Source organism: Herbidospora sakaeratensis, from assembly GCF_001570525.1.
Lineage (GTDB): Bacteria > Actinomycetota > Actinomycetes > Streptosporangiales > Streptosporangiaceae > Herbidospora > Herbidospora sakaeratensis.
In genome coordinates, this window is record NZ_BBXC01000015.1 from 115,344 (window position 1) to 227,138 (window position 111,795).

Annotated in this window: 109 protein-coding genes, 2 tRNA genes, 1 pseudogene and 1 riboswitch (2 of these 113 running past the window's edge); of the genes and pseudogenes, 49 read left to right on the forward strand and 63 right to left on the reverse strand. The window is 70.0% G+C overall.

The features are described from left to right. Window positions 1-189 carry the 5' portion of a response regulator gene (locus AW271_RS24725; protein WP_083977170.1) on the reverse strand. 477 nt of this gene lie to the left of the window's left edge, so only the first 189 of its 666 coding nucleotides appear in the window; it begins with the start codon at window positions 187-189; its stop codon lies off the left edge, out of view. Then, complete coding sequence (locus tag AW271_RS24730; RefSeq protein WP_062339982.1) at window positions 186-1,334, reverse strand: sensor histidine kinase; 1,149 nt, start codon at window positions 1,332-1,334, stop codon at window positions 186-188. Before AW271_RS24730 ends, AW271_RS24725 begins: the two co-directional genes overlap by 4 nt. Window positions 1,335-1,528: 194 nt before the next feature. On the opposite strand from AW271_RS24730, the gene AW271_RS24735 reads away from it, so the two are divergent. After that, window positions 1,529-2,992, forward strand: a complete 1,464-nt coding sequence (locus AW271_RS24735) for a S1C family serine protease (protein WP_062339983.1) — start codon at window positions 1,529-1,531, stop codon at window positions 2,990-2,992. Next, a complete protein-coding gene (locus tag AW271_RS38030; RefSeq protein WP_063818105.1) occupies window positions 2,989-4,647 on the forward strand; it encodes a serine/threonine-protein kinase in 1,659 nt (552 codons plus the stop codon). Before AW271_RS24735 ends, AW271_RS38030 begins: the two co-directional genes overlap by 4 nt. Here AW271_RS38030 and AW271_RS24745 read toward each other — a convergent pair. From AW271_RS24745 to AW271_RS24755, 3 genes are read right to left on the reverse strand one after another with little or no spacing between them, the layout of a single operon-like run. Continuing rightward, entirely contained in the window at window positions 4,637-5,413 is a 777-nt protein-coding gene (locus AW271_RS24745) for an ABC transporter ATP-binding protein (RefSeq protein WP_062339984.1), read from the reverse strand. The two genes, AW271_RS38030 and AW271_RS24745, sit on opposite strands and share 11 nt — an antisense overlap. Then, window positions 5,410-6,417 (reverse strand): FecCD family ABC transporter permease, encoded by a 1,008-nt coding sequence (locus tag AW271_RS24750; RefSeq protein WP_062339985.1) that lies wholly within the window; start codon window positions 6,415-6,417, stop codon window positions 5,410-5,412. The genes AW271_RS24745 and AW271_RS24750 overlap by 4 nt, the downstream gene beginning before the upstream one ends. Then, window positions 6,417-7,358 (reverse strand): helical backbone metal receptor, encoded by a 942-nt coding sequence (locus tag AW271_RS24755; RefSeq protein WP_062339986.1) that lies wholly within the window; start codon window positions 7,356-7,358, stop codon window positions 6,417-6,419. Before AW271_RS24755 ends, AW271_RS24750 begins: the two co-directional genes overlap by 1 nt. 68 nt (window positions 7,359-7,426) lie before the next feature. Further along, a riboswitch (cobalamin riboswitch) is annotated at window positions 7,427-7,559 on the reverse strand. A gap of 27 nt (window positions 7,560-7,586) precedes the next feature. On the opposite strand from AW271_RS24755, the gene AW271_RS24760 reads away from it, so the two are divergent. From AW271_RS24760 to AW271_RS24770, 3 genes are all read left to right on the forward strand, one after another. Continuing rightward, on the forward strand, window positions 7,587-8,786 hold the full coding sequence (locus tag AW271_RS24760) for a sensor histidine kinase (protein ID WP_062339987.1): 1,200 nt from the start codon (window positions 7,587-7,589) through the stop codon (window positions 8,784-8,786). After that, window positions 8,777-9,421, forward strand: coding sequence for a response regulator transcription factor (locus tag AW271_RS24765; RefSeq protein ID WP_062339988.1), 645 nt, complete (start codon window positions 8,777-8,779; stop codon window positions 9,419-9,421). Before AW271_RS24760 ends, AW271_RS24765 begins: the two co-directional genes overlap by 10 nt. Window positions 9,422-9,580: 159 nt before the next feature. After that, window positions 9,581-10,828 carry an acyltransferase family protein gene (locus AW271_RS24770; RefSeq protein ID WP_218008172.1) on the forward strand — a complete coding sequence of 416 codons (1,248 nt, stop codon included), beginning with the start codon at window positions 9,581-9,583 and terminating at the stop codon, window positions 10,826-10,828. Here the strand turns inward: AW271_RS24770 and AW271_RS24775 are convergent. After that, on the reverse strand, window positions 10,794-11,651 hold the full coding sequence (locus AW271_RS24775) for a Gfo/Idh/MocA family protein (protein WP_245653182.1): 858 nt from the start codon (window positions 11,649-11,651) through the stop codon (window positions 10,794-10,796). The two genes, AW271_RS24770 and AW271_RS24775, sit on opposite strands and share 35 nt — an antisense overlap. Before the next feature lie 88 nt (window positions 11,652-11,739). On the opposite strand from AW271_RS24775, the gene AW271_RS24780 reads away from it, so the two are divergent. Then, window positions 11,740-12,342, forward strand: a complete 603-nt coding sequence (locus AW271_RS24780; protein WP_439649001.1) for a histidine phosphatase family protein — start codon at window positions 11,740-11,742, stop codon at window positions 12,340-12,342. On the opposite strand, the gene AW271_RS24785 is transcribed toward AW271_RS24780, so the two are convergent. From AW271_RS24785 to AW271_RS24795, 3 genes are all read right to left on the reverse strand, one after another. Continuing rightward, on the reverse strand, window positions 12,339-12,599 hold the full coding sequence (locus AW271_RS24785; protein ID WP_231515285.1) for a hypothetical protein: 261 nt from the start codon (window positions 12,597-12,599) through the stop codon (window positions 12,339-12,341). The genes AW271_RS24780 and AW271_RS24785 overlap by 4 nt on opposite strands. A 101-nt stretch (window positions 12,600-12,700) precedes the next feature. Next, on the reverse strand, window positions 12,701-12,934 hold the full coding sequence (locus tag AW271_RS24790; protein ID WP_061294725.1) for a DUF397 domain-containing protein: 234 nt from the start codon (window positions 12,932-12,934) through the stop codon (window positions 12,701-12,703). Beyond that, window positions 12,921-13,757 carry a Sco1979 family transcriptional regulator gene (locus AW271_RS24795; RefSeq protein WP_218008179.1) on the reverse strand — a complete coding sequence of 279 codons (837 nt, stop codon included), beginning with the start codon at window positions 13,755-13,757 and terminating at the stop codon, window positions 12,921-12,923. The genes AW271_RS24790 and AW271_RS24795 overlap by 14 nt, the downstream gene beginning before the upstream one ends. Window positions 13,758-13,908: 151 nt before the next feature. On the opposite strand from AW271_RS24795, the gene AW271_RS24800 reads away from it, so the two are divergent. Both AW271_RS24800 and AW271_RS24805 read left to right on the forward strand, forming a co-directional pair. Continuing rightward, window positions 13,909-14,445 (forward strand): ATP-binding protein, encoded by a 537-nt coding sequence (locus AW271_RS24800; RefSeq protein WP_245653183.1) that lies wholly within the window; start codon window positions 13,909-13,911, stop codon window positions 14,443-14,445. A 305-nt stretch (window positions 14,446-14,750) separates the two neighbouring features. Next, the gene (locus tag AW271_RS24805; RefSeq protein ID WP_062339993.1) at window positions 14,751-17,126 is read left to right on the forward strand and encodes a helicase-associated domain-containing protein; all 2,376 of its coding nucleotides are present in this window, start codon (window positions 14,751-14,753) and stop codon (window positions 17,124-17,126) included. Between the two features lie 87 nt (window positions 17,127-17,213). Here the strand turns inward: AW271_RS24805 and AW271_RS24810 are convergent, their stop codons facing one another. Next, window positions 17,214-18,104 (reverse strand): AraC family transcriptional regulator, encoded by an 891-nt coding sequence (locus AW271_RS24810; protein WP_062339994.1) that lies wholly within the window; start codon window positions 18,102-18,104, stop codon window positions 17,214-17,216. A gap of 108 nt (window positions 18,105-18,212) precedes the next feature. Between AW271_RS24810 and AW271_RS24815 the strand changes: the two genes are divergently transcribed. Further along, window positions 18,213-18,530 (forward strand): putative quinol monooxygenase, encoded by a 318-nt coding sequence (locus AW271_RS24815; RefSeq protein ID WP_062339995.1) that lies wholly within the window; start codon window positions 18,213-18,215, stop codon window positions 18,528-18,530. Between the two features lie 42 nt (window positions 18,531-18,572). Then, the gene (locus AW271_RS24820; protein WP_062339996.1) at window positions 18,573-19,511 is read left to right on the forward strand and encodes an alpha/beta hydrolase; all 939 of its coding nucleotides are present in this window, start codon (window positions 18,573-18,575) and stop codon (window positions 19,509-19,511) included. Between the two features lie 23 nt (window positions 19,512-19,534). On the opposite strand, the gene AW271_RS24825 is transcribed toward AW271_RS24820, so the two are convergent. From AW271_RS24825 to AW271_RS24835, 3 genes are all read right to left on the reverse strand, one after another. After that, window positions 19,535-22,030, reverse strand: a complete 2,496-nt coding sequence (locus tag AW271_RS24825) for a penicillin acylase family protein (RefSeq protein ID WP_062339997.1) — start codon at window positions 22,028-22,030, stop codon at window positions 19,535-19,537. 62 nt (window positions 22,031-22,092) lie between these two features. Continuing rightward, window positions 22,093-22,629, reverse strand: a complete 537-nt coding sequence (locus tag AW271_RS24830) for a DUF1349 domain-containing protein (RefSeq protein WP_062339998.1) — start codon at window positions 22,627-22,629, stop codon at window positions 22,093-22,095. Window positions 22,630-22,634: 5 nt separating this feature from the next. Continuing rightward, window positions 22,635-23,567, reverse strand: coding sequence for an acyl-ACP desaturase (locus AW271_RS24835; RefSeq protein ID WP_062339999.1), 933 nt, complete (start codon window positions 23,565-23,567; stop codon window positions 22,635-22,637). Between the two features lie 132 nt (window positions 23,568-23,699). On the opposite strand from AW271_RS24835, the gene AW271_RS24840 reads away from it, so the two are divergent. After that, window positions 23,700-24,305: an SHOCT domain-containing protein gene (locus tag AW271_RS24840; protein ID WP_062340000.1), complete on the forward strand. Its 606-nt coding sequence runs from the start codon at window positions 23,700-23,702 to the stop codon at window positions 24,303-24,305. Here AW271_RS24840 and AW271_RS24845 read toward each other — a convergent pair. The 10 genes from AW271_RS24845 to kdd form a co-directional block, all read right to left on the reverse strand. Then, window positions 24,289-25,212, reverse strand: coding sequence for a hypothetical protein (locus tag AW271_RS24845; protein WP_062340001.1), 924 nt, complete (start codon window positions 25,210-25,212; stop codon window positions 24,289-24,291). The genes AW271_RS24840 and AW271_RS24845 overlap by 17 nt on opposite strands. Beyond that, entirely contained in the window at window positions 25,209-25,700 is a 492-nt protein-coding gene (locus tag AW271_RS24850; RefSeq protein WP_062340002.1) for a hypothetical protein, read from the reverse strand. Before AW271_RS24850 ends, AW271_RS24845 begins: the two co-directional genes overlap by 4 nt. Next, window positions 25,679-26,869 carry a macrolide family glycosyltransferase gene (locus tag AW271_RS24855; RefSeq protein WP_062340003.1) on the reverse strand — a complete coding sequence of 397 codons (1,191 nt, stop codon included), beginning with the start codon at window positions 26,867-26,869 and terminating at the stop codon, window positions 25,679-25,681. Before AW271_RS24855 ends, AW271_RS24850 begins: the two co-directional genes overlap by 22 nt. Next, on the reverse strand, window positions 26,866-27,747 hold the full coding sequence (locus AW271_RS24860; RefSeq protein WP_063818107.1) for a patatin-like phospholipase family protein: 882 nt from the start codon (window positions 27,745-27,747) through the stop codon (window positions 26,866-26,868). The genes AW271_RS24855 and AW271_RS24860 overlap by 4 nt, the downstream gene beginning before the upstream one ends. An 11-nt stretch (window positions 27,748-27,758) precedes the next feature. Then, complete coding sequence (locus AW271_RS24865; protein WP_062340167.1) at window positions 27,759-28,448, reverse strand: nitroreductase; 690 nt, start codon at window positions 28,446-28,448, stop codon at window positions 27,759-27,761. Window positions 28,449-28,512: 64 nt separating this feature from the next. Then, window positions 28,513-28,950: a MarR family winged helix-turn-helix transcriptional regulator gene (locus AW271_RS24870; RefSeq protein WP_062340004.1), complete on the reverse strand. Its 438-nt coding sequence runs from the start codon at window positions 28,948-28,950 to the stop codon at window positions 28,513-28,515. Window positions 28,951-28,984: 34 nt separating this feature from the next. Next, the gene (gene kal, locus AW271_RS24875) at window positions 28,985-29,353 is read right to left on the reverse strand and encodes a 3-aminobutyryl-CoA ammonia lyase (protein ID WP_062340005.1); all 369 of its coding nucleotides are present in this window, start codon (window positions 29,351-29,353) and stop codon (window positions 28,985-28,987) included. After that, window positions 29,350-30,099, reverse strand: a complete 750-nt coding sequence (kamE, locus tag AW271_RS24880; RefSeq protein ID WP_218008174.1) for a lysine 5,6-aminomutase subunit beta — start codon at window positions 30,097-30,099, stop codon at window positions 29,350-29,352. The genes kal and kamE overlap by 4 nt, the downstream gene beginning before the upstream one ends. Window positions 30,100-30,110: 11 nt before the next feature. Beyond that, complete coding sequence (gene kamD / locus AW271_RS24885) at window positions 30,111-31,610, reverse strand: lysine 5,6-aminomutase subunit alpha (protein ID WP_062340007.1); 1,500 nt, start codon at window positions 31,608-31,610, stop codon at window positions 30,111-30,113. Further along, complete coding sequence (gene kdd, locus AW271_RS24890) at window positions 31,607-32,587, reverse strand: L-erythro-3,5-diaminohexanoate dehydrogenase (protein WP_062340008.1); 981 nt, start codon at window positions 32,585-32,587, stop codon at window positions 31,607-31,609. Before kdd ends, kamD begins: the two co-directional genes overlap by 4 nt. Window positions 32,588-32,666: 79 nt before the next feature. On the opposite strand from kdd, the gene AW271_RS24895 reads away from it, so the two are divergent. Then, entirely contained in the window at window positions 32,667-33,521 is an 855-nt protein-coding gene (locus AW271_RS24895; protein ID WP_062340009.1) for a beta-keto acid cleavage family enzyme, read from the forward strand. Here the strand turns inward: AW271_RS24895 and AW271_RS24900 are convergent. After that, the gene (locus AW271_RS24900; RefSeq protein ID WP_062340010.1) at window positions 33,475-33,993 is read right to left on the reverse strand and encodes a hypothetical protein; all 519 of its coding nucleotides are present in this window, start codon (window positions 33,991-33,993) and stop codon (window positions 33,475-33,477) included. The two genes, AW271_RS24895 and AW271_RS24900, sit on opposite strands and share 47 nt — an antisense overlap. Window positions 33,994-34,106: 113 nt before the next feature. Between AW271_RS24900 and AW271_RS24905 the strand changes: the two genes are divergently transcribed. Next, window positions 34,107-35,282 carry a M20 metallopeptidase family protein gene (locus AW271_RS24905; RefSeq protein ID WP_062340011.1) on the forward strand — a complete coding sequence of 392 codons (1,176 nt, stop codon included), beginning with the start codon at window positions 34,107-34,109 and terminating at the stop codon, window positions 35,280-35,282. Here the strand turns inward: AW271_RS24905 and AW271_RS24910 are convergent. Next, entirely contained in the window at window positions 35,268-35,714 is a 447-nt protein-coding gene (locus tag AW271_RS24910) for a TIGR02611 family protein (protein WP_157554605.1), read from the reverse strand. The genes AW271_RS24905 and AW271_RS24910 overlap by 15 nt on opposite strands. Before the next feature lie 201 nt (window positions 35,715-35,915). On the opposite strand from AW271_RS24910, the gene AW271_RS24915 reads away from it, so the two are divergent. Further along, window positions 35,916-36,488, forward strand: coding sequence for an RNA polymerase sigma factor (locus tag AW271_RS24915; RefSeq protein ID WP_062340013.1), 573 nt, complete (start codon window positions 35,916-35,918; stop codon window positions 36,486-36,488). Then, a complete protein-coding gene (locus AW271_RS24920) occupies window positions 36,481-37,380 on the forward strand; it encodes a CU044_5270 family protein (RefSeq protein WP_062340014.1) in 900 nt (299 codons plus the stop codon). Before AW271_RS24915 ends, AW271_RS24920 begins: the two co-directional genes overlap by 8 nt. 70 nt (window positions 37,381-37,450) lie before the next feature. On the opposite strand, the gene AW271_RS24925 is transcribed toward AW271_RS24920, so the two are convergent. After that, window positions 37,451-40,156 carry a cellulose binding domain-containing protein gene (locus tag AW271_RS24925; RefSeq protein WP_062340015.1) on the reverse strand — a complete coding sequence of 902 codons (2,706 nt, stop codon included), beginning with the start codon at window positions 40,154-40,156 and terminating at the stop codon, window positions 37,451-37,453. 142 nt (window positions 40,157-40,298) lie between these two features. Here AW271_RS24925 and def point away from each other — a divergent pair, with 142 nt between their 5' ends. The 7 genes from def to AW271_RS24960 all read left to right on the forward strand — a co-directional run bounded on the left by def (window position 40,299) and on the right by AW271_RS24960 (window position 45,216). Beyond that, window positions 40,299-40,829 (forward strand): peptide deformylase, encoded by a 531-nt coding sequence (gene def / locus AW271_RS24930; protein ID WP_439649002.1) that lies wholly within the window; start codon window positions 40,299-40,301, stop codon window positions 40,827-40,829. 8 nt (window positions 40,830-40,837) lie between these two features. Further along, window positions 40,838-41,662 carry a patatin-like phospholipase family protein gene (locus tag AW271_RS24935; RefSeq protein ID WP_062340017.1) on the forward strand — a complete coding sequence of 275 codons (825 nt, stop codon included), beginning with the start codon at window positions 40,838-40,840 and terminating at the stop codon, window positions 41,660-41,662. Between the two features lie 29 nt (window positions 41,663-41,691). Beyond that, window positions 41,692-42,114: a nitroreductase/quinone reductase family protein gene (locus AW271_RS24940; protein ID WP_062340018.1), complete on the forward strand. Its 423-nt coding sequence runs from the start codon at window positions 41,692-41,694 to the stop codon at window positions 42,112-42,114. A gap of 113 nt (window positions 42,115-42,227) precedes the next feature. Then, window positions 42,228-42,878, forward strand: coding sequence for a type II toxin-antitoxin system antitoxin SocA domain-containing protein (locus AW271_RS24945; RefSeq protein WP_169806402.1), 651 nt, complete (start codon window positions 42,228-42,230; stop codon window positions 42,876-42,878). Continuing rightward, window positions 42,879-43,253 carry a type II toxin-antitoxin system PemK/MazF family toxin gene (locus AW271_RS24950; RefSeq protein WP_062340020.1) on the forward strand — a complete coding sequence of 125 codons (375 nt, stop codon included), beginning with the start codon at window positions 42,879-42,881 and terminating at the stop codon, window positions 43,251-43,253. Window positions 43,254-43,307: 54 nt separating this feature from the next. Further along, entirely contained in the window at window positions 43,308-44,972 is a 1,665-nt protein-coding gene (locus tag AW271_RS24955; RefSeq protein WP_062340021.1) for a sodium:solute symporter family protein, read from the forward strand. Between the two features lie 10 nt (window positions 44,973-44,982). Continuing rightward, window positions 44,983-45,216, forward strand: a complete 234-nt coding sequence (locus AW271_RS24960; RefSeq protein WP_062340022.1) for a hypothetical protein — start codon at window positions 44,983-44,985, stop codon at window positions 45,214-45,216. Here the strand turns inward: AW271_RS24960 and AW271_RS24965 are convergent. Further along, window positions 45,202-46,275, reverse strand: coding sequence for a sugar ABC transporter substrate-binding protein (locus tag AW271_RS24965; protein ID WP_062340023.1), 1,074 nt, complete (start codon window positions 46,273-46,275; stop codon window positions 45,202-45,204). The two genes, AW271_RS24960 and AW271_RS24965, sit on opposite strands and share 15 nt — an antisense overlap. A gap of 154 nt (window positions 46,276-46,429) precedes the next feature. Here AW271_RS24965 and AW271_RS24970 point away from each other — a divergent pair, with 154 nt between their 5' ends. The 3 genes from AW271_RS24970 to AW271_RS24980 all read left to right on the forward strand — a co-directional run bounded on the left by AW271_RS24970 (window position 46,430) and on the right by AW271_RS24980 (window position 50,019). Next, complete coding sequence (locus AW271_RS24970) at window positions 46,430-47,389, forward strand: LysR family transcriptional regulator (RefSeq protein WP_062340024.1); 960 nt, start codon at window positions 46,430-46,432, stop codon at window positions 47,387-47,389. 109 nt (window positions 47,390-47,498) lie between these two features. Beyond that, entirely contained in the window at window positions 47,499-48,932 is a 1,434-nt protein-coding gene (locus AW271_RS42930; RefSeq protein WP_062340025.1) for a S1 family peptidase, read from the forward strand. A 103-nt stretch (window positions 48,933-49,035) separates the two neighbouring features. Beyond that, window positions 49,036-50,019, forward strand: a complete 984-nt coding sequence (locus AW271_RS24980; protein WP_062340026.1) for an ABC transporter permease — start codon at window positions 49,036-49,038, stop codon at window positions 50,017-50,019. Between the two features lie 5 nt (window positions 50,020-50,024). On the opposite strand, the gene AW271_RS24985 is transcribed toward AW271_RS24980, so the two are convergent. Then, window positions 50,025-50,393, reverse strand: a complete 369-nt coding sequence (locus tag AW271_RS24985; RefSeq protein ID WP_062340027.1) for a MerR family transcriptional regulator — start codon at window positions 50,391-50,393, stop codon at window positions 50,025-50,027. Between the two features lie 49 nt (window positions 50,394-50,442). On the opposite strand from AW271_RS24985, the gene AW271_RS24990 reads away from it, so the two are divergent. Next, on the forward strand, window positions 50,443-51,270 hold the full coding sequence (locus AW271_RS24990; protein ID WP_083977174.1) for an NAD(P)-dependent oxidoreductase: 828 nt from the start codon (window positions 50,443-50,445) through the stop codon (window positions 51,268-51,270). A gap of 130 nt (window positions 51,271-51,400) precedes the next feature. Here AW271_RS24990 and AW271_RS24995 read toward each other — a convergent pair. Then, a tRNA-Ile gene (locus AW271_RS24995) sits at window positions 51,401-51,474 on the reverse strand. Window positions 51,475-51,644: 170 nt separating this feature from the next. Between AW271_RS24995 and AW271_RS25000 the strand changes: the two genes are divergently transcribed. Next, window positions 51,645-52,568, forward strand: coding sequence for an alpha/beta hydrolase (locus AW271_RS25000; RefSeq protein WP_062340168.1), 924 nt, complete (start codon window positions 51,645-51,647; stop codon window positions 52,566-52,568). On the opposite strand, the gene AW271_RS25005 is transcribed toward AW271_RS25000, so the two are convergent. From AW271_RS25005 to AW271_RS25020, 4 genes and pseudogenes are all read right to left on the reverse strand, one after another. Continuing rightward, on the reverse strand, window positions 52,555-53,388 hold the full coding sequence (locus AW271_RS25005) for a hypothetical protein (RefSeq protein WP_157554609.1): 834 nt from the start codon (window positions 53,386-53,388) through the stop codon (window positions 52,555-52,557). The genes AW271_RS25000 and AW271_RS25005 overlap by 14 nt on opposite strands. A 4-nt stretch (window positions 53,389-53,392) precedes the next feature. Further along, window positions 53,393-53,749: pseudogene (locus AW271_RS25010) on the reverse strand (TIGR03668 family PPOX class F420-dependent oxidoreductase); the annotation flags it as partial. A 10-nt stretch (window positions 53,750-53,759) separates the two neighbouring features. After that, window positions 53,760-54,674 (reverse strand): NADP-dependent oxidoreductase, encoded by a 915-nt coding sequence (locus AW271_RS25015; RefSeq protein WP_062340031.1) that lies wholly within the window; start codon window positions 54,672-54,674, stop codon window positions 53,760-53,762. Between the two features lie 30 nt (window positions 54,675-54,704). Beyond that, window positions 54,705-55,463, reverse strand: coding sequence for an SDR family NAD(P)-dependent oxidoreductase (locus AW271_RS25020; protein WP_062340032.1), 759 nt, complete (start codon window positions 55,461-55,463; stop codon window positions 54,705-54,707). Window positions 55,464-55,539: 76 nt separating this feature from the next. Here AW271_RS25020 and AW271_RS25025 point away from each other — a divergent pair, with 76 nt between their 5' ends. After that, window positions 55,540-55,746, forward strand: coding sequence for a TOBE domain-containing protein (locus AW271_RS25025; RefSeq protein ID WP_062340033.1), 207 nt, complete (start codon window positions 55,540-55,542; stop codon window positions 55,744-55,746). Window positions 55,747-55,759: 13 nt separating this feature from the next. Here AW271_RS25025 and AW271_RS25030 read toward each other — a convergent pair whose 3' ends face one another. From AW271_RS25030 to AW271_RS25040, 3 genes are read right to left on the reverse strand one after another with little or no spacing between them, the layout of a single operon-like run. Continuing rightward, window positions 55,760-56,167, reverse strand: coding sequence for a VOC family protein (locus AW271_RS25030; protein ID WP_062340034.1), 408 nt, complete (start codon window positions 56,165-56,167; stop codon window positions 55,760-55,762). Beyond that, window positions 56,164-56,673: an SRPBCC domain-containing protein gene (locus AW271_RS25035; RefSeq protein ID WP_083977176.1), complete on the reverse strand. Its 510-nt coding sequence runs from the start codon at window positions 56,671-56,673 to the stop codon at window positions 56,164-56,166. The genes AW271_RS25030 and AW271_RS25035 overlap by 4 nt, the downstream gene beginning before the upstream one ends. Then, window positions 56,670-56,978: an ArsR/SmtB family transcription factor gene (locus AW271_RS25040; protein ID WP_062340035.1), complete on the reverse strand. Its 309-nt coding sequence runs from the start codon at window positions 56,976-56,978 to the stop codon at window positions 56,670-56,672. The genes AW271_RS25035 and AW271_RS25040 overlap by 4 nt, the downstream gene beginning before the upstream one ends. Before the next feature lie 77 nt (window positions 56,979-57,055). Between AW271_RS25040 and AW271_RS25045 the strand changes: the two genes are divergently transcribed. Then, window positions 57,056-58,429, forward strand: coding sequence for a hypothetical protein (locus AW271_RS25045; protein ID WP_157554613.1), 1,374 nt, complete (start codon window positions 57,056-57,058; stop codon window positions 58,427-58,429). A 36-nt stretch (window positions 58,430-58,465) separates the two neighbouring features. Then, on the forward strand, window positions 58,466-59,785 hold the full coding sequence (locus AW271_RS25050; protein ID WP_062340037.1) for a hypothetical protein: 1,320 nt from the start codon (window positions 58,466-58,468) through the stop codon (window positions 59,783-59,785). A 21-nt stretch (window positions 59,786-59,806) separates the two neighbouring features. On the opposite strand, the gene AW271_RS25055 is transcribed toward AW271_RS25050, so the two are convergent. Continuing rightward, entirely contained in the window at window positions 59,807-60,997 is a 1,191-nt protein-coding gene (locus AW271_RS25055; protein WP_062340038.1) for an ROK family protein, read from the reverse strand. Between the two features lie 180 nt (window positions 60,998-61,177). On the opposite strand from AW271_RS25055, the gene AW271_RS25060 reads away from it, so the two are divergent. From AW271_RS25060 to AW271_RS25070, 3 genes are read left to right on the forward strand one after another with little or no spacing between them, the layout of a single operon-like run. Next, window positions 61,178-62,404: an ABC transporter substrate-binding protein gene (locus tag AW271_RS25060; RefSeq protein ID WP_169806403.1), complete on the forward strand. Its 1,227-nt coding sequence runs from the start codon at window positions 61,178-61,180 to the stop codon at window positions 62,402-62,404. A 27-nt stretch (window positions 62,405-62,431) separates the two neighbouring features. Further along, on the forward strand, window positions 62,432-63,400 hold the full coding sequence (locus tag AW271_RS25065) for a carbohydrate ABC transporter permease (protein ID WP_063818108.1): 969 nt from the start codon (window positions 62,432-62,434) through the stop codon (window positions 63,398-63,400). Further along, the gene (locus AW271_RS25070) at window positions 63,397-64,242 is read left to right on the forward strand and encodes a carbohydrate ABC transporter permease (RefSeq protein ID WP_062340041.1); all 846 of its coding nucleotides are present in this window, start codon (window positions 63,397-63,399) and stop codon (window positions 64,240-64,242) included. Before AW271_RS25065 ends, AW271_RS25070 begins: the two co-directional genes overlap by 4 nt. On the opposite strand, the gene AW271_RS25075 is transcribed toward AW271_RS25070, so the two are convergent. Beyond that, window positions 64,239-65,177 carry a hydroxyacid dehydrogenase gene (locus tag AW271_RS25075; protein WP_245653184.1) on the reverse strand — a complete coding sequence of 313 codons (939 nt, stop codon included), beginning with the start codon at window positions 65,175-65,177 and terminating at the stop codon, window positions 64,239-64,241. The two genes, AW271_RS25070 and AW271_RS25075, sit on opposite strands and share 4 nt — an antisense overlap. Continuing rightward, a complete protein-coding gene (locus AW271_RS25080; protein WP_062340043.1) occupies window positions 65,174-66,559 on the reverse strand; it encodes an aldehyde dehydrogenase family protein in 1,386 nt (461 codons plus the stop codon). Before AW271_RS25080 ends, AW271_RS25075 begins: the two co-directional genes overlap by 4 nt. Window positions 66,560-66,614: 55 nt before the next feature. On the opposite strand from AW271_RS25080, the gene AW271_RS25085 reads away from it, so the two are divergent. Beyond that, entirely contained in the window at window positions 66,615-68,294 is a 1,680-nt protein-coding gene (locus AW271_RS25085; RefSeq protein WP_245653185.1) for a DUF2264 domain-containing protein, read from the forward strand. Here AW271_RS25085 and AW271_RS25090 read toward each other — a convergent pair. From AW271_RS25090 to AW271_RS25100, 3 genes are read right to left on the reverse strand one after another with little or no spacing between them, the layout of a single operon-like run. Next, window positions 68,272-71,481, reverse strand: coding sequence for an ATP-binding protein (locus AW271_RS25090; RefSeq protein ID WP_062340045.1), 3,210 nt, complete (start codon window positions 71,479-71,481; stop codon window positions 68,272-68,274). The genes AW271_RS25085 and AW271_RS25090 overlap by 23 nt on opposite strands. Continuing rightward, complete coding sequence (locus tag AW271_RS25095) at window positions 71,481-72,116, reverse strand: hypothetical protein (RefSeq protein ID WP_062340046.1); 636 nt, start codon at window positions 72,114-72,116, stop codon at window positions 71,481-71,483. The genes AW271_RS25090 and AW271_RS25095 overlap by 1 nt, the downstream gene beginning before the upstream one ends. After that, on the reverse strand, window positions 72,116-73,186 hold the full coding sequence (locus AW271_RS25100; protein WP_063818109.1) for a DUF559 domain-containing protein: 1,071 nt from the start codon (window positions 73,184-73,186) through the stop codon (window positions 72,116-72,118). The genes AW271_RS25095 and AW271_RS25100 overlap by 1 nt, the downstream gene beginning before the upstream one ends. Before the next feature lie 351 nt (window positions 73,187-73,537). Here AW271_RS25100 and AW271_RS25105 point away from each other — a divergent pair, with 351 nt between their 5' ends. Both AW271_RS25105 and AW271_RS25110 read left to right on the forward strand, forming a co-directional pair. Next, window positions 73,538-75,100 (forward strand): GDSL-type esterase/lipase family protein, encoded by a 1,563-nt coding sequence (locus tag AW271_RS25105; RefSeq protein WP_063818110.1) that lies wholly within the window; start codon window positions 73,538-73,540, stop codon window positions 75,098-75,100. A 22-nt stretch (window positions 75,101-75,122) separates the two neighbouring features. Then, the gene (locus tag AW271_RS25110) at window positions 75,123-75,626 is read left to right on the forward strand and encodes an O-acetyl-ADP-ribose deacetylase (protein WP_062340048.1); all 504 of its coding nucleotides are present in this window, start codon (window positions 75,123-75,125) and stop codon (window positions 75,624-75,626) included. Here AW271_RS25110 and trxA read toward each other — a convergent pair. The 6 genes from trxA to AW271_RS25135 all read right to left on the reverse strand — a co-directional run bounded on the left by trxA (window position 75,617) and on the right by AW271_RS25135 (window position 78,916). After that, window positions 75,617-75,931 carry a thioredoxin gene (gene trxA / locus AW271_RS25115; protein ID WP_062340049.1) on the reverse strand — a complete coding sequence of 105 codons (315 nt, stop codon included), beginning with the start codon at window positions 75,929-75,931 and terminating at the stop codon, window positions 75,617-75,619. The genes AW271_RS25110 and trxA overlap by 10 nt on opposite strands. Next, window positions 75,928-76,266, reverse strand: coding sequence for a MerR family transcriptional regulator (locus AW271_RS25120; protein ID WP_062340050.1), 339 nt, complete (start codon window positions 76,264-76,266; stop codon window positions 75,928-75,930). Before AW271_RS25120 ends, trxA begins: the two co-directional genes overlap by 4 nt. A 34-nt stretch (window positions 76,267-76,300) precedes the next feature. Continuing rightward, window positions 76,301-77,080, reverse strand: coding sequence for a methyltransferase domain-containing protein (locus AW271_RS25125; RefSeq protein WP_062340051.1), 780 nt, complete (start codon window positions 77,078-77,080; stop codon window positions 76,301-76,303). A 117-nt stretch (window positions 77,081-77,197) separates the two neighbouring features. Further along, the gene (locus tag AW271_RS38925; RefSeq protein ID WP_081898213.1) at window positions 77,198-77,374 is read right to left on the reverse strand and encodes a DUF4236 domain-containing protein; all 177 of its coding nucleotides are present in this window, start codon (window positions 77,372-77,374) and stop codon (window positions 77,198-77,200) included. Between the two features lie 34 nt (window positions 77,375-77,408). Then, entirely contained in the window at window positions 77,409-78,122 is a 714-nt protein-coding gene (gene pgeF, locus AW271_RS25130; protein WP_062340052.1) for a peptidoglycan editing factor PgeF, read from the reverse strand. Between the two features lie 2 nt (window positions 78,123-78,124). Beyond that, window positions 78,125-78,916 (reverse strand): 1-aminocyclopropane-1-carboxylate deaminase/D-cysteine desulfhydrase, encoded by a 792-nt coding sequence (locus tag AW271_RS25135; protein ID WP_245653186.1) that lies wholly within the window; start codon window positions 78,914-78,916, stop codon window positions 78,125-78,127. Window positions 78,917-78,934: 18 nt separating this feature from the next. Between AW271_RS25135 and galK the strand changes: the two genes are divergently transcribed. Next, window positions 78,935-80,041 carry a galactokinase gene (gene galK, locus AW271_RS25140; RefSeq protein ID WP_062340054.1) on the forward strand — a complete coding sequence of 369 codons (1,107 nt, stop codon included), beginning with the start codon at window positions 78,935-78,937 and terminating at the stop codon, window positions 80,039-80,041. On the opposite strand, the gene AW271_RS25145 is transcribed toward galK, so the two are convergent. Continuing rightward, window positions 79,966-81,006 carry a helix-turn-helix transcriptional regulator gene (locus AW271_RS25145; protein WP_063818111.1) on the reverse strand — a complete coding sequence of 347 codons (1,041 nt, stop codon included), beginning with the start codon at window positions 81,004-81,006 and terminating at the stop codon, window positions 79,966-79,968. The two genes, galK and AW271_RS25145, sit on opposite strands and share 76 nt — an antisense overlap. Before the next feature lie 62 nt (window positions 81,007-81,068). On the opposite strand from AW271_RS25145, the gene AW271_RS25150 reads away from it, so the two are divergent. Then, window positions 81,069-82,253, forward strand: coding sequence for an epoxide hydrolase family protein (locus AW271_RS25150; protein ID WP_062340055.1), 1,185 nt, complete (start codon window positions 81,069-81,071; stop codon window positions 82,251-82,253). Then, entirely contained in the window at window positions 82,250-82,978 is a 729-nt protein-coding gene (locus tag AW271_RS25155) for an aminoglycoside 3'-phosphotransferase (RefSeq protein ID WP_062340056.1), read from the forward strand. The genes AW271_RS25150 and AW271_RS25155 overlap by 4 nt, the downstream gene beginning before the upstream one ends. On the opposite strand, the gene AW271_RS25160 is transcribed toward AW271_RS25155, so the two are convergent. The 4 genes from AW271_RS25160 to AW271_RS25175 all read right to left on the reverse strand — a co-directional run bounded on the left by AW271_RS25160 (window position 82,965) and on the right by AW271_RS25175 (window position 86,096). Continuing rightward, the gene (locus AW271_RS25160; RefSeq protein WP_062340057.1) at window positions 82,965-83,849 is read right to left on the reverse strand and encodes an alpha/beta fold hydrolase; all 885 of its coding nucleotides are present in this window, start codon (window positions 83,847-83,849) and stop codon (window positions 82,965-82,967) included. The genes AW271_RS25155 and AW271_RS25160 overlap by 14 nt on opposite strands. A 23-nt stretch (window positions 83,850-83,872) precedes the next feature. Then, window positions 83,873-84,652 (reverse strand): enoyl-CoA hydratase-related protein, encoded by a 780-nt coding sequence (locus AW271_RS25165; RefSeq protein WP_062340058.1) that lies wholly within the window; start codon window positions 84,650-84,652, stop codon window positions 83,873-83,875. 13 nt (window positions 84,653-84,665) lie between these two features. After that, a complete protein-coding gene (locus AW271_RS25170) occupies window positions 84,666-85,778 on the reverse strand; it encodes a nitric oxide synthase oxygenase (protein ID WP_062340059.1) in 1,113 nt (370 codons plus the stop codon). A 245-nt stretch (window positions 85,779-86,023) separates the two neighbouring features. Beyond that, window positions 86,024-86,096 (reverse strand) — tRNA-Asn (locus AW271_RS25175). A gap of 168 nt (window positions 86,097-86,264) precedes the next feature. On the opposite strand from AW271_RS25175, the gene AW271_RS40120 reads away from it, so the two are divergent. Next, complete coding sequence (locus AW271_RS40120) at window positions 86,265-86,546, forward strand: hypothetical protein (protein ID WP_061294580.1); 282 nt, start codon at window positions 86,265-86,267, stop codon at window positions 86,544-86,546. A 54-nt stretch (window positions 86,547-86,600) separates the two neighbouring features. On the opposite strand, the gene AW271_RS25185 is transcribed toward AW271_RS40120, so the two are convergent. The 7 genes from AW271_RS25185 to ppdK all read right to left on the reverse strand — a co-directional run bounded on the left by AW271_RS25185 (window position 86,601) and on the right by ppdK (window position 96,351). After that, entirely contained in the window at window positions 86,601-87,071 is a 471-nt protein-coding gene (locus tag AW271_RS25185) for a hypothetical protein (protein WP_062340060.1), read from the reverse strand. Between the two features lie 58 nt (window positions 87,072-87,129). After that, the gene (rpoD, locus tag AW271_RS25190) at window positions 87,130-88,236 is read right to left on the reverse strand and encodes an RNA polymerase sigma factor RpoD (protein ID WP_231515294.1); all 1,107 of its coding nucleotides are present in this window, start codon (window positions 88,234-88,236) and stop codon (window positions 87,130-87,132) included. Between the two features lie 178 nt (window positions 88,237-88,414). Further along, window positions 88,415-90,268, reverse strand: a complete 1,854-nt coding sequence (dnaG, locus tag AW271_RS25195; protein WP_062340062.1) for a DNA primase — start codon at window positions 90,266-90,268, stop codon at window positions 88,415-88,417. Between the two features lie 9 nt (window positions 90,269-90,277). After that, window positions 90,278-91,144, reverse strand: coding sequence for a M23 family metallopeptidase (locus AW271_RS25200; RefSeq protein ID WP_062340170.1), 867 nt, complete (start codon window positions 91,142-91,144; stop codon window positions 90,278-90,280). 67 nt (window positions 91,145-91,211) lie between these two features. Beyond that, complete coding sequence (locus AW271_RS25205; RefSeq protein ID WP_062340063.1) at window positions 91,212-92,405, reverse strand: NAD(P)/FAD-dependent oxidoreductase; 1,194 nt, start codon at window positions 92,403-92,405, stop codon at window positions 91,212-91,214. 10 nt (window positions 92,406-92,415) lie between these two features. Next, entirely contained in the window at window positions 92,416-93,648 is a 1,233-nt protein-coding gene (locus AW271_RS25210) for a deoxyguanosinetriphosphate triphosphohydrolase (RefSeq protein WP_062340064.1), read from the reverse strand. A 105-nt stretch (window positions 93,649-93,753) separates the two neighbouring features. Beyond that, on the reverse strand, window positions 93,754-96,351 hold the full coding sequence (ppdK, locus tag AW271_RS25215; RefSeq protein ID WP_062340065.1) for a pyruvate, phosphate dikinase: 2,598 nt from the start codon (window positions 96,349-96,351) through the stop codon (window positions 93,754-93,756). Between the two features lie 301 nt (window positions 96,352-96,652). Here ppdK and AW271_RS25220 point away from each other — a divergent pair, with 301 nt between their 5' ends. Then, the gene (locus AW271_RS25220; protein ID WP_062340066.1) at window positions 96,653-98,080 is read left to right on the forward strand and encodes an alpha/beta hydrolase; all 1,428 of its coding nucleotides are present in this window, start codon (window positions 96,653-96,655) and stop codon (window positions 98,078-98,080) included. Here AW271_RS25220 and AW271_RS25225 read toward each other — a convergent pair. Together AW271_RS25225 and AW271_RS25230 are read right to left on the reverse strand one after the other, a co-directional pair. After that, window positions 98,077-99,459: a glycine--tRNA ligase gene (locus AW271_RS25225; protein ID WP_174553117.1), complete on the reverse strand. Its 1,383-nt coding sequence runs from the start codon at window positions 99,457-99,459 to the stop codon at window positions 98,077-98,079. The two genes, AW271_RS25220 and AW271_RS25225, sit on opposite strands and share 4 nt — an antisense overlap. 65 nt (window positions 99,460-99,524) lie before the next feature. Next, on the reverse strand, window positions 99,525-99,806 hold the full coding sequence (locus tag AW271_RS25230; RefSeq protein ID WP_062340068.1) for an antibiotic biosynthesis monooxygenase family protein: 282 nt from the start codon (window positions 99,804-99,806) through the stop codon (window positions 99,525-99,527). A 1,114-nt stretch (window positions 99,807-100,920) separates the two neighbouring features. Here AW271_RS25230 and AW271_RS25240 point away from each other — a divergent pair. Genes AW271_RS25240 through AW271_RS38930 form a run of 4 tightly spaced genes read left to right on the forward strand, consistent with a single transcriptional unit; the run spans window position 100,921 to window position 104,357 of the window. Continuing rightward, on the forward strand, window positions 100,921-101,931 hold the full coding sequence (locus tag AW271_RS25240) for a thymidylate synthase (RefSeq protein WP_062340070.1): 1,011 nt from the start codon (window positions 100,921-100,923) through the stop codon (window positions 101,929-101,931). Next, on the forward strand, window positions 101,928-102,440 hold the full coding sequence (locus AW271_RS25245; RefSeq protein ID WP_062340071.1) for a nucleoside-diphosphate kinase: 513 nt from the start codon (window positions 101,928-101,930) through the stop codon (window positions 102,438-102,440). The genes AW271_RS25240 and AW271_RS25245 overlap by 4 nt, the downstream gene beginning before the upstream one ends. Next, complete coding sequence (locus AW271_RS25250; protein ID WP_062340072.1) at window positions 102,437-103,699, forward strand: hypothetical protein; 1,263 nt, start codon at window positions 102,437-102,439, stop codon at window positions 103,697-103,699. Before AW271_RS25245 ends, AW271_RS25250 begins: the two co-directional genes overlap by 4 nt. 19 nt (window positions 103,700-103,718) lie before the next feature. Continuing rightward, a complete protein-coding gene (locus AW271_RS38930) occupies window positions 103,719-104,357 on the forward strand; it encodes a 3'-5' exonuclease (protein WP_083977182.1) in 639 nt (212 codons plus the stop codon). Window positions 104,358-105,638: 1,281 nt separating this feature from the next. On the opposite strand, the gene AW271_RS40125 is transcribed toward AW271_RS38930, so the two are convergent. Beyond that, window positions 105,639-106,241, reverse strand: a complete 603-nt coding sequence (locus tag AW271_RS40125; protein WP_157554617.1) for a hypothetical protein — start codon at window positions 106,239-106,241, stop codon at window positions 105,639-105,641. A gap of 768 nt (window positions 106,242-107,009) precedes the next feature. On the opposite strand from AW271_RS40125, the gene AW271_RS25255 reads away from it, so the two are divergent. The 4 genes from AW271_RS25255 to AW271_RS25270 all read left to right on the forward strand — a co-directional run. Then, window positions 107,010-107,801 (forward strand): HNH endonuclease, encoded by a 792-nt coding sequence (locus AW271_RS25255; RefSeq protein ID WP_062340073.1) that lies wholly within the window; start codon window positions 107,010-107,012, stop codon window positions 107,799-107,801. Further along, complete coding sequence (locus tag AW271_RS25260) at window positions 107,782-109,032, forward strand: DUF4238 domain-containing protein (RefSeq protein WP_157554619.1); 1,251 nt, start codon at window positions 107,782-107,784, stop codon at window positions 109,030-109,032. Before AW271_RS25255 ends, AW271_RS25260 begins: the two co-directional genes overlap by 20 nt. A gap of 902 nt (window positions 109,033-109,934) precedes the next feature. Continuing rightward, window positions 109,935-110,276: a plasmid replication, integration and excision activator gene (locus tag AW271_RS25265; RefSeq protein WP_245653187.1), complete on the forward strand. Its 342-nt coding sequence runs from the start codon at window positions 109,935-109,937 to the stop codon at window positions 110,274-110,276. 359 nt (window positions 110,277-110,635) lie between these two features. Then, window positions 110,636-111,795, forward strand: the 5' portion of a protein-coding gene (locus tag AW271_RS25270) for an FtsK/SpoIIIE domain-containing protein (protein WP_245653188.1). It continues 271 nt past the right edge of the window; the window shows 1,160 of its 1,431 coding nt (coding positions 1-1,160); it begins with the start codon at window positions 110,636-110,638; the stop codon falls past the right edge of the window.

The following is a 111,795-nucleotide window of genomic DNA, read 5'->3' on the forward strand; positions in this document are numbered from 1 at the left end:
CATGCGGGGCATCGAGATGTCCATCAGGACCACGTCCGGCCGCACCCGGCGGGCCACCGCGACGGCCTCCACGCCGTCGGCGGCCTCGCCCACGACCTCCATGCCCGGCTCGCTCTCCACCACCATGCGGAGACCGGCCCGGATCATGGCCTGGTCGTCGGCCAGCACGATCCTGATGTTCTCGCTCATACCAGGACGACTCCCGGGGACGTGGGCAGCACCGCGCAGACGCGGAACCCGCCCTCTTCACGCGGCCCCGCGTCGAGGGTGCCGCCGAACAGCTCGGCCCGCTCGCGCATGCCGATGAGGCCGTTGCCGGTCGACAACCCGTCGGTCCCGGTGGCCCTGCCGTTGTCGGTCACCTCGAGGGTGACCGAGAGCGGGTGATAGGTGATCTTGATCTGGACGTCGGCCTCGCCGGCGTACTTGACGGCGTTGGTGAGCGCCTCCTGCACGATCCGGTAGGCCGACAGGTCGAGACCCGGCGCCAGCCGGACCGGCTCGCCGCTGACCGTCAGGGTGACCGTCAGGGCGGTGTTGCTGACCGTGGAGATCAGGTTCTGCACCATGTCGAGGCCGGGCTGAGGCAGCGCCTCGTCCTGCGGCATGCGCAACGCGCCCAGCATCACCCGCAGCTCGTTGACGGCGTCGCGGCCGGCCTGCTCGATCCCGGTCAGCACGGGGTTCTCGCCGCCCTGGGAGCGGCGCAGCGTGGCGGCCTGCATGACCATCATGCTGACGCTGTGGGCGACCACGTCGTGCAGTTCGCGGGCGATCCGGCTGCGCTCGGCGGCGACCGCCTCGGCGGCCCGGCGCTCCCGCTCGACCTCGGCCAGCGCGGCCTGCCTGGCGGCCTTCTCGGCCCGGACGAGCCAGGCGCGCAGGCCCACACCGGTCAGGTAGGCGAAGCCGAACAGGACCGTGAGGAAGATGACCTCGTCGACGGGCAGCGGCCGCATGTCGACCGCGCCGATGTCGAAGACGAAGATCCCGCCCAGGCCCCAGACGGCCCCCCGCTTCCACGACAGGTGGGCGCCCAGCGAGTGGAACGCGATCAGCAGCGCGGCCTGCTGGTGGACCTGGCACATCTCGTATCCCTGGCGGTGCCAGAGGAACTGGATCACCACGGTCGCCACGAAGACGATCACCGGCGACGTGCGGCGGAAGCAGAGCACGGCCCCCGCGATCAGGGCCTGCGGGATCCACCAGAGTTCGGGATTCTGGGCCGCGCCGTAGCTGGTCGCGGAGGTGAAGGCCTCAAGGATGCCGACGGCCGCGACGGCGGCGCCGATGAGGAGGTCGCTCCGTGAGGGCGCGGGGATGCGGAGGGCCATGGTGGCAGATTAGTGTGTCCTGGTCGCCCCGCGAAGCGGCAGGTCGCCACCTTCGATCCGATTGCAAGTGAAATGCAAGCCTTGGCGTGATCCTTGGCCGGTATCAGATGAGTTTCGGTGACCGTGTGAACCCTTGCCGGGGTTTCCGGCCACTGAGACGCTGGAATTCGTCGTCATTCGGTAAGGAGGCGGACATGCCCCGCCTGGCCGTCATCGCGGGGCTCGGTGCCCTCGGTGTCCTGGGCATGCCCTTGTTGCATCCCCACCCCAGCGGATCGACCGACCGGGTCACCCCGGGGGCCGTCCGGGTGGAGTCCGAGTCCACGGTCTCCGTCACCCTCATCGACGACCGCGCCCGTCTTCAGCGCTTCGAACGCGAATACGAGGTCGAACTGGCGACCGGCAGCGGATTCACCGTCACGCCCGACGGCGTGATCGTGACCGCGACCCAGGTCGTCCGTCCCGACAAAGATCTGCAGGTGTACGCCGCCAACCGGGTCTTCGCCGAATACTTCAAGGTCGACATCCCGGCCGACTTCGACCGTCACACGGTCGACGACCCCGACCTGAACATCCGCCTGCAGGCGTGTTATCCGCCGCGCACCCAGAACTCGACGTGCAACGCCACCGTCGAGACGAAGGTGACCGCCTTCCCGTTCCTCGACCCGCCGCTGCCCGACGGCCTCGCGGCCGAGGTGCTGTCGGCGGGCGACGCGCCCTCGGCCCCGGCCGTGCTGAAGGTCAACGCGGGCCCGAAGAACAACCTGCCGACCGTGCCGATGGGCACCACGATCAGCGCCAAGGTCGAGTCGGTCGACGTCATGACGATGGCCGCCCGCCCGTCGGCGAAGGCGCCGCCGAAGATGGACACGGCCCACTTCGACCCGCCGGGCAGCCGCAACTTCAAGGCGGCGGAACGTGACAAAATCGACAAACTCATCGAAGCGGGCGCCGTCGGCGCCGCGGTGATCGACGACGGCAAGAGCGAGGTGGTTGGGGTGTTGTCGGGGGGCGGCAGCCTGCCCGCGACCGTGACGCCCGTCGACGAGATCCGCACCGCCCTGGTGGCGGCCGGGGTGACGCCCCGCCGGGGCCCCGTCGACGTCGTCTACGAGCAGGCGCTCGCCGCCTACCACAACAAGCTCTACGGCAACGCGGCCCCGGTGCTGCAGCAGGTGCTGACCCTGCGGCAGGACCACGCCGTGGCGCTCGAATACCTCCGCGTCTCGAAGGCCAAGGCCGGCACGGCCGAGGACGCGGCGACGAAGAAGTCCACGCCCGTCCCCGTCCCGGCGCCCGCGTCGGGGGTGGCGTCGTGGATCTGGATCACCGGGGGTGTCGTGCTCGTGGGGGCCGTCGTGGCCGGGTCGGTGCCGTTCCTGCTGCGGCGCCGGCGCAACGGGGAGGATCAGCAGGACACATCGGGGGAGAACCACGCGTTGGTCACGTCCTGGCCCGCCCAGACGGAGGTCTACCGCACCCCCAACCCGGGGCAGCCGGTGGTGGACGTCTCGCCGCCCGGGGGGCGGCAGCACGTCTCGAACCCCGGCTCGAACCCGGGCGGGGCGTCGAAGAAGTTCTGCACCCAGTGCGGCATGCGGCTGGGCCACGCCCACCGGTTCTGCGGGTTCTGCGGTCATCCGTCGGACGCGCCATGAGCGCCGAACTGCCGGCGCTGGTGGGGCAGCGGATCGGCGACTACACGATCGAGGCGGTGGTCGGCCGGGGCGGCATGGCCACCGTCTACCGCGCGCGCGACCAGCGGCTCGGCCGCGCGGTCGCGCTCAAGGTGCTGGCCCCGCAGCTGGCCGAGGACAGCCGGTTCCGCGACCGGTTCGTACGCGAGTCGCGCCTGGTCGCCTCGATCGACCACCCGCACATCATCCCGATCTACGAGGCCGGCGAGCACGACGGGATGTTGTTCATCGCGATGCGCTACGTCGACGGCGGCAGCGACCTGCGCAAGCTGGTGCAGTCGAACGGCCCGCTGCCGGTGGCGCGGGCCAACCACCTGTTCTCGCAGATCGCCTCGGCCCTCGACGAGGCCCACGCCAACGGGCTGGTGCACCGCGACGTGAAGCCGGCCAACATCCTGGTCACCGGCAACGACCACGTCTACCTGACCGACTTCGGCCTGACCAAGAGCTCCTCGGCCGACACCGGCCTGACCAGCCACGGCCACTTCATGGGCACCCCGCGCTACGTCGCGCCCGAGCAGATCCGGGGCCTGCCGGTCGACGGCCGCGCCGACGGCTACGCCTTCGCGTGCGTCGTCTACGAGGCCCTGGCCGGGCTGCCGCCGTTCCAGCGCGACACCGAGCTGGCGCTGCTCTACGCGCACGTCTCCCACGACCCGCCGCCGCTGACGCCCTACCGGCCCGACCTGCCCCACACGGTGAACCAGGTGCTGTCGCGGGCGTTGTCGAAGTCGCCGCTCGACCGCTACCCGACCTGCACGGCGTTCGTGTCGGCGCTGCGCGACGCGATCAGCGGCACCGAGGGCGACCTGCCCAGCCCGATCTCGGGCCCCCGGCAGTCGTGGCCGTCGCAGCCTCCGGGCACCGTCCACCAGAACCCCGTCTACCAGAACCCGATCTCCAACCCGCCCTACACGCATCCCTCGCACCCGTCGTCGTATCCCTCGCGGGTGTCGCAGGTGTCGACGTCCCCGTCCGGGCGGCCGCAGAACAAGAAGTTCCCGCTGGTCCCGGTGATCGGCGGGGTGCTGGCGCTGGGGCTGATCGCGGCGGGCGCGGTCTACGTCGTCAGCCAGAGCGGCGGCGACGGGCAGGCGTCGTGGGAGAGCTTCCCCGGCAACGTCGCGGCCCCCTACAGCTTCAGCTATCCGTCGACCTGGACCCGCAAGGACTACTCCGACCAGCACGTCACGATCGCGGCCTCGGCCGACGCGTTCGACGCGCTGTTCAGCGTGCCCGGCAACCCCGACTGGTCGGCGGTCAACCCGATCATCACCGGCTCCCCCGACAAGTCGAGCGGCGTCATCGCCCAGACCACCGACACGATCTCGGCCGGCGACGCGCTGGAGTCGGTCCAGGCCGGGCTCCAGGCGACGCTGCCCGGCGTGGTGTCCATCCCGGGCGCGCCCGAGCCGACCTCGGTGGGCGGGCAGCCCGGCTTCAAGGTCAGCGGATTCCTCAGCGACGCGACCGGCGCCGGACGGCTCGACTTCCGCAGTTACCTGGTGACCCGGGCCGGCCAGCCGTCGGCGCTGATGACGTTCTTCTGCCCGACGGCCAAGTGCGACGACACGATGATCACCACGATGATCTCGAGTGTGAAGTTCACCCAGTAGGGCGGCGCAGGTGCACGACCGGCCGTCCGGCCGGTCCGGCGCCGATGGTCACGCGGGCGCCGAAGTGGCGGGTGACGAGCTCCTCGGTGAGCACCTCGCCGGGGCCGCCGGCCGCCACGGCCGTGCCGCCGCTCATCAGGAGCAGGTCGTCGGCGTACTGGGCGGCCACCGTGAGGTCGTGCAGGGTGCTGACGACGGTGAGGCCGTCGTCGCGGCGCAGCCGGTCGACCAGTTCCAGCACCTGCTGCTGGTGGCCGAGGTCGAGGGCCGTGGTCGGCTCGTCGAGGAGCAGCACGGGCGCCTGCTGCGTCAGCGCGCGGGCCAGCACCACCCGCTGGCGTTCACCGCCGCTGAGCCGTTCCAGGGGGCGCGCGGCCAGGGCCGTGAGGTCGAGACGGTCGAGCACCGCACGGGCGGTCTCGGTGTCGCGGGCGCTCTCGCGCCCCCAGTAGGGGATGTACGGCGTCCGCCCCAGCAGGGCGTACTCGTGAACGGTCATGTCGGGCGGCAGCAGCGGGCTCTGCGGCGCGTAGGCCAGCACCCGGGCCCGGTCGCGGGGCGCGAGGTCGCGTACCGGACGGCCGCCGACGGTGATCAGCCCGGTGCAGGGCAGCAGCCCCATGACGGCCTTGAGCAGGGTCGACTTCCCGGCCCCGTTGGGGCCGATGACGGCCAGCCAGCGGCCCTCGCGGGCGGTGGCGGTCACGCCGCGCAGGACCGGCCGCCCGCCGAGGTCCACGCCCACGTCGGTGATCTCGACGGTCACGTCTCCACCTTCCGGGTGGCGCGCAGGATGGTCACGAAGAACGGCGCGCCGACGAACGCGGTGACCACCCCGATGGGCAGTTCGGCCGGGGCCAGCACGGTCCGCGCGATCAGGTCGGCCGTCACCAGGAACGCGCCGCCCGCCAGCAGCGACAGTGGCAGCACCACGCGGTAGGAGCCCCCGGCCAGCCGCCTGACGGCGTGCGGCACCACGACGCCGACGAACCCGATCAGCCCGCCCGCCGACACGGCGGCGGCCGTGGCCAGCGAGGCCGCGACCAGCACGACCAGCCGCACCCGGCCGGCCCGCACGCCCAGCGCGCTCGCCTCGTCGTCGCCGACCGACAACACGTCGAGCAGCCGCCCGTGCAGCAGCAGGATCGCGGCGGCCACCGCGGCGTAGGGGGCGCACATCGCGACCTGCTCCCAGCCGCCGCCGACGTCGCCGAGGATCCACGCGTAGACGCGCTGCAGCTCCTCGACCTTGAGCTGCTGGAGGAACGTCTGGATGGCGGTCAGGAACGACGTCACCGCCACCCCCGCGAGCACCAGCGTGGCGGTGCCGCCGCCCCGGGTGGCGGTGTGCCCCAGCCCGTAGGCGAGCAGCACCCCGCCGGCCGCCCCGCAGAACGCCGCGAGCGGCACCGCCGCCCCGTCCCCCACGGCCACGATGACCAGCGTGACCGTGAGCCCGGCCCCGGCGGCGGCCCCCAGCAGGTAGGGGTCGGCGAGCGGATTGCGGAACACGCCCTGGTACCCGGCCCCCGCGACGGCGAGCAGCCCGCCGACCATCGCGCCGAGCAGCACCCGGGGCAGCCGCAGCTCGAACAGCACCCCGGTCTCCAGCGGCGTCAGCCCGGAGTGCGCCTCGACGAACGGCAGCCGGTCGGCCAGCGCGAGCACCACCCCCTTGAGGGGCAACCCGGCCGCGCCGACCATCAGCCCGGCGGTCATGCACGCCGCCAGCACCACGGCGGCCCCCGCGAACGCCACCCCCTTGCGCATCAGCCCGCGGCCTTGGCCACCCCGGCGCCGATGGCCTCGGCCAGGTCGACCACCCGGGGGCCCCAGCGGGAGGCGACGTCGTCGTCGAGTTCGACCACGTCGCCGTCGGCGACGGCCTTGAGGCCGCCCCAGCCCGGGCGCTCCGCGAGGGCCTCGGCGTTCTGGCCGCAACACTTCACGTCGGCCAGGAAGATCAGGTCGGGGTCGGCCTTCGCCACGAACTCGGCCGAGAGCTTCGGGTAGCCGCCCGCCGCGTCGGGGGCCGCGTCGGCGATGTTCTTCAGGCCGAACAGGGCGTAGATCTGGCCGATGAAGGTGGTGGAGGTGGCGGCGTAGGGGGTGACGTCGAGCTCGTGGTAGTAGGTCAGCTCGGCCTTGGGGGCGGCGGCGGCCAGGTCGGCGAGCTTCCGCTTCATGCCGGCCACGACCTCGTCGGCCCTGGCGCGGTTGCCGGTGGCGGTGCCCAGCTTCTCGATCTCGGCGTACGCGTCGTCGATCTTGGTGGCGGCGGTCAGCACCAGCACCGGCACGCCGACCTTGCCGAGCCCGGCGACGACGCCTTCGAGGTCGTTGGAGACGACGACCAGGTCGGGGTTGCGCCCGGTGATGGCCTCGACGTTGGGCTTGAAGCCCGACAGGTCGGTCTTGGGGGCCTCGGCGGGGAAGTTCGACTGGTCGTCGACGGCGGTGACCTGCGGCCCGGCGCCGATCGCGAACAGCGACTCGGTGGCGGTGGGCGACAACGACACGATCCGCTGCGGCTTGGCGGCGATCGTCACGGGACCGTTGGCGGCCTGGACCGTCACCGGGAAGGGGCCGCCGGGAGCGGCCGAGGCGGGGGCAGAAGTGGGGGCGGGGGTGGCGGTGTCACTGCTGCCGCAGCCGGACAGCAGGGTGACACCCAGCAACACGCCCGCGAGGGCCGTGCGAAGGGGCCTCACGAGTTTCCTCCGGAGGAGTTGCCGGGAAACGAGAGACCCGGGGACGGATCACCCTTTCCACGAGGGCGGACGACGTCGGCGACGACGCAGGCGACCTGGCTGACCCTCGGAGGAGGGATCACAGTTGCGGGAACAGCGCCGGGTTCGCACCGGACTTCGCTGCGGCGTCACGCGCCCCATACGTTACCAACAGCCTTTTTGCCGGGAACGTGAGGCTATGCTGACCGCATGGTGCGGCGGACCGTCACGGCGACCGGGCGGCTTCTGCTGGGGCTCCTGCTCGTCCCCCTGTGTCTGCTGGCCATCGCCGTCACCTTCGTGACCCTGGTCGTCTCCGCGACCTACCTCGGGCTGATCCTGCTCCCCTACGCGATCCGGCTGAACCGGGGCGTCGCGTCACTGGCCCGGCGGAACGCGGGGGCGTGGCTCGGCCGGCCGGTGACGGCGTCGTACCACCCGATCAGGGGCGGCATCCTCACGCGGGTGCGGGTGGTCATGGGCGACCCGCAGACCTGGCGCGACCTCGCCTTCCTGGCCCAGCACGTGTTCACCGGCCCGTTCGGCGCGATCCCGGCCATCGCCCTGTGGGGCGCGCTCGGCTGGGCGCTGTCGCTGCCGCTGTGGTGGGACGCGTTCGGGCCCGGCCGACACATCTACCTGCCGTGGGCGCTCGACTCGTGGTGGACGGTGGCGCTCACCGTGCCGCTGTTCATGGCGGTGGTCGCGGCCGTGGGGTTCCGGATCGTGCCGCTGGTCGCCGAGGGGCTGGCCCAGCTCGCCCGCTCGCTGCTGGCGACGCCGCAGCACGTGCGGCTGGCCGAGCGGGTGGCCGAGGCGCTCGACGCGCACGGCTACGAGCTGCGCCGCATCGAACGCGACCTGCACGACGGCGCACAGGCCCGGCTGGTCTCCATCGCGATGCGGCTCGGCATCGCCGAACGCGTGCTGGCCACCGACCCCGGCAAGGCCGCCGCGCTGATCACCGAGGCCCGGCTGAGCACCGAGGAGACGATGACCGAGCTGCGCGGCATCATCCGGGGCATGTACCCGCCGATCCTGGCCGACCGGGGCCTGCCGGGTGCGGTCGCGGCGCTGGCGGCCCGCTCGCCGGTGCCGGTCGAGACCGAGACCGACGACGTCGGACGGCTCCCGGCGGCGGTCGAGGCGGCGGCCTACTTCGTGATCGCCGAGGCGCTGACGAACGTCGCCCGGCACAGCTCCGCCACGAAGGCGACGATCGTCGTCCGGCGTACGGAGAACCGGCTCACGGCCGAGGTCACCGACGACGGCCGGGGCGGCGCCGACGAGGACGGCGGGTCCGGCCTGGCCGGCATCCGCCGCCGGGTCAGCGCCTTCGACGGGGAGACCACACTGACCAGCCCGCGCGGCGGGCCGACGACACTGCGGGTGGAGCTGCCGTGCGAGTGATCATCGTTGAGGACAGCGTGCTGCTGGCCGAGGGCCTCACGCTGCTGCTCACCACCGAGGGCCACGAGGTGGTCGCCACCGTGGGCACGGCCGAGGAGTTCCACGAGGCCGTCGACGAGCACCGCCCCGACATCGCCGTGGTCGACATCCGGCTGCCGCCGACCTTCCGCGACGAGGGCGTGCGCGCCGCCGTGGAGGTCCGCCGCGTGCACCCCGGCCAGCCGATCCTGGTGCTCTCCCAGTACGTCGAGCAGACCTACGCGACCGAGCTGCTGGCCGGAGGCGGCGGCGGCATCGGCTACCTGCTGAAGGACCGGGTGGCCCGGGTGTCGGAGTTCGTCGACGCGCTGGAGCGGGTGGCCAAGGGCGGCACCGCCATGGACCCGGAGGTCATCGCCCAGCTGCTGGTGCGCCGGCACGCCCACCCGATCGACTCGCTCACCCCGCGCGAGCGCGAGGTCCTGTCGCTGATGGCCGAGGGCCACTCCAACACCGACATCGCGGCCTCGCTCGTGGTCACCGAACGGGCCGTGCACAAGCACGTCGGCAACATCTTCGCCAAGCTCGGCCTGCCGCCGAGCGACAGCGGCCACCGCCGCGTGCTGGCGGTGCTCGCCTACCTGAGCGGGGTCTAGCCGGCGGGCGGCGAAGGGCGCCGATCCCGGGGGTGTAGCCAGCACCACCACCCGGGGTAGCGGAAACCCGTCGATCAAGCCGGGTGCCCGCGGGACCGACTTTCGCGGCCGTTCTCGGGAGGCTCAAGGGGACCCGATTCCCCCCGAAGGCGGCCCCCCATGTCGATGACCCACCCCCACCCCGTCCATCCCGTGGCCTCGCCGCGCGACCCGTTCGTCGACGTCCTGCGGGTGCTGGGCATGGTGCTCGTCGTGGTGCAGCACTGGACGATGCCGGTGCTGCTCGACCGCGGGGGCGACCTGGTCACTGGCAACGCGCTGGCGTCGGTGCCGCTGGTGACGTGGGTCAGCCAGGTCATGCCGCTGGTGTTCTTCGCCGGGGGCGCGGCCAACTACCTCAGCTGGACCGGCAAGGCGCAGAGCGCGGAGAAGTGGATCGGCCAGCGGGTGGTGCGGCTCGGCTGGCCGGTGCTGCCGCTGATCGCGGTGTGGTTGCCGCTGCCCTACCTGCTCGGCGCGCTGGGCGTGCCGGCGCAGCCGCTGGAGGTGGCCTCGCGGCTGGTCGGCCAGCTGCTCTGGTTCCTCGCCGTCTACCTGCTCGCGGTCGTGACCACGCCGCTGCTGTCGCGGGCGCCCGCCGGGGTGCTGCTGCCGCTGTGCGCCGCCGGGGCGCTCGCCGTCGACGTCGTGCGCTTCTCCGGGTTCGAGGCCGCCGGTTACCTGAACGTCGTGTTCGTCTGGCTCGCCGTCCACCAGATCGGGTTCCTGTACGCCCAGGGCAGGCTCGCCCGCCTGACCGGCCGCAAGGCCCTGTGGCTGGCCGTCGCCGGGTTCGGCATGACGGCGGCCATGGTGCTCGCCGGCCCCTACCCGGCCAGCATGATCGGCATGCCCGGCCTGCCGTCGAACATGGCCCCGCCCAGCGCCGTCATGCTCGTGGTCTTCGCCGGTCAGCTCGGCCTGGCGTTGTGGGCGCGCGAGCGGCTGAACCGGGCGCTGCCCGCGCCGGTGCTGGCCTGGCTGGCGCCCCGCATGATGACCTTCTACCTCTGGCACATGACGGCGCTCATCACCGTGGGCGGCGTCGCGTTCGTCGGCTTCGGCGCGCAGACCCCCGAGCCGTGGTCGGTGACCTGGTGGCTGCTGCTGCCCGTCTGGCTCGGCTGGTTGTCGCTGGTGCTGGCGGTGCTGACGGCGCTGCTGGCCCGGTTCGAGGCGGCGCCCCCGGCGAGCCCGACCCGCGCCCGGACGGTCGCGGCGGTCGTGTTGTCGGCGGCCGGGCTGCTCACCCTGACCGTCACCGGGTTCACGCCGGGCACGTTCGGGCCGGCCGCCGGCAGCGCCGCGCTCGCCCTGGGGCTGGCCCTGCTGCTCAGGCGGCGAGCTGCCGCTCCGCTTCCGCGATGACGCGCTGGAGGCGCAGCCCGTGGGCCGCGTCGAGCGGGTGGCCGCCGCCGTTCCTGACCGTCTGGGCGAACTGCGCGACCATGCGCTCGAAGGCGTCGTCGCCCAGCATCGCCCCGAACAGGGTGGCCGAGCCCTTGCGGCCGAACACCTCGACGCGGGCGTCGGGCAGGTCGCCGATGGCGGCCATGGTCAGCGACGCCTCGCTGACCGCGCCGGTCTCGTGCTCCAGCAGCAGCCCGACCCAGCCGAGGGAGTTGCCGTGGGCGCGCACCCCGGCGATCGGGCCGAGCGCCGCGTCGAGCAGGTCGAGCATGTGGGGGCCGACGTCGAGGATCGCACCGCGCTCCAGCCGCCAGGGGGTCGCGAACGGGCCGCCGTGCAGCGCGCCCCCGATGTTGGCGGCGTATCCGCCGAACGGCTCGATCCCGGCGGCCTTCTCCAGGAAGGCGGCGGTCGCGGTGGCGTACCGGAAGGAGAACACCATCTGCGTCGCCACGCCGGCCTCGGCGACCGCGTCGGCCAGCCGCAGGGCGCCGTCGAGGCTGTCGGCCAGGGGCTTCTCCAGCAGCAGCGCCTTGCCGGCCTGCGCGGCCAGCACGCCGAGCTCGGCCTGCACACCCGGGGGCACGCAGAACGCCACCGCGTCGCAGTGGTCGAACAGCTCGTCGAGCAGCTCGAACGCGCGGGTGCCGTTTCTGGCGGCCAGCTCGCGGGCGGCCTCGGGGCGGCGGGCCCAGATCCCGGCCAGCCGGGTGTCCGGCCCGGCGGCGAGCTTGGGCGCGTGGATCATGCCGGCCCACGGCCCGGCTCCGATCAATCCCACAGATACCGGTTCCATCTGCTGACTCCCCTTTGTCGCGACACGTCCGCGATCAGAGACTATCGACCGGGCACCGGCCATCATGGGGTCGGTGAACATCATCCTGCTGCGCCACGGCGAGACCGAATGGAGCAGAGCCGGCCGCCACACCGGGCGGACCGACATCCCGCTGACCCCCCACGGCGAGACGCAGGCGCGTGCCCTGAACGCCGTGGTCGCCGAACGCGACTTCGCGCTGGTGCTGGTCAGCCCGGCCCAGCGGGCCGAGAAGACGGCCGAGCTCGCCGGGCTCACCGAGTGGGAGACCGACCCCGACCTGTGGGAGTGGGACTACGGCGGCTACGAGGGCGTCACCACGGCCGCCATCAGGGAGTCGATCCCCGGGTGGTACATCTGGCGCGACGGCGTGATCCCGGGCGACTCGGCCCACCCGGGTGAGAGCGTCGACCACGTCGGCGAGCGCGCCGACCGGGCGATCACCCGGGCCGTCGACGCGCTCACCGGTGACGACAGCTCGGTGCTGCTCGTGGCGCACGGCCATTTCCTGCGGGTGCTGGCGGCCCGCTGGCTCGGCCTGCCCGCCTCCGAGGGGAGGCTGCTCCGGCTCGACACCGGCACCTACTGCTCACTGGGGTACGAGCACGGCGAACGGGTCGTGCTGAGCTGGAACTGCCCGATCCACGGCCCGGTCTAGGAGTTGACGGGCGCGGGCTGCGGTCCGCGCCCGGTGAGCCACTCGAGGACCTTGCGGTGTCCCCGGCGGGCGTCTTCGAAGTGTCCCCAGCGCCAGTAGCGGGGCTGGTCGCGGACCCCGGTGACCCACGTCCGGTAGGCCACCGGCCGCGGCTTGCCGTCATGGGGGTCGGCCGCCGAGGCGACACCGTACGTCCTGATCACGACCCGGCCGCCGGGTGCGAAGAGCACGTCGTCGGCGACGGGATACAAGGTCATCTGGTCCAGCATGGGAACCATGCTGCCGGACCCGTGTTACACACCTGGCCCAAAGGCGTTAAGTGCGTGAACCTCGTGTTAAAAGTCGTGGTGAAACGGCGTTACGCGACCAGGCCGTCGAACTCCCCGTCCTTGACCCCGAGCACGAGCGCGCGGATCTCGTCCCGCGTGTAGATGAGCGCCGGGCCCTCGGGGAACCGGGAGTTGCGGACGGCGACGCCGCCGTCGGGCAGCTCCGCGAGTTCCACGCAGTTGCCCGTGGAGTTGCTGTGCAGGCTCTTCCGCCACTGGACCCCGGAAAGGGCGGTGGCGGGCATCCCGTTATAAGTCTGCATACACTTTCTCTCTGAGAAGATCATCGAGCAGGTCCCTGGTCCCGCCCGGCGTGGTGCTCTCCACGCAGAGTTGTTCCATGGCCGTGAGGTACGGATCGATGTCCTCGCGTTTGTCGAGGTACAGAGCGCCCCAGAGTTGCTCGACGTAGACCACGTCCGAAAGGTCGGACTCCGGAAACCGCAGGATGGTGAAGGCCCCGCCCTCGGCGGCGTGCATGCCGAAGCGGAACGGCATCACCTGCAGGGTGATGTTGGGCAGCCGGGCCACGTCGAGCAGATGCTCGATCTGCTCGCGCATGATCTTGGGCCCCCCGATGGGCCGGCGGAGCGCCGCCTCGTCGATGACCGCCCACAGGCGCGGGCCGCCCGCATGGGCCAGCCGCTCCTGTCGCTGCATCCGCACATGCACGCGGCGTTCGATCTCGTCATCGGTGGCGTCGGGGAACCCGAGCCGGATGACCGAGCGGGCGTACGCCGACGTCTGGAGCAGGCCGGGCACGAACTGCACCTCGTAGGTGCGGATCACGCTGGCCGCCTCCTCCAGTCCGATGAAGGTGACGAACCAGCCCGGCAGCACCTCGCCGAACTTGTGCCACCAACCGGGCGTGTTGGCCTCCCGGACCATCTCCAGGAGCTGCCGTCGCTCCGCGTCGTCGACGACGCCGTACAGGGTGAGCAGGTCTTCGACATCTCGTGTCTTGAATCCGACCCGGCCGAGTTCCATCCGGCTGATCTTGGATTCGGAGGCGCGGATGTGGAATCCGGCCTCTTCGCGGGTCAGGTCCCGCTCCTCGCGCAGCCTCCGGAGACTGGCGCCGAGCATGATGCGCCGGACGGTGGAGCCGGAACCTGGCGGGTCGATGGACACGAGTCATTCCTCCGGTATGTGGACTGAACTACAGTCTGTCAAAGATCGCCCCTTTCGTCCCAGGGTCGTTTTGGGTAACCGTAGCGCCTGCAACGACCATCTGCACGTGCATCCGCTGTTGCACATGCACGAGACCGTGCCCCATCATGATCTCGTGCACTCGGTCCTCGAATGGTCGGCACTCGATTGGTGGCCCCCGGTCGGCTGGTGGCCCGAACCCGCGCGCGACCTCCCGCCTGCCGTCTCCCCCACGCAGGCCGCCACGTTCGTCCTCCCGCCCAGAGCCGATTCCGTCCACAGCGCCCGCAGCTTCGCCACCGGCACGCTGACCGGCTGGGAACTCGGCGACCTGTGCGACGGCATGGAGCTCGTCGTCTCGGAACTGGCCACCAACGCCCTGCGCCACGGCCTGGAGATCGGCCACCGCCACCGGCGCGAGGTGATCAGGCTCGCCCTCATCCGGCGCGGCGGGTTCGTCACCTGCGCGCTCACCGACCCCGGCTCGGCCACCCCGGTCATGCGCGAGGCCAACCCCTTCGAACCCGGCGGGCTCGGCCTCCACATCGTCGAGTCGATCAGCGTGCGGTGGGGCTGGTCGCCCCTCGCCCCGCACGGCAAGGCCGTCTGGGCCGTCCTGAATTAGTCCCTCGCCGGCCGAGGGGTGTCCCCGTGCAGCCCGGACTGCGCGGGGGCGCCCCTTGGCCGACGATCCCCCCGACGATCTCCTGAGCCTGCTGGGACCACTGTTAACGCCCGGCCAGGAATTCCCCATCGAGTATCCGGGATCGCCTTCCGATCGCGTGATCCTGTGCTGAGGTGGAGTCCAGCACTCTTCGCGGGGAGGAGGGAGAACAGGAGAATGACCTTTTCGTCGCCCAGGGTGCCGAATATCTTGATCTCACGTGCGTCTCCACCACCGCGGCTTCCCGAGGCCCTGAGAGATCTGTGATGGACGATCACCTAATCGCCTGGCTGACAACTCTCGACGAAGACCGTCTCGCGCGTGTCCTGGCCAACCGCCCGGACGCCATCGCCCCGCCCTGGCCCCGGCGGATCGATGCGCTCGCGCAGCGGCTCGGCAACACGTTCGCGGTCATGGAGGTCATGCGCGGCCTCCCGCTGCCCCCTCTGGAGCTCCTGCAGGCGTGCCTGGTCATCGGCGGCCGCCCGACGGAGGACGAACTGGCCCGGTTCCTCGGCGTGTCCACCTCCGAGGTCATCCCGTGGCTCGACCGGCTCTACGACTGCGCCCTGGCCTGGCCCGGTCCCGACGGCCGCATCAACCTGGCCGAGGCGGTGGCCCGCTGGTGGACCGCCCCGTGCGGCCTGGGCGAACCGCTGGCCCAATACCTGGAGTCGTGGGCGCTGAACGCCGAAGGGCTGCGGCGCATGTGCCGCACGCTGGGCATCCCCCCGGCGGGCGGCAAACGCCAGATGACGGCCCGGGTGACCGCCCTGCTCAGCGACCCCGACAAACTCGGCGACCTGCTGTCGAGCGCCCCCGAAGGAACCGTCGGCCTGCTCGACGACTTCGCCTGGGACGGCCCGGTCCGCAGCGTCGACGGCAACCGCTTCGTCAACCCCGGCACCCCCGAGAAGTGGGCGCAGGACCGCGGCCTGCTGTTCCGCACCCAGTGGGACGTCGCCGAGATGCCCCGCGAGGTCGCCCTCGGCCTGCGCGGCCCCGAATACCACGGCCCCTTCACCCCCTATCCGCCCGACCTGGCGACCATCCCGGTCGACCGCGACGCCGTCGACCTGGCGATGGCGCTGGCCGCGCCCCACCTGCTCGACCGCGCCACCGCGCTGCTGGAGAACACCGACAAGACCACCCTGCCGCTGCTGAAGAACGGCGGCGTGGGCGTGCGCGAGATCCGCCGCGTGGCCAAGGAGACGGGCACCTCGGAAGACGAGACCCGGCTGCTGATCGAGGTCTGCGCGGTGGCCCGGCTGCTCGCCCTCGACGACAAGGCGGGCGGCCTGGTGCCGACCGAGCGCTTCGACGCCTGGCGGCTCGAAGACGCCCCCCACCGGCTGCGGGTGCTGCTGGCGGCCTGGTGGCGGATGGAGCGCTCGTCGCTGCGCCGCGTCGACGGCCGTTATCCGGTGGTGCTCGGCGACGACCCCGCCGGCGAGACCCTCGCCCGCATCCGCCGGGCCGTTCTCGGCGCCCTGACCGACGTCGAGCCCGGCCAGGGCTTCGCCACGCTGCAGGAGCTGGTGCAGTCGGTGCACTGGCGGGCGCCGCTGCTCGACCGCGAGCTGCTGGCCGAGTCGGCGCCCGGCATCCTGGAGGAGTCGCGGCTGCTCGGCCTGACCGCCTGCGACTCCCTCACCGACCTCGGCCGCGCCCTGGCCTCCCTCGGCTCGGTCGCGGGCGACGAACACGACGACAGCGCCCCCGAGGTCGAACACGACCCGGCGCTGGCCGAGACCTCCACCCGGGCGCTGGCCAGCGCGCAGCGCACCGCCCTGTTCGGCGCCGACCTGACCGCCGTGGTCACCGGCCCCCCGGCGGTCGAACTGGCCTCGCTGCTCGACCGGGTCGCCACCCGCGAGGCGAAGGGCGCGGCGTCGATCTGGCGGTTCAGCCCCGCGACCGTGCGCCGCGCGCTCGACGCCGGGTCGACCGCCGACGAGCTGCTCGACGAGCTCGCCCAGGTCGGCACCCTCCCCCAGCCGCTCGTCTACCTCATCAACGACGTCGCCCGCCGCCACGGCGAGGTGACCGTCACCTCGGTCGGCTGCATCGTGCAGGGCTCCGATCCCGGCCTGCTGGCCGAGATCGCCGGCCACCGCAAGCTCGCGAAACTGGGCCTGCGCCAGCTCGCCCCGACGGTGCTGGCCAGCAACGCCCCCGCCGACCGCACCCTGCGCTCCCTGCGCGAGGCCGGCTACGCCCCCGTCCCGGTCAACGACACCGGCGACATCGAGATCCGCCGCGAACCGGCGGGCGGCCGGCTGATCCTGCTGCCGGGCGGCCGGGTCGCCGAGCTCGAACCGCCGCCCATGTTCACCGAGCCCCCGCCCGACCCCCACGAACACGCCAAGCGCCTGATCAAGAGCCGCGACGACGGCCGCCAGAGCGGCCACACGTGGGCGCTGATCGGCCGCCTGGCCAGCCGCCTCCCGACGGCCCAGCAGTCGCTCCTGGGCTTCGTCGTCGACCGTGGCGTGCGCGCGCTGATCACCCTGTCCGACGGCGTGACCGCGACGGTCAGCCACGGCGAACTCCACAGCGGCGTCCTCGACGCCTGGTGCGAGGAGGCCGGCGACTACCTGGAGTTCCCCCTCAACGAGATCGCGTCGGTAACCGCTTCTTAGTTACGGCTCCGCCTGCCACGGCCCCGCCCGCCGTCGGCGGTTCCGCGCCGCGTCCGGCGCCGACCGGCCGCGCCCGGCGGGCGGCCGTCACGGCAACGCCGCCACCGTCCGGGCCGCCGGGCGGAGCGTGGCGTCCTGACTGGGCGGCGCGCCGAACTGGCGGCGGTACTCCCGGCTGAACTGCGACGGGCTGTCGTAGCCGACCCGGTGCCCCACCCCGGCGATGTCGCCGCCGCCCGCGGCCAGCAGGAGCCGCGCCTCCTGGAGCCGGATCTGCTTCTGGAACTGGATCGGGCTCATCGCGGTGACCGCCTGGAAGTTGCGGTGGAACGCCGACACGCTCATGCCCGACAACCGCGCCACCTCCTCCACGCGGAACGGCTGCGCGTAGTGCTCCCGGATCCACCGCACCGCCCGCGCGACGTGGCTGAGCCCGCTGTCGGCCAGCCCGAGCTGCCGCACCGTCCCGCCCTGCGGCCCGCTCGCGACCAGCCACAGGATCTCCTTGACGACCAGCGGCGCGAGCACCGCCCGATCCCTCGGCCGCTCGATGAGCCGGAGCAACCGCACGACCGCGTCGAGCAACTCGGCCGGCACGTCGCTGACCGCCAGCCCCGACGCGGCTCCCGCTTGCCGGGGCACGTCCCCGGCCGCCAGCAGCACTTCCGCCACCGCCTCGGGCCGCAACACCAGCCCGAACCCCAGCGCGGGCGCCTCCCGGGTGGCGCCGACGAAGTGCCCGGTGACCGGCAGGTCGACGGAGGCGACGAGATACTGCCCGGCCCGGTAGTCGTAGACCCGGTCGCCGAGCGCCAGCCGCTTCTCCCCCTGCGCGATGACCGCCAGCACCGTCCCCGACATTGAGGTCTCCGGCGGCTCCGACCGCTCGACCCGGGAGACGAGCACCCCGTCGATGGGCGTGGTCATGTCGGGCCGGGCGTGCCGGTTCAGCAACCCGCGCAGCTCTTCCATGCTCATCGCCCGATTACACCGCAGGCGAGAGGATCAGGCAAGCGTTGGCCAGCATCGTGCTACCTCGGAGCGGCCGGAAGCCGTGTAATTGAAGCACCGACGAGAGGAACGAGCATGACCCCCACCTACGGTTTCACCGCCACGATGACCGCCCTGCCCGGCCGGGGAGACGACCTGATCGCCCTGCTGCTGACCGGCCTGGCGGAGGGCTCCCCCGCCGCGAGCGAGCACTGCCTGGTCTACCTGGTCAGCCGCTCGGCCACCGACCCCGACGTCGTCCAGGTCACCGAGGGCTGGACCACCGAGGCCGACCACCACCGCCTGTTCGCCGGCGAGACGGCCCAGGCGATGGTCGCCAGGATCGCCCCGCTGCTCGCGGGCGAGTCCACCTACACCGACCTCACCCCGGTAGCCGGCAAAGCCGCCCTCTGACCCCCGCCCGAGCCCGTCCCCGTACCACCGAAAGGACCTCCGATGACCCCCGTCCGGCCCGCCGTCGACGCCGAACTGCTCGCCCTGTCCGCCGATCTGCCGTCCATGCCCGAACTGACGCCCGACGTCGTCGCGATGTTGCGCGGGATGCCGTCGCCGCCGCTCGACGACCTGCTCGCCGGGCGGGAGGTCGAGCGGCGGGAGGTGACCGTCACCGCCGACGACGGCGCGGAGATCGTGCTGACCGTGCTCGGGCCGCCCGGGGCCGTCGACGCGCCGTGTGTCGTGTGGATCCACGGCGGCGGCATGATCATGGGTGACCGGTTCGCCAACCTGGACATCCCGCTGGAGTGGCTCGACCGGTTCGGGGCCGTCGTCGTCACCGTCGACTACCGGCTCGCGCCCGACGTCACCGGCGTCACCCTCGTCGAGGACTGCTACCGGGCGCTGACCTGGGCCGCCGAGAACGCGGCCGAGCTGGGCGCCGACCCGGCGAAGCTCGTCGTCGCGGGCATCAGCGCCGGGGGCGGGCTGGCCGCCGGGGTCGCGCTGATGGCCCGTGACCGGGGCGGGCCCGCGCTCGCCGGGCAGGTGCTCATCTGCCCCATGCTCGACCATCGCGACGCGACGACGTCCACTCTACAGTTCAGCGGCCCGGGGGTGTGGAGCCGCGAGATGAACGCCTACGGCTGGCGGGCCGTGCTCGGCGGGCTGACCGGTGACGACGTCCCGGCCTACGTCTCCCCGGCCGTCGCCGCCGACCTGTCCGGCCTCCCGCCGGCCTACGTCGACGCCGGTTCGGCCGAGGTCTTCCGCGACGAGGACGTCGCCTACGCCACCCGCATCTGGGCCGCCGGAGGCCGCGCGGACCTGCACGTGTGGGACGGCGGCTTCCACGGCTTCGACGCCCTCTACCCGGCCGCCGCCCTCTCCGCGGAGGCCCGCCGAACCCGCACCGCGTGGCTCGACCGGCTCCTCTAGCCGCGCCGCGCCCGGCGCGACCTCTACGGGGTGAGCGTCAGTTCGTCGGTGGCGGCGCTACGGACGCGGTCCTCGGTGAAGGGCCACGGGGTCGTCTTCCCTTCGGCCCACAGGTCCGCCTGGTCGGTGTAGTTGCCGTTGAAGGCGTGGCCCGACGCGCCCGTCAGGTTGACCCACGTCGACGCGTCGAGGTCGGCCAGGTCGACGACCATGCGCATCGACGGCACCCAGTTCACCTCGTAGCCGCCCGACGCGGCGTCCCAGCCGGTCGCGTTGACGGCGTCCTTGCCGCCCGGCAGGCGGTAGGGGCCGCGGTTGAACAACCACTCGATGGGGCCGATGCCGCTGGTGCCGAAGGTCTCGTTGGTGAGTTCCAGGGTGTGCAGGTCGCCCCACGTCCACGCCTTCGGGTCGTCGCCGAGGGTGCGGCGCAGTTCCTTCGAGGCGGCCGCGAGGGCGGCGCGCAGGACGTCGTCGCGCTGCTCGGCCCTGGGCGTCCTGACGTCGTCCCACCAGGTGTCGGAGGGGGCGTCGAGGAGCCGGCGGACCACTTCCCACCAGCGGTCGTTGCCGCCGGGGCGCAGGTCTTCGGGCAGTTCGTCGTCGAAGGTCAGCGTCAGCAGGTTGCGCCAGACCGCGTTGAAGTAGGCCGCGGCCGCGCTGTCCTTCTCCTGGGTGAAGTCCCAGCCGGTGAACAACCCCGTGTCGGCGCCGCCGACGCGGGCCAGGTGCGGGACCAGGACGGGGGCCAGGCCGTTGTGGGAGTCCTGGTGGATCGCCGACATGACGTCCTTGGTGACCTTGCCGGCCGAGATCGCCTGGGTGAGGCGGTCGGCGATGCGCTGGGAACGGTAGCCGTAGGCCCAGTCGTCGGTGAGGAAGTGGGTGTAGCCGGGGCCGACGACGGCGTTGTTGGCGGTCGCGATGAAGCCCTCTTCGGGGTTGAACGCCGTCGGGAGCTCGTCGAACGGGATGAAACCGGTCCACTCCTGTTCGCCGGTCCAGCCCTCGGCGGGCCACTTGCCGTCGCCGCCCGATCTGACCGGGATCTTCCCTGGGGCCTGGTAGCCGATGTTGCCGGAGGTGTCGGCGTACACGAGATTCTGCGACGGGACCTCGAACTGGGCCGCGGCCTTGCGGAACTCCTCCCAGTTCGTGGCCCTGCCGAGCAGGAAGATGGCGTTGCCGGTGTTGCCGGGGTCGAGGGCGGTCCAGCGCAGCGCGACCTCGACGCCCGTGGTCTTCAGCCCGGCGACCGGTTCGAAGACGTCGGAGACGATCGGGCCGTGCCGGGTGGTGCGCACGGTCAGGTCGACCGGCGTGCCGCCCGCGACCTCGATGCGCTCGGTCCGGGTCTCCAGCGGCGCCCAGGTGCCGGAGATCTCGTACGTGTTCTCGCGCACCCGCTCCAGATAGAGGTCGGCCACGTCGGGGGCGAGGTTGGTGAAGCCCCACGCGATCGTGCGGTTGTGGCCGATGACGACGCCGGGCAGGCCCGAGAAGGTGAAGCCGGAGACGTCGTAGGGGCAGTCGGCCGACAGGGTGCGGCAGTGCAGGCCGGCCTGGTACCAGATCGAGGGCATCTTCGGCCCGAGGTGCGGGTCGTTGGCGAGCAGCGGCTTGCCGGTGTCGGTGTGCTCGCCCGACACCACCCACGAGTTGGAGCCGATGCCCTTGGGGTCGCCGCCGCTGCCCAGCAGCGACGGCACGGCGTTCAGCGTCGCCGAGACGCGCCGGAGGGCGTCGGCCGCGGCGACCGGGCGCTCACCCGAGGTGAACGCGCCGTCGCGGACGCCGCCCGAGGCGACGATGGGCCGGTGCCGGTCGTAGGGGTAGGGCGGGAACAGCTCCTCGACGCGTTCCCTCGGCACGGTCGCGGCGTCGACGGCGCGCTCGATCTCGTCGTCCATGTTCGACCGCAGGTCCCAGGCCATCGCCTTCAGCCACGACAACGAGTCGACCGGCGTCCACGGCTCGGGTTCGTAGTCGGCGTTGGTGAGCTTGAGGACCGCGTACTCCAGGCTCCTGGAGGTGTAGCCCTCGTTGTCCCGCATCCAGGCGTTCACCCCGGCGGCGTAGGCGTCGAGACCCGCCTTCGCCTCCGGGGTGAGGAGGTTGATCTCCTGCTCGGCCACCCGGCGCCAGCCGAGTGTGCGGACCACCTTGTCGATGTCCAGCGTGGAGTCGCCGAACAACTCCGACAACCGCCCGGCCGTGGTCTTGCGCCGGAAGTCCATCTCCCAGAACCGGTCCTGGGCGTGGACGTAGCCCTGCGCCCGGAACAGGTCGGCGGCCGTGTCGGCGTAGATCTGCGGCACGCCGTACGCGTCGCGCCGCACGACGACCGCCTTGGTGAGCCCCGGCAGCCGCAGCTCGCCGTCGGTCTGCGGGAACGACGCGCGGACCACCCAGACGATCCCGCCGACCGCGACGAGCACGAGTACGAGAAGCGTCGTGAGCAGCCGCAACGCCCAGCGGAGCGGCCACGAGAACCTCTTGTACGGAGCGAATCTCACCATTCCCGGACCTTCCCGCTCATGTGCGCATCACAGTATGCGGGTCCGGAAGGGTGTTCTGGTACCTAGCCGGTGATCACGACTTCGGAGAACTGGACCTGGAAGCCCTTGCCGACCGGGGCCGCCGCCATCGCGCCGGCGAGGGCGGGCACGTTCGGCGGGAAGTAGGCCAGCCGGAGCAGCGTGTCGGGCTCGCCGCCGTTGACCCCCCAGTTGATGTGCACGGAGTCGCCCTCGCGGACGAGCTCGAAGGTGACCGAGGTGGTGCCCTCGGGGGCGCGCATCACCGACCAGTCGGAGAAGTCGCGGGTGACGACGGCGCTGATCTGGACGGCGCCGTCGACGTACTCCACCCCCGCCTTGATCCAGTTGTTCTCGTCGGCGCGCAGGATGGCCCCGGCCTGGTCGTACTGCTCGGCGTAGTCGGCCGTGAAGGTGACCCGCACCGTGGCGTCGCCCTCGACGGTGCGGCCGTACATCGGCGCGGTGTCGTAGGTGTAGCCGTAGTGGGTCTGCCGCCACAGGTCGGTCTCACCGGTGACGGAGAAGGTCAGGGTGTCTCCGTCGGCGGTCCAGCTCGAAGGCTCGTTGATCCACGTCATATGGGCTATTTTGCCGCTTCCCGGGCGCGCCGGGCCTCTCTCCGCTCCTCGAATTTCCGGGCGGTGATCTCGAGGTTGTCGAGGAACTCGGCGAGCTCCTGGCGGGCCTTCTCGCCCTCGGGGTCGAGGCCCTCCTTCTCGAAGACCTTCCACTGCCGCAGGACCGGCATCAGCACCTCGTCCTTGTGCGAGCGCAGGTCGTAGATGCCGGCGTGGGCGATGGCCATCGACATGCGGGCGAACCCGGCCATGCCGGCGCCGGGCATCTGGAAGGAGGTCACCACGTCGGTGATGGCGCGCATGGTCTGGTTCGGGTCGAGCTCCAGGGCCGCGCCGAGCAGGTTGCGGTAGAAGAGCATGTGCAGGTTCTCGTCGGCGGCGACGCGGGCCAGGATGCGCTCGCACGTCTCGTCGCCCGACGCCTTGCCGGTGTTGCGGTGGGCGATGCGGGTCGCGAGCTCCTGGAACGACACGTAGGCAAGCTGGCCGAGCATCGTGCCGTACTCGGTCTGGAAGCCGTTCTCCATGTGCGCCATGCGGGCCCGCTCCAGCGCCGTCGGGTCGAGGGCGCGCGAGGCGATCAGGTAGTCGCGGATGACGATCGCGTGGCGGCCCTCCTCGGCCGTCCAGCGCCCGACCCAGGTGCCCCACGCGCCGTCGCGGCCGAAGGTGGTCGCGATCTCGTGGTGGTAGCTCGGCAGGTTGTCTTCGGTCAGCAGGTTGACCAGCAGAGACGTGCGGGCGACGTCGGGGATGGTGGAGTCTTCTGGCCGCCAGGCCGTGCCGCCGAGGATCCCGTCGAAGGTGCGGGCGTCGTCCCACGGGATGTACTCGTGCGGGAACCATTCCTTGGCCACGCCCAGGTGCCGGTTGAGATTCTCCTCGACGACGGGTTCCAGCTCGATGAGGAATTCCGTCTGCGTCAGTGCGCGCGCCATCTCAGCTCCCCACATACTTACGTTTTCGTAACCTACGCTAGCGTAGCTTTGTGGCGAAAGGTTCCACCCCGTGCACAAGCCGACGCCCCAGTTCTTGTAGATACCGATGCTTGCCGAGGTAATGTGCGGCACATGCCCAAAGGTGCACGCGTCTGGATCGGTCTGTCGGTCGGTCTCCAGCTGATCTGGAGCCTGCCTCTGGCGGTCTTCATGTACGTCCTCTGGACGAACGGCGGTGCGCAGGTCAACCTCACCATGTCCATCGTCTTTGGAACGCTCTCCCTCGCCGTCGTGGTGGCACTCGTTCTCACGATCGCGGCGTGGCGGCGCACCGACGCCCGCGAACGCGCGCTGCGCGAGAACGGCCTGCGCGCCGAAGCGGTGGTGACCGACGTGGTGCCGACCGGCGTGCGGGTCAACAACCAGCTCATGTACCGGCTGATCGGGCACGTGCCCGACGTGCCCGGCATGGAACTGCGCCAGTCGACCATCTGGCCGGTGCCGCCGGGCACCCGCCTGACCATCGCCTACAGCCCCGACCGCCCGGGCCGGCCGCTGATCCTCGACGACCTGAAGTCGCTCGCCCACCGGATGCGCGTCGGCCCGGTGCCGCCGCTGGCGACGGGCGCCGACGCGGTCATCCAGCGGCTGACCCAGCTCGACGGGCTGCGGCAGTCGGGCGCCATCTCCGACGAGGAGTTCGACCGGCTGAAGTCCGACGTCATGGACGGGCGCTAGTTCCCGTGTGCGCGCGGACCAGCGCGATCACGAGACCGGCGGTGCGGGCCAGATGGGTGCGGCCGTCGGGCAGGAGCGCCGCCGGGTCGATGTAGCTGCGCCGCCCCATGTGGGTGGCCGGGTCGAGCCGGTGCGTGGTGACCTTCCCCGCGCGCACGGCCCGGTTCCAGCCGCTGCGGCGCAGCAGCGGCCAGCGCTGGGGGAAGATCCAGACGGAGACCCGCTCGATGACGTCGGCGGCGCTGGTGAGCCGGTGCAGACCGCAGGCGCCGGTGAGGTCGTTGGCGCCGTTGTGGAACCCGCCGATGGTGATCAGCAGGATCGGGACGCCGAGCCGCGCCCGCAGTTCCCCGGCCGCACCGGTGGCGACCTGCGCGCCGCCGCTGTAGCCGAGCAGCACCACGGGGACGCCGCTGCCGGGCCGGTGGCCGGCCAGGCGCAACTGCGCGGCGATCTGCGCACCCACCGCGCCGTTGTAGAGCGGACGGTACCGGCGGTCGGCGGCGACGAAGATCTGCATGACGTTGTGCAGGAACAGCAGCAGCCCCGCATGGCGCCGGATCCAGTCCCACACCGGCCGGCCGGCGAGCGGCTCGGCCAGCGGCGAGTAGGGCTGCACCTGACCCAGCACCCGCAACTCCGGGGCCCCGTCGATCAGGGCCTTCACCAACTGGCCGCCGTCGCGGCTGTCGCGGAACCGGCGTTTCCCGATGCCGTCGAGGTAGACCAGGTAGGCGGCCGGTGGACGGCCGGGGTCGGCGCCCCGGGCGTACGGCATCCCGTGGGGCAACTCGGTGACCGGGGTGCGCCAGCCCGCGGTGTAGGCCAGCACCTCGTAGCGGGCCAGCAGCGCCTCGGCGAGCAGGACTGGGCCGAGCACCAGGACGAACAGCGGGAACTCGATCACATGACCAGCCCCCTGACCGGCACGCCGCCGGTCGCCGCGACCAGGCGGCGCACCGCCTCGATGGCGGTGCCGAGCCCGGCCCCGGCGACGGCCACGCAGCCCGCGGCGGCCCACCAGCCGAGACCCGTCGCCGCGGCGAGCGGGGCGACCAGGCCCAGCCCAACCTTCACGAAGAGCAGCAGGTGCAGCAGCGGCCCGAGCAGCGGGAACGCCAGCACGGCGGCGAGCAGCAGCGGGGCGACCAGGCCGGGCGTCCAGGCCAGCGTGGTGACGTCGGACATCGGGGCCGACCGCACCAGCTCGGCGAGCGTCCAGGCGGTCAGCGGCCAGAGCGCGAAGGCCGTGCCCTCGACCACCGCGCCCGACAGCAGGAGCAGCACGGCGTGCGACCGCGACTGGCCGGGCCGGCGGGCGACCATGGGCAGGATCCGCCCGGCGGCCTCCGACAACCCGGCGAGCAGCAGCATCACGACGAGGACAGGCGACATGGGTCGGCGCTCCCCCGGCGCAGGTGGTGCTCGAGTTCGTCGGCCGCCCTGCGATGGCCGCCGGCCGCGCGCTGGGCGACGCGCAGGGTGGCCGCCGCGGCCCGGAACCTCGGTTCGCCAAGCAGCCGGCGGGCGAGGGCGCGCACGGCCGCCTCGGTGGCGTCCTGCGTCCGGATCGCCAGGCCCGCGCCGAGTTCGGCGACCCGGCGGGCCACGAGCGGCTGGTCGGCGCCCTGAGGGACTACCAGCATCGGCACCCCGGCGTACATGGCCTCGTTGACGCTGTTCATCCCGCCGTGCGTGACGAACAGCGCGGCGCGGGCCAGCACCTCCGGCTGCGGGACGAAGCGGCGGGCGAGCACGTTGCCCGGCAGCGGCCCCAGCGCGGCCGGGTCGGTGGCTCCGGTCGCGACGACCACGGTGCCGCCCAGCGGCGCGAGCGCGGTGGCGAAGGCCCGCAGCAACCGGGGGCCGCCGTCGAACACGGTGCCGAGCGAGGCGTACAGCACCGGGTCGCGCAGCCGGTCGGAGGCGAACTCCGGGTCGGGTGGGCGGGCGCCGAGGCTCGCGCCGACGAACCGGTAGGAACGGTCGAAGGCGTCGGCCCTCGGCTGGAACGCGCGCGAGGTGAAGACCAGGTTGAGCGGCTCGCGGACATTGGCCAGGTCGACCGGCGGCAGGTGGCGCAGCCCCCACCGCGACCGCAGGTAGCCGAGGGCGGCGGCGGGCCGGGCGACGGCGGAGGCCAGCAGGTCCCACGAGGCGCGGGTCGGGCTGGGCGTCCGCCGGTCGAACGCGAACGTGGTGAACAGCGCCGCCGCCGGCACCCCGAGTTCGCGCGCCGCGACCGCGCCCCACGGGCAGGCCGCGCCGTGGACGACGAGGTCGGGCCCGATCTCCCGCAGGTCGGACCGCAGGCCGGGCAGCACGTCGGCGGTGGTGCGCGCGAGCGCGCCGAGCATGGTGAGCGGGATCGGCGGATCGGGCATCGGCCGGTCGCCGCCGGAGTAGAGGCGCACGCTCGCGCCGGCTGCCTCGACGCTCCCCGCGAACGCGGGCGCGGTGTGGTAGCTGACCGAGTGGCCACGCCGGACGAGCTCGGCGACGACCGGCAGCGTCGGGTTGACGTGCCCGTGCATGGCGAGGTTGACGAACGCGACGGTGCTCACTGGACGACCTCCGTTCGGACGGACGCCGCGGCCGGGCCGTCGACCCCGTAGAGACCGGGCCCGCTGACGCGCAGCCCGTCGAGGAACCGGCCCGCCGTGTGGCAGGCGGTGTCGATCAGCCGCTGGGCGTGGCCGAAGTCCCACGGCGCGGGCCAGGAGTCGACGCCCGTCGGGAGCACGACGGTCGGGATGCTGGCGGCCACCTCGTGGAGGTCGCGCTCGATCTGGTGCTGCCACAGCAGCAGCCCGGCCCTGGCCGCGACGGTGTGGGCCCGGCGCGGCAGGCCGGCCGTCCGCTGCGGCACGCCCGCAGGCCCGGCCGAGAGCACGACCACGCTGGCCGCGCCCGCGCGCAGGGCCGCCAGCACCGGCAGGTAGGCGACCACCCCGCCGTCGACGAGCGTGCGGCCGTCTCGATCGACGGGAGGCAGCACCCCCGGGATGGCCGCGCTGGCCAGCAGCGCCGATTCGAGGTCGCCGTGGTCGAGCGGGATCGGGGCGCCGGTGCCCAGATCCATGGCGACGGCGGTGAACGGCACCGCCAGCTGCTCGATGCGCGCCGGCAGCCCGGCCATGGCGATCAGGTCGCGCAGGCCGCGGTCGGAGAAGACGCCGCCCCGCGAGGAGGGGTGGCCGAACGGGAACACGGTGCGGCGGCGCGCCCGCGTCCACACCCGGTGGAGCCAGGGGGCGGCCCGCCCGGGGTGGGCGGCGGCGATCGCCCCGTTGAGCGCGCCCACCGACGTCCCAACGATCAGGTCGGGGACGAAGCCGCGCTGCTCCAGCGCGTATCCGAGGCCGACCTGGGCGGCCCCCAGCACGCCCCCGCCTCCCACGGCCACCGCCACCGGACGCGGCAGGCTGCGTGTGACGTTCATGGTCCGTCCTCTCAGGCGGCCTGGAGTCGTCGTCCCGGGTCGCCCACGAACGTGACCGTCTCGTCGAGCGGCGCGCGGCCCGTGCGGGGGTGCCGCACCGTGGCGTCCTCGTAGCCGATCGACAGACCGCAGAAGAGCATCAGCCCCTCAGGCGGCGACAGGACCTCGGCGACCGTCGTGCGGTAGACCGACCAGGCCATCTGCGGGCAGCTGTGCAGCCCCTCGTCGCGCAGCAGCAGCATGACGGTCTGCAGGTACATGCCGACGTCGGCCCACTGGGGCGGCCCCATGTCGCGGTCGATGTAGACGAACAGGGCGGCGGGGGCGCCGAAGCACTGCCAGTTGGCGGCGGCCGCCCGCTGGCGGGCCTCCCAGTCGTCGCGCCCCACGCCGAGCGCGCCGTAGCGTTCCCGGCCGAAGGCCTCACGACGCTCGCGGTACGGCGACTTCAGCTCGGCCGGGTACATCGGGTATTCGCGCTCGTCCCACGGATCGCCCGCGTCCACGCGTTCGCCCGCGCGCTTCTTGAGCTCGGCCAGCGGCGCGCCGGTCAGCACGTAGACGTGCCACGGCTGGAGGTTCGATCCCGAGGGCGACCGGGCCGCGGCGGCCAGCACCCGTTCCAGCACCTCTGCCGGGACCTGCCGTCCGGTGAATCCGCGAACCGCCCGCCGGGTGGTCACCGCTTCGTAGACGTTCACGATCACACCTTCTCCCATGTCGTTACATATACGACAGTATCACATGTGATGGTATCGATCGATACTATTCTGCCGGATAGGCGAACCGGGTCAGTAGATCTTTCAGCTGCTCGGCCTCGCCGGGCCGCAGGTCGGCGACCAGCCGTTCGGCCAGCGGCTCGGCCGCCACCTGGGCCGCCTCGAAGAGCTCGACGCCTTCGGGCGTGATCTCGACCGCCCGCACCCGCCGGTCTCCCGGCACGGCCTTGCGCACGGCCAGCCCCATACGCTCCAGATCGTCGACGACCCGCATGATCCCGGCCTTGTCAGACCCCGTCGCCGCCGCCAGGTCCCGCTGCACGGTGGGCCCCTGCTCGACCAGCACGACCAGGACGGCGAAGTGCCGCAACTCGATGCCGAGGGGGCGGAAGGCCTCGGTCATCACCGTGACCGCACGCCAGTGGGCCTGCCGCAGCAGCAGGCCCAAGGCGAACGGACCGGTGGAAGGTTTCTCAGTGCTCACGAGACAATATTAACCGAGACTGTCTCATTCGATACTATTTCGCGGGCACCACGACCGTCCCGGTCGCCGTGACGACCACGATGGGCGGGTCGAGCACCTCGCTCGCCGACGGCGACAGGTCGGGCCGGGCCCGGCAGACCACCCGCGCCTCGAAGGCCAGCGTCCGGCTGCGGGTGCCCACGCGGGCCACCTCGGCCGTCACCTCGATCACGTCGCCCGCCACGACCGGGGCCCGGAACTGCACGTCCTGGTACGACGCGAACAGCCCCTCGTCGCCGTCCGTCCGGATGCACACCTCGGTCGCCGCGTCGCCGAACAGGGCCAGCACGTAGGCGCCGTCGACCAGCGAGCCGCCGTAGTGGGCGTGCGAGGCCGGCACGTAGCGCCGGTGGGTGACCCTCACTCGCGCACCAGCGCGTGGACGAGATAGCTCGCCACCTCACCCGGGGTGGTGCCCTTGCCGAAGATGCGGTCGACGCCCAGGTCCGACGGGGTGACCGTGTCGAAGCGGGGACCGCCGACGATCAGCAGGGGGCGGCCGAGGCCGCCGGTCAGGGAGGTCGGATACGCCTCGGCGAAGGCGGCGGCCATCTGCTTGGTGTTGTGGATGTGGGCGCTCTTCTGGGTCACCACCTGGGAGACGAGCACCGCGTCGGCGTCCACCGCCTTCGCCCGCGCCACGAGATCGCCGACGGCCACCTGGGCCCCCAGGTTGTGGACCTCGATCTCCCGGTAGTACTCCAGGCCCTTCTCCCCGGCGAAGCCCTTCACGTTGAGGATCGCGTCGATGCCGACCGTGTGGGCGTCGGTGCCGATGCACGCGCCGACGACGACCAGCCGCCGGCCGAGCCGGGCCTTGACCGCCGCGTTGACCTGGGCCGGGGTGAGCAGCTCGAACTCCCGCCCCTCCGGGACCTCGATGCCCGCGTAGTCGATCAGGTGCGTCGCCTTCCCGTACACGATGAAGAAGGTGAAGTCGGGGCCCATCGCCTTGCTGTGCACCACGCTCGCCGGGTCGAGGCCCATCTTCCCGGCCAGCTGGAGCGCCGCGAGGTCGGCGCGCGGGCCGTGCGGAACCGGCAGGGTGAAGCTGACCTGGATCATCGCGTCGCCGGTCGTGTCGCCGTACGGGCGGATGATCTGTTTCATCGTCTCGACGGTCACGGGGCCGCCTCCAGGATCTCGGTCGCGGGGTTGACGTAGTCGCCGGCCTTCTCGACGACGCCGTCGAGGCCCCGGCCGCCGTCGGCGGGGCGTCTGGTCACCCCGAACACGCCGTCGGCGATGGCGTCGAGCAGGCCGTCGCCGGCGACCCGGTGCAGCAGGTCGACGGTCTCCGAGAGCACCCGCGCGGCCCGCTCGCGGATGAAGGGGCCGGGGGTGAAGTCCTCCGACAGGTCCCCGGCCGCGCGGCGGACGTACCGGACGTTCTCCAGCGCGAGGTCGCGGTCGGAGAGCCAGGGGGTGTGGATGCCCTCGGTCATCATGCCGATGAGGATGATCGACTGGCCGGTCATCACCCCGGCCAGGTTGAAGAACGCGTCGAGCAGGTAGCCGGCGAAGATGTTGCCGGTCATGTGCTTGGTCGGCGGCATGTACTTCAGCGGCGCGTCCGGGAACAGCTCCCGCACGAGTTGCGCGTGCGCCAGCTCCAGGCGGAACGAGTCGGGGATCTGCGGGTTGATCTCGAAGGCGTGGCCGAGGCCGAGTTGCGCGTCGGCCAGGCCCGCCTCGTGGCCGAAGCGCTCGTTGAGCAGCTGCGAGGCGACCACCGTGTGGGCGGCGTCGATCGCGTCGGCCGTGGTGAGGTAGTTGTCCTCGCCGGTGTTGATCACGATCCCGGCCCGCGCGTGGATCTGGCGGGAGAACCGCTGGTCGACGAAGGTCCGGCGGGGGTTGATGTCGCGGAAGATGATGCCGTACATGCAGTCGTTCAGCATCATGTCGAGCCGTTCGAGCCCGGCCAGGGTGGCGATCTCGGGCATGCACAGGCCGCTGGCGTAGTTCGTCAGCCGGACGTAGCGGCCCAGTTCCGCCGACACCTCGTCGAGGGCGGCCCGCATGAGGCGGAAGTTCTCCTGGGTCGCGTACGTCCCGGCGTACCCCTGGCGGGTCGCTCCCTCCGGCACGTAGTCGAGCAGCGACTGCCCGGTCGAGCGGATGACCGCGATGACGTCGGCGCCCTCGCGGGCGGCGGCCTGGGCCTGCGGGATGTCCTCGTGGATGTCGCCGGTCGCGACGATCAGGTAGATCCACGGTTTGCCGGGGTCGCCGTGCCGGGCGAGCAGCCGGTCGCGGTCGGCGCGGTTGCGGTCGATCCGGGCGACGCCCGCCCCGACCGCCTCGCGGGCCCGCAGGAGGGCCAGGTCCCGCTCGGTTCCGGCCGGCAGCCCGAACTTCAGGGAGCGCCAGTTCTCGGCCGCGAAGAACGGCAGCGCGACGCCGTGTTCGAGGCCCACCTGGTCGCGGACGGCGTCGACGACGCGGTTGACCCACGGGATGCCGTCGGCGTCGGCGCCGGTGACGCCCGCCAGCCGGAGCACGGCCCGTTCGACGGAGACGGTCGTGTGCGTGCGGGCCATCTCGATGACCGGCTCGGCGGCGCGGGCGGCCAGCTCGCGCGCCTTGCGCACCACGGCGGGGTCGAGGCCGAGCTTCATCGCAGCCGCCCCTCGAACGCGGCCCGCACAGCCGGTTCCTCGCGCAGCAGCGTCAGGGCCAGTTCGGCGTGGCCGGGGGCGTAGCCGTTGCCGATCAGCATCGTGACGTCGGCCCCGAGCCCCTCCGCGCCCAGCGCGGCGGCGGGGAACGAGGTCGCCATCGAGAAGAACACCACCGTCCCGCCGTCGCGGGTGGCCAGGATCGCGCCGTGCTCGCAGCCCGGCACGTCCACGCAGACGACCGTGACGTCGGCGCCGAGCCCGGAGAGCGCCACGGCGTCACGGGCGTCGGCGACCACCACCTCGTCGGCCAGCCCCTCGACGGTGGCGGCCTCCCGCTCGTCGAGCACCACGCCGACCGTCCGGGCCCCGGCCCGGCGGGCGGCGGCCAGCGAGAGCGACCCGCTCTTCCCCGCCGCGCCCAGCACCGCCACCACCGGGTCCCGATGTTTCCGGACCACGCGATCGGTCAGCGCCGGCGCGCCGCAGACGTCCATGACCGCCAGCGCCAGCGGGACCGGCAGGTCGCCGGGCAGTTCCGCCGCGACCGAGCGTTCGAAGAGGATCGCGTGGCCGTCGCAGGGCACCTGCTCCGAGAGGCCGTCCCAGGTCGTCGAGGTGAGCACCAGCGGGGTCAGGGTGAGGGAGACGAGCGTGGCCACCCGGGTGCCGACGGGAAACGCCGGGCCCTCCTCGACCACGCCGACCAGCATGCCCCCCGACCCCGTGACCGGGTTGTGCATCTTGCCCCGGGTGCGGATGATCTCCAGCACCTCGCCGCGCACCGCCGCGCCGTCGCCGTGGTGCTTGCCGTGCAGTTGCCGGTACGACGCCGCGTCGAGGTTCAGCCGTTCGACCCGGAGCCGGGTCTCCCCCGGCCACAGACCCGGCGAGGCGTCGAGCCGCCGGGCCGCCTGAGGGAGCACGCCCGGTGGCGACAACACCCGGTGCAGCCCGATCGGAGAGGCCGTCGGCAATGGTCCCACCACCCTTCCCTGAGTCTCGACTCAGGAAAGCATCTTGTCCCGCCCGGGAACAAGGGGGCAATATCCGGGTATGTCCAGCACCCTCATCACCGTCGCCCCGACCGGCGCCGAATCGGCCAAGGCCGACGTGCCCGCCCTGCCGGTGACCCTCGCCGAACTGGTCGCCACGGCGCGGGCCTGCGAGGCGGCGGGGGCGGCGGTGGTGCACGTCCACATCAGGGACGCCGCGACCCGGCCCACGCTCGACCTCGGGCTGCTCAGGGAGACGGTGGCCGCGCTGCGGGAGACCGATCTGGTCGTCCAGCTCTCCACCGGCGGGTCGGTGCACGACCCCTACGAAGATCGGCTGAAGGTCCTGGACGCCGCCCCCGACGCCTGCTCCCTCACCTGCGGCACGGTGAACTTCGGCGACGACGTCTTCATGAACCCGTGGGGGTTCGCAGCCGAGCTCTACCGGGAGACCCAGGCGCGCGGCATCGTGCCGGAGTTCGAGCTGTTCGACCTCGGCCACGTCGCCACCATGAACCGCCTGCTCGACCGCTACGGCCCGCCGGCGGGCGGGCGGGTGCACTGCGACCTGGTCATGGGGGTGCCCGGCGGATTCGCCGGCGACCTGCGCACGGTCGCCGCCGCCGTCGGCCAGCTGCCCGCGGAAGCGACCTGGTCGGCGACCGGGATCGGCCGCGCGTCGCTCCCGGTCATGTTCGCCGCCCTCGCCGGGGGCGGCCACCTGCGGGTCGGCATGGAGGACACCCTCACCTACGCCAAAGGCCGCCCGGTGCGCGGCAACGAGGAACTGGTCGCCCGCGCGGCCGAGGCGGCCCGGCTGGCCCAGCGGCCCCCGATGACCACCGCCGAGGCCCGCGCCTTCCTGGGCGTCAGACCCGCTCCGGCTCCCGGTCCGACGGCGCCGCCAGCTGCGTGACGGTCCGCCGCGTCCGCATCAGCAGGTAGGCCGCGCCCGCACCCCCGGTCAGCGCCATCAGCAGCGCCACCACGCCGAGCACGCTCCAGTCGCCCCGGACCCCGATGGTGTCGATGTCGCTCGCGCACACCTCGGGCCGCGCCGGGTCGTCGAGGTAGACGCAGGCCGTCGCGGCGACGGCGTCGGACGGGCGGCCGCCGTCGGCCAGGCCGCTCAGCCGGAACGTGCTCGTGCCCGTCGGCAGCAGCGCCTCCCACCCGGCGTGCGCCGCCGACAGGGTCGCGCCCTCGGCGCGCAGGTTGGCCAGGCCCGGCGGGAACGCGATCCGCACGTCGGCCTGGACCGGCCGGGGCTCCCGGTTGACCACCTGGACCGTGTACTCCACCCGGCCGGACAACTCGGTCACGCCGTTCTCGATGGTGATGGAGACACCGCCCGAGAGCAACGCGGACATGATGAGCGGGATGATCATGGTTCCTCCCGGCGCCGGTGACAGGACGTCACCAAGAATCGCAGCTGGTGACGGACCGCGGGCGAAAAGGCGCGCCGCGTTGAGAACGATCCGCACCCGGTCGAGGATGAGGCATGACCTTTCAGGACGAGCTGGAAAAACTGCGGCGATCCATCCACCGGGAACCCGAGATCGGCCTCGATCTGCCGCGTACGCAGGAGAAGGTGCTGGCCGCCCTCGACGGGCTGCCCCTGGAGGTCACCACCGGCGAGAAACTCACCTCCGTCACCGCCGTGCTGCGCGGCGGACGGAGCGAGGGCACGAGCGTGCTGCTCCGGGCCGACATGGACGCCCTGCCCGTCCAGGAGCGGGTCCCGGTCGACTACCGCTCGGTGATCGACGGCGCGATGCACGCCTGCGGCCACGACCTGCACACCGCCATGCTCGTCGGCGCCGCCCGGCTGCTGTCGGACCGCCGCGACCACCTGGCCGGCGACGTCGTCTTCATGTTCCAGCCCGGCGAGGAGGGCCACGAGGGCGCCAAACTGATGATCGACGAGGGGGTGCTGGACGCCTCGGGCCGCCGCGTCTCCGCCGCGTACGGCCTGCACGTCTTCTCGGCCATCGTGCCGAGCGGCTGGTTCGTCACCAAGCCGGGCCCGGTGCTGGCCGCCGCCGACACCTTCGACGTGACCGTGCGCGGGCGGGGCGGCCACGCGTCCACGCCGCACCGGGCGCTCGACCCGGTCCAGGTGGCCTGCGAGATCGTGAGCCAGCTGCAGACGTACACGACCCGGGCCTTCGACGTGTTCGACCCGGTGGTGATCACCGTCGGGCAGTTCCACGCCGGCACGGCCGACAACGTGATCCCCGACGACGCCTGGTTCCAGGCGACGATCCGGGCCTTCTCCGCCGAGACCAGGGCGAAGGTCAAGGAAGGGGTGGTCCGGCTGGCGACGGGCATCGCCGAGGCCCACGGCCTGCGCGCGGAGTGCTCGTTCGGGATCGGCTACCCGGTGACGGTCAACGACGCCGCCGAGGCCGCCTTCGCGGCGGAGGTGGTGCCGGAGGTCGTCGGCCCCGACCGCTATCTGACGATGCCGCGCCCGGCCACCGGGTCGGAGGACTTCTCGTTCGTCCTCGACGAGGTGCCGGGCGCGTTCCTGGTGCTGGGCGCCCACGCGAAGGGGGCCGACCCGGCGACCTGCGCGACCAACCACTCCCCCGAGACCGAGTTCGACGACTCGGTGATGGCCGACGGGTCACGCGTGCTGGCCGCCCTCGCGGAGCGGCGCCTACTTGAGGTTTAGGAAGTTCAGCCCGTATTCGACCATGTCGAAGCCGAGCGTCAGCTTCAGGCAGCCCCACACGATCGCGAAGGCCACCGCGAAGGTCAGCACCCCGGCGATGATCCGGACCGCCCAGTTCTGCCGCTTCAGCCAGTCGGTCGCCATGGTGACGTAGCGCTTGGCGAACTCCAGCACCCGATGGGCCCAGCTGAACTCGGTCGCCAGCAGCGCCAGACCGGCGAACACGACCAGCCAGCCCGGACCCGGGAACGGCACCATGATGAGCCCGCCGATCACCATGGCCCCGCCGATCGTGCCGATCACGATCTTCAGGGTCAGGGCGCCCGTGCGGGTCGCGCGGAAACGGTCGAGCCGTCCCTTGATTCCACTGTTGTCCACCGCGACCGGCGTCTTCGGATCGACGTCGGGATCGGTGGGCCCGGCCATAGCCATATAGGTGTCACCCCCACGGCCAGCATAACCAGAGGTCTTGCAGCAGACTTTCAGCCAGATGGACCATTCGCCCTGATCCCTTGGTCGCATACCGACATGTCGTGATCCGCCCCAAGGATGGTCCTCTGAGAATGCGGGAAAGCGATTCGCGCCTGCGGCGGAGTGCAGATGTCAGATGACCGCACCGCCCGGGGGGCACCCATGACGGCCGATATCGGCGAGCAGGTGGGAGACGCCGAGCTCGTCGCCGGATTCCGGCAGGATCCGGAGGCGTTCACCCGCGTCTACGACCACTACTTCCGAGACGTCTACCGCTACGTGGCCGGACGGCTCGGCGAGTCCGCCGCCGACGACCTCGCGGCGGAGACCTTCCTGACCGCCTTCCGCCTGCGGGCCAGATTCGAACCCGAACGCGGCGGGCTGCGGCCCTGGTTGTTCGGGATCGCGACCAACCTGGTCGCCCGCCACCGGCGCAAGGAAGCACGGCACTACCAGGCGCTGGCCCGCACGGGGGCCGAGCCGGACGCCGAGAGCCACGAGACCCGCGTGCTCGCCTCCGTCGCGGCCGGGCGGCTGCACGCCGACCTGGTCCGGGCGCTGGCGTCGCTCAACCGGGGAGAACGCGACGTGCTGCTGCTCGTGGCCCTGGCGCAACTCACCCATGAGGAGGTCGCCGAGGCGCTCGGCATCTCCTACGGCACGGTCGGCTCACGTCTGAGCCGGGCGCGCACGAAGCTTCGCAAACTGATCGGCAAGGAGTCGTTCAATGGATGACCTTGAGTCGCTGCGCGTCGCGCTCGCCAAGGAACCCTCGCAGGACACGATCGACCAGGGCCGGCACCGGCTCATGAACGCGGCCCGCCGGCCCGCCCCCCGCAGGCGCGGCCTGCTGGCCGCCGGGGTGCTCGCCCTCGGCGCGTCGGCCGCCGCGGTGATCACCCTGCTGCCCTCGGCCACCCCCCAGCCGGCCCCGGCCGAGGCACGGCCGTCGGTGAGCACGCCGGTCCAGCTCACCGGCCGGCAGATCCTGCTCGCCGCCGCCGACACCGCCCAGCGTGTCGCCGAGGAGCCCGGGAAGTACTGGCACGTCGTCATCGAGCACCCCGGGTCCGGCAAGATCGTGAAGGGCCGGAAGGACGAGTCGTGGCGGGCCGAATGGTGGTACCGCCGATCCGACGGCCACCTCTTCGGCGGCACCCCGGACGGCAAGGCCATGGACAACCCGAAGTCCGGCGACTTCTGGGCGTTCGACCAGTCGTTCACCTACCAGGAGCTCCAGGACCTCCCGACCGACCCGGACGCGCTGAAGGAACTGGCCCTCAAGGGCATGCGCGAGGGCCTGAAGGGCGAGCCGCCCCGGGTCGGCGAGGACGGCTACGTCGCCCTCTCGATGTCCTACCTGCTCTATGACGTGCCGATCCCGCCGCAGGTCAGGGCGGGCGTGTTGCGGGCCATCGCGGCGCTGCCGATCGTGTCGAACACCGGCGACGTCGACGGCGGCCACGGGGTGACCGTGGACATCGAGGACTCGTCGTTCACGCTGGTCGTCGACCCGGAGACGGGGCTGCTGCGCAGCATCGTCACCTCGCCCGACAACACGATCGACATCACCACCGCCGAGTGGACCGACGACCTGCCCGAGGTGGTTGCGCCGCCCGCCGAGTGAGGTCCCGGCACCCGCGGGCGCACCGGCCAGGACGGTTTCCGTCCTGGCCGGTCGCCGCTGTCCCGAAGGGTCAGGCGGGAGTGCAGGTGACGGCCGGGATCGGGTTGGTGCCCGACTGGCCGGCGTTGAAGCCGAACGTGGTCGTGCCGTTCGGGCTCAGGTTGCCGTTGTAGTTCATGTTCACGACCGTCTGCTGCGCGCCGCTCGCGGAGTGCACGCCGTTCCAGAGCTGGCTGACGGTCTGCCCGTTGGCCCAGGTCCAGCGCACGGTCCAGCCGGTGATCGCGCTGGTGCCGCTGTTCCTGACGGTCACGCTCGCGCCGAACCCGCCGGGCCACGAGTTCGTGATCGTGTACGTCGCCGCGCACGCCTTACCGGGATTGGGAGACGGGGACGGCGAGGGACTGGGGCTCGGGCTCGGCGAGGGGCTCGGCGAAGGCGACGGGCTGGGGCTCGGGCTCGGAGAAGGGCTGGGCGACGGCGACGGGGTGGCGCCGGTGCGGTCGGCGTACAGGATGCCTCTGCCGTTGGTGCCCAGGTAGACGCGGCCCCAGATGCGGGGGTCGCCGGTGATGGCCTCGCCGATGTTGCCGTACTGGTGCTGGTCGTCGTTGATGCGCACCCACGACGCGCCCGCGTCGTCGGAGCGGAAGACGCCGCGCACGCCGTCGACCTTCGCGACGAGGAAGATCGCCATGTACGACTGCCCGGGGGCCGCCTTGCCGAAGCCGACGTTGTCCGACTCCTCCACATTGGAGATCTTGGTGAACGACGTCCCGGAGTTGGTCGACCGCCACAGGCCCGCGCCGCCGGCCAGCCAGATGTCGCCCTCGCGTCCCGGCACCGCCTTGAACCGGGCCGTCGTGGGCAGGCCGGTCGCGCTGGAGGCGGTGAAGGTCTGGCCGCCGTTGGTCGAGACGTAGAACCGCCCGTTGGCGAAGGCGTAGAACTTCTGCGGGTTCACCCGGTCGGACTCGACCCGGGCGCCCGACGGGACCCCGCTGGAGGTCGCCCACGAGTTGCCGTACCCGACCGAGTAGACGACCGAGGCCCCGCTGTCGGCGGGCGCCCAGACGAACCGGCTGCCGTCGGCCGCGGCGGCGACCGTGCCGCCGTTGTTGATGCCGCCGGGCTCCTGGCCCTGGAACCAGTTGGCGCCGCCGTCGGTGGAGAAGGCGACGTGGTTGTCGTTCGGGCGGTCGGCCTCGGTGAAGTTGCCGACCCTGACCATCGTCGAGGGGTTGAGCTCGGCGTAGTCGAGCGAGGTCGTCGAGGTGAAGTTGGGCTGCAGGAACATCATCGGCGGCACGGCGTCGAGGTTGGTGTGCCGGAAGCCGCCGATGTCGCCCAGGCCCGAGATCAGCGGGGCGCTGCCGGTCGGCGGGCTGATCAGGTCGAGGACGGCGGTCTCCTCCAGGCCCTTGACCATCGGCTTGATGGTGAGCTGGCCGCCGGTGTCCCACAACTTCAGGTCGGTCGATCCGTAGATGGTGGCGCCGGTGCCGTACATGAAGCGGTTGCCGTCGAAGGGGTCGATCTCCATCGACTCGGTCATCCAGCCCAGCTTGGGCGTGACCTCGGGGGGTTGCGGGTTGGCTCCCCAGCTGAGCCACGGCGCGGAGCTGATGTCCATCTTGTAGCGGAAACTGCGGTTCGGGTACGAGGTGAAGTCCCAGATCCGCGTCCAGGTCGCCCCCGAGTCGGTCGACCGCCAGAAGATCACGTCGGGCCACCAGGAGATCTGCGTGGCCACCATGATCGTGCTCGGGTTGGTGCGGTCGATGGTCAGGCCGGAGTAGCCGAAGTAGGCGTCGCCGCTGCTCGACGGGATCGGCGAGATCTGCGTCCAGGTCCCGGTCGCGGTGGCGTAGCGCCAGACGTCGCCCTTGGCCCCGGAGTAGGGGCCGGCGGTGTCGGAGGTGGCGAGGTAGAGGTAGCCGTTGACGTGGTCGAGCACGCCCTTGTGGGCGATGTAGCCGGTCGGGGTGCCGGGCAGCCGCTCCCAGGTGGAGCCGCCGTTGGTGGTCCGGTAGACGGTGTTGGCCTTGTCGGCCACGCCGACGTAGATCGTCTGGGTGGCGTTGCCGGACGTCCCGGTGCGCTTGTCGAAGGTCACCCACACGACGCCGGGCTGGTGGCTGGTGTAGCCGTTGGGGTCGCTCGGGTCGTCACTGTAGTTGCCGGCGTTCGGGAAACCGGTCACCTTGGCCCAGGTCGCGCCGTAGTCGGTGCTGCGCCACAGGCCGTTGCCCATCGGCGCGCCCAGGTAGAGGGTCGAGTTGCGGTTGGGATCGATCGCGAGCCGCTCCCCCATGCCCCGGCCGGGCATGTTGCCGCCCATCTTGAACGGCAGCGGGGTGACCGCCCAGGAGTCGCCCTTGTTCGTCGACCGCAGGATCGCGCCGTTGTTGGGGTCCCACGAGTTGGTGTACATGCCCACGGCCGCGTAGACGCGGTTGGTCTGCACCGGGTCGGTCGCGATGCTGTCGACCCCGTTGTAGCCCCAGTTGGTGAAGCCGACCCAGTCGAGCAGCGGCTTCCACGACGACCCCGACTGGTCCCAGCGGTACATCCCGCCGATGTCGGTCCGGGCGTAGATCAGGTTCCGCTCGGTCGGGTTGAACACGATGCCCGGCACGAACCCGCCGCCGTCGATCCGCACGTTCTTGTACGTGTACGGATCGGAGGCGACCGCCCCGGCCGGCGCCATCCGCACCACCGCCGCGACCAGCGCCAGGGCGACGATCGCGAGCAGGCTGACGATCTTTCTTCGCATGGACGGTTTCTCCTCCGTGAATGGATAACCGGCCATGCACGATCAGGTGGGGACCCTGACCGTCCGCCCAGCGCGTGCATGGAACTTGGTTTGATTACCAAACCAACTATCTCAGGTGGGGACCGCTGCGACAATGGACCACATGAGACCCATCACGATCGTCGGGACACCGGTCCTGCACACCCCGTGCCGCCCGGTGGAGAAGTTCGACGACGAGCTCGCCGCCCTGGCCGACGACATGTTCGAGAGCATGTACGCCGCCGAGGGCGTCGGCCTGGCGGCCAACCAGATCGGCGTCGACCTGCGCGTCTTCGTCTACGACTGCCCCGACGCCGACGAGGTCTTCCAGAAGGGCGTGGTCGTCAACCCGACCCTGGAGCTCCCGCCCGAGGAGGAGCAGGAGTTCGACGTCGGCGGCGAGGGCTGCCTGTCGGTCCCCGGCCCGCGCGCCGCCCTGGGCCGCCCCAACGTGGCCACCGTCCACGGCTTCGACCTCACGGGCGAGCCGATCACCGTGGTCGGCACGGGCGTGCTGGCCCGCTGCTTCCAGCACGAGACCGACCACCTGAACGGCATCCTCTACATCGACCACCTGACCCCCGAGGCCCGCGAGGCCGTCTTGACCGAGTTCCGCGAGGGCCGCACTCCCGAAGCCGACGCCGATAGAACATAATTCGGTATATGACGAGAGCATTGGTCCTGGGCGGCGGGGGCATCGCCGGAATCGCCTGGGAAGCAGGGATTGTCACCGGTCTGCGCCGTGAAGGCGTCGACCTCGGCACCGCCGACACGATCATCGGCACGTCCGCCGGGTCGGTCGTCGGCACCCTTATCGCCACCGGCGCCGACCTGGAGCAGGCCGTCGCGCGCCAGTCGACCTCCGACCACGGCCCGCGACCGGCGGTCGACATGGCCCCGGTCATGCAGGCGTTCGCGATCCTCTTCGACCCGAACGTCGAGCCGAAGGAGGCCCGCCGACGGGTCGGCGAGCTGGCCCTGGCGCTGCCCGTCGTCGACGGCATGGCCCGGATCGAGTCGGTCGGCGACCGGCTGCCGGTGAAGGTGTGGCCCGAGCGCGATCTCCAGATCACCGCCGTCGACGCCGCCACCGGCCAGTTCGTCGTCTGGACCCGCGAGTCGGGGGTCGAGCTGACCCTCGCCGTCGCCTCCAGTTGCGCCGTCCCGTGCGTCTACCCGCCGGTCGAGATCAACGGCGCCCGCTACATGGACGGCGGCGTGCGCAGCGGCACCAACGCCGACCTGGCCAGGGGCGCCGGCACGGTCGTCGTGCTCGAGCCCCTCATCGGCATGGTCCCGCCCGAGCGCCTGGCCCGGGAACTGGAGAAGACGGGCGCGGCGCGCACCGTGTCGGTCGGCCCCGACGAGGCGGCCAAGGCCGTGTTCGGCGACAACGTGCTCGACCCGGGCCTGTGGGCGCCCGCCTTCAAGGCCGGCCTCGCCCAGGCGCCGACGGTCGCCGCGCGGGTCTCCGAGGTGTGGGACTGAGAGCCGCTTTTCCGGCAAGTATGGGGCGCATGAGCAACCCGACTGACGGCGACATCCGCGAGATCAACCGCAAGACGATCGAGGAGTTCCGCGCCCACAAGGGCGGCGGCCCGTTCGAGGGCCGCGCCCTGCTGATCCTCACCACCCGCGGCCGCGTCACCGGCCGCCCCCACACGACCCCGATGATGTACGTCATCGAGGGCGACCACCTGCTGGTCATGGCCTCGGCCGCCGGCGCGCCCGACGATCCGGAGTGGTACCGGAACCTCCTCAAGACCCCGGAGGTCACCGTCGAGGTCGGCGACCAGGTCTACATCGCCAACGCGCGGCCGACGGAGGGCCCGGAGTACGACGCGGTGTGGTCGGAGATCAAGAAGAACTTCCCGTTCTTCTCCGACCACGAGAAGGCGGCCGGCCGCAAGATCCCGGTCGTCGCACTGGAACGGACCTGAATTCGTTCGTTGGCCTGCGCAGGTCACCCGGCTACGGTAATCTAGAACAGATATTCGATGAATCGCCGAGGGAGGTGCTGGCCATGGCACGACCGGTCCCTACACTGAAGAGCGTGCCGGCCCCTGCGCCTCTTCGCGGTCCTGCGGCAGCCGTCGCCTATCTTCTCGCGACGGCTCGCGCCAGCGGCATGCGCATCAACCGCACCAAACTGGCCAAGCTCCTCTACCTGGCCGATCTTCGCGCCGTGGAGCAGGGCCTGCCCCCGGGATCGGGTGTGGAGTGGCGATGGCGTCACTACGGCCCGCACAGCCTTCGCCTTGCCGAGATCGAGCGGGACCTCAGCGAAGCTGGAGTCATCGACGTCGAGGAGAGCGCCGACCCCTTCGCCGGATATCGCGAACGCGTCATCTACCTGATCGATGCGCCACAGACAGTCGTCGATGCCCATTTCGTCGAGATCATCGATGCCGTCCTCGCAGAATACGGGCGATGGTCTGCGGGGCAGCTGAAAAGCTTCACCTATCAGACGGCCCCGATGCAGATGGCGATTCAGCAGAATCGGCGCGAAGTGCGACTTGATCTAGCTGGTGGGGCGCCGCTCCCCGACCTGGGTTCGGGCCTCAACCGGCTCCGCCGATGGGCCGCCCGCAATCCATTGCCCGACGACGAGCCCGGCGGAGTCGATGATCTGGTCGAAGAGAGTTCGCAGTTCACCGACCACCGTGCCGAGGCCACTCGGCACCTCATGGGGGAAGAGGAATAAGTGCCGGGTCCTTATGTGGCCGGCGGCGTCTACCTCGTCCGCGACAAGTCGCTTCGCCTGATCCCCGAAGAAGACCGTGTCATCCACGACGAACGTCGCCCTGTCGTCTTGGTCAGCGGTGGAGAGTCGAACGGCGACCCCAGCTGGCCGTTCGTGCTGGCCTGCCCGATCTCGGGGTCAACGCGGCGGCGTACCCGCTATGACATCCAACTCGCCATGGGCCAAGGCGGCGTCCTCAAGAAATGTTGGATCAGAGTGCCGGCAGTCCAGCCCTTGATGAAGTCGGTCCTGGAAGACCGGACCGGCATCCTGGACGAGGACCTGCTGACCCAGGTTCAGGCGCGGCTGGCCCAGTATCTCGGTCTTCTCGACTGAGCTCCCGCACCGTGGCCCGCGTGACACCGTGAGCTCCGTGGGTAGCGGGGGTCCGTGCTCGCTCTTGCTCCCCAGGACCTCCGCCTGGATGTCAACGCGCTGGACTATCTGATCCTGGCGCTCTACTTCGCCGTCGTGGTGGGCATCGGATTCGCCGCCCGCCGCGCCATCCGCTCCTCCAGCGACTTCTTCCTCGCCGGGCGTGCCCTGCCCGCGTGGATCACGGGTCTCGCGTTCGTCTCCGCCAACCTCGGGGCGATCGAGATCCTCGGCATGGCCGCCAACGGAGCCCAGTACGGCCTCATGACCGTGCACTACTACTGGATCGGCGCCATTCCGGCCATGGTGTTCCTCGGCATCGTGATGATGCCGTTCTACTACCGGTCGAAGGTGCACAGCGTCCCGGAGTTCCTCAGAAGAAGGTTCAACCCGGCAACCCAGTTGTTCAACGCCATCGCGTTCGCCGTCGCGCAGGTGCTGATCGCGGGGATCAACCTCTACGCGCTCGCCCTGGTGATGGAGGCGCTGCTCGGCTGGCCCCTGTGGTTGTCGGTGATCGTGTCGGCGGCGATCGTGCTGGCGTACATCACGCTGGGCGGGTTGTCGTCGGCGATCTACAACGAGGTGATGCAGTTCTTCGTGATCATCGCGGGGCTGGTGCCCGTGGTGGTGCTCGGGCTGATCCGGGTCGGCGGGTTCGAGGGGCTCGGGCAGAAGGTGCGCGAGAGCGTGCTCGGCGAGGGCGGGCTGCACACGTGGTCGACGACCGCGACCACGGACAATCCGCTGGGGGCGAGCTGGATCGGGATCGTGTTCGGGCTCGGGTTCGTGTTGTCGTTCGGCTACTGGACGACCAACTTCGCCGAGGTGCAGCGCGGGTTGTCGGCGCGCAACACCAACGCGGCGCGGCTGACGCCGATCGTGGCGGCCTATCCGAAGCTGCTGATCCCGGTGGTGACGGTGATCCCGGGGCTCGTCGCCCTGGTGTTGTTCTCGAACCTCGGCAAGGACGGCGGGCCCGCCTACAACTACGCGATCCCGCTGCTCATGAACGAGTTCCTGCCCAACGGCGTGCTCGGCGTCGCGGTGACCGGCCTGCTCGCGTCGTTCATGGCCGGCATGGCGGCCAACATCTCGGGCTTCAACACCGTGTTCACGTACGACATCTGGAAAGGTCACGTGAACGGCGACAAGCCCGACGAGTTCTATGTACGTCTGGGCCGGATCGCCACCGTCGGCGGTGTGGTGGCCGGGATCGGGACCGCGTTCATCGCGGCCGGGTTCTCGAACATCATGAACTACCTCCAGGCGCTGTTCGCGTTCTTCAACGCGCCCCTGTTCGCGACGTTCATCATCGGCCTGTTCTGGAAGCGGATGACCCCGTGGGCCGGCTTCTGGGGCATCATCGCGGGCACCCTGGCGGCGTTCGCGGTCTACATCCCCTACCGGGCCGACCTGATCGACCTGGGCACCGACCTGAACGCGTCGTTCGTCGCGGCGGGGGCGGCGTTCCTGGTCGACGCGATCGTGTCGGTCGTGATCACGCTGGTGACCACGCCCAAGCCGGAGGAGGAGCTGCGGGGTCTGGTGTACGGCCTGACCGACGTCGACCTCAAGGACGACTCCCTGGCCGGGGACCGGGCGTGGTACCGCTCGCCGGTGGTCCTCGGCTCCGGCGCGCTGGTCCTGGCCGCCGCCTTCTACCTGCCGTTCCTGTAAGGGGGACCCGATGTTGTTCGACATCCGCCGCATCCTGGGCGGCCTGTTCGCCGTCTACGGCGTGATCCTGGTCGTCGCCGGCCTCCTCGACGGGGCCGAGGAGATCGCCAAGGCGGAAGGGGTGCGCATCAACCTGTGGACCGGGATCGGCATGCTCGTGCTGGCCGGGGTGTTCCTGCTCTGGGAGCGGCTGCGGCCCAAGGACGTGCCCGACCCCTCCGACGACACCTCAGGTGATGCCTAGTTCCGCGCACATCGACCGCATGCCGGCGGGGTTGCAGACCTCGTTGGCCGTCCAGAAGCCGTCCTTGACGACGGTGTCCTTGATCGTCGACCGGGTCACCACGATCGCCTTGGTGATCATGGCGGGGATGTCCGCCTCGGTGTCGTTGCTCACCGTGCTGGTGCCCCTGATCGGCCGTCCGGCGCCGAGGTCGACGGCCAGCTGCGCGGCGTTCTGGGCCTCGGGCTGGATCGGCTTGTAGATGGTCATCGTCTGGGTGCCGAGCATGATGCGGTGGATGGCGTCCAGGTCGGCGTCCATGCCGGTCAGCGGGGTGTCGGGGGGCAGGCCCGAGTCGCGGATCGAGCCGGCGGCGCCGCCGGCGAGGCCGTCGTTGGCGGCGTACACGCCGACGATGGTGTCGAGGCCGAGCCGGTCCATGGCCATCTCCGACTCGCGTTCGGCCTCCTCGGCGCTCCAGCCGGGGGTGGAGTACTCGGCGCCGATGCGCACCCGCCCGTCGAGGGCCGCGTGGGCGCCGGCCTTGAACTCGGCGGAGTTGGGGTCGGTGACCGGGCCGTTGAGCATGATGATCTGGCCTTTGCGGCCGCGCGCCCTGATCGCCTCGACGAGGGCCTGGCCCTGCAGGCGGCCCACCTCGACGTTGTCGAAGGAGGTGTAGGCGTCGATGGGGCCCTCGGCGAGGCGGTCGTAGGAGACGATCCGGACCGCCCGCGCGGCGGCGCGGTCGACCGACGGCTGGATGCCCCGGGCGTCGACGGGGGTGAGAATGACGATCTTGATCCCCTGCGCGGTCAGCTGGTCGAGCTGGCGGCCCTGCTGCGCGGGGTCGCCCTGGGCGTTGACCGGGACGATCTCGCAGTTGGGGCAGAGCTGGGCGACCGACGAGGTGATGTACGGACGGTCGAACTTCTCCCACCGGGGGGTCGTCTGGTCGGGGAGCATGAGTCCGATCTTGAACCCCCGGGCGATGACCTCGGCCGGACCCATCACCCTGGGCTTCTCGGCGGCGCACGCGGCCATGCCGACGAGCAGCGCCAGCGCGAGAAAGGTCCTCACTCATCTCCCCCGTTCGTCTGGGGAGGCCTACCCTGCGCCTTGCCGCGGGCTAACGGCGGCGGCGGAGTCTTGATGGACCTTTTCCGACATGACTAGTCAGAATGTGTGACAAATCATCATTGCTGGAGTTATTCGAGGGTCATACCTTCGCGTTATGGACCTGGAGCTCCGCCATCTGAGAATCGTGCGTATGGTCGCCGAGACCGGCAGCGTCACCAAGGCGGCCAGTGCGCTCGGGCTCGCCCAGCCCGCGCTCACCGCACAGCTGAAGCGGATCGAACGGGCACTCGGGGGCAGCCTGTTCGAGCGGGACCACACCGGTTCCCGCCCGACCGCGCTCGGGGAGCTGGTGCTCGCCCGCGCGCAGGTGTTACTGCCGGCCGTGCAGCAACTGCAGGAGGAGGCCGCCCGGCTCGCCAACGGCGAACCCGACGGCCGCCGCTACCGCATCGGCGCCGCCAACGGGCCGATCCTGGGCGGCCTGGTCGACCGGCTGGCCGCCGCCGAGCCCGGCGCCGTGATCACCACCGCCACCTCGTGGTCGACCGGGGAACTGGCCACCAAGGTGATGCTCGGCCGGCTCGACTTCGTGCTCTTCGGCGTCTGCGGCGACTCCCGGCCGCCCGGCGACGAGGCGCTGTCGTGGGCGCTGGTCGCCAACGACCCGGTGTTCGTGCTGGTCGCCGAGTCGCATCCGCTCGCCGGGGAACGGGAGGTCGAGCTCGGCGACTTCGCCAGGGAGCAGTGGGCGGTCACCCCCGGCGACGGCTGCTTCGGCGAGTGCTTCGCCGTGGCCGCGTCGCGGTCGGGCTTCGCCCCCGAGGCGATCTACGAGACCGACGTCGCGACCTGCGTCCACCTGGTGCGGGTCGGCCGCGCCGTGGCGTTGTGCCAGGCCACCTTCCGCCGGAGTGAGGGCATGGTCGCCTTACCCGTGCGGGGGGCGCCGCTGCGCTGGCGGCAGCTGCTCGGCTGGCATCCGGACACCCCCGCCGCCCAGTCGGCCCCCGCCGTGGTCAGCCACGCCAAGTTCTCGCATCTGGACGCCGTGCGGCAGAGCACCGCCTACTCCAACTGGCTGGCCCGGAACCCGGGATACGGCACCATGCCATAGCCGGGGCCATAACCGGGCCATAACACGGTGGTAGGGGGCAAACGACGGCTCCTCCGGGGGCGTGCCGGGAGTTTACGTTCAGGGCACTCCCAGCCCCCAAGGAGAATCGATGCGCAGCAGGCACATCCTGAGCGCGGCGAGCGCCCTCACCATGGGCGTCGCCCTCGTCCTGTCCTCCGCCCCGGCCGCCGTCGCGGCGCCGGCGAAACCGGCACCGTCGATGGTGGAGGCCCTCCAGCGCGACCTCAACCTCACCGCCGAGCAGGCCCAGCTCCGCCTCGTCAACGAGGCCCGGCTCGGCAAGCTCGAAGGCAAGGTCCGCACCGACCTCGGCGCCGCCTTCGGCGGCTCCTGGCTCAGCGGCGACACCGCGAACGCGCTGACCGTCGCGACCTCGGACGCGTCCAAGGTCGGCCTGATCCAGGCCGGCGGCGCGAAGGCGCAGCTCGTCAGCAGATCGTTGGGCGACCTGACCGCGCTCAAAGACAAGCTCGACGCCGCGACCGCCCCGCAGACCGTGCCCGTCTACTACGTCGACGTGAAGTCGAACTCGGTCGTCGTCGAGACCCGCGACCAGGCCGCCGCCGAGGCGTTCGTGGCCGCCGCCGGGGTCGACAAGGCCGCCGTGACCTTCGTCGCGTCCAGCGAGCAGCCGGTCCCCTACTACAACCTGCGCGGCGGCGACGCCTACTACATCAACAACTCGGGCCGCTGCTCCATCGGCTTCTCGGTCACCCGCGGCAGCACCCCCGGCTTCGTCACCGCGGGCCACTGCGGCAACGTGGGCGCCTCCACCCAGGGCTACAACCGGGTCGCCCAGGGCACCTTCCAGGGTTCCTCGTTCCCCGGCAACGACTACGCCTGGGTCGCGGTGAACTCCAACTGGGTGCCGACGGGGACCGTGGCCGGCACCTCCGCCACCGTGGCGGGCTCGACCGCCCAGGTCGTCGGCGGCTCCATCTGCCGCTCGGGCTCCACCACCGGCTGGCACTGCGGCACCGTCCAGCAGATCGGCACCTCGGTCACCTACCCGCAGGGCACCGTCTCGGGCGTGACCCGCACCAACGTCTGCGCCGAGCCCGGCGACTCGGGCGGCTCGTGGATCTCCGGCACCCAGGCCCAGGGCGTCACCTCGGGCGGCAGCGGCAACTGCTCCGTCGGCGGCACCACCTACTTCCAGCCGGTCAACGAGATCCTGTCGGTCTACGGCCTGACGCTGACCACCACGGGCACCCCGCCCGGCGGCGGCACCTGCAACGGCGGCACCCTCACGGGCTCGCTGAGCAGCGGCCAGTACGGCAACAGCAGCCAGTTCAGCGCCAACGCCGGCACGCACACCGTCTGCCTCGACGGCCCGAACGGCACCGACTTCGACCTCTACCTCCAGCGCCTGAGCGGCTCGACCTGGACCACCGTCGCCAGCGGCACCAGCGCCTCCGCCGACGAGTCCATCACCTACACCGGCAGTGCGGGCACCTACCGCTACCGCGTCCACGCCTACAGCGGCTCGGGCTCCTTCTCGGTGACCTACACCCGCCCGTAGAACGTAAAGTTTTCGGTCGATTCAGCACCGTCGGGCTTTATTTGCGGCCCGGCGGTGTTGACCATTTTGAGACCATTTCGCAGAACTCGTATGGGGGACGTCAATGTCGGGCACCAGCCGCCGTATCAGAGCGCTGGCGGGCTGCATCGTCGCAGCACTCGCCGGTCTGCTCCTGATCGGCACGGGCCTTCACCTCTCGGGCGCCGGCTGGCACCTCGCCCGGTGCCTGTCCGGCGACGAATCCCCCTTCGACGCGGCCGTCCTCCCCGCAGGCTACCCGGGGCTCGGGACCATCCCGTCCCTGCCCACGACGGCCGTCTCCGACATCCGCGCGGTGCCCGGCGTGGCCGAGGCCGTCCCCGTCCAGGGCGGCGAGGTCGGCCTGGTCGGCTTCGGCACCCTGGTCCCGCTGGAGGCGGTCGCCCTCGACATGGCGCTGCTGTCGTCGTCGGGTATGGAGGGCGAGGCCCCGCGCAGCGCCTCCGACGCGGTCCTGGACAAGCGCACCGCCGACCAGCTGCACCTGGAGGTCGGCCAGACGATCACCGTGCACGGGAACGGCGCCGACCGCGCCTTCGAGATCACCGGCGTGACCGCGTCGCGCGGCAACCCCACCTTCGACGTGCGGGGCACGCTCGGCGTGCTGCCGATGTCGGCGGCCGACCTGGTCGGGCCGCTGGAGACCGAGGCGGTGCACGTGCGCGCCGACTCCGGCGTCGACCCCGGCGAGCTGCGCGACCGCCTGCAGACCTCCCTGGGCGGCGAGGTCGACGTCGTGACCCACACGGAGATGCTGGCCAGCGGCGACGTGACCACCGAGACGCTGCCGCCGGTGCTCGGCGTGGTGGGCTCGCTGCTGGTGGTGGGGGCGGCGCTGGCCGCGTACACGGGCCGGCAGACGACGACGTCCACGAGCCTGCTGATGGCGACGACGGTGCTGAGCCTGACGGCGACGGCCGCGGTGATCGTGGCGTCGGCGGGCCTGGAGATCTCCACGCCGACGATCCTGGCGGTGATGGGCACGACCGCCGCGGCGGCCATGGCGGCCATGGTGCTGCGCCAGAAGATCGTCGCCCACCTCGGCTGAGCCGGTCAGGGCACGTAGGGCGGCTGCCGCTCCGTGGCGGTGATGTAGTCCTGCAGCGCCGCGCACGTCTCCGTCAGCGCCTCGATGTGCTCCTCCATGCCCGCCAGCCGTGACCGCAGCAGGTCGAACACCTCGGGGCAGGGCCGGAACTCGGGCAGCTCACCGGTCGCGCACGGCATGAGGAACGCGATCTCCTGGGTCGACAACCCCGCCTTGAGCATGCGCCGGATCCGGGTCACGGTCCCGACCGCGTCGGCGGAGTACTCGCGGTAGCCGCCGGGGCTCCGGGCGGGTTCCAGCAGGCCCTGGGCCTCGTAGTAGCGCAGCTGGTGCGTGTTGACCCCGGTTCTGCGGCTGAGTTCCCCGATCAGCATCGTGTGCCCCCTTGACCTTCACACCGGTATGAACCCTGACGATTCTCCCATGCAGACCACCGATGTCACCGTGATCGGCCTGGGCCTGATGGGTCACGCCCTGGCCCGGGCCCTCCTCGCCGGCGGACGTACCGTCACCGTCTGGAACCGCACCCCCGGCAAGGCCGACGACCTGGCCGGCGCCCAGCGAGCCGCGACGCCTGAGGAGGCGGTGACGGCGAGCGAGCTGGTCGTCGTCTGCGTCTCCGACTTCGCGGCGGTCGCCGACCGGCTCGGCAAGGCCGTCACCCTGGTCAACCTCTCCTCCGGCACGTCGCAGTCGGCCCGCGACACGGCCCGGTGGGCGCCGGACGGCCTCGACGGGGCGATCATGGCCGCCCCCGGCGGGATCGGCACCGCCGACGCGACCATCGTCTACTCCGGCGACCGGGCCGCGTTCGACCGCCACGAGGCCACCTTCGCGCTCCTCGGCGGCGCCGTCTACCTCGGCGAGGACCACGCGCTGGCCGCCCTGCACGAGATGGCGGTCGTCAGCCTGATGTGGAACCTGCTCAACGGCTTCCTGCACGGCACGGCCCTGCTCCGGGCGGCCGGGGTCGGGGCGGCGGGCTACGTGCCGCTGGCCGCGAAGGGGGTCGAGACCGTCACGGGCTGGCTGGCGGCCTACGCCGACCAGGTCGACGCCGGCGACTTCCCGCCGCTCGACGCGACGCTCGACGTGCACGTGGCGGCGATGGACCACCTGATCGAGGAGTCGCGGCACCTGGGCGTCGCGACCGAGCTGCCCGAGTTCCTCAGGTCGCTGACGTCGGGGATCGACGGGTCGCAGGGATACGCGGCGCTGGTCGAGCGTTTCGGGCGGCCGCCCGGCCGGTGATCGGGACTGGAGACGGCCCGGCTCGCAACCGGGCCGCTCTCCGGCACGGTCCAATGATCATCTTGCGTTGATCACCGGATATCCTGTGGAGGGCCGTCCGCTCGTCGGCGAGTTGGCCTGGGGTTTTGAGTAGGGCGGGTGGGACTTGAACCCACGACCCACGGATTATGAGTCCGATGCTCTGACCGGCTGAGCTACCGCCCCGCAATGCTGGAGTCTCTCACAGTTCTTCTTCAGGGGGACCCACCGAAGTGCACTTGTGATCAGGTCGTTCGTTAGGGTCCGCTTACCTGCCGTTGATGACCTCTTGGTGTCTGGACGATTGCTCACCGTCAGAGCAGATTCGTCCCTCGAAGTCGAGTATGTTCTCGCGCATGCCGCTGCACCCGCAGTCCCAATTCTTCCTCGACCGTTTCCCGCCCGTGGCCGGCGCCGACCTCGACGCGCTCACCGACGACGAGGTGGCCGTCCTGCGTCAGCTCGACAACAAGAGCGTCGAGCGCGGGGCCCCCGTCGACGTGTTCTCCGCCGTCGACACGACGGCCGCCGGGGTTCCCGTACGCGTCTACCGCCCCACCGGCGAGACGCCCCTTCCCGTGGTGGTCTACCTGCACGGCGGCGGCTGGGTCTACGGTACTCTCCCCCAGCTCGACCCCCTCGGCCGTGACCTGGCGGTCCGCACCGGAGCGGTGGTCGTCATGGCCGACTACCGGCTGGCCCCCGAGCACGTCTTCCCGGCCGCCGTCGACGACGCCTGGGCGGTGGTCCGCGACGTCTTCGAGCGCCCCTCCGGCTACGACGCCGTGCCGGGACAGGTCGCCGTCGCGGGCGACAGCGCCGGGGGCAACCTGGCCGCCGTGACCGCCTGGCTGGCCCGCGACGCCGGGTTGCCCCTCGCCCACCAGGCCCTGATCTACCCGGTCACCGACGTGGCCATGGACACCCCGAGCTATTCGGCGTTCGCCCACGGCTTCGGCCTCAGCGTGACCGACATGGCCTGGGTCGTCCGCAAGTACGCCCCCGGCGCCGACCCCCGCGACCCGCGCCTGTCCCCCCTCCGTCTGAAGGACAAGTCGGGCCTGGCTCCGGCGACCGTCGTCACCGCCGAGTACGACGTGCTCCGGGACGAGGGGCGGGCCTACGCGGAGGCGCTGGAGGAGGCCGGGGTGCCGGTCGACTACCGCGACTACGCGGGCGCGCTGCACGGGTTCGTCACCTTCCCGGGCTTCTTCGACGCCGCCGACGAGGCCAGGGAACACGTGGCGCGGAACCTGCGGGCGGCCTTCAGACGTCCCTGAGCTCGCCGAGTTCCTCCGGCGTCACCGGCCGGGTCTGCCCGAAGCCGCGCACCAGCACGTCTTCGGGCACGTCGTGCGCGATCATCTGCATGGTCACGCCGCCGGCCCGGCCGAGCGCCCTCACCCAGCCGGGCGCGGTCCTGACCCACACCCCGGGCGCGGCCTCACGGCAGTCGACGTTCTCATCTATGGCGAGCAGGGGAGCCGGGTCGAGGCACATCTCCTCGGGTTCGCTCGTCTCCGGGTGGAGGAAGACCTCGACCCTGGTCTCCCCGTCGGGCGACTCGTAGGTCAGCCCGATGTTCCCGTCCATCGGGAGGCTGCTCGACGAGGCCAGGGTGTGCCCGGGGATGATCGGCACGACCAGGGGCACGCCCGCAGAGGTGATCATGTCGTGAAACTCGGCGTCGGATCTGGACTCCTCCAGCGGACCGGTCACCGCGAATCCCACGACGAGGATCGCGCTCAGGCCGATCTTCGGCCAGCGGAATCCGGGCGAGAACAACCACGAGACGATCAGATATCCGAGCGCCGGAAAGGCCACGCCGACCGGCAACGGCGGGGTGTCCACTTCGAGCAGGTCGAGCCACGGCGACGCGACGGACATCAGGAAGAAGGTGCCGGGAAAGGCCAGCAGACCCACGGGCAGCCACCAGGGCAGACGTGCCAGCAGGCCGAGGATCAGGCCCATCGTCAGAGGGGCCGTGAAGAACAGCACGACGTCGGCGAAGTCGTCGTCCATCGGCGACCAGTGCTCGAACGCGAGCGCCGTCAGCCAGATCGCCATGACGACCAGCAGGCGTCTCCCCCATAACGGCATGCGCCTAGTCTGGCAGTGCCGTCCAATGCCGCCATAGATGTACGTCAATCACGATGAACGGCCCGTCAGGCGGAATTTCCCGATATTGCGGATATTTTGCCGTCAACGAATCGACCGGCCATTCCTCGACGACCCGGGCGGTCCCGTCCGCCCGCACCCACCACAACCGCCCCCAGTCCTCCTCGTAGTGGTCGGCGAGCACGCTCACCCGGGGATCGGCCGCGATGTTGTCCAGGCGGCGCAGCCGCCGGGTCGTCTTCGGCTTGTGGTCGACGGCCGTCACGATCGTCTCGCCCTCCAGGGCGAACGTCACCGGCACCACGTGCGGGCCCGAGGTGGCCAGCCGGGCCACCCGGGCCGCCGCGAACCGCTCACGCGGTGATGACGATCTTGCCTTTCGCGTGTCCGTTCTCGACCTCCCTCAACGCCCGGTCGGCCTGGTCGAGCGGGTAGGTCGCGGTCACGTGGGGGTCGAGCACGCCGTCGGCCACCAGGTCGGCGACCGCGCCCAGCACCTCCTTGGTGCGGGCCCGCGCGACCGGCCCGCCGCCGAGGTCCCGGGCCGTGGTCTGGTCTCCGGCGGAGATCAGCTTCGAGTGGTCCTTGAGCACCGGCGCGACCTCGCGGAGCGCGTCGCCGCCGACCAGGTCGTAGATCCCGTCGACCCCCTGCGGGGCCACCGCGCGCACCCGCTCGGCGACGCCGGGGCCCGGTTCCACGTACGCCGCCCCCAGCGACTCGACGAACTCGCGCTTGGCCGGGTCGGCGGTGCCGACCACGCGCACCCCGGCGTGCCGGGCGATCTGCGCGGCGGCCGTGCCGACGCCCCCGCCGACACCGGTGATCAGCAGGGTGCCCCCGGCGGGCAGGCCGAGCTGGCGCAGGCCGTCGTAGGCCGTGGCGGCGGCGACCGGGAGGGTGGCGGCGTCCTCGAACGACACCACGTCGGGCTTGCGGGCCAGGCCGGCCGCCGGGAGGAGGGCGTACTCGGCGTAACCGCCCTTCAGCGGGCTGCCGAAGACGGCCTCCCCCGGCTTGAGCCCGGTGACGCCGGGTCCGATCTCGGCGATGACCCCGGCGACCTCGTTGCCGAAGACGGCCGGGAAGTGGTCGGGGTTGACGCCCGGCCCGCGCCAGCCGGTGCGGCGTTTCCAGTCGGCCGGGTTGACCCCGGCGGCCCTCACCTTCACGACCACCTGGCCCGGACCGGCGGTCGGTTTGGGCAGGTCGGCGAACTCCTCGACCTCGGGGCCGCCGTATTCCCGGTACACGTAGGCTTTCGGCATCTCGCCCTCCCTGGCTTGCCGTTCCTGGGCTTACCGTTCCTGCTCCGTCGGCCGGATGAGCACCTCGTTGATCGCGACGTGCCGGGGCCGGGTGACGACGTAGGCGATGGCGTCGGCGATGTCCTCGGGCTGCATGCGCTCGATGTCGCCGAAGGTGCTCCGGATGCCCTCCAGCACCTCGGGCCGGTTGTGCCCGGCGAGCTCGGTCTCGACCGCGCCCGGCTCGACCAGCGAGATCCGCACGTGTTTCTTGGTGACCTCCTGCCGCAGCGCCTCGCTGAACGCGCCGACGCCGTGCTTGGTGAGGTTGTAGACGCCGCTCCCGCTGCGGGCGATGCGCCCGGCGACCGACGAGATGTTGACCATGTCGGCGACGTAGCGGGGCCCGTCGTCGGCGGCCCTGATCAGGTGCGGCAGCGCGGCGTGCGCGCAGTAGAGCAGGCCCAGGACGTTCACCTCGACCATGCGCTGCCATTCGGCGACCGGCGCGTCCTGGGCGGGCCCGAGGAGCATGACGCCGGCGTTGTTGACCAGGGTGTCGATCCGGCCGAGCTCCGAGGCGGTGCGCTCGACGGCCGCGCGGGCCTGCGCCTCGTCGGTCACGTCGGCCTCGATCACCAGAACCCGGCCGCCGTCCTTGCCGATCCGGGCGGCCAGGTCCTCCAGGCGCTCCCGCCGCCGGGCGACCACCGCCACCGCGGCGCCCTGGTGGGCGAGCGCCACAGCGGCGGCCTCCCCGATTCCGCTCGACGCCCCTGTGACCAGGGCGACCGTGCCGTCCAGGCGCATGACTTACCCCTTTCGTCCGATTCCTACTCTACGGACACGGTGATTCCGCCCCCGTAAGCCCGGGCAAAGGACGATCATGAAACTGAGTGCACGCAACACGATCCCGGCCGAGGTCACCGGGATCACGAAGGGCGAGGCCACCGCCAACGTCGAACTGTCGGCGGGCGGCCTCCGGCTGGTCGCGTCGATCACCACCGAGGCGGCCGAGGAGCTCGGCCTGGGGATCGGCAGCCGGGTCACGGCCTACGTGAAGGCGTCCGACATGATCCTGGCGACCGACTGAGAACCGTGGGCGGTCAGCCGCGCGAGGAGATCTGCTGCACCGCCCACCCGTTCCCGTCGGGGTCGTCGAAGAACACGAACCCGACGTTGTCGAGGGGATCGGGCACCTCTTGGGGGTTCTCGCCGATCTTCTGTACGTCGGTCACGGCGACCCCCCGCTCCACGAGCAGCGCGTGCGCCTTCCGGATGTCCGGCACCACCAGTTGGAGCCCCTTGAGCGACCCCGGCGGCATCTGCGGCACCGCCCCCTTCCCGATCACGATCGAGCAGCCCGACCCGGGCGGGGTCAGCTGCACGATCCTGACGTCGTCGCCGAACGCCGTGTCGTGGTCGACGGCGAAGCCCAGCCGGTCGGCGTAGAAGGCCTTGGCCCGGTCGACGTCCGACACGGGCACCACGACCACTTCGAGGGTCCAGTTCATGCCTGTCCTTCCAACAGCAGATCGAATCTCGTGTACGACTCGGCCATCCCCCTGGCCATCGGATACCGCAGCGCGGTCGCCCGCCCGTCGGGGGTGGCATAACGGATCGTGGTGGTGAGCAGGGTCGCGGGCCCCTCCTCGGCGAGGTCGTGGGTGATCAGGGTGACCCCGGGATACGACTGCTCGTCGAAGACCTCGCTGAGGGTGATCGACACCGGCGGTTCGACGGCCCGCACCTCCCCGCGCTGCGTCATCCGCGCCCCGCCCGGCCCCTCCGAGACGAACACGTAGGCGCTCCCGGCCGCCGCCTCGAACGAACACTCCACCAGCCGCCACCCCTTCGCGCCGTACCACCGCACGAGCAGGTCGGGCACGGTCAGCGCGGCGAACACCCGGTCACGCGGCGCGGCGAACCGGCGGGTGACGACGATCTCCCGATCGCCCCGGGCGACGACCCGGGTGCCCGCCTCCGCATCCGCGTGTTCTCCTGCCGTTCCCGAGGTCACTCCGCGCCCCGCAACAGGGAGTCGAGCCGCTGGAAGCTCTCCTCCCAGTAGTCGCGGTAATCGGCCAGCCATTCGGTCGCCTCCCGCAGCGGCTCGGCGGCCAGGCGGCAGGGGCGGCGCTGGGCGTCCCTCCCCCGGGTGATCAGGCCCGCCTTCTCCAGCACCTTGAGGTGCTTGGAGACGGCCGGCTGGCTCATCGCGAACGGGGCGGCCAGCTCGTTCACCGTGGCCTCGCCCTGCGCGAGCCGGGCCAGGATCGCCCGGCGGGTGGGATCGGCCAGGGCGGCGAACGTGGCGTCCAGCATGGATGAATAACCTTCCAGTTATGTAACAGGATGGTTTTATACCACTCTGTCGGCGGGCCTCGCTAGGGTTGCCGCCCATGTCCCGAAGATCATCGATCTGCCTGACCCTCGCGTCCGTGATCTCGGCGGGCGCCCTCGTCTCCATGTCGACGCGTGAGGGGCTGCGGTTCGGGGTGCTGTTCCCCGGCTTCGGCGACTGCCTGGGCAGCGATCTCCACTTCGCGGTCGCGCGCCACCTGGGGCGGCTCGACGAGCCCGAGTGGATCGCCCGCACGGCCCTCGGAGGGCCCCGGCTCTTCGGTCTGGGACTGGCCGGCGCCGGCCTCACCGAAATCCTCGTCTTCGGCGGGCTCGCCCTGGTCATGCTGGCCGCAGTGGTACTTGCCGCGGCAGGCGGATCCCGGGCCGCTCGGGCGGCGGTCCGGATCATGGGATGGTGGCTGGTGATCGGCCACGGCTGGCGGCTCGTCCTGTTGGCGCTCGACCTGGTGCGCGACCCGATGTGCTTCGAGTACTCATGGGCGGGCTGGGACGGCGTCCGGGTGCTCGTGCCGCCCGTCGCGCTGGGGGCGCTGAACGGGTTCCTGCTGCTGGCGGCCGCCCGGCGGCGACCCGGGAGTCTCATGCGGCTGCCGTCCCGGCCGGGGGTGCGCCGCGCGTTCGCCCGGCTGGCGGCGACCGGCCTGGTCGTCGCCCTGGCGCAGACCGACGGGCACCGGGGCGCGATCACCGAACCCGACTGCCTCAAGCCGACCCACACCGACGACCTCGACGTCGGCGACGACGCGTTCCTCTGCGGGGCGCGCAGCGGCGGGCGCTACCCGGGCATCCCCGACCGCGACCTGCTGGCCTACGGCCGCGCGGACTGTGCGCGCCACCCCCACAGCGAGCTCTCGGACACCGAGCTCTCCCCGATCTGCCCACTGGCCCACCGCGACGCGACGGCGTGGTTCACCGCCGAAGAAGCCTCCTACGCCGTGGCCGACGCGGCGGCCGACGTCTTCTGCGACCTGAACCGCCACCGGCCGAGGATCAGGCCGACCCACGTGGTCAGCGCCCGGAAGTGGACCGATTACGGCGCCATCGAATCGTGGGACCCGGGCGTGGAGGAGGAGGGCGACTGGGACGCGCCGGAAGCCCCGCTCATCGGCGCCGCTCCGGGTGTGCTCGCGCTGCGCGTCCACCCCGACTTCGACGTCTGCCTGACCGCCCAGGTCTACCGGAAGCGGCCCCCGCTGGAGAGGAAGGGCTGGGAGCAGGTGGTCGAGGTCGGGTACCGGAGCCTCACCGGCCATCTGGAGCTGTACGACCCGATGACGGGCGAGAACGGCCTGAAGGTGCCGGGCCTGCAGCGGGGCGACTACCGGGTCAGAGCCCACTTCGCCCCGACCGACGGCGACGGTCCGCAGGTCATGCTCTTGATGATCTTTCCGGTCGAACGGGCCGGTTGAGCGTTTTGTCGGCCGCCGTGGCTAGGGTGTGCGCTCGTGCCCCGGAGATCATGGATCTGTCTCACGCTGGCCTTCGTCGTCTCGGCAGGCACGTTCGCCTACTACGCGATGACGGGCGCCGGAGAGTTCTCGTTCGGCTACGTCGGCCCCCTTGAGCCGTGCGTGGGAAACGAACTCAACGACCACGTGTCGATGTCGCTCTGGTCCGCCATCGGCGAATCCGGCTTCCCCGACGGCGTGCTGAGCTTCCTGATCGGCCACCTCGGACCGATCGCCGTCGTCCTCTCGATCATCGTCCTGGTCGTGACCACGATGAACGGACGTCCCCTCCTGGGGCGCGCGAGCGTCCGGGCGCTGGCCCTCGCCGTGCTCCTGGCCGGCGGCCACACCTCCGCGTTCGCTCTCTACGACCTGCTCGATCACCCCGACTGCGCCGAGATGTGGGGCGGACCGGAGGGGCTGTGGTACTTCACGATGCCCCAGGGCCCCGTGACGGTCGTGACCACCCTGCTGATGCTGCTGGCCGCCCGCCCGGCGCCGCGAACCCCGGCGGCACGGCGGGTCCTGGCCGGGACTGCCGCCGTCGCCCTGCTGCTGGCCTTCGTCGAGACCGACCTGAGCCAGGCCGGCGGCGCGCGCGTGAAGTGCGAAACCGACTACGCCTACCCGGAGATCGCCCAGACCCCCGACGAGGTGTTCGTCTGCTCGATGCGCGCCGACCCGCTCTATCGCGGGCGGTCCGACCGCGACCTGCTCGCCTACGGCCGGGTCGCGTGCGAGCGCTACCCGGTCAGGGAGTTCTCCGACACCCGGCTCGCGCCGATCTGCCCCGCCGCGAGGCGCGACGCCGAAGCCGCCAGAGCCGCCCAGGACGCCTCCATCGCCGAACATCAGGCCGCCACCCAGGCATTCTGCGACCGGCACCGCCACCGGCCGAAGATCAGGGCCCGCCACGTGGTGCGCGACGTCATCTGGCCCGACTACGGCGTGATGGAGTCCTCCGAGGGCGACCACTACGACGAGGGCCTGCTCGACCGGTCGTACGACACGGGCATCGCGACCAGCCGTGGCCACCTGCTGCTGAACACCGCGGCCGACTTCGAGAACTGCGTCCAGGTGGAGGTCTACGGCAGGCGTCCCCCGAAGGAGCGGAAAGGCTGGGACCGCGTCGTCGAGGTCGGCTACACCAGCCCCGAAGGCCAGATGGAGCTGGTCGATCCGATGTTCGCCGACCAGGGTCTCGTGGTGCCGGGGTTACGGCCGGGCCGCTACCGGATCCGGTTCCACTACGCCGCACCCGACCAGGAGGACTGGACCCCGCAGATCGTCCTCCTGATGATCTGGCCGAAACCTTAGTTCAACCCTTTGACATAAGCATCAACTGGCGGCGTGCAGCCGTAGTGGAGCGCTCGTGTCGAGGAACTCCTCCAGCACCAGCGTGGCCGCGCCCATCGCGACCGCGTCGGGGCCCAGCTCGCCCAGCACGATCGAGGTCGCGTTGTAGGGCTGGGTGAGGGAGTTCTCCCCCACCACCACGCGGATCTGGTCGAGGTGGCGTTCGCCGATCATCAGCCCGGCCCAGCCGCCGACCAGTATGCGCTCCGGGTTCAGCATGTTGATCAGGTTGGCCAGGCCGGTGCCCAGGTAGGTGACGGTCTCGTCGACGACCGGCCCGCCGTCGTCGAGCACCCGGCCCAGCGCCGAGGGCCAGTCGGTCGTCTGGACCGGCACCCCGGCCCTGGCCAGCAGCCCTTCGGCCCCGATGTACGCCTCCAGACACCCCCGCGACCCGCAGCGGCACGGACGGCCGTTCATCTCGATCTTGGTGTGGCCCCACTCGCCGGCGGAGTTCGACGTCCCGCGCACGGCCTGGCCGTCGGCCACCACGGTGGCCCCGACCCCCGACCCGATCAGCACGATCACCGCGTGGTCGGCCCCCCGCCCGGCCCCGAACCACAACTCGGCCTGCCCCATGGTCTTGGCGCCGTTGTCGATGAAGACGGGCAACGTGGTCCCGGCCCTCATTAAGGCTCCCAGCGGGACGCCGTCCCAGCCGAAGGTCTTGGCGTGGATGAGCGCGTCGGGGGCGCCGCGCTCGACGATCCCGGGCACCCCGATGCCGACGCCGAGCACCTGGGCCGCGGTCACCTGCCCGTCGGCCAGCACCACGTCGATCCCGGCCAGGATGCGCCGCGCGACCAGCTCGATGTCGTGGTGGGAGGGGCGGAGGGTGTAGTCGACGCGGGCCTTCTCGGTCATCTCGAGGTCGAAGAGCTCGACCCGGACGTGGGTCTCGGCGACGTCGACGCCGATGAGGTAGGCGTACACGGGATTGACCCGCAGCAGCACCCTCGGCCGGCCGCCGTCGCTGTCGACCTGACCGGCCTCCATGAGGATCTTCTCGGTCAGCAGGTCGCCGGTCATGGTGCTGATGGTGGCCGCGCTCAGGCCGGTGAGGCCGGTCAGCTCATGGCGGCTGCGGGGGCCGCCGAAGTAGAGGGTCCGCAGCAGCATGCCGCGGTTCCCCTTCCGGACGTCCCTGACCGTCTTGCGCTCCGGCCTTGCCATGGGCCTATCCTCCCGTTTTCTGCCGACATGTTAGTTCAATGCGTGAACGAAACGGCTACCAGGCAAGTGCCGCCGCACAGGGTAGCGGGTGCCGCGTTACCAAAGCGTTTCCGACGAGGGACTGATCTTTTTTTGCGTCTTACATTATCGTCTGTTCAACCCCCCGAGAAGGAGATGGAAATGATCAGGAGAGTCACTGGGGCGGCTGCCGCAGCGGTGCTGCTCGCCGGGCTCGCCGCCTGCGGCGGCGGCTCCGAGGAGGGCGGCGCGGGGTCTGCCACGGAGTTGACCTACTGGATGTTCCAGGACCGCACCCCTCAGGCCGGCGAAGTGGTCGAGAAGATCCGCACCGACTTCGAGAAGGCCAACCCCGGGGTCAAGGTGAACATCGTCAAGATCCCCAAGGACGACTACAACACCAAGCTCGGGTCCGCCCTGGCCGGGAACACGGTTCCCGACGTCGGCATCCTCGACCAGCCCCTGGTCTCCCGCTTCGCGCAGGAGGGCACCATCAAGGAGGTCCCGGCCGGCACGCTCAACGAGGCCGACTTCTGGGAGGGCGCGCTCAACACCAACAAGGTGGGCGGCAAGCTCTACGGCTTCCCGATCGACCACACCGCGGTCGCCCTCTTCTACAACAAGGCCCTGGTGCCGACCCCGCCGAAGACCTGGGACGAGCTCAAGTCGATCAGCGCCGGCATCCACCAGAAGGACCCGAAGGTGGCCGGCATCGTGGTGCCGAAGGGCGACGGCTACGGCGCCTGGATGTGGCCGGGCGTGGTCGGCGGCGCGGGCGGCCAGATGGTCGACGAGGCGAACAAGAAGATCCTGTTCGACCAGCCGCAGGCGGTGGAGGCCCTCCAGCTCTGGGTCGACCTGCTGCCCTCCTCGCCCCGTGAGATCACCGACTCCGACCAGGCGTTCGCCAACGGCCTCGCCGGCATGATGATCTCCGGCCCGTGGGACGTGGCCACGATCAAGGACCAGTTCCCCGACCTCGACTTCAACGTCGCGCCGCTGCCCTACAAGACGACCCCGGCCGGCAACATCGGCGGCGAGAACGCGGTCGTGTTCACCAAGGGCAAGAACGAGGCGCTGGCCTGGAAGTGGCTGCAGCACCTGACCAACGCGACCAACAACACCACCCTGGCCCAGGCCCTGGGCGGCTTCCCGGTCAACAAGGAGGCCGCCGAGCGCGACGCCGCCACCTTCGGCGAGCAGCAGCAGGCCTTCCTCGAGCAGCTCAAGGTGGCGCAGGCCCGTCCGGCCATCCCGCAGTGGATCCAGATCAACGACGAGATCATCGCCCCGGCCCTGGAGTCGGCCCTGAGCGGCAAGATGACCGCCCAGGAGTCGCTCACCGACGCGGCGAACAAGACCCGCGCCCTGCTCGGCTGGAACAGCTAGCCCAGTCATCACGGAAGCGAGGCAACCGTGGCATCTCCGGTCGTGGCCCAGCGGCCCGCCGAGACGCCCGCCGGGCCCGGACGGCGCCGCCGTCCGGGCGTCGGCAGGCGTGACCATCTGATCGGGTGGCTGCTCATCGCCCCCGCGTTGGTGTACTTCATCATCTTCCTGCTCTATCCGGCCCTGGCGGCCCTGTACTACAGCTTCACCGAGTGGGACCTGCACTCCGCGCCGATCTGGGTGGGGCTGCAGAACTACACCGACCTGTTCTTCGACGACGTGAAGTATCCGCACTTCTGGAAGTCGATCCAGGTCACCCTGCAGTACACGCTCGTCGCGGTGCCGCTCACGCTGGTCGCGGCGCTGGGCCAGGCGCTGCTGATCAACACGATCAGGCGCGGCTCGAACCTGTTCCGGCTGCTGCTGTTCCTGCCCGTCGTGACCGCGGAGGCGGCGGTCGGCGCCATCTGGCGCTGGCTCTACGACCCGCAGTACGGCCTGGTCAACGCCGTGCTCGGCCTGGTGGGCATCCCCCGGCAGAACTGGCTGAACACCCCGGAGCTGGTCATCCCGGCGCTGGCGTTCATCGCCGCGTGGCAGTGCGGCATCTCGATGATCATCTACCTGGCCGGCCTGAAGAGCATCCCCGAGTCGATCAGGGAGGCGGCGGTCATCGACGGCGCGGGCCCGGTGCAGCGCTTCTTCAAGGTGGTCGTGCCGATGCTCCGCCCGACGACCTTCTACCTCGTCGTGACCGGCATCATCGCCGCGCTCCAGGTCTTCGGGCTCGTGTACGTCATCTTCAGCGGCGGCGGCAACCGGAGCGTCACCGGCGGCCCCGAGCAGTCGGGCCTGGCCTACGTGCTGCACATCTACCTCTACGCGTTCCGCTACAACGCGATGGGCGCCGCCTGCGCGATGTCGTTCATCCTCCTGGTCTTCATCATGATCATCACGTTCGTGCAGTTCAAGTTCATGAAGCAGGAGGCGTCGTGAACCAGAAGACGGTGCGCCGCCTGCCCATCTACATCGCGCTGATCCTGCTGGCGCTGGTGTCGGTCGTCCCGTTCGTGTGGATGCTGGCGACGTCGTTCAAGAACGGCCCCGATGTCTACACCCAGGTGCCGCAGCTCCTCCCGCTGGACAAGAAGACCGGCGAGTGGAACCCCACGCTGGGGAACTACGAGTACGTCTTCACCATCAGCGGCCTGGGCACGGCGTTCTGGAACAGCGTGTGGATCACCTGTGTGCTGGTCCCGGTGAAGCTGCTGATCGACGCCCTGGCGGCCTACGCGTTCGCGCGCATCCCGTTCCCGGGCCGGGACAAGATCTTCGTCCTGATGCTGGCCGGCATGATGGTGCCCACGATCACCCTGCTGGTGCCGCGTCTGCACGTCACCCAGGTGCTCGGCGTCTACGACTCGCCGTGGGGCATCATCCTGCCCAACGTGGCCTCGGTGCTGGACATCTTCCTCATGCGGCAGTTCTTCCGCACGCTTCCGGTCGAACTGGAGGAGGCCGCCCGCATCGACGGCGCCGGCCGGATGGCGATCTTCTGGCGGGTGATCCTGCCGCTGTCGAAGCCGGTGCTGGCCGTCGTGACGATCACCAGCTTCATCTTCCACTGGAACGACCTGGTGTGGCCGCTGATCGTGCTGAACAGCCCCGACTTCTACACGCTGCCGCTGGCGTTGCAGCAGCTGGCGAGCACGGAGTCGGGCCGGGCCTACTACATCATGGCGGGCGCGGCGCTCGCGGTGGTCCCGGTCATGATCGTGCTGCTGATCTTCCAGCGGCGCATCATGCAGGGCATCGCGTTCTCGGGCCTGAAGAGCTAGGCCTGGCGGGACAGGACGCGCGGGTCCACCTCGTACCTGAGGGGGAGCCCGCGCGTCAGCCGTCCCACCTCGTCGAGGGCGGCCTGCCCGAGCCGCCCGACCTCCGACCCCAGCGCCCCCGCGACGTGCGGAGTGAGCACCACGTTGGGCAGCTCCCACAACGGCGAGCCGGGCGCGGGGGGCTCGGGGTCGGTGACGTCGAGGATCGCGGAGATCCGGTTCGTGCGCAGCTCGGCGATTAGCGCTTCCTCGTCGATGAGGGAGCCCCGCGCGGTGTTGATGAGGGTCGCTCCTGTTTTGAGAGCCTTCAGGCGCTCCGCGTTGATGAGCCGGTACGTCTCCGGCGTGGCCGGCGCGTGGATCGACAGCACGTCGCTGCGGCCGATCACGTCGTCGAGGTCGTGGGTGACCAGGTCGTCGGCGTAGGGGTCGGCGACCAGGACGTCCAGGTCGAAGGGCCCGAGCAGGTCGATCACCCGCCGGCCGACGCGGGAGGCCCCGACGATCCCCACGGTCTTGCGGTAGTTGCCCAGGTCGTTGTCCTGCGTCAGCAGGCCCAGGTCGCCGCGGGCCGCGCGGTAGTCGCGGGCCAGTCTCGGCACGGCCTTGTTGGCCAGCAGGATCATCGCGAGCGTGAACTCGGCGACCGGGATCGCGTTGGCGTCGGCGGCCGAGCTGACCACGATGCCGCGCGCGAACACCTCGGGCGTGACGTGGCCCTTGATGCTCCCGGCGGCGTGCACGACGGCCTTGAGGTTGGGCGCGGCGTCGAGCGCCCCGCCGTCGAGGACGGGGCACCCCCAGCCGGTCACCAGGATCTCCACGGCGGCCAGCCGGTCGCGCGCCGCCGGGCTGCGGAACTCGGTCAGCGGCGACCCGGACGTGCCGAACAGCCGGACCGTGAGCTCCGGGTGCATCGCATGGTCGACGATCACCGCCGGGTCCATCCGGGCAGGTCGAGCGGCCCGCGCTGCACCCCGATCCACTGGCGGCGGGTGAAGCCGGGCATCTGGTTCTCCGCGCCGTGCCGGGCGTGCGCGTCGTTGACGTGCACCTCCCCCGCCTGCAGCCGCTCGGCGACGGCCAGGCCGCGCATCAGGTCGCGGCTGAAGACCGAGTTCATCAGCATCGGATAGCCGTTGACCAGCCCGATCGCCTCCTCCTCGGTGGCGGCGACGGTGACCGGCAGCACCGGCCCGAAGATCTCCTCGGCGAACGCCGGCATGTCGGGGGTGACCCCGGTGAGCACGGTCGGCCGGTAGAACAGCCCGTCATAGGTGCCGCCGGTGACGACCGAGGCCCCCTTCGCGACCGACGGCAGCACGATGCGCTCGTGCACGCGGTCGCGCTGCGTCTCGCTGATGAGCGGCCCGAGGTCGACCCCGTCGAAGGGGTTCCCGACGGTCAGCGCCTCGACCTTGCGGGTGAGCGCGGCGACGTACGCGTCGGCGGCCGATTCGAGCACGATGTGCCGGCTCGCGCTGATGCACGTCTGCCCCTGGAACTCCAGCGATGCGATGAGCGCGCAGGAGGCGGCGAGTTCGACGTCGGCGTCGTCGAGCACCACGAACGCGTTGCTGCCGCCGAGCTCCAGCCGCACCGGCCGCAGGTCCCGCGCGGCCGACAGCGCGATGGCCGTGCCGACCTCCCGCGACCCGGTGAAGTCGAGCAGGTCGAGCCCCCGGTGCTCGGCCAGCGCGTGCCCCGCCTCGGGCCCGTCGCCCTCGACGACGTTGAACACGCCCGGCGGCAGCCCGGCCGCGTCGGCGGCCTCGGCGAGCACCTGCCCGCCGATGATCGGCGTCAGCTCGGCCGGCTTGAGCACGATGGTGTTCCCGAACGCCAGCCCCGGCGCGACCGCCCGCATGGCCAGGTTGACCGGATAGTTCCAGGGCGTGATGATCCCGAGCACCCCGAGCGGCACCGCCCGGGAGAGGGACAACTTCCCCGCCTTGTACGGCTGCAGGACGTCCCCCGCCGTGCCACACGCCTCCACGGCGGAGATGGCCAGCTGCTTCAGCCCGGCCGACACCTCGTCGACGGCCTTGGCCCGGACTCCCCCGGTCTCCCGCATGGACAACTCGACCAGCTCGTCGTAGCGCGACCGGAGGTGGTCGGCGAACGCCGTCAGGTGGGCGGCCCGCTCGGGCGCCCCGAGGGCGGCCCATCCCGGCTGCGCGCGGCGGGCGGCCTCGACGGCCCGGTCGACGTCGGCGGCGGTGCCGAGGGCGTACCGCCCGATCTCGGCCCCGGTGGCCTTCTCCCGCACGGGAGCGGTGTGAACGGCCGGGACGAAAGCCCCATCGATGTAGTGCATAGGCTATATTCTATACTTAAGCGTATATATAAAAATAAGTATTGACAGGAGCGAGATGGCAGCGGATCGTGCGTCGATGGCCCAGCTCGTCCGGGATCTCGTCACCCCGCTGCACCCCTTCTTCAGCCCCGGCCGGGCCCGCCTGAGACTGGGCGTGAACACCGCCCACTACGACGACGCCGCCGCCGAACTGGAGGCCTTCGCCCGCCCCCTGTGGGGCCTGGCGCCGCTGGGTGAGGGCCTGGACCTGTGGCGCGCGGGCCTGGCGGCCGGCACCGACCCCGCCCACCCCGAATACTGGGGCGACATCGCCGACGTCGACCAGCGCCTCGTCGAGACCGCCGCGCTCGGCTTCGCCCTGGCCCTCGCCCCCGAGCAGTTATGGGACGGTCTGAGCGGAATCGAGCGCGATCGCGTGGCGACGTGGCTCTCCCAGGCCCTCGCCCGTCCGGGCGTCGACAACAACTGGCAGTTCTTCCCCGTCCTGGTCGCCCTCGGCCTGCGCCGCGTCGGCGTGACGGTCGACGAGCAGCCTCTGCAGGCCCGGCTCGACCGGCTGGAGTCCTTCGCCCTGGGCCGAGGCTGGTACTCGGACGGCCCGACCGCCCAGCGCGACTACTACGTGCCGTTCGCGATGCACTACTACGGCCTGATCTACGCCGGTCTGAGCGACGACGCCCGAGCCGAGCGCTTCCGCACCCGCGCGGGCGAATTCGCCCTCGACTTCCGCCACTGGTTCGCCGCCGACGGCGCGGCCGTCCCCTTCGGCCGCTCGCTGACCTACCGGCACGCGCAGGCCGCGTTCTGGGGCGCCCTGGCGTTCGCCGGGGTCGACGCCCTGCCATGGGGCGAGACGAAGGGCTACCTGCTGCGGCACCTGCGCTGGTGGCAGGACCGTGACGTGGCCGACCGGGCCGGGGTCCTGACGATCGGCTACGCCTACCCGCAACCGCTGCTCGCGGAGCAGTACAACGCCCCCGGCTCGCCCTACTGGGCCATGAAGGCGTTCCTCCCCCTGGCCCTGCCGGAAGAGCACCCCTTCTGGACCACCCCGGAAACCCCCGCGGCGCTGCCCGACGGGGTCGTCCACCAGCCCGAAGCCGGCACGGCCGTGATCCGGTCGGACGAAGGCCGCCACGTCGTCCTGCTGAGCACCGCGCAGCACAACATGTGGGCCCGAGGCGGTGCGGCCAAATACGCCAAGTTCGCCTACTCGACCGTCTTCGGCTTCAGCGTCCCGGCCGGAAGCCACGGCCTGGACCAGGGCGCCCACGACAACACCCTGGCGCTGAGCGACGACGGCCGGCACTGGCGCTGCTGCGAGGTCCCCGAAGGGCTCGGCGACCTCCACCTGCGCTGGTCGCCGTGGGACGACGTCGAGATCGAGACGTGGCTGATCCCCCGCGAGCCCGACCACCTGCGCGTCCACCGCATCGTGTCGGCCCGCCGCCTGTTCACGGCGGAGGCGTCCTTCGCGGTGAACCGCGACACCGAGACGGGCCGCGACACCGGCGACGGCTACGCGTGGGCGGCCTCCGACCAGGGCCTGTCCCGCATCGAAGACGTGACCGACGCCGACTGGCCGACGGGGGTCCGGCGGGAGGGGGAGGTCGTGCAGCCGCACCCCGGGACCAACGTCCTGGTGCCGCGCACGATCCTCCCCACCCTGCGGGGCGAGCATGAGGCGGGCGAGTTCTGGCTGGTCAGCCGGATCACCGGCACGCCCGCTCGATGACCTCCTCGGTGGTCAGGGGGGCGCGGGGGTGGTGGCTGAGACAGAGGGGGGTGCGCACCTTCGCGAACCCCGCCCCTTCGGGCGCGACGTAGAACTGACCCGTGATCAGGGAGCTGATGTCGTTCGCGCTGCCCCCCTTGGCCCGGGCCATCTCCTTGGCCGCGTCGATCTGCACCTGAGCGTTGAGCAGCCCGAAGAACTGGGTCGCGGCGTTGCCCGGGATCTGGTTGTGCAGCCCCTTCGGCGCCTGCGTCGCGAAGACCAGCCCCAGCCCGTACTTCCTGGCCTGAGAGGCCAGGGCGAGCGTGCTCTTGGTGCAGACGGTCGTCGCGCCGGACGGGGCGAAGTTCTGCGCCTCGTCCATGACGAAGAGCCCGCCGAGCGGCCGGTCGCCCGCGGGGTTCTTCTTGATCCACGCGAACAGCCCCATCTGGAGCTGGTTGACGAAGCTCTGCCGCTCGGCGTTGCTCTGCAGTCCCACGAACGAGATGACCGACACCCGCGCCCGCTTCCCGGCGGCCGGGGTGAGCAGCACCCCGGGGTCGACCGGCTCCCCCTCCCCGCCGAACAGCGGATCGTTGACCTTCGCCGCGTGCAGCACCTGCGAAAGCCCATGGGCGATCTTCACCGAGTCGCCGATCTGGCTGATGTCCTCGGGGAAGTCCTCAAGCAGGTGGATCAGCCCGTCGAGCCCGCCGCGCTGGTGTCGCCCGAAGTGGACGACGGCCGCCTTCAGCACCGCCCGGGCCATCTCGGCCTTGCCGGTGTTCCCTTCGAGCTTGGCCCGGGGCACCAGCGCGGCCACGGCGGCGTCGACGGCCTCGTTGAACTCGTCGACGTCGTCCCGCACGCCGGCGAAGTCGGGCAACGGCTGGAACGCCAGCGGGCGGCCCTTCTCCCGGCGCGGCGTCCACACCACGACGTCGGTGTCGGCGATGTAGCGCGCGGCGCGGGCGGCGTCCCCCGGGCCCCAGGCGGAGGGCTCGTCAGGCCATGGGTCGCCCAGCCGGGCGAGGTCGTTGTTGGTGTCGAGCACGATCGAGGAGACGCCGTTGAGTGCGCACTCCTCGACGATGCGCCTGATGAGGACCGTCTTGCCGGAGCCGGAGCCGGCGAAGATCGCGACATGCTTCCGCAGCGCTTCCAGCTCGACCGAGACCGGGAGCCCACGCTCGTAGGAGCGGCCGACGACCAAGGTGGGGGCCTTGGCGGGCAGGACCACGGCGTCGGGAACGTCGGCCACCGGAGCGTGGCCCGACTCACCGGCCTTCCGGGTGGGCAACGGCTGATCCTTGACGGGCGGATCGTCGAGGATGTCTCCCTCAGGCACTTTTGGGACCTGCACCTCCTCCGGAGCGGGCGCCTGCGGCTCGTCCGACCAGTCGTCCAGAATGTCCCTGAGCAGCTTGATCGCGCCGGCCGGCCGCTTGAGAACCAGCCACTTGTTGAGGCTCGGCGGATTCTGCGCCATCAGGTCGCGCAGAGCACTGAGGGTCTTCAGGTCGGCCTCGTCGACGGTGACGACCCGCCCGCCACGCGCGCGGAAGTCGGCCAGGGCCTGCTGGGTCTTGGGTCCGGCGGCCCACGGAACGTTCCTCAGGACGACGAGCCTGCGCTTGGGCGTCTCGGCTTCGAGGCCCGCCGCGATGGCCGCCCTCCTGAGCCGGGTCAGCGCCGCGTTCGGATGCCTGGCGCTGATGCCGCGGATCGCCCAGTGGACCTCGTCCTCCCTGGCCTCGTCGAGGACCTGGCGGAGGCGTGCGTGCAGGGAGGTCTTCTGGCCGAAGGTCGGGTCGACCTTGTAGGTCGTCGTGTCGTCGCCCTTCTCGATCGCCCACGCCTGCAAACCGGCGGCCAGCAGGCCGGGGAGGACGGCGTCCTCCTGCGTCGCGTCCAGCGCGCCGGTGACGTGGGCGGCGTCTTCGAGCAGGGCGAACTTCGTCTCGATGCCGTGGACTTCACTGAGCGTGTTCTGGATCGCGGCGACCGGTTCGACCTGGTAGACCTCCACTCCGTTGAAGCGGAACAGTTCCCTGACCTCGCTGCGGGCGACACAGGCCGCAATATGATCGGTGAGGGCCCGGAGGATCTTTCGCGGCGTATATGCCTGTGCCTCGGAGAAGGCCTCCGGCCGGACCGGCCACGTGGGGTAGGGCGGCTCGAAGCCGATGCTCTTGAAGTGCTCTGCCAGCCGCTTGATCACCAGTTCCCGGCCCACTTCGGGAGAGGGCACCCGCTTGAGGACCGTGGTCTCCTCGAACCGGTCCTTGAAGCTGGACACCGCCAGCTTCTTGAGCAGGATCCAGGTGTCCGGCAGACAGGAAACGACCGACAGGGTCCTGCTGGTCACCTCGCGCAGTGAGGTCAGCCCGTGGGCGATCTGCAGGGCGGTGGCCCGGGTCTTCGGGTCGACCTCGCCGCTCCCGAACAGCGTCATCGAGCTGATGAGCGGGTCGAGCTGGTCGAAGGCCATCACGCTGGGCCCGGTCATCGCGAGCAGCCGCGAGATGTCCCGGACCAGCTCCTGCGGAGTCCGGATGATCGGCCGGAATTCCCATTCACGCCGACCGCCGTCGAAGTCCTCCATGCCGTACATGTAACCGTCGCCCAGGCTGGCCAGGTTGTAATCGTTGGAGGCCAGCAGGACCAACGCGCGGGCCGTGTCCTGGGCTTCCATGAACACCCGAGGGTCCTGCTTGTACAGCCCCTGCATGAACTCCTTGAGATGCTCCTTCTCCAGCGGCTGGTTGCCGATGACCGCCTGCTGGGTCCGGCGGGGCAGTGACATCGGCTCGGTCAGGTTGCGGAGGAAGCGCTTGAGCTGGCTCTCCTCGTCGGCTCCGATCCTGCCGAGACCGTCCTGGATGGACACCAGGGCGCTCTCCCAGAAGTTGCGCGCGTCGAGCACGCTCATGAGGAAGAAGTAGCCGTCACGCCGGATGACCTGCTCGCGCAGCCAGCTCATCAGGTGCGTCTTGCCGCTGCCCGCCGTCCCTTCGAGGACGACGCCGATCGGACTGGAGGTGCCCCCGCTGCGCGCGGCCGCCTCCAACCCCGTGGTCAGTGCCTGCGACGCCTGGGGGTGCAACCCGTCGACGTGGAAGGGCACCGGACGCCAGACGTCCTCCCCTCCATTAACGGTCGAGATGACGTTAAGGGAGCTGATCGCGTACCAGTCTGTGATCATCAGCGGGCCCCGATCCGCAGCTGATGGTTGGGCTCGTCGCCGATCACGACGGCGGCGGCGTGGTCCTCGGGCGACAGGTGACCGACGATCGCCGCGGCGAGAATGTGCACCTCGGGGGCGTTGAACAACATCCGGCGCAGGGCCTCGTCCTGTTCGGCCCGGTCAATGTCGTCGAGCAACGGTCGCAACCTCGTCAGCGAGACCCACTCCCCCACTCCCGGGGTGATCTTCGAATAGGCCTCGCGGATGCGGTCCTCGACCTCGTCGTCGGGAAGAGCGACGGGCGCGGCCACCGGTTCGGGCGCGACCTCCACGGCGGCCGGGGTCGCCGGCCAGACAAGGGAGCGCAGGTAGAGCAGCGCAAGAGTCTTGCCCGACCGCGAGGTCACCGCGACGCCCTTCCGCACCTCTTCCAGCGCCCTCTCTTCACCGGCGGGCGTGATCGAGTACCAGATGGTCCTGCGCTCCCGCTTCTCCGACTCGATCAGCTTGGCGTCCACCAACCCGGCCCGGTTCTTGGCGTCGAGGTCCAGGCCCCAGTTGTCGCGCAAATCCTTGTGGCCCACGTCGGTCCCCAGTTCCTTGAGGACAAGGAGGGCCGCAACCTGCCGGTAAGTGAGTCTTTCTTCGGACATCAGACTGCTCCTTCGCTCAGCCCGAGGCGACGCCCCAGGAGGAAATCCCTGATCCGGCGGAGCACCGCCGGCAGATCGTCGAGCACCTGCTCGTTGGTGAAGCGCAACACGGTGAAACCGTCACGTTCCAAATGCCGGTCCCGAAGTCGGTCCATCTCGGCCTTGGCCGCCGTCAGGTGCTCGGGTCCGTCGAGTTCCACGACGCACTTCTCGTGCGCCCACATCAGGTCGGTCCGGATCGACACGAACAGCGGGTCGTTCGACGGGTAGGTCTGGTTCCACTCGCGCCCGTGCGCCCAGGGGCAGTCGAGCAGCGCCTGCTCCACGGCCTGCTCGACCTCGCTGTAGCGGGCGGGCTCGCCGCGGAGCGGCGGCACCCGCAGCACCTCGGCGCGCGTCACGGGCGCCGGCAGCTGCGCGGCCAGCCGGGCCACCGGCTCCGGCACCTTCAGATGCACGGTTTCAACCCGTCTCACCTCGGGACCGACCAGCCAGACGCCCATCCCGCTCTGGTGGGCCAGCCATTCGCAGCCGGCCACGAACACCGTCTCGCCGTGGGAACTCAGTTTCTCCGGCACGTGGACGACGAGCGCCGCCTCATCACGCCGGAAAGCGGCCGCGACGACCCGGGCCAGTCCGGCCGCCCGGACCTCGGCGGGAAACGCCCTGCACCGGGCCGGCAAGCGCCCGGGGGTGAACTCGCCCCGGTGCTGAATGGCATGGGCGGCGAGTTCCGCCAGGAACGGTCCGAAATGACGGCCGCCGACGGCCATGCGCATCGCGAGAACACGCGCCGCCGCCATTCCGCCGCCGCCCGGGCCGTCGAGCTTGTCGCCTTCGGGCAGCCAGGCCGGAAAGAGCCCGACGGCCAGCGTCTCCAGTTCCCGGAGGATGGATCCGACCAGCTCAGGGACCGAGTCGCACTCCGTCGCCGCGTACGAGATGACGGCCGGACCGGCCTCCGGTAAAGGGTCCAGCAACAATTCCATGACATTGGCGTCAATGCTGGAATCCACTCCGGCAATGCGGAGCACCCTCCCCACCGGGAGATCGCCCCACGTGAATGGCATGCCGGTTCCCTCGGACACTCATCTGAAAACGTGACGCCGCAGAGGGTATAGGGCACACCGCATGATGCGCAGGAATTCTAGAGATATCTCCGTTTCCGGAGTTACAAAACCGTCGAAACAGTCATCCTGACAATCCATCAAATCCCGCTATATCCGAGAATATCCGGGTCGCATCGCACGGAAAAGCAACCCCGCCATCAGATCCGATCTATGTCCGGTTTCGAGGCACTCGAACGGCCACTTTGTCACGTTCCCGCGCCTATACATCCAACCTATCTGTTGACGACAAAGACCTGTCAGCTTAATCTCGGCCTGATCACGAGCGTGGTCTCGTACAGGCAGAAGGACACAATGCAACGGTTAATCCGGGCGCTCACGGCAGCCCTCGTCGCGGTCCTGGTCGCGACCAACCTTCCCGCCCCCGCCTCCGCCGCCCCCTGGCTCGGCACGTGGGCGGCCTCTCCGCAGAGCGGGTCGAACCGCGAGTTCAGCAACCAGACGCTGCGTCAGATCATCCGCACCAGCATCGGCGGCGGCGCGGTGCGGGTGCAGCTCTCCAACGCCTTCGGCACGCGGGCCATCACGGTCGCCAACGTGCACGTCGCACGACGGACGAGCGGGTCGTCGGTCGACGCGTCGTCCGACCGGCTGATGACGTTCGGCGGGCAGCAGTCGGTGACGATCCCCGTCGGGGGGCTGGCCATCAGCGACGCGGCGAGTGTGCCGGTCGCGGCCTCCTCCGACCTGGCGGTGAGTTTCCACCTGCCGACGGCCACGGGGCCGGCGACCTATCACCAGACCGCGCTGCAGACCAGCTACATCGCCGCCGGCAACGTGGCGGGCAACGCGACCATCACGCCGACCGGTGAGACCGGTGACAACTTCATCCTGTCCGGCGTCGACGTCGACAGCGCCAACGGCGCCGGCACGGTCGTGGCGCTCGGCGCGTCCATCGTCGACGGGGTCGCCTCCAGCCACAACGCCAACCGGCGGTGGCCGAACCTGCTGTCGAACCGGCTCAACGCCTCCGGGCGCGTCGTCGGGGTGGTCAACCAGGGCATCAGCGGCAACCAGCTGCTGCGCGACGGCGCGGGGCAGAGCGCCATCAACCGGTTCGAGCGCGACGTGCTCAACCAGACCGGGGTGAAGTGGGTCGTCTTCGCCGACAACCCCATCAACGACGTCGGGTCGAACCGGCCCGTGCCGACGGCGCAGCAGCTCATCACCGGGGCGCAGAACCTCATCAGCCGGGCGCACGCCCGGGGCATCCAGTTCATCTGCGCCACGCTCACCCCGTTCCAGGGGGCGAACTACTGGACGCAGGAAGGCGAGAACAGCCGCGCCGCCTACAACGCGTGGGTGCGCGGCGCGGGCAGCGGCTGCGACCGGGTCGTCGACTTCGACGCCGCCACCCGTGACCCCGCCAACCCGACCCGGTTCCTGCCGGCCTACGACCCGGGCGACCACCTCCACCCCAACGACGCCGGGTTCCAGGCCATGGCCAACGCGTTCGACCTGGCCTGGTTCGGGGCGGCCGGCGGCACGCCCGGCATCCAGCTGCGGTCGCGCGCCAACAACCAGCTCGTCAACGCCGGGCCGACGCTCGTCGCCAACGGCGCCGCGACCACGTTCGACCGCGTCGACCTGGGCAACGGCACCATCGCACTGCGCTCGCGTGCCAACGGCATGTACGTCGCCGCCGAAGCCGCCGGGGCCCAGCCGCTCATCGCCAACCGGACCGCCGTCGGGCCGTGGGAGACCTTCCAGGTCGTCAACAACGCCAACGGCACGATCAGCCTGCGCGCCCAGGCCAACGGCAACCTGGTCTGCGCCGACGGCGGGGGCGCGCAACCGCTCATCGCCAACCGGACCGCGATCGGGCCCTGGGAGCAGTTCGACGTGGTGAACGTCTGACCCGAGTGGGCACAATCCGGCCATGCGGATCACTGTGGTCAAGGGTGACATCACCGATCAGCGGGCCGACGCGATCGTCAACGCCGCCAACTCCTCGTTGCTGGGAGGGGGCGGCGTCGACGGCGCGATCCACCGCAAGGGCGGCAGCGAGATCCTGGAGGCGTGCCGCCGGCTGCGGGCCTCCGCCTACGGCAAGGGGCTGCCCCCGGGCCAGGCGGTGGCCACCACGGCGGGGCGTCTGCCGGCGAAGTGGGTCATCCACACCGTCGGGCCGGTGCACAGCCGGACCGACGACCGGTCGAAGACGCTGGCGTCGTGTTACCGGGAGTCGCTGCGGGTGGCCGACGAGCTGGGGGCCTCGACGGTCGCCTTCCCGGCGGTGTCGGCGGGCATCTACGGCTGGCCGATGGACGACGCGGCGCGCATCGCCGTCGAGACCGTCAGGGCCACGCCCACCAAGGTGGAGGAGGTGCGGTTCGTGCTCTTCACCGACGAGGCGTTCGAGCACTTCCAGGCTCAGATGTGAGGGGCGATCCCGTCGAGGATGGCCCGCTTGGGGCGGGCCCCCTTGATCTGGTGGACGACCTCGCCGTCGCGGTAGAGGTTCAGGGTGGGCAGGCCGATGACGTCGTAGCGCAACGCGATCGACGGGTGCTCGTCGGCGTTGATCGTGGCGACGACGACCTTGTCGCCGTACTCGCGCTCGATCTCCGCCAGGATGGGCGAGATCATCTTGCAGGGCGGGCACCACTCGGCCCAGAAGTCGAGCAGCACCGGGCGGTCGCTGCCCAGCACGTCGCGCTCGAACGTCTCGGCGGTGACCTCGATCATGTGTTCCTCCGTAGCATCTCGTCGCGGCGCGCCATCAGGTCGCGGATCTCGGTGTCGATCTCGATGAGCTTGCGGCGGACGACGTCGACCGACTCGGGGCACACGCCGCCCGACTCGTTGCCGGCCCGCAGGCAGGCGACGAACGGGCGTGCGTCCTCCAGCGTGAAGCCGACGGCCATCAGGGCCCGGATCTCCTGGACGAGCCGCACGTCGGCCTCGTCGTAGTCGCGGTATCCGTTGGCCCCCCGGCGGGCGGCCAGCAGGCCCTTCTCCTCGTAATGGCGCAGCGCGCGGGTGCTCACACCCGAGCGCCGTGCCAGCTCACCGATCCGCATGTCCGCAGGTTAAACCTTCACACCGGCGTAAAGGTCAAGCCCGGCAGAGCAGTTCGCCGTGGACGATGGTCAGGAACCCGTCGGGGTCGGCGGCCCAGGTGAGCCACCCGTCGGCGATGCGCCGCAGGTCGTCCGGCGTGGCCAGCCCGGCGTCGAGGGCCTGGCGGCCCAGCGACGACTTCACGACCCGATCGGCCCACATGCCACCCCAGAACGCGCGGTCGCCGGGGGTGGCGAAGGTCCAGGTGGAGGTGGACACCTCGATGTCGGTGAACCCGGCCGCGCGGGCCCACGAGAGCATGCGCCGGCCGGCGTCGGGCTCGCCGTCGTTGCGCCGGGCCACGGCGTAGTAGAGCGCCAGCCACTCGTCGAGCTCCGGCAGCGCCGGATACCAGGTGAACGCGCCGTAGTCGCTGTCGCGGGCGGCGACCAGCCGGGCCACCCTGCCCATCTCGCGCAGCGCCCGCACCGGGTCGGCGAGGTGCTGGAGGACCTGGTGGGCGTGCGCGACGTCGAAGGACTCGTCCCCGTACGGCAGCGCGTGCGCGTCGGCCACCTCGAAGACGATGTTCGGCGTGCCCCGCCGCTCCGCCTCGGCGCGGGCCAGGCCGAGCTCGTCGGGGCCGATCTCGGTGGCGGTGACGCGGGCGACCCGGGCGGCCAGGTCGGCGGTGATGGTGCCGGGGCCGCAGCCCACGTCGAGCAGGGTGGTGCCGGGGGTCAGGTGCGGCAGCAGGTGGGCCGCGGAGTTCTCGGCGGTGCGCCAGCGGTGGGACCGCAGCACGCTCTCGTGGTGCCCATGCGTGTAGTGCATGGGCACGAGAGTACGCCTCGTCTCGCGATACGAGAGGATCCGTATCACATAATGAGACCCGTCTAAGAAGGATGCCCTGACGCGAGCCACGGCCGGCCTTCGGCCGTCCGCGTCTCGCTAGAACGTCTTGCCGATGTGGAACCCGCCGGGCAGCCGCACGGTCACGTGGCGACGCCCGTCAGGGGTGCGGTAGACGTGGAATCGACGGCCCCCGTAGCTGCGGGAGACGCCGTGACGTGAGAGGTGAAAGCGCATCGGTCCGACTTTTACCGACTTCCGGTAGTCCCATCCCATGCCCGGAGAACGAGCGGAATCGGGCGGAAAGTTCCTAGCCGAGCCAGATGTAGGCCCCGAAGCGCCCCGTCTGCCCTTCGCGGCGGTATGAGTAGAGATCACCTGATTCGATGGTGCAGCGGACGTCGTGCCGGACGTCGTCCACCCCGGCCCGGGACAACTGCGCCGCGATGGCGGCCCGCAGGTCGACCGAAGGGGTGTCGCGCGACGTCGTCGCCCATGCCTCGGGGACGACGGCGGCGACCTCGTCGCGCATCGCGGCCGGCACCTCGTAACACCGCCCACAGGCGGCCGGCCCGACCAGCGCGACCATCCGGCCCGGGTCTGCCCCGCGCCCGGCCATGGCCTCGACCAGCGCGGGCACCACCCCGGCGAGGGTGCCGGGCCGCCCCGAGTGGGCGGCGCCGACGAGCCGGGCGACCGGATCGGCCACCAGCACCTGGGCGCAGTCGGCGGCCAGCGAGACCAGTGCGAGGCCCTCTTCCGCGGTGAAGACCGCGTCGAGGCCGGGCGGCTCGGCGCCGAAGGGCCGGTCGACGTAGGCGACCTCGCGCCCGTGGACCTGCCGCATGAGCACCACGCGGGCGGGGTCGACGCCGGCCTCCAGAGCGGTCAGCCGCCGGTTGGCCGCGACGTTCTCAGGGTCGTCGCCGACGGCCCCGCCGAGGTTCCGGCCGCCGAAGGGCGCCGGGCTCACGCCGCCATGACGATCGGTGATCACGGCGTGTACGCCCTCGGCCAGCAGCACCCTCACACCCTACCGGTGATCACCGCGACGACCGTGGGACCGAGGGCGAGGGCGCGGATGCCGTACATCATCTTGGCCGTGTAGACGTGGTCGAGCCGGAGCCCGTGCCGGGCCTCGAAATCGCCGATGAACGCGTCGAGCTCCGGAGTGGTGCGGGCGTAGCCCCCGAAGTGGAAGCCGGTCTCGACGCGCCAGTTGGCCGTCACGTGGCCGAGCGCCTCGGTCTGGAGGCGGGCGACCTCGTCGTCCAGGAACGAACCGCCCTTGAGCACGGAGAACCCGACGGCGGTGAAGCCGGGCGGCAGCCCGGCCGCGAGCCCGGCCAGCGTGCCGCCGGTCCCGACGGGGCAGCACACCACCGCCTCGCCGAGATGGGCGAGCTCGGGCCCGATCTCCATGCAGCCGCGCACCGCCTCGGCGTTCGACCCGCCCTCGGGGATGACGCGGTGGCCGGGGAACTGCGCGCGCACGAGCCGCAGCACCTCGGGCGAGGTCTTCGCCCGGTAACGCGCGCGGTCGAGGAACATCAGCCGCATGCCGCAGGCCACCGCGAAGTCGAGCACCTCGTTGCGGACCGGCTCGCCGCGGATCACCCCGCCGGTCGGGAACCCGAACTCGCGCCCGGCCGCCGCGACGGCCCTGATGTGGTTGGAGTAGGCCCCGCCGAAGGTCACGATCGGCTCGCCGGTGAGGTTGTATTTGAGCTTGCGCCACTTGTTGCCGGGGATGTCGGGATGGAGAAGGTCGTCACGCTTCAGCAGGACCCCGTCGGCGCGGGTGAGAGGCGAGACCACAGCGATAACCTAACGGCCATGCGGGTCGTTTCCTCCTTTGAGACCGCCTTCGGCGGCACACCCGAGGGCGTCTGGCACGCCCCCGGCCGGGTCAACCTGATCGGCGAGCACACCGACTACAACGACGGCCTGGTGCTCCCCTTCGCGGTGCCCTGGGGCGTCACGGCGGCGGTCGCCCGGCGGTCCGACGACCGCGTGCGGGTCGTGTCGGTCCAGTCGGGCGGCGGCCCGGTCGAGGAGGTCGCCGGGTGGGCGGCCTACCCGATCGGCGTGGCCCTGACCATGCGCAAGGCCGGGCTGCCGGTCGGCGGCGCCGACATCGCGATCGACGGCGACGTCCCCCGGGGCGCGGGCCTGTCGTCGAGCGCGGCCCTGGAGGTGTCGGTCGCGCTGGCGCTGAACGACCTCTACGACCTCGGCCAGAGCCCGATGGAGCTGGCCCTGCTGGGGCAGCGGGCCGAGAACGAGGTCGTCGGCATGCCCTGCGGCATCATGGACCAGGCCGCCTCGGCGTTGTCGAAGGAGGGCCACGTCCTGCTCCTCGACTGCCGCACCCTCGGCAGCCGCGCGATCCCCTTCGACCTGCCGTCCCAGGGCCTCGACCTGGTGATCATCGACACCGGCGTCCACCACGAACTGGCCGACGGCCAGTACGCCCGACGCCGGGCCGACTGCGAGAACGCCGCCGCGAAGCTGGGCGTCGAGGCCCTGCGCGACGTGACCGATCTGGCCGGCGCCCTGTCCAGATTGAGCGGAGACGAGCGCAAGCGCACCCAGCACGTCGTGACCGAGAACCACCGCGTGGAGGCCGTCGTCGGCCTTCTGCGGGCCGGCGCGGTGGCCGAGATCGGCGCCCTGCTGAACGCCTCCCACCTGTCGCTGCGCGACCAGTTCGAGGTGAGCTGCCCCGAGCTCGACGTCGCCGTCGAGTCGGCCATCAGGGGCGGCGCGCGGGGGGCCCGCATGACCGGCGGCGGCTTCGGCGGCTCGGCCATCGCCCTGGTCGCGGCCGACCGCGCCGACACCATGCGCCAGTCGGTGACGGAGGCCTACGAGGCGAAGGGCTGGCGGCCGCCGGTCTTCCGCACCGCCGCGCCCTCGGCCGGAGCCCGCCGGCTCGGCTGATCCGCCGCCTGTTCCGGGACCGCCCGCCGGTAGCGCTCGGCCAGCACGCCGATGCGCGCGACGAGCTCGGGCGGCCCGGTGACCTCGAAGTCGGCGTCCAGCAGGCCGAGGTGGCAGGCCAGCATGTGGGGCGTGTCGGAGCCGACCTCGGCCACGCAGGCGTCCTCGCCCAGGGGTTCGACCGGCACGCCCGGCGGCAGCCGGTCGCGCACGTGCTGAGCCGGCGCCCGGACCGTCACCCGCGCCCGGCACCGCCAGGTCGCGGTGGCCAGCCCGGTGGCGACGTGGCCGACGAGGTCGCCGCCGGGGTGCTCGCGCGGGGTGAACCGGGGGCCGTTCGGCGTCCGCAGGCGCATCCGGTCGACCCGGAACGTGCGCCAGTCCGACCGGGCGACGTCCCAGCCGACCAGATACCAGCGGCCCCGGCCGTGCGCGAGCCGGTGCGGCTCGGCCTCGCGCAGGGCGGCCGACCCGTCGTGGCCGGTGTAGTCGAACCGGAGCCGCTCGTGGTCGCGGACGGCCGCCGCGATGGTGGTGAGCGTGTCGGCGTCCACGAGAGGGCCCGGCTGCGGCAGCGGGGCGAGCGAGGCGCGCAGCCCGTGGACGCGGCGGCGCAGCCGCGAGGGCAACATCTGCTCCAGCTTGGTCAGCGCCCGCAGGGCCGCCTCTTCGAGCCCGGTGACCGCGCCCTGGGTGGCGCCCACCCGCAGGCCGACCGCGACGGCGACCGCCTCGTCGTCGTCGAGCAGCAGCGGCGGCACCTCCGCGCCCGGCCCGAGCCGGTAGCCGCCGGTGACGCCCCGGATGCCCCGCACCGGGTAGCCGAGGCCGCGCAGCCGTTCCACGTCGTTGCGCACGGTGCGCGGGGTGACGCCGAGGCGCTCGGCCAACTCCGGCCCGCTCCAGTCACGCGGGGTCTGCAAGAGGGAGAGCAGCCGCAGCAGGCGTTGTGCTGTGTCCGACATACCGGAGATTCTCCCTCGATACAGGAACGGCACGTTCCTGTATGCCTCGTAGATTCTCTGTCATGGACGACACCACCGAGATCCGCCCGTTCCGCGTCGACATCCCCCAGGCCGACCTCGACGACCTGCGCGACCGCCTGACCCGCGCCCGCTGGCCCCGGCAGACCGGCGGAACCGGCTGGGAGCGCGGCGTGCCCGTCGATCACCTCAGGGAGCTGGCGGCCTACTGGGCGGACGGCTTCGACTGGCGCGCCCAGGAGAAGGCGCTCAACGAGCACCCGCAGTTCGTGACCACGATCGACGGTCAGGACGTGCACTTCCTGCACGTCCGCTCCCCCGAGCCCGGCGCGCTGCCGCTGCTGCTCTCCCACGGCTGGCCCGGCTCGTTCGCCGACTTCCTCGACGTGATCGGCCCGCTGACCGACCCCCGCGCGCACGGCGGCGACCCGGCGGACGCCTTCCACGTCGTGATCCCCTCGTTGCCCGGCTTCGCCTTCTCCAACCCGGTGCGGGAGGCGGGCTGGGGCAACCTGTTCCGGGTGGCCGCCGCGTTCGGGGAGCTGATGAGCCGGCTCGGCTACGAGCGGTTCGCCGCGCAGGGCGGCGACATCGGGGGCGGCGTGACCGCGTTGTTGCCGATGGCCGCCCCGGGCCGCGTGCTCGCCACCCACGTCAACGGCCCGTCGCCCTACCCGCTCGGCCCGGCCGTCGACCTCGACGGCCTGCCGGCCGCCGACCGGGCACGCGCCGAGCGCTTCAACACCTTCCGGCAGGACGGCCTCGGCTACCTGCACCTCCAGTCGACCCGCCCGCTAACCCTGGCCTACTCCCTGACCGACTCCCCGGTCGGCCAGCTGGCGTGGATCGCGGAGAAGTTCAGGGAGTGGACGGACCCCGCCGGCGACCCGATCGACCGCGACCGGCTGCTCACCACCGTGAGCCTCTACTGGTTCACCGGCTCCGGGGCGTCCTCGGCCGACATCCTCTACGAGGGCATGCGGGCGTACCGCGAGATGGCCTCCGCCTCCGCCGGCGACCAGGGCGGCTGGCCGTCGATGCCGTCGCCGCCGCAGGGCGTCGCGGTGTTCGCCGCCGACCTGACGGTCCGTGCCCTCGCCGACCCGGCCGGGGCCGTCGCCCACTGGTCGGAGTTCGACCGGGGCGGCCACTTCCCGGCGATGGAGACGCCCGATCTCCTGGTCGGCGACCTGCGCACGTTCTTCCGCGTCGTGCGAGGAGAGGCGTGACCGACTGGACGCCCGTCGGCCACGGCGAATCGGGCGCGCAGGTGTTCCGCTCGGCCGACGGCGCCCGCTACGCCAAGTGGGGGCCCGTCGCCGAACTGGCGGCCGAACGCGACCGCGTCGTGTGGCTGGCCGGACAGGGCGTGCCCGGCCAGCGGGTGCTCGACTGGCGGGACGACGGCGACCGGGCGTGCCTGGTCACCTCGGCCGTCGAGGGCGTGCCCGCCGACCGGCTGTCGCCCGCCGAGCTGGCGACCGCCTGGGCGTCCGTCGCCGAGGCGGTACGCCGCCTCCACGGCCTCCCCGGCTGCCCCTTCTCCCGCGACCTCGACCACATGTTCGCGCTGGCCGAGGACGTCGTCGCGCGCGGCGCGGTCAACCCCGACTTCCTGCCCGAGGAGCAGATCGGCACCCCGCCGCACGAGCTGCTGGCCCGTCTGGAGCCCGAACGGGACCTGCGCCGGGCGCAGGAGGCCCGCCAGGAGGTCGTCTGCCACGGCGACCTGACCCTGCCCAACGTGATCGTCGACCCCGCGACGCTGACGGTGGCGGGCTTCGTCGACGTGGGCCGGCTGGGCCGGGCCGACCCCCACGCCGACCTCGCCCTGCTGTTCGCCACCGCCGACGAGATCAGGCCCGGCCTGCCGCGCGCGGGCCTGTTCGGCCTCGACCCCGATCCCGGCCGGATCAGGTTCTACCTGTCCCTCGACCCGCTCACCTGGGGCTGACGCTCTTCCACGTCCGGTCGAGGAAGGCGGCGATCAGCGGGGCGATCTCCGGCAGGTACTCCTCCAGGGCGAAGTGGCCCGTCGGGTAGACGTGCAGCTCCGCGTCCGGGACGTCGCGCAGGTAGGCGTGCGCGCCCGGCTCGGGGAAGAACATGTCGTTGGCGCCCCAGGTGATCAGGGTCGGCGGGCGGCGGGTCCGGAGCCACTCCTGCCACTCGGGATAGTGGTCGAGGTTGGCGTGGTAGTTCAGCAGCAGGTCGAGCTGCGGCCGGGCCCGTTCGGGCTTGTCGAGGAAGTACTGGTCGAGCACCCAGCTGTCCGGCGAGACCAGCTGGACGTCGCCCGTGCCCCCCTCGTACTGCTTGCGGGTGACCGGGAGGGTCAGCATCTCCTGGGCCACCTTCTCGCCCGCGGGGCCGGGTCGCATGGCGACCAGGCCAAGCATGGTCTCGCCCAGGCCCTCCTCGTAGGCGTTGCCGTTCTGGACCACCAGGCCCGCGACGCGTTCGGGGTGGCGCAGGGCCAGGCGGAAGCCGACCGGGGCGCCGTAGTCGAAGACGTACAGGACGAAGTGATCGAGGCGGAGCCTCTCGACGAAGCCCGCCATGAGCTCGCCCAGCCGGTCGAAGGTCAGCGGGCCGACCGGCACGTCGCTGTGGCCGAAGCCCGGCAGGTCGGGCGCGATCAGCCGGTAGTGGGCGCCGAGGGCGTCGATGAGCCGCCGGTACTGGTGCGAGGCCGACGGGAAACCGTGCAGCAGGAGCAGCACGGGCGCCTGGTCGGTCTCGGGCACCGATTCGCGGTAGAAGACCCGGAGGCCGCCGATGTCGACGTGACGGTGCAGGGTCCGTGTGACGATTGGGAACGCCATTGCGCATCACCTCGTCCCGAGCCCTACCCAGTGAAGGGCGGGAACTCCGGCGGGCGTCTCTCCAGGAAGCTGGCCACGCCCTCGGCGAAGTCGGCCCGGCCGAACGACTCGGCCATCAGCCGCTCGGCCGCGGTCCGCGAGGCGTCGAGGCCGAGGTCCCAGTCGCCCCAGACCTGCCGCTTGATCACCGCCATCGAGGCGGGCGAGCTGTGCCGGGCGAGCTCGCGGGCGTAGGCGCCGACCTCGTCGAGAAGGCTCTCCCGGGGCGTCGCGCGCAGCGCCAGCCCCAGGCCGGCCGCCTCCTCCCCCGTGAAGGTGCGGCCGGACAGCAGCAGGTCGAGGGCGCGGGCCTGGCCGACGAGCTTCGGCAGCACCCACGCGAGGCCGTATTCGGCGATCAGGCCCCGCCGGGAGAAGGCGGTCGTCCACTTCGCCTCGGCGGCCGTGAAGACGAGATCGCAGACGAGGGCGTGCACCATGCCCAGCCCGGCGCAGGCCCCGTTGACGGCCGCGATGACCGGCTTCCCGATCGTCGTGGGCAGGGTGTGCGGCCGGGGGTCGACGGCGCGGTCGAGCGTGCCCTCCTGGAGGGCGGTCAGCGTCTGGAAGTCGGCCCCGGCGCAGAAACCCCGCCCGGCCCCGGTCACCACGATCACCCGCACCGCCGGATCGTTCTCGGCCTCGGCCAGCAGGTCGAAGTAGCGTGTGCCGAGGGCCTCGGTCCACGCGTTGAGCCGCTCGGGGCGGTTGAAGGTCAGCGTCAGGACGCCGTCGGCGAGGTCGCTCAGCACCAGGTCACTCACGAATATTGTTCTACTACAGCCCCCGGTGGTGGGTGAAGGACGGCCGCAGGGCCACGTCGTCGTAGTAACGGTGGAACACCGGCGTCAGCGCCCCCGACAGCGGCGGGACGATCCACGACCAGTCGGCCGGGCAGACCCGGCCCGAGCGTTCCTCCTTCTCCAGGTGGGTCATGAACCGCTTCGCCTCGGTGTGGTGGTCGGTCATGGTCACCCCGGCCTCGGCGAAGGAGTGCAGCACCGCCACGTTGAGCTCGACGAGCGTGTGGTCGCGCCAGAGCGTGCGGTCGCTGGAGGTGTCCATGCCGAGCCGCCGGGCGATCAGCGGGAGCTGGTCGTAGCGGCCGGCGTCGGCGAGGTTGCGGGCGCCGATCTCGGTCCCCATGTACCACCCGTTGAACGGCGCCGCCGGATAGCAGACGCCGCCGATCTCCAGGCACATGCCGGAGATCGCCGGGACGGCGTGCCAGCGCAGCCCCAGGTCGGCGAACCACGGGTAGTGGGGGTGGCTGATCGGCACCTCCAGGATCGCGTCCGGCGGCAGCTCCCGCATCTCCACGTGGTCCTTCACGTCGATCAGCAGTGGCAGCACGTCGAACCGGCCGCCACGGCCCTCCCAGCCGAGCGCCGCGGCCTCCCGCGTCAGCGCCAGGTGCGACGGGTCGCCGACGACCTCGCCGTCGCGCTCGTAGCCGGCGTACCGGATCAGCTGGTCGTTGCGGATCCGGGCGGCGCGCTGGCCGGGCCGGTCGGGGGCGAACACGGTGATCGTCGGCCGGATGCGGCCGCCGTTGGTCGCCTCGCGCAGATGGGCGACGCACTCGTCGGCGATCGCGTCGGCCGTGTCGACCCCGCGCCGGTCGCGCACACGCAGCGACTGCCAGTAGAGCCGCCCGATACAGCGGCCGCTGTTGCGCCAGGCCACCCGCGCGCCGAACGTCAGTTCGTCGAGCGTGTGCGTGTAGGCGCCGGTCCGCTCGATCTCGGCCGCGACCTCCCGCAGCCGCGCCTCAACGGGGCCGGCCGAGGGCACCTCGGCATGGTGCAGCCGGACGAACTCCTCCGCCTCCCGCCAGTCGACCCCCTCACCGCTTCTTGCCTCGTCGGTTCTCTTCCACCACGTCCGCATCGCGAAATTCCCCTCGCGGATCGCCGATGGCCGTTCCGGGCGGCGACGACGACCCTCGTGCGGTGACCCTCTCCTCACCGCTGGTGCGTAGTTTGGTCCGCGGCGACCACGCACATTTTCTGGGTTTGCACCCTGATTTGTCATCTATATCTGTGCATCGCCGGCCACAGAGCGTCAAGAGCCGGGGAGTGTACGCAGACACGAAGAAGCCCCGGTCTGATCTCTCAGACCGGGGCTTCTGGCAGCTCCCGCGATAGGACTCGAACCTATAACCTGCCGGTTAACAGCCGGCTGCTCTGCCGATTGAGCTACACGGGATCGTGCGGTGCTCCGCTGCCTTGCGGCTTTCCTTGCGGCGCGGAACTAGATTAGCGCACTCGGGGGGTGCTCTGTCACATCCATTGGCGCGCCCTTTGACGGAGCCCGGTTTGGATAGATGCACACCCATTGGGTAGGGGCCGGAGTAGCGAAGCGCGGAGGTGGAAGATGCGGTACAAGGTGATGTTCGCCGCCGGGCTGGGTCTTGGATACGTCCTGGGCACCCGCGCCGGGCGTGAGCGCTACGAGCAGATCGTGCGGGCCACCAAGAGGGTGTCCGACAGCCCCGCCGTCCAGGAGGCGGCCGGACTGGTCGGTGCCCGTGTGTCGAAGATGACCGTGGCGGCCAAGGACAGGGTCCCGTTCCTGCGTAAGCCTGACCCCTGGGACGGGGAGACCACAGCCGGCCCGACAGGGTGGCCAGACCCAGAGGTCAACCGGATCACCTGACGACGAGACGCCGAAGGCCCGCCCCGGCACGACGGGGCGGGCCATCGCGTTCGTTCACACGCCGAGACTGCGGCGCACCTGCTCCAGGGCCTGTTCGGCGGCGGCCAGCACCCCGGGGTCGCTGCCGTCGAGCCCGTCGTCGAACGCCAGTTCCCATTCGATGGTGTCGGTTCCGGCGAGCCGCCGGGCGATGAAGCGGACCCCCGCGTTTGTGGTGAGTTTCACATAGCGGTTGGCGACGATGGAGTTCTGCACCCTTTCGCGGATGGTTTCCGGCAAGAAGCCGGGCTCCTCGATATCCACCCGATAAACGCCGCCCGTAACCGTTGTGATGTTCATCCCGGTTTCGTCCCAGGAGGCCTTGTCGACGGTGTGCCAGGGCACCCGTTCGCCGCCGGGCAGGTGCAGCGCCACGAAGGTCGCGACGGCGTAGCCGCCGGACGGCGTGGCGGCGAAACTGAGCACCCGCTCCCCCGACAGACGGGAGCGGACGTCGGCGGGCAGGCGGTTCCCGAACAGAGGCACGCCTGAAATCTACAGGCCCGCACCCCGGGAGCGGGCGCGGGCCTGATGACACGAACGGTCAGTCGAGGTAGTCGCGGAGCATCTGGGCGCGTGTCGGGTGACGCAGCTTGGCCAGCGTCTTGGACTCGATCTGGCGGATGCGCTCCCGGGTCACCCCGAACTCCCGCCCGACCTCCTCCAGCGTGCGCGGATGCCCGTCGGCCAGGCCGAACCTGAGCTGGATGATGCGCTGCTCCCGCTCCGACAACGTGGCCAGGATGTCGTCGAGCTGGTCCTGCAGCATGATGAACGCGGCGGCCTCGATCGGCACCACGGCGTCGGCGTCCTCGATGAAGTCGCCGAGGTCGGAGTCTTCCTCCCCGATGGGCGACTGGAGGGAGACCGGCTCCTGGGCGATGCGCTGGATCTCGATGACGCGGTCGATCGGCAGGTCCATCTCGGCGGCGATCTCCTCGGGCGCGGGCTCGCGGCCGAGGTCCTGGTGCAACTGACGCTGCACCCGCACCAGTTTGTTGATCGTCTCGACCATGTGGACCGGAATTCGAATCGTGCGCGCCTGATCGGCGATGGCCCTCGTGATCGCCTGCCGAATCCACCAGGTCGCATAAGTCGAGAACTTGTAGCCCTTGGTGTAGTCGAATTTCTCGACCGCGCGAATCAATCCGAGATTGCCCTCTTGAATGAGGTCGAGGAATAACATTCCCCGGCCGACATATCTTTTCGCGATGGAGACGACGAGCCGCAGGTTCGCCTCGATGAGACGCTGCTTGGCGCGCACGCCCTCCCACACGAGATCTTCGAACTCGGGCCGCGCCACCCGGATCGCGGGGCTCTCACAGAGCTTGTCCTCCGCGAAGAGGCCGGCCTCGATGGCCTTGGCGAGTTCCACCTCCTCCTCGGCGGTGAGCAGCGGAACCCGGCCGATCTCCCGCAGGTAGATCCTTACCAGGTCGCTGGTCGGCGCCCTCTTACCGACGTCTTCCTCGTCTGGCTTGGACGTCTCCTCGTCGCCTTGCGGCTCGAGGACCTCCACTCCGTTCTCGGCGAGCATGCGCACGACGCGCTCCAGCGCGTCGGCCTCAAGCCCGGATCGGTCGAGCGCGGCGGCCACGTCGTCAACCGTGACGCTCCCGCGCTCCCTTCCCTTCACGACGAGCTCGGCCACCTGGTCTACCGATGGCGGCCCGCTTGGCAGCACCGATGCACCCACGGAACACAGTCTGCGGTATAACCACAACAAAACGGCAGGCCTATTTTTGTCACCGAAGGTTAGATCCGCGTCATTACCGAATCGATATCAAACCCGTGTTTCGCCTCTGTGAGGGGCGGAAAGGAATTGATATTCACGCCCCGGCCGCGCGTTCTCTCAACACGCGTCGCTGCTGTTCGAGGGCCACCAGTTCGGCGAACATCCGGTTGTAGTCGCCCTGTTCGTCGATCGGGTTGAGCCGCTGCATCCGCGCCTTCAGCGCGTCGAGCTGACGACCCACGGTGACCTCTTGGAGCTTGGCCAGAACCGCCGTGCCGTAGCGCTCCTCGCTGCTCGTCTCGACCTTCACCGGGTCGACCGCGAGACGGGTCAGGAGCTGCCTGAGATCGTCGGAGACGGCCGCGAGGAGGATCTCGACCCACTCGCGCCCGCCCGGCCCGCCGGCGGCCGTGCCGCCGCAGGAGGCGATCAGGGTGAACAGGGCGGCGTGCTCGGGGCGGGTGAAGGCCTCGGCCCCCAGCGTGTCGAACTCAGGGCCGAGCAGCGCTGGCCGCTGGATCGCCAGCTTGAGCGCCTCGACCTCAAGGCGCGCCAATGGGTCGATCGACTCGCTAGCAACGGGAGGATCTCCCTTGGGACGTTTCCGGCTCTGGTCGAGGCGGGCAGCAATCTGGCGAACCCGTTCTTGAACGAGCGGCTCGTTCATGATCCCGAGCCATCGATCCAGATCCTTCGCGTACATGATGCGGAGAGCATCATCCTTGAGAGACGCAACAACCGGCGCGGCCGCATCGAGAGCGGAAACTCTCCCCTCGTTAGTCGTCACGTCGAACTCCGCAATGACGTTCCGGATTGCGTAGGAGAACAGGGGCTCACGGCTGGCCACAAGGTCGCGAACGGCCGCATCGCCTTTTCGAAGTCGCAGGTCGCAAGGATCGAGGCCGTCAGGCTGGACCGCCACAAAGGTATTGGTACCAATCCTCTGGTCACCTTGAAAGGCTCGAAGTGACGCCTTCTGGCCCGCCGAGTCGCCGTCGAAGGTGAAGATGACCTCTCCTCGACCGTTCTCATGGTCGAACAGGATGCGGCGCAGCACCTTGATGTGGTCTTCGCCGAAGGCGGTGCCGCAGGTGGCCACGGCGGTCGGCACCCCCGCCAGGTGGAGGGCCATCACGTCGGTGTAGCCCTCGACCACGACCGCCTGGGAGCGCTTGGAGATCTCGCGTTTGGCCAGGTCGATGCCGTAGAGGACGGAGCTCTTGTGGTAGATCGGGCTCTCGGGGGTGTTCAGGTATTTGGGGCCGTCGTCGGCCTCGATGAGCTTGCGGGCGCCGAACCCGATGACGTCGCCGGTGATGTCGCGGATCGGCCAGATCAGCCGCCCCCGGAACCGGTCGATCGGCCCCCGGCGGCCCTCGCGGGCCAGCCCGCCCTTGATCAGCTCCTGGACGCTGAAACCCCGCCCCATCAGGTGACGCGACAGCGCCTCCCACTCGTTGGGGGCGTACCCCACCCCGAAGTGGTCGGCGTCGGCCCGCTCGAACCCGCGCTCCGACAGGAACCGGCGGGCGACCGCGGCCTCGGGCGAGGTCAGGTTGGAGACGTAGAACTCGGCGGCGGCCCGGTGGGCCTCGATCAGCCGCGACCGCTCCCCCTGCTGCCGGCCCGGCACGTAGCCGCCCTGCTCGTAGCGGAGCTGGATGCCCGCCCGCCCGGCCAGCCGCTCGACCGACTCGGCGAAGGTCAGCGCGTCGATCCGCTGGAGGAAGGAGATGACGTCGCCGCCCTCGGAGCAGCCGAAGCAGTAGTACATCCCCCGCGCGGGGGTCACGTTGAACGAGGGCGACTTCTCGTCGTGGAACGGGCACAGGCCCTTGAGATTGCCGCCCCCGGCGTTGCGGAGCTGGACGTATTCGCCGATCACGTCGGCGATCGGGGAACGCTCCCTGACGAGGGCGATGTCGTCATCGCTGATCCGGCCTGCCACGCCGTGAGTCTAGTCACCCACGCCGGGCACCTCGACGCCCAGCGGCCCCACCTCCACGGGCTGCACGGGCTTGCGGGTCGGCTGCGGCCGCTGCGGCCGCTCGACGCCCTTCACCTCGGGCTTGGCCGAACAGGCGACCGAGCAGGGCGGCAGCGGCCCGGTCTTCTTCCGGACGTCCTTCATCTCCTGCGCCGGGGAGTAGGTGCGGTTGCCGTTGCGCCAGGCGTCGAGGTAGTCCCACGGCTCGACCATGCCGCGCCTGATCCACCACTCGTTGGCGTCGGTCTTCCAGGTCATCGCGAAGTAGAGGTTGCTGGCGGTGTCGCGGGCGTTGCCGGTGTTGCCGACCGTGCCGAGCGGCTGGCCCGCCTTCACCTTCCTGCCCGGCACCACGCCCTCGGCCACGGCGTCGAGGTGGCCGCCCAGGTAGAGCACGCCGTCGTCGCCCAGCAGCGTGACGTAGCGGCCCTCGCGGTCGCCTCCCCGGTCGGTCGAGGGCACCCACCGGTTCTGGACGTTCACCTCGCGGACCGTCCCCGCGACCGGGGCCACGAAGGCGCAGCCCTTCTCGGCCCAGATCGTGGTCTTGGGCAGCACGAGGAGCTTGCGCGCGTAGGAGACCTTGCAGCCCTTGACGGGGAAGGTGTACTCGAACTTCGACAACTTCGGCGGCGGCAGCAGCACCGGCTCGTCGCCGGTGGGCGGCACGGCGGCCGAGATGAACGCGGGCTCGGGGGTCGAACCGGCGTCGTCGAGCGCCGCGCCGGCCTTGGGCGCGGCGGGTGGGTGGGTGCTGACACCCGCGACACCCGCCGGACCGCTGCAGGCGGCGGTCAGAAAGGCCAGCACGAGGAGGGTCGAGGTCCCCGGTCGCATGATCTCCACCCTGGTGACGTTATCTGACGTGACATGACCCAACGGCCGGTTTGGACCGAAGGTGAGGTCATCCTGCCAAAGGCGTCTCGGGGTCGGCCAGTCGCTTCGGGTCGACGGTCTCGCCGTTTCTGATCAGTTTCTGGATGTCGCCGACCACGTCCCACACGTTGACGTTCATGCCCGCGATCACCCGGCCCTCGCGCAGCCAGAACGCGATGAACTCCAGGTCGGACCCGCGGACGACCAGGTCGTCGGCGCCGGCGATGTCGCCGGAGAACTCCATGCCGATCTCGAACTGGTCGGTGTAGAAGTAGGGGACGCGGTCGTAGACGACGTCCTGGCCGAGCATCGCCTTCGCGGCCACCGGGCCCTGGTTGAGGGCGTTGGCCCAGTGCTCGACCCTGATCCGGCGGTTCAGCAGGGGGTTGAACGCCTCGGCGACGTCGCCGGCGGCGAAGACGTCGGGGTCGCTCGACCGGAGGGCGGCGTCCACGAGGATGCCCGTGCCGATCTCCAGGCCGGCGTCGCGGGCCAGTTCGACGTTGGGGGCGGCGCCGATGCCGCCGATCACGTCGTCGGCGGGGATCGCCTCGCCGCTCTCCAGGACCACCTCGCGCACGTGGCCGTCGCCGGTCAGCCGGGCGACCTTCGCGCCGAGGCGCAGGTCGACGCCGTTGCGGCGGTGCACGCCCGCGAAGACCTCGCCCATCTCGGGGCCGAGCGTCCGGTGGAGGGGGGTCGGCTCGGCCTCGATCACGGTGACGTCGCAGCCGGCCTTGCGGGCCGCGGCGGCGGTCTCCAGGCCGATCCAGCCGCCGCCGATCACCACCACGTTGCCGCCGTGGGCGAAGGCGGCCTTGAGCGCCTGGCTGTCGGCGACGGTGCGCAGGTAGTGGACGCCGTCGAGGTCGGCGCCCTCGACGGGCAGCGGGCGCGGGGTCGCGCCGGTGGCGATCAGGAGCTTCTCGTACGCCACCCGCTCGCCCGTCCCGAGCACCACCTCGCGGGCCGGCCGGTCGATCGCGGTGGCCGCCGTGCCGAGCCGCAGGTCGACGTCGTGGTCGCGGTACCAGCCCTCGGGGTGGACGTACACCTTCTCGAGCTCGGAGAAGCCCTGGAGGTAGCCCTTGGACAGCGGCGGGCGTTCGTAGGGGCGTTCGTGCTCGGCGCCGAGGAGCGTGACGCCGCCCTCGTAGCCCTCCTCGCGGAGGGTGGCGGCGGCTTTGGCTCCGGCCAGGCCGGCTCCGATGATGACGAACATGCGTGCTCCTTTACGCGCTCCGGGCGGACAACATCCGGTGCATCGCCGTGGCGGACGCGTCGGTCAGCGACGCGATCTGGTCGATCACCGCCCGCAGCCGTCCGGCGTCGTCCCTGGCGTTCTCGAACGCCGGGCGCAGGGCGGGCTGGAGCGTGTGGGGGGCGCCCAGCATGGTGAGCGAGGTCAGCTCGGCCAGGAGCTCACGCTGCCGGGCCCGGACCGTCTGGTTGTCGGCCTCCCCGATCACGAACCGGACCGTGACGCCCTTGAGCAGGGCGCACTCCAGCCGGGTGACGTGGGGCACGACCAGGTCGGCGTCGTGGCGGCCGGCCTCGTCGAGGACGTAGGCCTCCCGGGTGGCGTCCTGGGCGCGGCGGCAGAAGCGGCCGATCAGCGTGCTGGTGAGCTGCTTCAGCGCGGCCAGGTCGGGGAAACCTCCGTCGAAGCGGCCGGGCCACAGGGGCTCGCCGATCAGGCGGGTGAAGGTCTCCTCCAGCTCGTTGAGGTCGGCGTCGGGCAGGTACCACTCCTGGGTGAGCTTGCAGACCTCCAGGCGCTCGGCCGGGTCGCGCAGCATGCCGGGGGTGACGTAGCCGCTGTGCAGGGCGTCTTCGAGGTCGTGGATCGCGTAGGCGACGTCGTCGGCCCAGTCCATGATCTGGGCCTCGAAGCTCACCGAGCCGGGCGGGGCGCCCTGCCGGACCCACTCGAAGACCGCCATGTCGTCGGGGTAGACACAGAACTTCTCCCCGCACGACCGGTCCCACGGGTACTTGATCGCGGCGTCGAGGGTGGCCCTGGTCAGGTTGAGACCGGCGTTGATCCCGTCCTCGGTGATGACCTTGGCCTCCAGCCGCGACAGCAGCCGGAGGCTCTGGGCGTTGCCCTCGAAGCCGCCCGCGCGTTCGGCGATCTGGTTCAGCGCGAACTCGCCGTTGTGGCCGAACGGCGGGTGGCCCAGGTCGTGGGCGAGACAGGCGGTCTCGACCAGGTCGGGGTCGCGGTTCAGCGCCTTGCCCATCTCGCGGCCGATCTGGGCGCACTCCAGGGAATGGGTCAGGCGGGTGCGCGGGCTGTGCATCATCTGGTCGACCGGCGCCACCACCTGGGTCTTGCTGGCGAGGCGGCGCAGGGCGTCGCTGTGGAGCACCCGGGCGCGGTCGCGTTCGAACGGGCTGCGTTCCGGATTCCCCGGCGGCTCGGGAACCCAGCGTGCCTCGTCGTGCTGGTCATATGGCCTCACGGCTCCCCCTTTCGTCGCGGCGAGGGAGCTAGAAGGTACCCGCAAATATCGACCTTCACGACAAACGCGCTGGAAACATCTGATTGCCTGAGTCGCCGGGGCGTGTTACAGAACCACAGCGCGGGCGGCCTCCAACCGGGCCACCGGGACCCGGAACGGAGAGCACGAGACGTAGTCGAGGCCGATCTCGTGGCAGAACCGCACCGAGGCCGGGTCGCCGCCGTGTTCGCCGCAGATGCCCAGCTTGAGGCCGGGCCGGGCCTTGCGGCCCTCCTCGACGGCGACCCTCATGAGGCGGCCGACGCCGTCGCGGTCGAGCGACTCGAACGGCGAGACGCCGAAGATGCCCTTGTCGAGGTAGGTGCCGAAGAACGCCGCCTCGACGTCGTCGCGGGAGAAGCCCCACGTCATCTGGGTCAGGTCGTTGGTGCCGAAGGAGAAGAACTCGGCCGCCTCGGCGATCTGCCCGGCGGTCAGGGCCGCGCGCGGCACCTCGATCATGGTGCCGATGAGGGCGTCCACCCCGACCTCGGCGAGGATGCGCCGGGCCTCCTCCCGCACGCTCTCCAGCTCCTGTACGGCCCCCACGAGCGGGATCATGATCTCGGGTCTGGCGTCGTCGCCGGCCTTGGCGGCCTCGGCGATGGCCCGCACCTGCATCGCGAACAGGCCGGGCACCACCAGCCCGAGGCGGACCCCGCGCAGGCCGAGCATCGGGTTCTGCTCGTGCAGGCGCTGCACGGCCTCCAGCAGGCGGCGGTCCTTCTTGGTGCCCTTGCCGGTGGCGACCTTGACCGACAGGTCGATGATGTCGGGCAGGAACTCGTGCAGCGGCGGGTCGATCAGCCGGATCGTCACCGGCAGGCCCTTCATGGCCGCGAACAGCCCGGCGAAGTCGGCCTTCTGGAGCGGCTCCAGCGCGTCGAGGGCGGCCTGCCGCTCCTCGGCGGTGTCGGCCAGGATCAGGTCCTCGATCAGCACCCGGCGGTCGCCGAGGAACATGTGCTCGGTCCGGCACAGGCCGATGCCGCTCGCGCCGAACCGGCGGGCCCGCGCGGCGTCGTCGGGGGTGTCGGCGTTGGCCCGCACGTCGAGGCGGCGGCGGTCGTCGGCGTGCCGCATGAGCAGGTCGACGGCCTTGACCAGTTCGTCGCCGGACGGCGTGCCCTCGAAGTACTCCACCACCGGCGAGGCGACCACGGGCACCTCGCCCAGGTAGACGCGGCCGGTGCCGCCGTCGATCGAGATGACCTCGCCCTCCTCGACGACCACGTCGCCGACGGTGAACCGGCCCGCCTTCGCGTCGACCTCGATCTCCTCGGCGCCGCAGACGCAGGTCTTGCCCATGCCCCGGGCGACCACGGCCGCGTGGGAGGTCTTGCCGCCGCGCGAGGTCAGCACGCCCCGGGCGGCGATCATGCCGGCCAGGTCGTCGGGGTTGGTCTCGCGGCGGACCAGGATGACGTGCTCGCCCTGGGCGGCCAGCTCGGCGGCGCGGGCCGAGGAGAACACGGCCTTGCCGACGGCCGCGCCCGGGGAGGCGTTCATGCCCCGGGTCAGCACGGTGTTGCCGTGGTCGGCGGCGAAGCGCGGGAACATCAGCTGGGCCAGCTGGTCGCCGGTGACCCTTCTCAGCGCCTCGTCGAGGTCGATCAGGCCCTCGTCGACGAGCTGGGTGGCGATGCAGAAGGCGGCCCCGGCCGTGCGCTTGCCGACCCGGGTCTGCAACATCCAGAGCTTGCCGCGCTCGATGGTGAACTCGATGTCGCACAGGTCGCGGTAGTGGCCTTCGAGCTTGGCCATGATCTCCATCAGCTCCGCGTAGGAGTGCGGGTCGATCTCCTGGAGGTCCTGCAGCGGGACGGTGTTGCGGATGCCCGCCACGACGTCCTCGCCCTGGGCGTTCTGCAGGTAGTCGCCGTAGACGCCCTGGTGGCCGGTGGCGGGGTCGCGGGTGAAGGCGACGCCGGTGCCCGAGTCCATGCCGAGGTTGCCGAAGACCATCGCGACCACGTTGACGGCCGTGCCGAGGTCGGCCGGGATGCGCTCCTGGCGGCGGTAGAGGATCGCGCGAGGGGCGTTCCAGGAGTCGAAGACGGCCTTGATGGCCAGCTCCATCTGCTCCTTCGGGTCTTCGGGGAAGTCGCGGCCCTTCTCCCGGCGCACGATCTCCTTGTAGGTGCCGACCAGCGCCCGGAAGTCGCCGGCGGTCAGGTCGAGGTCGGTGCGGCCGTCCTTCAGCTCGTCGATGGCCTCCTCGAAGAGGTCGCCGTCGACGTCCATGACCGTCTTGCCGAACATCTGGATCAGCCGCCGGTAGGAGTCCCACGCGAACCGCTCGTCGCCGGCCTGGCGGGCCAGCCCCAGCACCGAGCGGTCGTTCAGGCCGATGTTGAGGACCGTCTCCATCATGCCGGGCATCGAGAACTTGGCGCCCGAGCGCACCGACACCAGCAGCGGGTCGTCGGGGTCGCCGAGCTTCTTGCCCATCGCCGCCTCGAGCTTCTCCAGGTGGGTGCCGATCTCCTCGGCGGGCACCGACCCGTCGTCCATGTACGCCCGGCACGCCTCGGAGGTGATCGTGAAGCCGGGCGGCACCGGCAGCCCGAGGTTGGTCATTTCCGCGAGATTGGCGCCCTTGCCCCCGAGGAGGTCCTTCAGGTCTTTGTTTCCTTCAGTGAAGTCATAGACGAGCTTCGGCACGGCAGTCTCCTCCAGGGGCCCAATTAATCGCGGAACCACCCCGCGAGCGGGACTCTACCGATTAAGCAGAGCATGAAACCTCACGGCTGTCACACATAAGTGTTCCCGCAGGCAGGGAGGGTAGAACCGGTCTAATCCAATTCCCCCGAACGTAAAGAACGGCCGTTTTTTCACAAGACCATGATTGGTCTGAACCAATTCGTCTGCGCGCATTGTTCCGACCCCCCGGCAATTGGTAGAGACCAATGCCCTGTTATCGTGGAAACACCCTCCGACAAGATCCCGTTCCGGAGGGTGACGAATGAGCCGAGCGAAGTTGGTCGTCATCGCCCTGGTGGCGATGACCGGGGTCGGCGGGGGCGGCGGGCCGGTCGAGCCGGCCGGCCTGACGTGGGCGGCGTGCGCCGAGGCGCCGCTGGCGCCCTTCGAGTGCGCGACGCTGACGGTGCCCCTCGACTACGCCGATCCGGGCAAGGGCACCCTCGACCTGGCCGTGGTCCGCGCCAAGGCGACCGGGCCGCGCATCGGGTCGCTGGTGCTCAACTTCGGCGGCCCCGGCGGCTCGGGGGTGACCACCCTGCTCGCCTCGGGCGGCGCGTTCGCCTCCCTCCAGCGCAGCTACGACATCGTGAGCTTCGACCCGCGCGGGGTCGACCGCAGCAGCGGCATCCAGTGCCTGCCGCCCAAGGAGTTCGAGGAGTTCCTGGAGGCCGAGCCGTCGCTCGACGAGGCCACCGAGCGCGACCTGTCGGTCGAGTTCGTGAAGGGCTGCGCGAAGAACGCCGGGCGCATCCTCCCGTACGTCGGCACCGTGAACGCCGCCAAGGACATGGAGATGCTCCGGCAGGCCCTCGGCGACCCGAAGCTCAACTACCTGGGCTTCTCCTACGGCACCCACCTGGGCGCCACCTACGCGACGCTCTACCCGCAGAAGACGGGCCGGATGGTGCTCGACGCGGCCCTCGACCCGACCGTCGGCCTGCTCGACCAGTCGCGGACGCAGGTGCTGGGCTTCCAGAAGGCGTACGAGAACTACCTGGCCGACTGCAAGAAGCAGCCACAGGGATGTCCGTTCGGCGGGAACGCCGAGGTGGTGGGCCTGCTCGACCGGCTCGACAAGCAGCCGCTGATCGTCAACGGCCGGAAGGTGACCGACGACACCGTCAGGGCGGCCATCGGCGAGGCGCTCTACAGCAAGCTGAGCTGGCCCCTGCTGACCGAGGCGCTGACCGCCGCGATCAAGGGCGACGGCGCCGGCGTGCAGGCCCTGGCCGACCAGTACGCCGGGCGTCAGCCCGACGGCACGTACAACACCCTGCTGTCGTCACTGAACGCGGTGCTCTGCGCCGACACCACAGAACGGCCGACCTTCGGGCAGGCCGAGGCGCTGGCCAGGGACCTGTCGAAGGTCTCCCCGATCTTCGGCCCGGACGCCGCCAGCGCCGGCATCTGCAGCGTGTGGCCGACGGCGGGCGAGGACAGCAACAAGCGGGTCAGCTCGCGCGGCACCCAGTATCCGGTGCTGGTCGTCGGAGCAGTCAACGACCCGGCCACGCCGTACGTGTGGGCCCCGAAGCTCACCTCGGAACTCGGCAACGCGGTGCTGCTGACGTTCGAGGGCGAGGGCCACGGGGCCTACGGCCAGACGCTCTGCGTGACCGGGATCGTGGACGCCTATCTGCTCAACGGGACGGTGCCCGCGAAGGGCACCGTCTGTCCGGCGACCTAGTCGTTGAGGTGCTGACGCAGGTAGGACTCGACCTGGTCGAGCGCGATGCGCTGCTGCGCCATCGTGTCGCGCTCGCGGATGGTCACCGCATGGTCGTCGAGGGTGTCGAAGTCGACGGTGACGCAGAACGGGGTGCCGATCTCGTCCTGACGGCGGTAGCGGCGGCCGATCGCGGCGGCGTCGTCGAAGTCGACGTTCCAGCGGCGGCGCAGCTGGGCGGCCAGGTCTTTGGCCTTGGGGGTGAGGTCGGCGTTGCGCGACAGCGGGAGCACCGCGATCTTGACCGGCGCGAGCCGGTGGTCGAGGCGCATGACCGTGCGCTCCTCCATCACGCCCTTGGCGTTGGGGGCCTGGTCGACCGTGTAGGCGTCGAGCAGGAACGTCAGCGTGGCGCGGTCGACGCCGGCCGCCGGCTCGATGACGTAGGGGATGTAACGCTCCCCGCTGTCCTGCTCGAAGAACGACAGGTCGGTGCCGGACGCCTTGCCGTGGCTCGCCAGGTCGAAGTCGGTGCGGTTGGCGATGCCCTCGAGCTCGCCCCACTCGCCGCCGGTGAAGTTGAAGCGGTACTCGATGTCGACGGTCCGCTTCGAGTAGTGGGACAGCTTCTCCTTGGGGTGCTCGTAGAGCCGCAGGTTGTCCTTGGAGATGCCGAGGTCGACGTACCAGCGCAGGCGCTCGTCGATCCAGTACTGGTGCCACTCCTCGTCGGTGCCGGGCTTGACGAAGAACTCCATCTCCATCTGCTCGAACTCGCGGGTGCGGAAGATGAAGTTGCCCGGGGTGATCTCGTTGCGGAACGACTTGCCCTGCTGGCCGATGCCGAACGGGATCTTCTTGCGGGCCGACTGCTGCACGTTGAGGTAGTTGATGAAGATGCCCTGCGCGGTCTCGGGACGCAGGTAGGCCAGGCCCGACTCGTCTTCGACCGGGCCCAGGTAGGTCTTCAGCAGGCCGCTGAACTGCTTGGGCTGGGTGAAGGCGCCCTTGTTGCCGCAGTTGGGGCAGGTGATGTCGGCCAGGCTCGCGGGCGGGTTGCCGTGCTTCTCGGCGTAGGCCTCTTCGAGATGGTCGGCGCGGTAGCGCTTGTGGCAGGCCTGGCACTCGGTCAGCGGGTCGGTGAAGGTCTCGACGTGGCCGCTGGCCTGCCAGACCTCGCGGGCCAGGATGACGCACGAGTCGAGGCCGACGACGTCGTCGCGGCCCTGCACCATGGTCTTCCACCACTCGCGCTTCACGTTGTTCTTGAGCTCGACACCCAGGGGCCCGTAGTCCCAGGACGCCCGCAGACCGCCGTAGATCTCGCTGGACGGGTAGACGAGCCCGCGGCGTTTGGCGAGACTGACGATGGTGTCCATGACGTCGGCGCGACGTGCCATGAGTAGTGCTCCATCCGGCTGGGTGTCGGCGATGGGAAAACGGGAATGGCGCAAGCTTAGTGGCCTCAGCCCTTCGGGTAGACCTGCTCGAACGCGCCGGGCTCGTTGATCATCAAGGTCATCAGCGGATACATCGTCATGCGGGCCGCCGACAGGGCACGGCGGTAGAACCCGGCGCCCTCCCACTCGCTGACCAGCGCCCACAGGTTGGGCTCGTCGACCGAGCGGCCGACCTGGCCGCGCAGGAAGCCGCCCTGCGCCGAGAAGAGGTCGATCACCTCACGGGCGTGCAGTTCGAACTCCTCGGCCCTGGCTTCGGGCACCGAATAGCGGATCACGGCCAGCATGAGCCCAGCATGCCATCAGCGGGGGGTCTTCCACCTGTGAATGAACGGCGGTCGAAGCGGGTGACGAGTGATCGTCTCCCTCCCTGGTTAGGGGGTTCTTCTGTGCTCTGACCTGCGAGTATGCCCCGTATTGGCGACAGGAGGTGTCTCACTGGTGCTCACTGAGACTCGCCATCGCTGAGTGTTCGCGGGCCACACACGGGCCAGTTTCAACGAACGTTTGCCCACCTCAGAACAGGTTTCCGCCGGCGATCGCGGGCCGGGCGCGGGGAGCGTGACGGATACATTGCCGGTGGGCGGGCCGGCCGTGACCTTGCACGTTTCCCCTGACAGACGGGGCGATGCGCTTCGGTCTTGTGCCACTCCGGCGCTGCTCCCGCTGGCTGCCCCCTCCGGGACTATCAGGCGGCGGTCGGTCAAGGGCGGCTTCGCGTGCTCCCTTGCCCGGTGACCTTCCTCGCCCGCTGGTTGTCCTAGGGGCACAGCCGCCCTTGACGGAACCCGGCTGACCCGGACAATCGGGCGGCGGGTGCAGAGGTACGGCGAGAACCATGCACCGGTCGGCTTATCGTTGGTCGCCGTCCTGCCGGTAGCCGTCCTGCAAGTAGTGGACGCTCCCCGTCCGCAGCGAACGGAGTTGAGTTTCGTGAGAGGTACTCGATGGTGAGCGATCAAGGTCGGCAGGCTGCGGAACTGTCGATGGAAGACCGGTACGCGGCTATTCGGCAAGTGCGCGAACTCCTTGAAGGCGTGGGCATCGCCTGTGCTGGGTCAGGCACGGCGGAAGTGCTGTTGCCGACATCCCCGGCCCTCCGGGAGCCGCCTGAGGTCGTGGCGTTGGACAGCGAAGGGGCGGTGTCCGCGACGGTCCGAGTGGGCCCGTTGGGTGGCCGGTTCATCGTGTGGGTGCCGGAACGGAACGGTGAACCCAAGCGGATGGTGATGGCTCCATCAGCGGCGCACGTCGTCTTGGAGGTGCCCGGGTATCGCGACGCGACACTCCGCCGGTTGGCCGGACAGGCCGATTCGTAGACCGGAGGCGTTGCGGCGGTTGGAACCCACGGGCTGGCGAGGCTGTTCCCGATGCTCAGCCGATGTTCAAGGAGAAGACCGGATGATTCCCCGTACTTTTTCATCGTTTCATGACGCCTATGCCGGCGTCTTGGAGGCGATTACCGAACGACCGGATCAAACCATTTCGACTCGCGGGAACACGTCCGCTGAACTCCTTGACGTGTCCTTCCGGATCTCGAACCCTCGCGATCGTCTTCCCTATTTGGTGCGGCGGCCTGTGAACATCGCCTACAACCTGGCTGAAGCGCTCTGGTACCTCGGCGGCAGGAACGACCTCGACATGATTGGGTACTACGCGCCGGGCATGTCGAACTATTCCGCAGACGGGCACACGCTGACCGGAAGCGCCTATGGCTGGGAGCTTTTCCAGCACGGCCCTGACGGCATGTCCCAATGGGATCGAGTGATCAGGCTGCTGACCACCGATCCCGACACCAAGCGCGCCACGGTGACGTTCTTCCGTCCCGAAGAACTCGCGATCGAATCGAATCCTGATGTGTCCTGTACGATCGCCGCACAGTTCTTGTTGCGAGATGGACGGCTCCACCTCACCTCGTATATGCGAGGGAACGACGCCTACATGGGCATGGTGTCCGACGTTTACGCCTTCACGTTCATGATGGAATTCGCCGCTGCCCAACTCGGCGTCGATGTCGGCCATTATTCGCACCATGTCGGGTCCATGCACATCAATGATCGTGACATGAAAAATGTCCGGCGGCTTCTGAACGAGGCGCGTCAGGACGGATATCAGAGACCGGCGTTCGACGTGTTGCGAATGCCGACCGCGTCCGACTGGAACGACATCGAGACGGTGTTGGCCCACGAAGCCATTCTGAGGGCGAACAGGGAACCGCTCACCTCGGCAAAGCTACAGGCCGTTGCTCTGGGGCCGTACTGGCAACAGGTCTTGCTCGTCTTCGAGGTGTACCGGCAGATCAAGCACACTGACGCGCCTGTTCAGGCGGCGACGCTGGCGGCGCTCGATCCGGGCTATGAGTGGCTTGTTCGGCGTCGCTGGGCGAACCGGATGCCGAAGGAGGCCGAATGAAACCGCCCCATAACGGCTGGGAGTACTGGACGGTGATTCTCTGCAAACCAGATGCGATTCGTCGTGGACTGGTGGAGGAATTGCTTTCTGAGCTTCGCTTTGACGTGGAGATCACGGCTCGGCGCAATGTCGTGGTGACCGCGTCGCAGATCGAAACACATTATGCGGACATGATCTCCATGGATGACAGATTTCCGTTCGATGTCACCGCCGAACTTCACCGGAACTACGTAGGAAACACGGTGACGGTGGCCCTCGGCCATGGCAGGAACCGCAGTATTGCCCGGCTGGTCCGTGCGCGATTAGGCCACTATGACCCGTCCGTCGCCTGGCCCACATCGATTCGAGGCGCTTACGGAGAGGACTCGGCCGCTAAGGCCGCAGAGGAAGGGAGGTTTATCGACAATCTGATCCACGCCAGCGACGATCCTGCGGGCGCTGCCCTGGAATTCGCGGTGTGGTTCGGGCCGGAATATGAATATCTCTTACATCAGCAGGAGCCAGAATGACCGCAGAACCCCTGTTCCTTGGTTCAAATATCTCGGTCGGCCCGAAAGTACTCCGGGTGATGCCGGCGGAAGAACAGTCGGGTCTGGACCCGTATATGACGCAGATCATCACCAACCGGAAGTCCGGGCTTTCGCTCAACCACGTCATCGGGTGCCCGCTCGACTGCGGATACTGCGTCCGCCACTTCTGGGGCAACTTCGAGCAGAAGACGCCGCAACTGCTCGTGAGCACTCCGGAAGCGGTCGAAATGCTTGTCGGGCATGAGGCGTTCCGGCCGCACAGTACCCCGGTTCAGTTGTTCAACAAGGCCACGGACCCGATGTTGCCCGGGGTCAAGCCGCACACGTTCGCGGTGCTGAACGAACTGGACCGGCGGGGAATGACGAACCTAGTCCTCATCATCACGCGGTTCCACGTGTCGGCAGAGGACATGGCCACGTTGGAGGGCTTCCGTAGCCTCCGGATCACGCTGCTGTTCACCTATTCGGGGATCAGCGATTCCCGGGTGGAACCCATCGCCAAGTCCCAGACGACCGTGAACGCGATCAAGACGGCGGCTCGCGAGCGCAAGCGGACGAAGGTCATCCTGTACTGGCGGCCGATCGTCCCTGGCTGGAACGACGACGCGGACACCATGGCTGGGGTCTTGGACGTCGGCCGCGATGTCGATGCGCTCGTCTTCACGGGCTACTACCACAAGGAGGACAACGCGGCCTTCCTGCGCGAGCTGGGCGTGGAGGTGCCTTACGGCGACAACTTCCAACGGCGGAAGGTCCTGCCGGCTGAACTGGATGCGAAGGTCATCCGGGCCTGGCAGGAATCGGGGATCTCCACACCGCTGTTCCGCAAGACCTCATGTGGGGTCACCTACGCCCATGAGGTCCCGGACTACAACGGGCACTGGGGCGTGCCGGAACTGTGCGATATCTGCCCCGAAGCCCAAAGACGGCGCTGCGCCGACGACCACCGCTCACCCACGGAGGAGGAGTTCCGGCGGGTACTGTCCGACCTCGGTTACCACAGCGACGCCCCGTTCCTGGTCGAACAGGGGCACGTGCTGACGCACCGCCTCGGCGAGCAACGCCGGTACGCGATCCAGCACACCCTTCGGCACCAGGTGTGGGAAGTCGACCACCCCCATCTACACGCGGCACACGGGCGGGCTCTGGAAGGGTACGTACTGACGGCGTCGGAGCAGGACCAGTTGGAACAGGCGCGTGAGCGCCTGGCCGCCGGCGCCCGGTACGAAGACGACTGACCTATCCAGAGGACAAGCGATGCCAGAGCGACCGTGGACGGATCTGCCCTTGGTTGCTCTGGATCTGGAAGGGACAGGCGCACAGGACCGCGAGACAGAAGCAATCCTAGAAATCGCCGTTGTACCGCTCGTCCATGGCGCTCTCGACATGACCGGAGCTTTTGCGACTCTGATCAATCCGTCACGGCCGGTTCCTCGGGGGGCGTGGATCTCGCCCGGTCTGACGGATGCGGTTCTGCGTCACGCGCCGATGCCGTCAACCGTTGGCCCAGAGCTTGCCGAAAGAATCGACGGCCGTTGGATCGTCGGGCACAACGTCGACGTTGACTGGCGGCTACTGCACCGACGTTTTCCGGCGATCCGTCCATCGGGACTCCTCGACACGATGCGACTGGCCGGTGGTGGCGGGCGGGCGTCCAGATCTCTTACAGCTCTGGTAGAGCGTCACGGCCTGACGGAAGAGATCGCGCGTCTGGTGCCTGATGGCCAACCGCACCGGGCGTTGTGGGACAGCGTCGCCTGTGGACTGCTGCTGGGGGTACTGATAGCGGACAGGTGGGGCTGTTGCACCTCGTCTGGTGAAGTCCGGGCGCTTGCCGAGCGGCCGTTGAATAGTTCGGCAAGCTCCGGTGGGTTCGAACAGCAGACGCTTTTGTGATGCAAACAGCAATGCCTGCTGGCCCGTGAACCGTGGCCGATCGAGGCTGTGTATCGGCCAAAGCAGTACCTGAGTGTGGTCGTAGTGGGGCTGGGCCAGCGGAACGACCACAGTTCACCTCGCAGGAAGGCGAACGTCCAGCTAGTTCAGCCGACTCTGGCACAGGTCCGAGCGTTGACCCAGACAGAACCCGATCATCCCGTTTAGCCCGGAGTGTCACATTAGGCAACTACTGCGTTGCAGCATCTGGAATGCTGACATCTCCATACCTTCCTGCGCGAAATCCTTCGCAAGGGAACATGCATTGGTGGCAAAGTAGGCGGGCATCCGGAGATGGAATAAACCCGAAAAAATCACGCAACTCATTGTCGTCGACACTACGACCCGTGATACGAGCCAACGGATCTCTCGGACGTGGCACCAGTGACACCTCATGCAAGTCCAGCTCTTTGATGACTGGCTGAACGCGAACGTCGTATGACGCCCCTTCCAAGTGGCCGCAATCGCTAGGAGCGTGACATATGTTGCACACATTTTCATCTCTAGTTGCCGTGACGGCGGCCATCTCTCCGGGCTCGTGATCGCATTCCCAACAAGATATGCCGCAAGCATTACAGACCGAATTCGCCGTCATCCCGGCACTATTTCCAAGCCGTACATGCATCAACGAGAGGATACAATTGTCCTCCCATTGATTGTTCTTGTTATTCATGTGGCATCCGAATATACCTCCAACCAACTCTCCGGTTCGATGCGCCCAAGCATGGGCTTCCTCCACTAGGCGGCCGAGAGTCAGCAGTGGATTATTTTCTACCAAACCTCGATAGGTATCGACATCTATATAGCCGTCTTCAGGGATGTCCCAGAGTAGATCTTCCAGCCAGTTAAAAGCGTTTACGCAACCCTGAAGGGCTGCTCGCGCTTGCTTCTCTGCCTGCTCCCAATCGGATCCTAGATACAATCCACCAGCCCTGGAGTTCAGGGAATCTAGAATCCGTCTCTGCTTGAACCAGAGGCGTACTCTGGCTCGCCCAATTTCAACGCGAGATGAAGCGAATCTGTAGTGCAAGGGAATTGGTTGGGGCAGCCTGGACAAGCCACCTGGAAGCATGGCCCCGAGCGCTGATAGCGCCTGGCCGTAGGCCCGCTTCCCGACGCTTAGAGCCTCCAGCCCCTCCCCGAGGCAGTATCGATTTCGGATGGGCCCCGCCGGAGGCGGAATCGGTACACCAGTCCTAAGTATTATCGCGGACATCCGTGGCGCGTTCTGCGGTCTGGTGGTCACAAAGCGACCGAATCGATTTCGGGGCCGGAGTCGCTGCCTTCGATTGACATCTCTATTGACTCACGTCTAGCAGTAGACGATACGACGCGTGGGCTAAAAACTTCCCTAATCGCTTTGGCAACCCCGTCGGCGGAGCCTTCGAAGGACAAATTGTCAAGCTCTACAGTTCCGTCGCTACTGGCACGAATATGGCCGATTGTTACGCGTGTCGGAACGGCTTCCGGAGGGCCATTAGTCACACCCTTAGAAGTTGAGACACGTGCGCGAGCCAAAATATATCGACCGATAGCAATTAGCGAATCTGCTGAAATGTTCTGGCCAACCGCCATGGCGAAATCGAGGACCCAGCCAGCCGAATACTCGTGCAGGTATCGGCGCTCCTGGCCCTCGTGCAGATATGACGCATCCAATGAAACTTGTCGCGCAATGCGACCAGCGTCCATTTCGTCCGGTTTGTAATATGTTGCCCCCCCGCGGGACTCTGTAGGCAACAGAAGAACCTGGTGCCCGCGAAGGTCGGGGCCGATGTTCCGAAGTTGAAGGGCTACATCGGACGGGAGGTCAACGCCCTGCTTCAATGTGGGCAATGAATCGGACATTAATCCATGATGCCAGACCACGGACGGCACCGGCGTCCAAGTCGGGCTTGTCGACGCCTGCTTTCCCGCGCCTATTGGCGTTGAGGCACAATATGATCTTGGTAACGCACCCTTACTGCGGGCGGTTTGCCGCTCCCGCCGGGACCGGCCTTTAGGCCGCATGCCCGGGGGGAGGGCGGCGTTCTGCCGCCCGCGCGGCCGTCAGGCCGCGCCTTGACATCTATAAGAAGAATTCGGCAACGCGGCTGGGACTAGACAGGCTGGGACTAGACAACCATGCCTGCTGCGGGTGCGTGAGCCGCTTCGGACCTCAGGGACAACTGGGGAAGTAGTCCGAGCGATGCTGCGCGATCGTCGGCAGCAGGCTGCGGTGGGATGGGCACTACAGACCTGGAACTTTGGTGAATCAGCAAACGCGGGTGGTACTCGCATTGCATGCCCCGGCGCTTCTGGTGTACCTCGTCTTGCTCGACGTGTTCGTGTTCTCCGCGAGCGCGGGTTCGTGACGAGATACGACCGTAACGGCCTCAGCCCTAATCATAGTTAACGGAGGGTCGTGATCAGGAGCCTTGAGCGCTAGTCGGGCATGTGATGTTGCGCAGAGCGATGAGCTGTCGTCAGGGTGCGCAACTGCTGAGACCATGCGGGAGATCTGGCAAGCTCTCCGAAGGCTGAGCCTGGTGAAAGAGCCGGCCAGCACGTATAGAGATCTAAGACGATCTTGCTATCTCACCGCGCTGCGAGACGGTGAAATCTAGGCTCTCCCCCATGGCGATCTCAGAGCGGACTCGAAAGATCATCTGGGTGGAGTCGGGCGGACGTTGCGCGATCTGTCGACGCCAGGTCCTGACTCCAGGTAGCGAGACAGACGATCCATCGATCTTTGGCGAGGAGTGCCACATCATCGCCCGCAGGGCTTCCGGGCCGAGAGCCGGCGACTTGGGCGAGGAACTCATAGACCATCATTCAAACCTCCTGCTGTTGTGCAGCGAGCACCACAAGCAGATTGACGACCAAGTCGCGACGTTCACCGTTGAACGCTTACACGAGATCAAGAAGTCGCATCGCGGGTGGATCGCGCGCCTGGGCGATCCTGGTGGCGGTCCCGTTCGCCTTGTCCCGGATCCCAGCTTCCCACGACCGCGTCTCCTGACGCCGATCACCACGGGGACCGCTCTTTGGGAGATGCTCCGCAGGGCAGAAGCCTTCGAGTATGCCCACGCCGACCACCAGCCTGAAACCGCAGAAGACTTGACAATCGAGTTCCTTGACATGATCAAGGACTACCTCGACGTCGCGAGCGAACTCGACAGCATCAGGGAGCAACGAGATGCGGCGAAGCTCCTCGGAGACTACATCAGCCGCCTCGCCGAAAACGGCTACCTGGTGGGTGCATGGGTACGCCACATGCTGCTGACAGGCGGACCAGCCCAAGCCGAGCCCTCGCCATGGAAAATTCTTCGGGTCGAAGTGATCCCTGCAGCTGACGCCCAGGTCGTCGATAGTGAGGGAAAGCCCGTCACAATCCCCGATCCACGGGGTGGCACTCAGGCGGATTGAGCGTGCTCAGACACCCCCAAAAGGGGTCATTCGTCATTGCTGCATAGAGATCGATGCTCCTCTGATCGAGGCTCCTCTGTCGGTATCGATGACTATCTTGGTCGATGTGACAACAGGCTCGGATTTCTTCGGACGCGGCGGCTGGCAGGTCGTCAAGAAAGTCCGTAACCCGTGGGGGCAGGTGCCTCTTACCGATGGTGGAAAGTCCCTGCCGGGACGTGCACGTGACTACATGGACAAGCTCGTAAGGCTGCAAGATGCCAAAGACACGGCTGGACGCCGACATCACTACGTCCCACAGGCGTATCTTCGCCAATGGTCATTTGACGGCAAGCGGGTGTGGGCTTTAGACACAGTCTCAAGCACTGTGAGACCACTCGGCCTCGCTGATGTGTGTGTCGCGGAGAACTTCTACCGGGTCGTCGGACCAAGCGGCATTGCCCACAACCGGGTAGAGCTGCTCTTCGGAGTAGTAGACACCGAACTTCGGCGGGTTCAAACCTTGCTGAACCACCTCGAAGACCCAGACGAGCTAGAGTTCGATGACCTAATCGCGCTCGGAGTCACTGTGGCTGTCCAGCGCATGCGCACGGTGCAACAGCGCCGACTTCAAGCACAACTTAACGCCTGGCTGGTCGCGCAAAATCCTCACGACTACAAGTCGACGAACGATTCTGAGGACCAGCACTTGGCGGCGGGAATCCACACCGAGTCGTTGTTCTCGGCCATGTGGCATGCTGCAGACGTGCTGACAACTCGGCAGATCGAGGTGTGGCACGACCCCCAAGGCCGTTTCATGACGTGTGACACCCCAGTATTGGTCCTGTTCAGGCGGAACATCCGCCCAAGTCTCATAACCGCGCCCTACATCCTCTGGCCGGTAAGTCCACACCGCGTCGTGGCCCTAAGCGACACCCTCCTAGGGGAGAAAGCCGTCATACGTGAGGCAACAGGCAAACTCGTGGGCATCGTGCGGGACAGTGTGGAACAAGGGCGCGAACGAATGATCTTCGCCAGCGAGCAGCAGCGTGATCGATTGCCCCGCACCAAGAAGTTCCGGCGACGGACGCAGACACGGCTACGGTGCTCGATGTGGACGCCTCAGGGCGAACATGTGGAGCCACCCGGCTGCTGCGTGGAACAGTCCCACGCCTTCGCAGCGGGCCCCGACGTCGTCCTTTGCAGCCAGGGCCTCCATTCCCCAGCACCGGACATGTGGTTACACAAGTAGCGTCTTCGTACTCTCCTTGAATTAGCCGAAGAGGCGGAGTTCAAGGCTCGGCTTGCCAAACGCGTAGGGGCGGGGTCTTGATGCTTGCGTTGCAGATCGGACCCTCAATATCGAGCAGATAAGTTGCTGTAGATCCGAGTCCTCACGAAGACCGCATGGTAGGCAGAGGTCGCGCACTCGGCACCCAGATTGCCGGATGACGCGTCGGCGATGTCACCTCCACGCTACCGAAAGGGCGGGGTTCCACGCTGTTGCGTTTGAGCCCCAGAACGGGTGACGTGCTGGCTGGCCGATGAGCTCCATGCCATCGCTGCTCGGACCTCACTGGTCACGTTCATGGGGTGGTGACATTGCACTCTCGGCGTGGTCTGCGTTTACGTGATTCATACCACGAGGTTGCGATGGGCGTCCGGGAGCTGGCGGCGCTGGACGGATGGGATGCACCATGGGTACCGGAGCGCGTAGCCCCGGTGCCGTGTCGATTGCCGGTCAGGTCGGGTCCGCGTGACCGGTCCCCATTGCGACTCCCTTTCACAGATGGAACTGCGAGAGACAGAAGAGGAGGAGAGATGATCGCCAACGTCATATGCAGTGTTCAGCTCGCCTCCGTGCGCGGTTCGCACGTGGGGCATTTCGGCATGGCGGGCATGGTAACAGCAGATTCCTGATTTGGGAATGCTTGATTGATGCCGTCCGGTTATGGCGGGATCCGCCAGCCTTCTCGTGTCGTTAACTGGCCATAAGCCCGCTGAGTCAGATCGTCTGTCAGAGGACAGGCGGTGCGGCTCGGGTGGGGACCAGCTATCGAGGAGGCTGATGCCGCTTTGATCAGGGGACCGATCCCCGTGCACCACCAGTTCGTGTTTCCTCATGGGGCCTTCCTGAGTGGGGAGGTCACCCCCGTGCTGGACTTCGACGCCAGCACCAAAGAGCGTCCCGTCCAGCAGCGCGATAAGACGACCGGTGAGCCGGTGTGGTCGGTCGCGGTGACCAACGCGAGTCCGGATGTCCGCGCGGCGGACAAGACGGTGAGCGTGAAGATCGTGGCTGCGGTCGCTCCGGAGATGCCTCCGGTGCCGGCCGCGATGGCAGCGTTGGGACTGCCGTTCGTTCCGGTCGAGTTCGTGGATCTTGCGGTGACTCCGTATGTGAACTCGGCGAACAATCGCCTGGCGTTTTCGTTCCGGGCTCGCGGGTTCCGCCCTTTGGCGGTGGCCCGCTCGCAAGAGGCCAGCAGGAGTTGATCCTGTTCGCAGCGACCTGAGGGTCATGATTCAGGGCCGGTAGAGCCGGTGCCTGCCGCGGCGCAGCAGCCGCCAATCATTCAACACGCCTGTGTCCCCTGATCCGCTGAGCCGGTGGGGACCTGCCCCGGCATGCCGGGCCGCGCGCTGTGGAGCTTGGAACCCTCCGCCGTGTGGTCCGGCGTGCCGTAAGGGGCTCGCGTTTTGCCCTGTTCCCCCGAATCGATGCCTGAGGGCTGGCCGGTTGTCCTACCCGGTCGGCCCTCCGGTGTCGGCACCGCTGGTGTGAGCGGCCCTCGCTGCTAGGCGCGGGCTGCGGCGTGGGGCGCGGGGTCCTCTGGTCTGAAAGGAGGTCTCCCATGATTCTCCGCAAACTCCCTGGTCAGGAAATCGTCGGCGTCGTCTCCACCCGTCCGGACACCACCGTCGTCTTCGCTCCCACCGTCGTCCGCACCCCGGCGTTCATCGCCATTGCGGTGTGGCTGTGGCGGCTGCTGGCCGGTTCGGTCCGAACCGTCTGGCGTCACCCGATCGCCTGCGCGCTGCCGATCGTCACCGGCTGGCTGTACTCCTTCGGCAACTGGCAACTCCTGGCCTTCCTGGCGGCGGATCTTTCGACAATCGCCGGCCTGGTGGCTTGGGCCTACCCGCACGCCTTCGGCCGGTGGGTCGGCTGGCCGGTCATCGCCTGGTGGCGGTGGATGGTGGTCTACCGGCGCAAATGGCAGTCGGTCATGGTCATGGCCGGTCTGGCGGGCAACTTCGGCGGTCGGCTGTACCTCCCGGATCTCGTCCGGGTGCGTTGTGATGCCCGCTGCGACACGGTGCGGGTGCGGATGCTGGCTGGTCAGGCGGTTGAGGACTTCAGCGACCACGCGCCGAACCTGTCTAACGGCTTCGGCGCTTCCCGGGTGCGGATCACCTCGCCTAAACCGGGCTGGGTGACGCTGACCTTTCCACGCGCCGATGCGCTGGCGAAGGTGATCCCGGCGATGCCGGTCCCTGAGCGGGCGTGGGTCGGCCCGGTGGAGATCGGGTTATCCGAAGACGGCGTGGTGTTCCGTCTCCAGGTCCACGGGACTCACGTGCTGATCGCGGGCGCGACCGGCTCGGGGAAGGGGTCGTGGTTGTGGTGCATCGTGCGCGGGCTACTCCCTGCGTGTGTCGCGGGCATCGCGCAGATCTGGGGTCTGGATCCCAAGCTGATGGAACTGTCCTTCGGCCGTGAGCTGTTCGACCGCTACGCCGCCACCCCTGAGCAGTGCGCTGAATTGCTGGAACAGGCCGTGGCGCTCATGCAGGAACGGGCGCACCGGTACGCGGGAGTACGCCGCAACCACCTCCCCACCGCCGATGACCCGTTCGTCCTGGTGGTCGTCGATGAGGTGGCATTCCTGACTGCCTACCAGCCGGACAAGGGTTTGCGGCTGCGGATCTCGGCCGCGCTGGCCACGCTCACCACACAGGGCCGAGCGGTCGGAATCGCGGTCGTGGCCGCGCTCCAGGACCCGCGCAAAGA

Bases quoted from the DNA above. Each gene is read 5' to 3' on its own strand.
- AW271_RS24730 (WP_062339982.1), bottom strand. From the start codon at position 1,334: ATGGCCCTCCGCATCCCCGCGCCCTCACGGAGCGACCTCCTCATCGGC.
- AW271_RS24735 (WP_062339983.1), top strand. From the start codon at position 1,529: ATGCCCCGCCTGGCCGTCATCGCGGGGCTCGGTGCCCTCGGTGTCCTG.
- AW271_RS38030 (WP_063818105.1), top strand. From the start codon at position 2,989: ATGAGCGCCGAACTGCCGGCGCTGGTGGGGCAGCGGATCGGCGACTAC.
- AW271_RS24750 (WP_062339985.1), bottom strand. From the start codon at position 6,417: ATGCGCAAGGGGGTGGCGTTCGCGGGGGCCGCCGTGGTGCTGGCGGCG.
- AW271_RS24760 (WP_062339987.1), top strand. From the start codon at position 7,587: ATGGTGCGGCGGACCGTCACGGCGACCGGGCGGCTTCTGCTGGGGCTC.
- AW271_RS24770 (WP_218008172.1), top strand. From the start codon at position 9,581: ATGTCGATGACCCACCCCCACCCCGTCCATCCCGTGGCCTCGCCGCGC.
- AW271_RS24785 (WP_231515285.1), bottom strand. From the start codon at position 12,599: ATGACCTTGTATCCCGTCGCCGACGACGTGCTCTTCGCACCCGGCGGC.
- AW271_RS24790 (WP_061294725.1), bottom strand. From the start codon at position 12,934: ATGCAGACTTATAACGGGATGCCCGCCACCGCCCTTTCCGGGGTCCAG.
- AW271_RS24795 (WP_218008179.1), bottom strand. From the start codon at position 13,757: ATGCTCGGCGCCAGTCTCCGGAGGCTGCGCGAGGAGCGGGACCTGACC.
- AW271_RS24805 (WP_062339993.1), top strand. From the start codon at position 14,751: ATGGACGATCACCTAATCGCCTGGCTGACAACTCTCGACGAAGACCGT.
- AW271_RS24810 (WP_062339994.1), bottom strand. From the start codon at position 18,104: ATGAGCATGGAAGAGCTGCGCGGGTTGCTGAACCGGCACGCCCGGCCC.
- AW271_RS24815 (WP_062339995.1), top strand. From the start codon at position 18,213: ATGACCCCCACCTACGGTTTCACCGCCACGATGACCGCCCTGCCCGGC.
- AW271_RS24820 (WP_062339996.1), top strand. From the start codon at position 18,573: ATGACCCCCGTCCGGCCCGCCGTCGACGCCGAACTGCTCGCCCTGTCC.
- AW271_RS24825 (WP_062339997.1), bottom strand. From the start codon at position 22,030: ATGGTGAGATTCGCTCCGTACAAGAGGTTCTCGTGGCCGCTCCGCTGG.
- AW271_RS24830 (WP_062339998.1), bottom strand. From the start codon at position 22,629: ATGACGTGGATCAACGAGCCTTCGAGCTGGACCGCCGACGGAGACACC.
- AW271_RS24835 (WP_062339999.1), bottom strand. From the start codon at position 23,567: ATGGCGCGCGCACTGACGCAGACGGAATTCCTCATCGAGCTGGAACCC.
- AW271_RS24840 (WP_062340000.1), top strand. From the start codon at position 23,700: ATGCCCAAAGGTGCACGCGTCTGGATCGGTCTGTCGGTCGGTCTCCAG.
- AW271_RS24850 (WP_062340002.1), bottom strand. From the start codon at position 25,700: ATGTCGCCTGTCCTCGTCGTGATGCTGCTGCTCGCCGGGTTGTCGGAG.
- AW271_RS24860 (WP_063818107.1), bottom strand. From the start codon at position 27,747: ATGAACGTCACACGCAGCCTGCCGCGTCCGGTGGCGGTGGCCGTGGGA.
- kamE (WP_218008174.1), bottom strand. From the start codon at position 30,099: ATGAAACAGATCATCCGCCCGTACGGCGACACGACCGGCGACGCGATG.
- kamD (WP_062340007.1), bottom strand. From the start codon at position 31,610: ATGAAGCTCGGCCTCGACCCCGCCGTGGTGCGCAAGGCGCGCGAGCTG.
- AW271_RS24895 (WP_062340009.1), top strand. From the start codon at position 32,667: ATGTCCAGCACCCTCATCACCGTCGCCCCGACCGGCGCCGAATCGGCC.
- AW271_RS24900 (WP_062340010.1), bottom strand. From the start codon at position 33,993: ATGATCATCCCGCTCATCATGTCCGCGTTGCTCTCGGGCGGTGTCTCC.
- AW271_RS24905 (WP_062340011.1), top strand. From the start codon at position 34,107: ATGACCTTTCAGGACGAGCTGGAAAAACTGCGGCGATCCATCCACCGG.
- AW271_RS24910 (WP_157554605.1), bottom strand. From the start codon at position 35,714: ATGGCTATGGCCGGGCCCACCGATCCCGACGTCGATCCGAAGACGCCG.
- AW271_RS24915 (WP_062340013.1), top strand. From the start codon at position 35,916: ATGACGGCCGATATCGGCGAGCAGGTGGGAGACGCCGAGCTCGTCGCC.
- AW271_RS24920 (WP_062340014.1), top strand. From the start codon at position 36,481: ATGGATGACCTTGAGTCGCTGCGCGTCGCGCTCGCCAAGGAACCCTCG.
- AW271_RS24925 (WP_062340015.1), bottom strand. From the start codon at position 40,156: ATGCGAAGAAAGATCGTCAGCCTGCTCGCGATCGTCGCCCTGGCGCTG.
- def (WP_439649002.1), top strand. From the start codon at position 40,299: ATGAGACCCATCACGATCGTCGGGACACCGGTCCTGCACACCCCGTGC.
- AW271_RS24935 (WP_062340017.1), top strand. From the start codon at position 40,838: ATGACGAGAGCATTGGTCCTGGGCGGCGGGGGCATCGCCGGAATCGCC.
- AW271_RS24940 (WP_062340018.1), top strand. From the start codon at position 41,692: ATGAGCAACCCGACTGACGGCGACATCCGCGAGATCAACCGCAAGACG.
- AW271_RS24960 (WP_062340022.1), top strand. From the start codon at position 44,983: ATGTTGTTCGACATCCGCCGCATCCTGGGCGGCCTGTTCGCCGTCTAC.
- AW271_RS24970 (WP_062340024.1), top strand. From the start codon at position 46,430: ATGGACCTGGAGCTCCGCCATCTGAGAATCGTGCGTATGGTCGCCGAG.
- AW271_RS42930 (WP_062340025.1), top strand. From the start codon at position 47,499: ATGCGCAGCAGGCACATCCTGAGCGCGGCGAGCGCCCTCACCATGGGC.
- AW271_RS24980 (WP_062340026.1), top strand. From the start codon at position 49,036: ATGTCGGGCACCAGCCGCCGTATCAGAGCGCTGGCGGGCTGCATCGTC.
- AW271_RS24985 (WP_062340027.1), bottom strand. From the start codon at position 50,393: ATGCTGATCGGGGAACTCAGCCGCAGAACCGGGGTCAACACGCACCAG.
- AW271_RS24990 (WP_083977174.1), top strand. From the start codon at position 50,443: ATGCAGACCACCGATGTCACCGTGATCGGCCTGGGCCTGATGGGTCAC.
- AW271_RS25000 (WP_062340168.1), top strand. From the start codon at position 51,645: ATGCCGCTGCACCCGCAGTCCCAATTCTTCCTCGACCGTTTCCCGCCC.
- AW271_RS25005 (WP_157554609.1), bottom strand. From the start codon at position 53,388: ATGCCGTTATGGGGGAGACGCCTGCTGGTCGTCATGGCGATCTGGCTG.
- AW271_RS25015 (WP_062340031.1), bottom strand. From the start codon at position 54,674: ATGCCGAAAGCCTACGTGTACCGGGAATACGGCGGCCCCGAGGTCGAG.
- AW271_RS25020 (WP_062340032.1), bottom strand. From the start codon at position 55,463: ATGCGCCTGGACGGCACGGTCGCCCTGGTCACAGGGGCGTCGAGCGGA.
- AW271_RS25025 (WP_062340033.1), top strand. From the start codon at position 55,540: ATGAAACTGAGTGCACGCAACACGATCCCGGCCGAGGTCACCGGGATC.
- AW271_RS25030 (WP_062340034.1), bottom strand. From the start codon at position 56,167: ATGAACTGGACCCTCGAAGTGGTCGTGGTGCCCGTGTCGGACGTCGAC.
- AW271_RS25040 (WP_062340035.1), bottom strand. From the start codon at position 56,978: ATGCTGGACGCCACGTTCGCCGCCCTGGCCGATCCCACCCGCCGGGCG.
- AW271_RS25045 (WP_157554613.1), top strand. From the start codon at position 57,056: ATGTCCCGAAGATCATCGATCTGCCTGACCCTCGCGTCCGTGATCTCG.
- AW271_RS25055 (WP_062340038.1), bottom strand. From the start codon at position 60,997: ATGGCAAGGCCGGAGCGCAAGACGGTCAGGGACGTCCGGAAGGGGAAC.
- AW271_RS25060 (WP_169806403.1), top strand. From the start codon at position 61,178: ATGATCAGGAGAGTCACTGGGGCGGCTGCCGCAGCGGTGCTGCTCGCC.
- AW271_RS25080 (WP_062340043.1), bottom strand. From the start codon at position 66,559: ATGCACTACATCGATGGGGCTTTCGTCCCGGCCGTTCACACCGCTCCC.
- AW271_RS25085 (WP_245653185.1), top strand. From the start codon at position 66,615: ATGGCAGCGGATCGTGCGTCGATGGCCCAGCTCGTCCGGGATCTCGTC.
- AW271_RS25090 (WP_062340045.1), bottom strand. From the start codon at position 71,481: ATGATCACAGACTGGTACGCGATCAGCTCCCTTAACGTCATCTCGACC.
- AW271_RS25095 (WP_062340046.1), bottom strand. From the start codon at position 72,116: ATGTCCGAAGAAAGACTCACTTACCGGCAGGTTGCGGCCCTCCTTGTC.
- AW271_RS25100 (WP_063818109.1), bottom strand. From the start codon at position 73,186: ATGCCATTCACGTGGGGCGATCTCCCGGTGGGGAGGGTGCTCCGCATT.
- AW271_RS25105 (WP_063818110.1), top strand. From the start codon at position 73,538: ATGCAACGGTTAATCCGGGCGCTCACGGCAGCCCTCGTCGCGGTCCTG.
- AW271_RS25110 (WP_062340048.1), top strand. From the start codon at position 75,123: ATGCGGATCACTGTGGTCAAGGGTGACATCACCGATCAGCGGGCCGAC.
- trxA (WP_062340049.1), bottom strand. From the start codon at position 75,931: ATGATCGAGGTCACCGCCGAGACGTTCGAGCGCGACGTGCTGGGCAGC.
- AW271_RS25120 (WP_062340050.1), bottom strand. From the start codon at position 76,266: ATGCGGATCGGTGAGCTGGCACGGCGCTCGGGTGTGAGCACCCGCGCG.
- AW271_RS25125 (WP_062340051.1), bottom strand. From the start codon at position 77,080: ATGCACTACACGCATGGGCACCACGAGAGCGTGCTGCGGTCCCACCGC.
- AW271_RS38925 (WP_081898213.1), bottom strand. From the start codon at position 77,374: ATGGGATGGGACTACCGGAAGTCGGTAAAAGTCGGACCGATGCGCTTT.
- galK (WP_062340054.1), top strand. From the start codon at position 78,935: ATGCGGGTCGTTTCCTCCTTTGAGACCGCCTTCGGCGGCACACCCGAG.
- AW271_RS25145 (WP_063818111.1), bottom strand. From the start codon at position 81,006: ATGTCGGACACAGCACAACGCCTGCTGCGGCTGCTCTCCCTCTTGCAG.
- AW271_RS25150 (WP_062340055.1), top strand. From the start codon at position 81,069: ATGGACGACACCACCGAGATCCGCCCGTTCCGCGTCGACATCCCCCAG.
- AW271_RS25160 (WP_062340057.1), bottom strand. From the start codon at position 83,849: ATGGCGTTCCCAATCGTCACACGGACCCTGCACCGTCACGTCGACATC.
- AW271_RS25170 (WP_062340059.1), bottom strand. From the start codon at position 85,778: ATGCGGACGTGGTGGAAGAGAACCGACGAGGCAAGAAGCGGTGAGGGG.
- AW271_RS40120 (WP_061294580.1), top strand. From the start codon at position 86,265: ATGCGGTACAAGGTGATGTTCGCCGCCGGGCTGGGTCTTGGATACGTC.
- AW271_RS25200 (WP_062340170.1), bottom strand. From the start codon at position 91,144: ATGCGACCGGGGACCTCGACCCTCCTCGTGCTGGCCTTTCTGACCGCC.
- AW271_RS25205 (WP_062340063.1), bottom strand. From the start codon at position 92,405: ATGTTCGTCATCATCGGAGCCGGCCTGGCCGGAGCCAAAGCCGCCGCC.
- AW271_RS25220 (WP_062340066.1), top strand. From the start codon at position 96,653: ATGAGCCGAGCGAAGTTGGTCGTCATCGCCCTGGTGGCGATGACCGGG.
- AW271_RS25225 (WP_174553117.1), bottom strand. From the start codon at position 99,459: ATGGCACGTCGCGCCGACGTCATGGACACCATCGTCAGTCTCGCCAAA.
- AW271_RS25230 (WP_062340068.1), bottom strand. From the start codon at position 99,806: ATGCTGGCCGTGATCCGCTATTCGGTGCCCGAAGCCAGGGCCGAGGAG.
- AW271_RS25240 (WP_062340070.1), top strand. From the start codon at position 100,921: ATGATTCCCCGTACTTTTTCATCGTTTCATGACGCCTATGCCGGCGTC.
- AW271_RS25245 (WP_062340071.1), top strand. From the start codon at position 101,928: ATGAAACCGCCCCATAACGGCTGGGAGTACTGGACGGTGATTCTCTGC.
- AW271_RS25250 (WP_062340072.1), top strand. From the start codon at position 102,437: ATGACCGCAGAACCCCTGTTCCTTGGTTCAAATATCTCGGTCGGCCCG.
- AW271_RS38930 (WP_083977182.1), top strand. From the start codon at position 103,719: ATGCCAGAGCGACCGTGGACGGATCTGCCCTTGGTTGCTCTGGATCTG.
- AW271_RS40125 (WP_157554617.1), bottom strand. From the start codon at position 106,241: ATGTCCGATTCATTGCCCACATTGAAGCAGGGCGTTGACCTCCCGTCC.
- AW271_RS25255 (WP_062340073.1), top strand. From the start codon at position 107,010: ATGGCGATCTCAGAGCGGACTCGAAAGATCATCTGGGTGGAGTCGGGC.